Source organism: Rhodococcus sp. BP-241 (assembly GCF_019836145.1).
Lineage (GTDB): Bacteria > Actinomycetota > Actinomycetes > Mycobacteriales > Mycobacteriaceae > Rhodococcoides.
The window spans coordinates 288,357-402,370 of the sequence record NZ_JABUEI010000001.1; the positions used below are offsets into that span (position 1 = coordinate 288,357).

Consider the following 114,014-nt stretch of genomic DNA (forward strand, 5'->3'; position numbering starts at 1 on the left):
TGCCCGACAGCAGATGGGCGAACGCGTCCGCGTCGTAACTGACGGGCAGTCCCACCGCCTGCAGGATGCTGCGGTGCCGGTCGGCGACATCGTCCGACAGTCGCCCCGCGAGACGTCCGAGCTCGGCGGCGAACACCAGACCCACGGAGACCGCGGCGCCGTGGCGCCACTTGTACTTCTCGCGGCGCTCGATCGCGTGTCCCAGGGTGTGGCCGTAGTTCAGGATCTCGCGAAGATCGGACTCCCGGAGATCGGCCGCGACGACCCGAGCCTTCACCTCGATGGAGCGCCGGATCAGCTCGGGCAACACCTCGCCCGTCGGGTCCAGCGCGGCAGCGGGATCCGCCTCGATGAGGTCGAGAATGACCGGGTCGGCGATGAATCCGGTCTTGATCACCTCGGCGAGCCCGGCCACGATCTCGTTGTGCGGCACCGTCTCGAGGGTCGCCAGGTCCACCAGGACGGCGGCAGGCTCGTGGAAGGCACCGACGAGGTTCTTCCCGGCGTCGGTGTTGATGCCGGTCTTGCCTCCCACGGCCGCGTCGACCATGGCGAGCAGCGTGGTGGGCACGTGCACGATGCGGACGCCGCGCATCCAGGTGGCCGCGACGAAGCCGGCGAGATCGGTGGCCGCGCCGCCGCCCAGGCTGACCACGGCGTCGCTCCGCGTCAGACCGATGCGGCCGAGCACCTCCCAACAGAAGCCGGCGACGGCCAGTTCCTTGCCGTCCTCGGCATCGGGGATCTCGATGCGGTGTGCGTCGATCCCGTTGTCCGCCAGTGCTGCTCGGACGGCCTCAGCGGTCTCGGCGAGCGGAGGCTGATGGAAGATCGCGACGGTGCGCGTGCCCGCGAGCTGCTCCACCAGGTCGGTGAGCAGACCGCGACCGATGATCACGGGGTACGGGTTCGCCGTCCGGACGTCGATACGAACAGGTTCTGTCACGAGAGCGTCTCCTGTGCTGGGGGTGGATCCTGCGGTGGTCGGGTACGGCCGGTCCGTGGTGCCGACTGCCGCGGCAACGGTCCCGGATCGGTGGGGATCGGACGTCCGCCCTTGCGCCGGATCCGGCGCCGCGGCGAGGTCCGCTGCGGTGGTGCGGCCGGCGCGGGGACGCGGTCGGCGGGAGCGACGCCGAGACGGCCGAGCACAGCGGTGACGACGCGAGCAGGGCTGCGGCCGTCCGTGCGGACACGGATGGTGGACACCTCGCGGTACAGGGGTCGCCGAGTGCGCATCAGTTCGCGGTACTTCGCCCGCGGGTCCGAGCCGGCCAAGAGGGGTCGCGAAGCGTTGGCAGTGGTCGCACCGGTGCGCCGGAGGCCCTCGCCGACACTGATCTCGAGGTAGACGACGGTGTGACCGCGGAGCGCCGCACGAGTGCGCGAGGACAGGATCGCCCCACCGCCCAGGGACACGATGCCCGGATACGTGCGCAGCGCATCGAGCACGATGCGCTCCTCGATGGCACGGAACTCCGCCTCACCGCTCTCGGCGAAGATCTGCGGGATGGTGCGGCCGGTGTCCTTCTCGATGGCCACGTCCGTGTCGTACACCTGCGTGCCCAGGGCCTGAGCCAGCCGTCGGCCGATGGTGGACTTCCCGGCGCCGGGTGGCCCGATCAGCACCGCGCGCGGCGGACCGGAAACCTCCCCGGCCTCACCGGTCTCCCCCGACCGGCCTCCGGCCTGCCCGGCATCCTGCGACCGGCCTCCGGCCTGCCCGGTCATCGCGGCGGACGGGCTTGCGCGTTCTCCACGTAGCGGCGCACGTTGCCGGCGGTCTCGGCGACGGAGTCGCCTCCGAACTTCTCCAGCGTGGCGCGGGCGAGCACCAGAGCCACCATGGTCTCCGCGACGACCCCCGCGGCCGGCACGGCGCAGACGTCGCTGCGCTGGTGGATGGCCACCGCACCCTCGCCGGTGGACATGTCCACCGTCGCCAGGGCACGCGGAACCGTGGAGATGGGCTTCATGGCCGCGCGCACCCGCAGCGGGGCGCCGTTGGTCATGCCGCCCTCGATGCCGCCGGCGCGGTTGGTGGTGCGGACGATCCCGTCCGGGCCGGGGAGGATCTCGTCGTGGGCGGCGCTGCCGCGGCGGCGTGCGGTCTCGAACCCGTCGCCGACCTCGACACCCTTGATGGCCTGGATGCCCATGAGTGCCGCGGCGAGCTGCGCGTCGAGCTTGCTGTCGCCGGTGACGAACGAGCCGAGTCCCACGGGAAGGCCGTGGACGACCACCTCGACGATGCCGCCGAGGGTGTCCCCGTCGCGCTTGGCCGCTTCGATCTCGGTGATCATGGACTGCTCGGCCACGGCGTCGAACGCCCGCACGGGGCTGGCGTCGATCGCCTCGATGTCTCCCGCCGACGGCTCCGGGCCCTCGTACGGGTCGGACGCGCCGATCGAGATGACGTGCGACAGGACGTCGACGCCGAGGACCTGTTTCAGGAACTGTCGCGCGACGGTGCCGACCGCGACGCGGGCGGCGGTCTCCCGTGCGCTGGCGCGTTCGAGCACGGGCCGGGCGTCGTCGAAGCCGTACTTGAGCATGCCCGAGTAGTCGGCGTGGCCGGGGCGCGGACGGGTCAGGGGCGCATTGCGCGCGAGGTCGGCGAGCACGGCGGGATCGACCGGGTCGGCCGCCATGACGGTCTCCCACTTCGGCCACTCCGTGTTGCCGATCTCGATGGCGACGGGACCGCCGAGCGTCGAGCCGTGCCGGACACCGCCGATGACGGTGACCTTGTCGGCCTCGAACTTCATGCGGGCGCCGCGGCCGTAGCCCAGGCGTCGTCGGGCGAGCTGAGCTCCGATGTCCTCGGAGGTCACCTCGACTCCGGCCACCATGCCCTCGAGAATGGAAACCAGGGCAGGGCCGTGAGATTCTCCGGCAGTGATCCATCGCAACACGGATCGATCTTTTCACGTCCCGGCGTTCACCCACGCCACCAGGGTCGCCGCACACAGAGCGGGTCCGTGCGGAATCCCCGCCGCTCCCCCGGTTCGTCCCGTCATCGCCGCCAGCACCAGCGTCGTCGTCGGTGCCAGCACGGCGGCCACGGTCCACACGGACGGCCCCGAGACCGCGCCCAGTCCCCCGAGTGCGAGACACAGCTTGACGTCGCCGCCTCCGATCGATCCGGGTGACGCCACCGACCCGACGAGGTGGACACCGGCCAGAGCCAGGCCGCCGAGGAGCGCCGACTCGCCCCCACCCTGGTGGGCGGCTGCCAGGAGCACCGCACCCGCGGCGGGCAGCGTCAGATCGTCCGGCAGGCGGTGACGGACCAGGTCGACGAGCGCGATGGCACAGGACCACGCCCCGACCGCGAGGATCGCCACGTCGGTGGTGACCGCGCCGAGCGCGGCACCGACGACGGCGGCCGCGAGCAGGTCGGGCACCGTCGGCGTCACCCACCGACCGACGGTGAGAAGAGCGAGGCAACACAGCGCGGATCCGAGGAGGACGGTCATGCAGTCACGGTGGCACCGGTGACTCCCATGATCCGTGCCGCGGCGACCCGCCCGGGGACGACGGCGCACCCGGGGATGGTCAGGACTCCCGCATCGCCTGTTCCATCGCAGCACGCGGGGCAGGCCTACCGGTGAACTGCTCCACCTGACCGAATGCCTGGTGCAGCAGCATCGCGAGGCCGCCGACGACGACGCCACCGGACTCCTCGACCGCGGCGGCCAGCGGCGTGGGCCACGGGTGGTAGATCGCGTCCAGCAGCACGCGCGTCCCGCGCAGTGCGTCGATCATCGCAGCGCCGCCCTCGGGCGGGACGGTGGACACCACGGCTGCCGCGTCCGCGACCGCTCGCGGCAGCGCGTCGTCGTCCGGTGCACTCCACCGGGCGGTGAGACCGGCGTCGCGCGCACAGACCAGAGCTCCCTCCGCCCGCTCCTCGTCCCGCGAGACGACGGTGACCGCATTCGCCCCGAGATCACGCAGAGCGACGAGCGCCGGGCGGGACGTTCCGCCCGCCCCGACGACGACCACCGACGCTCCCGACAGGTCACGGACACCGACCGTGCCGAGGGCGCCCGTGACACCGTCGACGTCGGTGCAGTCGGCGCGCCAGCCCGAGTCGGTGCGTACCAGGGTGTTCGCCGAGCCCACAGCGATTGCGCGCTGCGTTCGTTCGGTCGCACAGGCCAGAGCCGCGAACTTGCCCGGCATCGTCACCGACAGTCCCACCCACTCGGGTCCGAGGCCGTCCACGAACTCCGGAAGCCGTTCCGCGGTGCACTCCACCCGCTCGTAGGTCCACCCGGTGAGCCCGAGCTCCCGGTACGCCGCCGCGTGCAGGATCGGTGAACGCGAGTGCGCCACCGGCGACCCCAGAACGGCCGCGCGCCTCGTCGACGAGGCGTCGGAGACGGACGTCACCGGCCGCTGTCGAGGAACCCGCCCTCGACCTTCGTGATGTTGTCCAGGTGCACCTGGTAGTCGTCGGTGAAGAGCGTCTCACCGGCCGCGTTGATGGTGACGAAGTAGAGCCAGTTGCCGGGCTCGGGAGCCTCGGCAGCCTGCACCGCTGCCACACCGGGAGAGCAGATCGGCGTCGCCGGCAGACCCTCCTTGGCGTACGTGTTCCACGGCGTGACGTTCGCACGGTCGGCGTCGGTGGTGGCCACCTCGGTGGTGTCCAGCGAGTAGTTGACCGTGGAGTCGAACTCCAGACGCTGCCCGATGGCGAGACGGTTGAGGATGACGCGCGCCACCTTGGCGAAGTCCTGCGGCAACGCCTCGCGCTCGATGAGGGACGACGCCACGAGCACCTGGTACGGGTCGAGACCCGAGGAGGCGCCTGCCTCCAGTAGACCGGTGTCCTCGTAGATCGCGGCACTCTCGGACACGAGCTGACGCAGGATGTCCGTCGGTGCGGCGCTGGGGTCGAAGTTGAACGTGCCCGCGGCGATGAGCCCCTCGAGCTGACGATCGCGATCCGGCACCTGCCGTACCGCGTCGGTCGCCCAGTCGGCGACACCGAGTGCGGAAGGATCGTCCCCCGCACCCGCGAGGTTCAGGTCGTCGTATGTCACGCACGGAAGACCCTCTCCGACAGCACAACTGGCCTCGGAGATCAGCGTGTAGATGCCCTTGCGGACGGCGCCGGTGTTGACGTCGGTCGAGTCGTGCAGCTGACGGCCCTCGGCGATCTGGATCTGGCCCACTCGCGATGCCGGGTCCACCAGTGCGGAGACGGCGTCGGCCGCCGCCATTTGCGAGCGCATCCGATAGAAACCGGGCTGCACGGAGGTCATCGCGGTGTTCTGGACCGCGGCCTCGTAGAAGGCCGCCGAGCTGGCGGTGACGTCCTTGTCCGCCATCTCGGTCGCGATCTCCTGCGCGGTGTCGCCCGAGGCGACCTGCACCACCACGGCGTCGCCGCCCGGACCGGGGTAGTCCTCCGCGACCGCGGCCCCGCCGCCGGTGAACTTCGACACTCCCCACACACCTCCGACGGCCACGAGGCCGACCAGGACCAGCACACCGAGTCCGCCGATGATGCGCGAGCGACGTTTGCGACCGGCCGCGGCGCGGTCGCGGCGGGTGTCCGCACGGCTCGCGCGGCTCGGGCGGTCACCGGGACCCGACGCCACTCGCGCAGGACGGGCGCGGCGGTCGTCGGCGAGCGGCTGACGGCGCAGGTCGTCGACCGGGAGATTCAGCTCGTCGGTGTCCCACTCGTCGCGTCGGCCGGGCCGCTGTCCACGACCGTCGTCCGTCACGGGGTCGTCCCCGGTGTGTCCTGCTCCGGACCGTGATTCTCGGGCACCGTTGCCCCCTCCTCGTTCGCCTGGGCGACCATCTCTCGCGCCAGGACACTGCGGCGCTCGTCGAGCCACCCTTGCAGGATGGCGACCGCGGCCGCCTGGTCGATCATCGACCGTTGGTCTCTCGCGCGGACGCCGCTGTCTCGAAGACCACGCGCGGCACTCACCGTAGTCAAGCGTTCGTCGGACAGCCGCACCGGCACGCCGGGCAGCGCACGGTGCAGGACTCGGGCGAAACGGACAGCCAGCGTGGCGGCGGTTCCGCGCTCGCCGCGCAGCGTGCGCGGCAGACCGACGATGATCTCGACGGCCTCGTACTCCTCGGCGAGCGCGACGATCCGCTGGACGTCGGCCGAGTCGGTGTGTGTCTTCGCCGCGCGCGGGACCGTCTCGACGGGTGTGGCGAGGGTGCCGTCGGGATCGGAGGACGCCACCCCGACGCGCACGCTCCCGACGTCGATCGCGAGCCGCCGCCCCCGCCCCGGGTCGTCGGCGCCCGGCCGGTCGGGCGCGGAGCTGCCGGCGGCCACCGTCAGGAGTTCCCGGCGATCTCGGTGACGCGACCGAGCAGAGCCTCGATCGCCGCCGGAATACCCGACGCGTCGGACCCGGCTCCCTGCGCGGTGTCGGCCTTGCCACCGCCGCGGCCGCCGATGCTCGGACCGAAGGCACCCACCAGTTCACCGGCCTTCACGCCGAGTTCCTGCGCGGCCTTGGTCGTCGACACGACGAACGGCACCTTGCCGTCGACGTCTCCGAACAGCGCCACCACCGCGGGCTGTGTGCCGAACCGGCCGCGAACGTCGCCGACGAGGGTGCGCAGATCCGCGGCACCGACGCCGGCCGGCGCGGGTTCCGCGACGACGAGCAGCGACCCGACCCGGCGCGCCGTGTCGACGTAGGACCCGGCGGACGAGAGCACGGCGGCGGCGCGAGTGGCCTCGAGCTCCTTCTCGGCGACGCGGAGCCGTTCGACGAGGTTCTCGATCCGCGCGGGCACCTCGTCGGTGGGCACCTTGAGCGACGAGGCGACACCGGCGAGCAGCGCGCGCTCCTTGGCGAGGTACTTGTACGAGTCGAGGCCGACGAAGGCCTCGACGCGTCGCACGCCCGACCCGACCGACGACTCGCCGAGGAGGGTCACCGGGCCGATCTGCGACGAGTGCTGGACGTGGGTGCCGCCGCACAGTTCCATCGAGAACGGTCCGCCGATCTCCACGACCCGGACCTCGTCGCCGTAGTTCTCACCGAACAGCGCCATCGCCCCCATGGCCTTGGCGTCGTCGAGATCGGTGACGAAGGTGTTGACCGCGAAGTCGGACGCGACGGCGTCGTTGGTGACGGACTCGATGTCCTCGCGCTGCGACTCCGACAGCGCACCCTGGTACGTGAAGTCGAACCGCAGGTAGCCGGGCTTGTTCAGCGATCCGGCCTGTACCGCGTTCGGGCCCAGGATCTGGCGGAGTGCGGCGTGCACCATGTGCGTGCCGGAGTGTCCCTGGGTGGCGCCGCGGCGCCACTGCTGGTCGACGTGCGCGGTGACGACGTCGCCCTCGGTGAGCTGCCCCTCGTCGACGGTGACCTTGTGCACCCACACGGTCTTCGCGATCTTCTGCACGTCGCCCACGGTGACACTCAGTCCCGGGCCCGTGAGGGTGCCGATGTCCGCGAGCTGTCCGCCGGACTCGGCGTACAGCGGGCTGCGGTCGAGGATGACCTCGACCTTCTCCCCCGCAGCGGCGGTGGGCACCCGCACGCCCCCGGCGATGATCGCGAGAACCGTTGCCTCGCTGTCCAGCTCGTCGAAACCGGTGAACTCGGTGGGACCACGGTCGACGAACTCCTTGTACACCGTCAGGTCGGTGTGCGCGTGCTTGCGCGACTGCGCATCGGCCTTCGCACGGTTACGCTGCTCCGCCATGAGCGTGCGGAATCCGGCCTCGTCGACCTGCAGGCCCGCCTCGGCCGCCATCTCGAGCGTGAGGTCGATGGGAAAGCCGTACGTGTCGTGCAGGACGAAGGCCTCGTCACCGCTGATGCGGGTGCCGCCGGACGCGGTCACGGCCTGAGCAGCGTTGTCGAAGAGACGCGATCCGGACGTGAGGGTCGCGAGGAACGCCTTCTCCTCGCCGACGGCGACGGACTCGATGCGCGCGAAGTCCTCGACCAGTTCCGGGTAAGACTCGGCCATCGTGTCGCGGACGACCGTGACGAACCTCGCCATCGAGGGGTCCTCGGCACCGAGCAGGCGTGCGCTGCGCACGATCCGACGCAGCAGACGCCGCAGCACGTAGCCACGGCCGTCGTTGCCCGGCGTCACGCCGTCGGAGATGAGCATGACCGCGGTGCGGGCGTGATCGGCGATGACGCGGAACCGCACGTCCGCGTCGTGGTTCTCCCCGTACCGACGGCCGGACAGTGCCTCGGCCTCGGTGATGACGGGACGGACCAGATCGGTCTCGTAGACGTTGTCGACGTCCTGCAGCAGGAACGCCACGCGCTCGACACCCATACCGGTGTCGATGTTCTTGCGCGGCAACGGCCCCAGGATCTCGAAGTCGTCCTTCGACGTCCCCTGTCCGCGCTCGTTCTGCATGAACACGAGATTCCAGATCTCGATGTAGCGGTCCTCGTCCGCCTCCGGACCGCCCTCCTTGCCGAACTCGGGTCCGCGGTCGTAGTAGATCTCCGAGCACGGCCCGCAGGGTCCGGGAATGCCCATGGACCAGTAGTTGTCGGCCATGCCTCGGCGCTGGATGCGCTCATCGGGCAGACCGGCGACGTCCTTCCAGATCTGGATGGCCTCGTCGTCGTCGAGATACGCTGTGGCCCAGATCCTCTCGGGATCGAAGCCGTAGCCACCGTCCTCGACGGACGAGGTGAGCAGTGACCACGCGAAGCCGATGACCTCGCGCTTGAAATAGTCGCCGAACGAGAAGTTGCCGGCCATCTGGAAGAACGTGTTGTGGCGGGTGGTCACGCCCACGTTCTCGATGTCGCCGGTGCGCACACACTTCTGCACACTCACGGCACGCGCGAACGGCGGGGTGCGCTGCCCGAGGAAGTACGGGACGAACTGCACCATGCCGGCATTGATGAACAGCAGATTCGGGTCGTCGAGGACCAGCGAGGCGCTGGGGACGGGGGTGTGTCCCAGCTTCTCGAAATGGTCGAGGAAACGACGGCGAATCTCGTGAGTCTGCACGGAAACACCCTAGCGCGCGAGAGCACGCACGATTCTGCGGAGCTTGCCGACGCGCGTCTCGAGGTCGCGCTCCGCTCCGTGGTTGGTGGGCCGGTAGTAGTCGGTGCCGACCAGCTCGTCGGGCGGGTACTGCTGGGCGAGCACACCGTCGGGGTCGTCGTGCGGAAACTTGTAGCCCACCGCGTTGCCCAGTGAGGCGGCTCCCGTGTAGTGCCCGTCGCGCAGGTGCGGCGGCACGGCGCCTGCCTTCCCCGCCGCGATGTCGGCCATCGCCGCGGACAGCGCGCTGGTGACGGCACCGGACTTCGGTGCGGTGGCGAGGTGGATGGTGGCCTGGGCGAGGGCGAGCCGCGCCTCGGGCATGCCGATCGTCTGCACCGCCTGCGACGCCGCCGTCGCGACCAGCAACGCGGTGGGGTCCGCCATGCCGATGTCCTCGCTGGCGTGCACCACGAGCCTGCGGGCGATGAAGCGTGCGTCCTCACCGGCGGTGATCATCCGGGCGAGGTAGTGCATTGCCGCGTCGACGTCGGAACCGCGGATCGACTTGATGAACGCGCTGATGACGTCGTAGTGCTGGTCTCCGTCCCGGTCGTACCGCACTGCGGCTCGGTCGACACTCTTCTCCACGGTCTCGAGATCCACGGTGCCGCCCGCACCCGCCGTGTCGGCGGCCGCCTCGAGCGCTGTCAGACCCCGTCGAGCGTCACCGCCGGCCAGCCGCACGAGGTGTCCGAGCGCCTCGTCGGTCACCGTCACCGACCCGCCGAGACCGCGCTCGTCCGCCAGGGCCCGCGTGAGAACCTCGCGGATGTCGTCGTCGGTGAGCGACCGGAGCTGCAGCACCAGGGACCGTGACAGCAGCGGCGACACGACGGAGAACGACGGGTTCTCCGTCGTCGCGGCGACGAGCAGCACGATCCGGTTCTCGACGGCGGCGAGCAGGGCGTCCTGCTGGGTCTTGGAGAACCGGTGCACCTCGTCGATGAAGAGCACGGTCTGCTCGTTGTTCAGCAGCCGGCGACGCGCCAGGTCGATCACGGCCCGGACGTCCTTGACGCCCGCGGAGAGCGCGGACAGGGCCTCGAACTTGCGGCCGGTGGCACCCGAGATCAGGGACGCGAGCGTGGTCTTGCCGGTGCCGGGTGGGCCGTAGAGCATGACCGACGCTGCCCCGGACCCCTCCACCAGGCGGCGCAGCGGGGCACCCGGGGTGAGGAGGTGGCCCTGGCCCACGACCTCGTCCAACGACCGTGGACGCATCCGCACGGCCAGCGGCGCACCCGGTGTGCTCGCACGCGGGGACGGGACGAACGCGTCCCCGTCGGGAGCAGCGGTGTCGTCGTCGAAGAGGGAGTCGTCGGCGCTCATCGGACGGTCAGGACGCGGCGGCGGGCCACCGCGCCGCGAGTGCCTGCCGGACATCGCCCGCGAAGTCCGCGAGGTCGTGGTGCCCGACGAAGCGCGCGTACTCCGAGAGGATGGACCACCGCGTGGTCAGCGCGGCGGCGCGGGGCACCGAGAGGTGGTGCCGACGCAGTGCGGCGTTGCGGGTGTCGTCGTCGGGGAGGAACCAGTGCGTCGTGAGCCAGGCCCACACCAACTGGGCGTCCAGCAACTTGGCGTGCAGCACGTCGTCGTCGGCGAGGTGCGGCCAGATTCCGACCACCTCGGCGCGCCACGCATCGACCATGGCCTCGGCGCGTTCCGGCGTGAGATCGAGACGGCACAGGCAGCCGGGGTAGGACAGGAGCGTGTAGGCCACGTCGAGAGTGGCGTCCCGGAAGCCTCCCCACTCGTAGTCCAGGAATCGCACGCCCTCGTCGTTGACGATGATGTTGTCCGGGCACAGGTCCGACGGACTGAAGGCGCGGTGTCCGCCGGAACCGAAGAGCTTGGCCGCGCGGGCGACGGCGGCGGCGACCGCGGGCGGCACCTCGATGCCGAGATCCGCGGCGAGCATCGCCGGGACGTCCGACTGGGCCACCGCGACCTGATCGGCCAGCCCGTCCCGAGAATCGGCGACGCCGGCGCGACCGAGGAGCGCCCCGAAATCCTCCTCGCGGCCGAACGTGGCGGCGTGCATCCGCCCGAGTGCCTGGGCCAGAGCCATGAGCGAGTTGGTGACGGACGACGGATCGGGGTTCGCGATCAGACTGGTGAACGGCGCGGCGTCCCCCAGGTCACTGAGGACGAGGAGCCGTTCCTTCAGGTCGTACGCGATGAGGGAGGGACCGGGACGGGTGTGCGTCGCGAGGGCGGTGGCGAACTGGTACGAGACCGCTTCGCGCAGGAACGCCGTGTGGTCTCCGGCGCCGAGACCCGTGCGGGACACCGACTCCGTGGACGTCTCGCGGACCTGCTTGATCACGAGCGTGCGGGGCAACTGGAACGGGTTCTCGGCCACCCGGACACGGATGACCACGGTGCGCCCGCTGCCGCCGAGATCGACCGGGTCGACCAGGGTCACCGATGCTCCCGTGCGTCTGGTGAGGAGTTCTCGTGCTGCTGCCACTGCTTCGGTGACCGGATCTGCCAACATTGCCGTCATCGATTGTCCGACCCACCTCGTTCGTGAACGGGCAGGTCATTCCTCGTTTCCGTACTCGCGTCGGCCCGTGAGGGCCGCCTGTGATGCTGTGTGCGTACTGCCGGAGCAGGATCGGGTTCCCCGCTCCACAGTCGATGAAACGGGCTCGCTGTGCGGTTTCTCGACCCTATCGCACTCTCCCGACAGCTCGGGGGCGCCGCTGGCACCGCGGTGCCCACGAGAGGCAAGATCCGAGGTCAGACGGCTCGGACGATCGGCGCGACGTCGACCGACACGGCGATGCGGCTCCCCGCCGACTCCGTGTAGATGATGCCGCGCAGCGGAGGGACGTCGTCGTAGTCACGGCCCCACGCCACCGTCACGTAGCGCTCGTCCACCCACTGGTCGTTGGTCGGGTCGAAGGCCAGCCACGAGCCGTCCGGTGACCGCACCGCCGCCCAGGCGTGGGTGGCGTCCACACCCACCATGCGTTCCTTGCCCGGCGGCGGTCGAGTCGCGAGGTAGCCGGAGACGTAGCGCGCGGCGAGGCCGTGCGAGCGCAGGCACGCGACGGCGACCCGCGCGAAGTCCTGACACACACCGGTCCGGGCGGCGAGGACGTCCGCGACGGTCGTCGAGATGGTCGTCGACCCCGACAGGTAGGCGAAGTCGGTGTGGATCCGGTGGTTCAGGTCGAACACCGCCTCCACCAACGGGCGGCCCTCGGTCAGCGAGAGCGCGGCGTACTCGTGCACCTCGTCGGTGATCTCCGGTGGCACGAGATCGAGCACGAAGTCGACGTCCAGGGCCCCGTCGACCCCGGTGGGACGAGCACTCTCCCACGCCGTCGTCGCAGCCCGGGTGGTGAGGCGAGCGGGGTCGGGAGGGTCCACGGCGACCAGGGCGCGCGCGGTCACGCACAACCGGTCGTGATCGGTGGTGACGTGGAAGTAGACGTCCTCGTTCCCGAAGAGGTCGACACCGGTGGACCGGTCGGTCGGCGTCGGCGTCACGGTGACGGAGGCGTCGAGACACCACTGCTCCGAGGTCGAGCGCGGGAAGAGGTGGCCGCGGCCGTACGACGACGACACGGTGCCCTGATAGACGTACTCGGTGCGGTGGGTGATGGCGTACCACCGCGCACCCTCGTGATCGGTCACGACAACACCCGTCCGCCGCCGCGTCCCCACAACGGCTGCGTGCCGCCGGGCAGCGTCAGGTGCGCCGCGGTGATCGACTCGGAGAGGTCGAGCAGATCGGTGTGCACCGACCGGACGACGTCGTCGAACTCCGATCGGGTCCCGGTGGCGTCGACGTCCTCGAGATCGGACGGGTCGACTCGGCGCAGCGTCGCGACGATGCGCTCGAGCGCCCGATCGGTGCGGGAGGTCCCCGTCGACCCGGGCAGCGACGCCAGGTTCACCGCTGCTCGTTCCACCGAGTGGATGACCGAGCGCGGGTTGCCGCCGTCGAAGAGCACGAGCTCGGCCACGGCGCCCACCTCGGGAGCACCGCGATAGCGGCGCCGGTAGGTGACCGACGAGTCGGCGGCGTTCAGCACCGCCCCGAGCACGGCCTGCTCGACGGCCGGTGGGCGTGCGGTGCCCACGGTCTCGGCGAGCAGGGCGGTGATCTGCAGAGCGCGCTCGATGCGCTTGCCCGTGTCCATGAGGAACCAGCCCGGATCGTGCACCATCGACTCGGCCGACAGACCGGCGACGGCGAGCATCGACCCCACGACACGGCTCTGCGTCGACCAGAGCCCCGCCTCGTCGGACACCGGCGACGCCGCACACTCGGCGAGCGCGGTGTCGAGCCGGTTGAACACCGCCCAGGTGTCCTCGCCCAGCTGATCCCGCACCGCGCGGGCACACGTCTGCAACGCCGCCACGGCGTGCGCGAGCGAACCGGTGCGCCGCGTCCGCACCGTCAGCGACCGGAACTCCGCGAGCAGGTCCGACCGCGTGGTCGCGGCGCGGAACCCCGGCGCCGTCGCGGTCACCGCGGTCACCGCGTCGAGCACCACGGCCAGGGCGACGTCCGTGTCGGACCGCGCCTGCTCCCCGAACGGCGTCTCGCCGCGATGATCGCGGACCATCTGGTTCGCGGCCACCAGCAGGCGGGCCGTCGCCTCGGCACGCTCGCCGTAGCGACCCATCCAGTACAGGTCGTCGAGCACACGCGGCGTACTCACCGAGTCGATGACACGGGGACGGCGTCCACCCATCGGACGCGGTGCGTCGACGGCGCTCGACACGTCCGGCTGATCCGACCGGCCGCGACGCTGGGCCAGCACCCACACGTCCTTGGCAGCGGTCGTGGCCATGGGCTCCGACGGCGGATCCGTGACCAACACCTGGGCGAGACCGCCCGTCATCGGGGTGTAGCCCCGGCGCCCGGCCACGTCGAACAGTCGGATGCCGACGGGCCTCGGCAGCACGGCGGCGTCGTGCCGGCGATGACCGACCGGCCCGACGGGCGACGTCGCCAGGTCCGGTATCGCCCGCGCCGCCCACCCCGTCGGGTCCGCCCCGATCCGCCGCACCAGTTCGTCCCGTTCGCGCATGGACAGCGCGGGACCGACGACGCTCTCGTGCGAGCCGATCGCGTACACCACGAGCGAACCGATACGAGAGACGATGTGCGACAGGCCGTGTGGATCCCCCGCCCAGAAGGCCGGGACCGAGTCGAGCAGGGGCTCCTCCCCGAGCAGCGCCCGGCCCAGCTCCGGCAGCCGTCCGAACAGCGCCGCGTTCTCGAGGACGCCGCTGCCGATCGTGTTGACCACGGTGACGGCTCCGCGCCGCGCGACCTCGAGCAGTCCCACGACACCGAGGCGTGACTCGGGGCGCAGATCGAGCGGATCCACGTAGTCGTCGTCGACACGGCGCACCACGACGTCGACGCGGCGCAGGGTGCCGAGCGAGCGCATCCACAGGGCGCCGTCGCGGACGACCAGATCAGCGGACTCGACCAAGGGGAATCCGAGCACCGAGGCGAGATGCGCCTGGTCGAACGCCGTCTCCGACCAGACACCGGGACTGAGCACCACCACGAGCGGGTTCTCGGCGGCGGCAGGCGCCACCTCGACGAGGGCCACGCGCATCGCACCGACGTAGGTGCTCGCGGGACGGGGCGCCACCCGGCCGAAGACAGCCGGTACCGCACGCGCGACGATCGACCGGTCCGCCAGGGCGTAGCCGGCGCCCGACGGTGCCTGAGTGCGGTCGGAGAGGACTCGGAACTCGCCGTCGGTGCATCGGGCGATGTCCGCCGCGTGGAAGAACAGCTGATGTGGGCCGGGGATGGTGATGCCGTGCGCGGCTCGGAGATAGCCGCGATGCCGGAAGACGATCTCCGGCGGCAGCAGACCGCGGCGGATCAGGGTGCGCTCGCCGTACAGATCGGTGAGCACCGCGTCGAGGATGCGCGAGCGTTGCAGCATGCCGGCCTCGAGCCGGTCCCAGTCCGGCGCCGACACCACCGTCGGCACCACGTCGAGCTCCCACCGCGCACCGGACTGCGTCGACGACGGCGATTCGGACGACGCGTCCGCCGTGTCGTTGTAGGTGATGCCGGAGTCGTCCACCAGACGGCCCACGCGCAACTGTGCGGCGGCGAGATCAGCCGGGGTCACGTCCTCGGCGCCGGGGAGGGCCGCCCAGCGCTCTCGTAGCCGCGGACCACCGTCGACGGCGTTCTCCACGAGGTCGTCGTGGCCGTCCGGACGGATCTCGTCGAGGTACGCCGCGAGCACGGGAGATGTGGCCTCACCCTGCTGCACGCAACTCCCCCTCCGCAGACGACCGGCACCGCGCTCGGCGCACGTCCGCGAGAAATCTACCTGTCCGCCTGTGCCCGAGCCGATCGCCGGTGCAGGGAGAGCACGAAGGTCGCCGCGACGACGATGCCGAGGAGGTTGATACCCAGCTGTCCTGCGGACAGAGCGGCGATGCGCCAGCTCCCCACCGTGGCCGCGACGACGGCGAAACCTGCTGCCGGAACGGTGGTCACGGAGATGAAGACCCCGACCAGGGCGGCCGATTTCGCCGACACGAGCGCGAGCATGCCGGCGGCGCCGGCGAGCAGAGCCACGACGAGAGAGAACGGACCCACCTGGTAGATGAAGTCGACCTGCTGCAGGTCGTCCATCGCCTCCGGTCGGATCCATCCGAGGGCCTCGGCCCCGAACGCCCCCAGCGCCGTGATGACCATCGCGGTCGGGAAACCCACGAGCAGCGCCAGCAACGATCGACGGATCAGTGATCGCTGACGACGCACGAGGCCGACCGACAGCGCTGCCAGCGGACCGAACTCGGGTCCCACCACCATCGCACCGACGATGGTGACCGGCGAGTCGGTCACGACGCCGATGGCCGCCAGCAGCAGCGCGATGGTCAGGAAGGCGACGAACGTCAGGGTGAGGGACGATTCTTCCCGCGTACGTCCGACCAGTTCGTCCCAGACGATCGAGTCGTCCGGGTCACCGGGCGCGTCCTGTTCCGCGGTGCGCGCCGCGTCCGACAGCACCGTCTCCACGGGTTGCATGGTGATGGCTCCGTCGTGGGTCAGGCGCAGCGAACGCAGACCGTCGAGAACCTGATTCGCGCACTCCCGCACGACGACGGCGTCCACGACGTCGCCCTCCGGGCGCACGGCGGCACCGCGCAGAACGACGACGTGAGCGACGCCGGGAGTCTCGTCGAGCACCCGCAGCACCTCGTCGGTCCGGTCCGCCGGACTGACGACCCTGAGGTTCTGCATGCACTCTCCGTCCGCGCGTCGTCGACGCGTGAACGGCGACGCCTCGACCCTAGGTCGTGGGGCCCTCCGACGCGGGCTTCTCGCCCGATGCGCCACCCGGCGTCTGACGAGGAACCGGCTTCGCGTCGATACCCGACTCCTTGCGCTGCGCCGGGGTGATCGGAGCCGGCGCGTCGGTCAGCGGATCGACGCCGCCGCCCGACTTCGGGAATGCGATGACCTCACGGATGGAGTCCACTCCGGCCAGCAGGGCCGTGATGCGGTCCCAGCCGAAGGCGATACCGCCGTGGGGCGGCGCACCGAAGGCGAAGGCGTCGAGGAGGAAGCCGAACTTCTCCTGCGCCTGCTCCGCGTCGATGCCCATGATCGCGAAGACACGCTCCTGGATGTCCTTGCGGTGGATACGGATCGAGCCCCCGCCGATCTCGTTGCCGTTGCAGACGATGTCGTACGCGTAGGCCAGGGCGTTGCCGGGGTCGGTGTCGAAGGTGTCGATCGACTCGGGCTTCGGCGAGGTGAAGGCGTGGTGCACGGCGGTCCACGAGCCGGAACCCACGGCGACGTCGCCGCTGGCGGTGGCATCGGACGTCGGCTCGAACAGCGGCGCGTCGACGATCCAGACGAAGGCCCACTCGTTCTCGTCGATGAGGCCCTGCTTGCGGGCGATCTCGCCGCGGGCGGCACCGAGCAGTGCGCGCTGCGCCTTGGCGGGGCCGGCCGCGAAGAAGACGCAGTCACCGGGCTTCGCGCCGACGTGGGCGGCGAGTCCGTCGCGCTCGGCGTCCGACAGGTTCTTGGCGACGGGACCACCGAGGGTGCCGTCCTCCTGGACCAGGACGTACGCGAGGCCCTTGGCGCCGCGCTGCTTCGCCCAGTCCTGCCACGCGTCGAGCTGACGACGCGGCTGCGACGCACCGCCCGGCATGACGACGGCGCCGACGTACGGCGCCTGGAAGACGCGGAACGGCGTCTCGGCGAAGTACTCGGTGCACTCCACGAGCTCGACGCCGAAGCGGAGATCGGGCTTGTCGGAACCGAAGCGGCGCATCGCGTCCGCGTAGGTCATGCGCGGGATGGGTGTGGTGATCTCGTGGCCGATCAGGTTCCACAGCGAGGTGAGGATCTCCTCGGCGAGGACGATGACGTCGTCCTGCGTGACGAAGCTCATCTCGACGTCGAGCTGAGTGAACTCCGGCTGCCGGTCGGCGCGGAAGTCCTCGTCCCGGTAGCAGCGGGCGATCTGGTAGTACCGCTCGATGCCGCCGACCATGAGCAACTGCTTGAACAGCTGCGGGCTCTGCGGGAGTGCGTAGAAGCTTCCCGGCTGGAGTCGCGCGGGAACCAGGAAGTCGCGGGCACCCTCGGGGGTCGAGCGTGTCAGCGTGGGCGTCTCCACCTCGACGAATTCGTGGTGGGCCAGGACGGACCGTGCCGCCGCGTTGACCTTCGAGCGCAGTCGGATCGCATGACCGGGTCCGGCGCGACGCAGGTCCAGGTAGCGGTACTTGAGCCGCGCTTCCTCGCCCGGAGTCTCGTCCAGCTGGAACGGCAGCGGCGCGCTCTCGCCCAACACCTCCAGCTCGGTCACGTTCACCTCGACGGCGCCCGTCTGGATCTCGTGGTTCTGGTTGCCCTCGGGGCGGAGCTCGACGATGCCGGTGATCTTGACGCAGAACTCCGACCGCAGGCGGTGCGACTGCTCGGCCGCCGGACCGTCGCGGAACACGGCCTGGACCACTCCGGAGGCGTCACGCAGGTCGATGAAGATGACTCCGCCGTGATCGCGCCGTCGAGCGACCCAACCGGTCAGGGTGACGTGTCGGTCCGCGTGCTCGGCTCGAAGCGAACCGGCGAGGTGCGTGCGCAGCACAGGAGTCCTTCCAGAAGTAGACGAATACAGCTGGTGATCCTACGGACCATTCGAGCCCACCCCGACGCCGGGAGAAACAGCGCTGTGTCGGTGGTGGCCACGTGCGAAGCTGTGAGCCGCACACGCCGACGAAAGTGGTGACTCATGACGTTCGACCCCGACGCCAGGATCGACTCCTCCCGGGTTCGACGGTCCTCCGGTGGCCGCGGCAAGGGCATCGCCGTCGGCGGCGGTCTCGGCGGCATCGTCATCGTGGTGATCACCCTGCTGCTCGGCGGCGATCCGTCGTCGGTGATCGGGCAGCTCGGCGGCGGTGAGGCCACGTCGCAGGACTCGGGCAGCGGCGCCATCGAGAACTGCGACACCGGGGCCGACGCCAACGCGAACGTCGACTGCCGGGTCACGGCCACCGTGAACAGTCTCGATCAGGTGTGGGACGCCGAGCTGGCGGCGCAGACGGGCGTGCCGTACGAGCGCCCCGAGGTCGACATCTTCTCCGGTCAGGTCTCCACCGGGTGCGGCGCCGCGACGTCCGACGTCGGCCCGTTCTACTGCCCCGCCGACTCCACCGCGTACTTCGACACCGGATTCTTCCAGGTGCTCGTCGACCAGTTCGGTTCCAGCGGCGGCCCGCTCGCGCAGGAATACGTCGTGGCCCACGAGTTCGGCCATCACATCCAGAACCAGCTGGGCGACATCGGCCGGGCGCAGGCCGACCCGAACGGACCCGAGTCCGGCGCCGTGCGCACCGAGCTCCAGGCCGACTGCTACGCCGGCGTGTGGGCGAACAAGGCCGACGACGTTCCCGCACCCGGCAGTTCCGAGCCGCTGCTCGATCCGCTCACCGACCAGGACGTGTCCGACGCGTTGTCGGCCGCGTCGTCCGTCGGCGACGACCGGATCCAGCAGGCCTCGACGGGCCGCGTGAACCCGGAGGGCTGGACCCACGGCTCGTCCGACCAGCGACAGGCGTGGTTCGACGCCGGCTACCGCACGGGAGCTGTCGCCGCCTGCAACACCTACGACGCGTCGGATCTGAACGACCCGTCGTCCGTCCGCTGATGTCGTCCCGCACGGAGCTGCCGGTCTGTGAGACGTGTGGCGTGCAGTTCGACCGCGTCGATCCGGACGAGTGCCCGATCTGCACCGACGAGCGCCAGTACGTCGGACGCGGCGGCCAGCGGTGGACCACCGTCGCCGAGGTGTCGGCGTCGCACCGGACCGTGGTGCGCGAGGAGTACCCGGGCCTGTGGGGCATCGGCACCGAGCCGACCTTCGCGATCGGTCAACGCGCGCTGCTGGTCCCCGGCGACGGCGGAAACCTGCTGTGGGACAGCATCACCACGATCGACGACGCCGCGATCGCCCGTGTCACCGAACTGGGCGGCGTGTCGGCCGTCGCTCTGTCCCACCCGCACTACTACAGCGCGATGGTCGAGTGGAGCGAGGCCTTCGGCGACGTGCCGATCTACGTGCACGAGTCCGACCGTGCGTGGCTGCCCCGCGCCGGCAACATCCGCACGTGGTCGGGCGACTCCCTGGAGATACTGCCGGGGCGGACGCTGATCAACACCCGGGTGCACTTCGCGGGCGGTTCGGTGCTGCACTGGCCGGGCACCGACGGCCGCGGCGCGCTGTGCACCGGGGACATCGTCCAGGTGGTGTCCGACCGCCGATGGGTCTCGTTCATGTACAGCTACCCCAACCTGATCCCCGAACATCCCGACACGATCCGCCGGACGGTCGCCCTCCTCGAGAACGTGGCCTTCGAGCGCATCGTCGGGGCGTGGTGGGACCGGGTCGTCGAAGAGGACGCTCACGGCGCGGTGGTCCGCTCGGCTCGGCGCTACCTCGAGCACATCGGCGTGACCCCCGGCTTCTGACCGGTCGACTCAGAACAGGGTCATCGCTGGTTCCGGAGCGGGTTCCGCGGGAGCTGCCCTGGCCACACGCCGCGCACCGGCCGGATCGAGCCCCGTCAGAGAGTGCTTCTCCCGCAACGGTTCCACCTTGTCGCGGAGCCACTGCTTGTATTCCGGGCTGACGTACGCCCCGCGTCCGTAGAGCACCCGATAGCGGCGCACGAGAGCCGGATGATGCTCGGCGAGCCAGCTCATGAACCACTCCTTGGTGCTGGACCGCAGATGCATCGGCAGCGCGGTCACACCGGTCGCGCCCGCCTCCTCGAGAGCCGCCATCAGGGCGCCGAGGTGTTTGGGACTGTCGGTCAGGAACGGGATGACGGGCGCGATGAGCACGTGGCACGACAGACCCGCGTCCGTGATGGCCCGGATCATGTCGAGGCGAGCGCGCGGTGACGGCGCCCCCGGCTCGAGGGACTTCTGCAGATCCTCGTCGTGAAAGGCGAGACTGACACTCACCTGCACGTTCACCTGCTGAGCGGCGAGGGTCAGCAGCGGCAGATCCCGTCGCAGCAGCGTGCCCTTGGTCAGAATCGAGAACGAGGTGCCGGACTCGGTGAGCGCCCGGATGATGCCCGGCATGAGCTCGTAGCGACCCTCCGCGCGCTGGTACGGGTCGGTATTGGTGCCCAGGGCGACCGGGTCACGTTTCCACGAGGCGCGGGCGAGCTCCTTGCGCAGCACCGAGACGATGTTGGTCTTGACCACGATCTGCGAGTCGAAGTCGCGGCCCGCATCGAGGTCGAGGTACTCGTGGGTGGGCCGGGCGAAGCAGTAGCGGCACGCGTGCGAGCACCCGCGCGCGGGGTTGATGGTCCAGCGGAACGGCAGCGCCGATTCCTCGGGCACCCGGTTGAGGGCGCTCTTGCAGAGCACCTCGTGGAAGGTGACGCCCTCGAACTCGGGCGTGCGGACGGTGCGGACCAGACCGGCACGCACCAGCCCGGTGCGCTCGAGGCCGGGAAGCGCCCCGTCGGGAGCGTCGAGTGTCTGACCGTCCCACCGCATGACCCCTCCTGTTCTCCGGCGACCCCGGCACACCGATGCCTCGAACACACGATCGATCGACGAATCGCAGACAGTCGAACATCCGTTCTATCGAGGTGTCAACTCTTCGGTAGTGTCGGTCGACATGGCCCTCCTCCCGTCTCCCCCGTCACCTGCTGACGGCGCCCGGTCCGACGATGTCGTCGCCTGGGTCGCCGAGCACCTCGGTGACCTCACCCTCGAAGAGCCCGAGGAGATCCGGGCGGGCGGTCTGCGCGGCGGACAGTCGGCAGCCGACGCCGCTCTCGCGAGCCTGGACATCACGGGCTACGCCCGGTCCCGCAGCACGGTGGAACCGCCGTCGCGGCGCGGGGCGAGTCGCATGTCGCCGTACATCCGGCACGGCCTGCTCACGCTGAGCGAGGTGTGGGACGCGGTGGCGGACGCGCCGACCCGGGACCGGTCTCGTTACCGCGACGAGTTGCTGTGGCAGGAGTACGCCCGCCACCTGTACGCACGGGTGGGCTCGCGCCTGGGGGCGTCACTCACGCGCGAGCAGCCCCGTCCAGCCGTCTCGGCGCACGACACCTGGTCCGACGATCCGTGGCCGACCCGGATGCGCTGCATGGAGTCCGTCGTCGACGAGCTGCATGAGGACGGGTGGCTGGTGAACCAGACGCGCATGTGGCTGGCGTCGCAGTGGGCCGTGCGGGCCGGCGCGACATGGCGGGACGGCGAGGACGAGATGTTCACCCATCTCCTCGACGGCTCGAGGGCGGCCAACCGACTCGGCTGGCAGTGGACCGTCGGTACCGGCAGCGGCAAGGTCTACGGGTTCAGTCGCTGGCAGGTGGAGAAACGCGCACCCAGCCTGTGCCGATCGTGCGCGCTGTCGTCAGCGTGTCCCATTCAGGACTGGCCGACGGCCGCTCTCGGCCCGTCGGTCGACGGACCGAGCCTGGCCACCGGCGACACCCCAGCCGGCCCCGCGGACACCGTGGGTGAGGACGGTGACGAGGTGTGGCTGACGGCGGAGTCGCTCGGCAGCGCGGATCCGGCCCTCACGGCCGACGACGCCCGCCCCGCGGTGTTCGTGTTCGACGAGCCGCTGCTCCGACGGTTGCAATTGTCCGGCAAGCGACTGGTCTTCCTCGCCGAGACACTCGGCGAGCTCGCCGCCGTCCGGCCTCTGGAGGTACGGCGCGGACGGGTCACCGAGGAGCTCGCCGGACGGCGCCTCGCCGCGACCCACGCCCCGGTACCGGGGTGGGCACGCATCGCGGCCGCCCTCGATCCGGTGGAGGTGCACCCGTGGCCGTGGTTGGTGCGTCCGACCCGATCGTCGGTGCGGTCGTTCAGTGCGTGGCGCCGGGCGTCGGAGCGGGGAGGGCGGAGCCCGGCCGGGAAGTAGGCGGGGAGGCCGGAGGCCGGCCGGGAAGTAGGCGGGGAGGGCGGAGCCCGGCCGAAAGTCGGCAGGAGGGCACCAGGTGGATCGGATACGGTCGAGCGCGTGACCGAACCCACGGACCCGTCCGCGTCGATCGAACCGACCGCTCCCACGCTCGAGCCGCTGCTGCGCATCGTGTTGCGCACCGCGGATCCGGTGCAGCTCGGCGACACTCCCGTCGGCGCGGAGTCCGTGGCACCCGTCGTGGGTGGTGTGCTGAGTGGGCCCGGGGTCGACGCCGTCGTCCGCGCCGTCGGTGCCGAGCACGCCCACGTCCGAGCGGACGGATCGACCACGTACTCCACCGACCTGTTGGCCGACGTCGAGTCGGACGACCCGGGCGCCGTGATGCGGTTGACGCTGAACTCCGTCCGTTTCGGATCGGCCGAGGTCGTCGAGGCCCTCGATCGCGGGGAGGACGTGGAGTCCGCGCTCTACTACTTCCGCGGCACCCTCACGGTGTCCACGTCGATCCGGACGCTCGCCTACCTGAACAGGGCCGTGATCGTCACCTCCGGCTCGCGTCAGGGCACCCAGTCCGTGGTCGACGCGTTCCTGGTCACGTAGTCGATGACCACCACCGGTGCCGGGCGTCCCAGGCTCACCACCCGTAAGCGACCGGGAGCCACGGCGCGGGAGGAGATCCTCGACGCGGCTGCGGAGTTGTTCACGACGCGGGGTGTCACCAGCACCTCCACCCGCATGATCGCCGACGCGGTCGGGGTCCGGCAGGCGTCGCTGTACCACCACTTCGCCACCAAGGACGACATGCTCGCGGCGCTGCTGGTGGGAACCGTCGACGCACCCCTGGCCTGTGCGCAGGCGCTGCGTGACGCCGCGGCCGACGCTCCGAGCGCGCTGTATGCCCTGGTGTGGTTCGACGCGGACCAGCTCATGACCTCGCGATGGAACCTCGGCGCCCTGTACCTCGTCCCCGAACTGCGCAGCGCACGGTTCGAACAGTTCCGCACTCGTCGCTCCGACCTCATGGCGCTCTACGCCTCGCTGTCGCGAGACGCTCTCGTCGACATCGGCACGCTGGTGGTCTCCGACGAACTCACACACCTCCCGTTCCGCATCGTCGAATCGGTGATCAGCGCCCGGTCCGATGCGGAATCGACGCGGCACTCCCTCGCGACGCCCGACACGATCGCCGACGCCGCGGTGCGCGTGCTGGGGTGGACGGGCTCGACGGCGTCGCTCCGTGACACGGCCACGACACTGCTCGACGCCGCTCGGCCGATCAGTCGGTGAGAGCCGCGACCTCGGCGTCGGTGAGCACGGTCGCCGGGGCTCGCCCGGACGTGCGGACCACGTCGATCGCCCGATAGAGCGGGCGCTCCGACAGCCCGGCCTCGCGGGCCTCGGCGCGAAGCTGGGTCACCAGTACCGACGACAGCGCCAGAGCCGACGCGAGCGGGGACGAGGCCAGTCCGTCCGCCACCGCGCGCAGCGCGATCGGCTGCAGTTCGCGGCCGCCGTCGGTCGTGTACATCGCCACGCCGACCGTGACGTCGCCGGACGAGTCGCCGACACGGATCAGCACCTGGCTGACGCGCGCGACCCGCACGAGGACCTCGACCTTCGTCGCGTCCGACAGGTTGACCCGTCGCACGCGGAACGACCCGCGCCGGCTCACCACACCGTGATCGATCCACACGCGTCTGCGGCCGCCCGACACGACGGCGAACCCTGCCGTGGCGACGAGCGCAGCTCCCAGAGCGACACCGACGTACGGCGAGATCAACAGTCCGGCGACGACACCGAGCACGGCACCGACCACGGCGAACACCGCACCGGCGACGCGGAGCCGCGGAACGATGAGCTCCGGCGGCACCAGATCGAGCGCCACCAGCCCTCTGTCGGCCATGGTCAGCTCACTGGCGACAGCGTGGCACGCACGCGAGCGGTGGCCTCGGACAGCGGGATCGACGACTGCTCGCCGGTCGCCAGGTCCTTGAGGCCGATCTCTCCGGCCTCGAGATCGCGATCACCGAGCACCAGCGCGAGGCGGGCACCGGAACGGTCGGCACCCTTCATGGCGCCCTTCATTCCGCGGTCGCCGTAGGAGAGGTCCACGCGGACGCCGGCGGCCCGAAGTTCCCGGGCGATCACCGCGAGACGCAGCTTGGCCTCCGGACCCATGGGCACGCCGTACACCTCGCACCGGGCCGTCGACGCGGGCGCGACGCCCTCGGCCGCGAGAGCGAGCACCGTGCGGTCCACGCCGAGACCGAAACCGATGCCCGACAGGGGCTGCCCGCCGAGCTGCGCCATGAGGCCGTCGTACCGTCCACCGCCGCCGATGCCGGACTGCGCACCGAGACCGTCGTGGACGAATTCGAAGGTGGTCTTCGTGTAGTAGTCGAGACCGCGCACCATGCGCGGATTGACCACGTACGGCACGCCCATCGCGTCGAGATGGGCACGCACGGTGTCGAAGTGGACGCGAGCCGACTCCGACAGGTGGTCCATCATCAACGGTGCGTCGGCCGTCATCTCACGGACGTGCGGTCGCTTGTCGTCCAGGACGCGGAGCGGATTGATCTCGGCGCGGCGACGCGTGTCCTCGTCCAGCTCGAGACCGAACAGGAAGTCTTGCAACAGCTCCCGGTACTGCGGGCGGCAGGTCTCGTCACCGAGCGAGGTGAGCTCGAGCCGGAAACCGGTGAGACCGACGCTCCGGAAGCCACTGTCGGCCACGGCGATGACCTCGGCGTCGAGCGCAGGATCGTCGACCCCGATGGCCTCGACGCCGACCTGCTGCAGCTGCCGGTACCGACCGGCCTGGGGGCGCTCGTAGCGGAAGAACGGGCCGGAGTAACTGACCTTCACCGGGAGCGCTCCGCGGTCGAGACTGTGCTCGATGACCGCGCGCATCACGCCGGCGGTGCCCTCGGGACGCAGCGTGACACTGCGGTCACCCTTGTCGGCGAAGGTGTACATCTCCTTGCTCACCACGTCGGTGGACTCACCCACGCCGCGTGCGAACAGCGCCGTGTCCTCGAAGATGGGGAGCTCGATGTGGCCGTAGCCCGCGGCCCGGGCAGCGGCGGTGAGAGCGTCGCGCACGGCCACGAAGGTCGCGGAGTCGGGTGGCAGGTAGTCCGGGACGCCCTTGGGGGCGGCGAACGGCTGGATGCGTTGTGTGTCGCCGGTCATCGCACACCACCGAGTCCCACCAGGAACGGGTTGCTGCCGCGTTCCGCGCCGATGGTGGTGGACTCGCCGTGTCCGGGCAACACGGCGGTCTCGTCGTCGAGGCACAGCAGGTGCTCGGCGATCGAGGCGAGCAACTGCTCGTGATCGCCGCCGGGCAGATCGGAGCGACCGATCGATCCCGCGAAGAGCGTGTCCCCCGAGAAGATCACCTGCTGCTCGCCCCCGTCGAGACGGAAGACGACGGAGCCACGGGTGTGACCGGGCGTGTGCGCGACGGTGACACCGAGTCCGGCCACGTCGAGAACGTCGCCGTGCGCCAGTTCCACCACCGTCGAGGGCTCCTCGAAGGTGGAGTGCGCGATCAGCGGCGCCAGGACCGGGCCGATACCGGACGCCGGATCGGTGAGCATGTGGCGGTCGTCGGGATGCACGTACAGGGGAATGTCGAAGCGCGCGCACACCGGCGTCGCGTCCCACATGTGATCGAGGTGGCCGTGCGTGAGGAGCACTGCGTTGGGCGTCAGGCCCGCGTCGTCGAGGAACGAGTAGAGCGGCGCCGCGGCGTCCTGGCCGGGATCGACGACGATGCAGTCCGTCCCCTCGTCCCGACTGACGACGTAGCAGTTCGTCTGGAACATGCCGGCGGGGAATCCGGTGACACGCACAGTGAAGGACTCCTCATGCTTTGCGGCACAGCGATCCGCGATCGGACGAATGCCACCAGCGTAGGCGGTGCGACCGGGCGCCCCGGAACGTGGGGCAGGCACCTCGGCCGTCCACCGGGTCAGGTGCCTCTCAGGGAAGCCTGGCACACTTCTGCTGCTCACCCGCTCCAGCGAGAAGAGGAACGCCAACCGTGCCGACGAACGAACAACGACGTGACGCTGCCAAGCGCAAGCTCGAACGCCAGCTCGAGAACCGTGCCGCTCGGGCGCGACGACGCAAGCAGGCGACCATCGCCGCCGCCGTCATCGGACTGGTCGTCGTCATCGGCGGCGTCGCTGTCGCCATCGGTGTGACACGCGGCGACGACGACACCGCCGTCGAGGCCTCCGACTCCCCCACCAGCGAGAACGCGACCCCGGAGGGCATGCTGCCCGCCGGCCGCTCGGAACCGCTGCCCGAGACCGTGAGCTGCTCCTACCCTGCGGGCGGCACTGCCGCGAAGCCGGCGAACGCTCCGCAGACCGAGAACGTGCCCACCACGGACGACAACGTCAGCGTCAGCATGGACACCTCGCAGGGCCCGATCGGCCTGTCGCTCGACGCCACGAAGGCGCCCTGCACCGTGAACAGCTTCGCCTCGCTGGCCGGGCAGAACTACTACGACGCCACTCCCTGCCACCGTCTGACCACGGCCGACAGCCTGAAGGTCCTGCAGTGCGGTGACCCGACCGGCGCCGGAACGGGCGGCCCGGGCTACCAGTACGCCAACGAGTTCCCCACGGACCAGTACGCCGACGATCCGGCCGCGTTGCAGTCGCCCGTCCTGTACCCCCGCGGAACCATCGCGATGGCGAACGCCGGCGCCGACACCAACGGCAGCCAGTTCTTCCTCGTGTTCGGCGATTCGCAGCTGCCCCCGAACTACACGGTGTTCGGCACGATCGACGAGACCGGCCTCGCGACGCTCGACAAGATCGCCGCAGCGGGCGTCGAGGGTGGCGCGCAGGACGGTGCGCCGGCTCTCGCGACCACCCTGAACACGGTGCGGCTCGACCTGGCCTGACGGCTCACCCCGCACCCTCCCGCGAGTACGCCGACAGTGTCGTGATTCCGGACGGGATCACGACACGTCGGACGTACTCGCCGGGGGTGTGTCGAGGCCTAGGCCGCCGAGGTCAGGCGGTACACGTCGTACACGCCCTCGACGTTGCGCACCACGTTGAGCACGTGGCCCAGATGCTTGGGATCACCCATCTCGAAGGTGAACTTCGAGATGGCGACCCGATCGCCCGAGGTGGTCACCGACGCCGACAGGATGTTGACCTTCTCGTCGGCCAGCGCCTTCGTGACGTCGGAGAGCAGACGGTGGCGATCGAGTGCCTCGATCTGGATCGCGACGAGGAACACCGACGACGGCGACGGGGCCCACTCGACCTCGATCAGCCGCTCCGACTGCGTCTGCAGCGACCCGGCGTTGGTGCAATCGGTGCGGTGCACGCTCACCGAGCCACCGCGGGTGACGAAGCCCATGATGTCGTCTCCCGGCACCGGGGTGCAGCACTTCGCCAGCTTGGCGACGACGCCGTCCGCACCCGACACCATGACCCCTGCGTCGCCGACGCGGCGCGGACGGGTGGGAATGGTGGACGGGGTGGACCGCTCGGCCAGTTCCTCCTCGACATCGCCGACACCGCCGAGGTGAGCGACGAGACGCTGCACGACGTGCTGCGCCGAGACGTGGTTCTCCCCCACCGCGGTGTAGAGAGCCGAGACGTCGACATACCGCAGCTCGTGCGCGATGGCCGACATGGACTCGCCGTTCATCAAGCGCTGCAACGGAAGTCCCCCGCGCCGCACCTCCTTGGCGATGGCGTCCTTGCCGGCCTCGAGCGCTTCCTCGCGGCGTTCCTTGGCGAACCACTGGCGGATCTTTGTCTTCGCACGCGGCGACGCGACGAAGGTGGCCCAGTCGCGGCTCGGTCCGGCTGTCGGGGCCTTCGAGGTGAAGACCTCGACCACCTCGCCGTTGTCGAGCTGACGCTCCAGTGCGACGAGGCGCCCGTTGACGCGGGCACCGATGCACCGGTGCCCCACCTCGGTGTGCACGGCGTAGGCGAAGTCCACGGGACACGATCCGGCGGGCAGGGTCACCACGTCGCCCTTGGGGGTGAAGACGAAGATCTCCTTGACCGCGAGGTCGTACCGCAGCGACTCGAGGAACTCCCCCGGGTCCGCGGCCTCCCGCTGCCAGTCGAGCAGCTGGCGCATCCACGCCATGTCGTCGAGCTCGGTTGCGTCACCGGAGTGACGGCCCTTCGTCTCCTTGTATCGCCAGTGCGCGGCGATGCCGAACTCGGCGGTGCGATGCATGTCGCGGGTGCGGATCTGCACCTCGAGAGGCTTGCCCTCGGGACCGACGACCGTGGTGTGCAGCGACTGGTAGACCCCGTAGCGCGGCTGCGCGATGTAGTCCTTGAACCGTCCGGCCATCGGCTGCCACAGCGAGTGGACCACGCCGACGGCGGCGTAGCAGTCCCGGATCTCGTCGCACAGGATGCGCACGCCGACCAGATCGTGGATGTCGTCGAAGTCGCGGCCCTTGACGATCATCTTCTGGTAGATCGACCAGTAGTGCTTGGGCCGACCCTCGACCACGGCACTGATGCGGGAGGCCGACAGGGTCGCGTTGATCTCGGCGCGCACCTTGGCGAGGTAGGTGTCGCGTGACGGGGCCCGGTCGGCGACGAGGCGCACGATCTCGTCGTACTTCTTGGGGTGCAGGATCGCGAACGCGAGGTCCTCGAGCTCCCACTTGACCGTCGCCATGCCGAGGCGGTGCGCGAGCGGTGCGATGACCTCGAGGGTCTCCTTCGCCTTGCGCGCCTGCTTCTCCGGCGGCAGGAAGCGCATCGTACGCATGTTGTGCAGCCGGTCGGCCACCTTGATGACCAGCACCCGCGGATCTCGCGCCATCGCGATGATCATCTTGCGGATGGTCTCGCCCTCGGCGGCGGTGCCGAGCGCGACCTTGTCGAGCTTCGTCACGCCGTCGACGAGATGGGCGACCTCGTCGCCGAACTCGGTGCGCAGCTGGTCCAGCGAGTAGCCGGTGTCCTCGACGGTGTCGTGCAGCAGCGCCGCGACGAGCGTCGTGGTGTCCATTCCCAGCTCGGCCAGGATGTTGGCGACCGCGAGCGGGTGCGTGATGTACGGGTCACCCGACTTGCGCATCTGCGTTGCGTGCCGCTCGTCGGCCACGTCGTACGCGCGCTGCAGCAGCCCGAGGTCCGCCTTCGGGTACATCGACCGGTGGGTGCCGGCCAACGGCTCGAGCACCGGCTTGACCGCGGTGTTGCGCTGCGCGGTGATGCGGCGGGCCAGCCGCGCACGAACGCGCCGGGACGCGGACGACGGCGCAGTGGGGGTGGCGGAGGAGGGTGCCGGATCGGGCACTGGCTCCGCGGCGGGTGCGACCGGCTCCGGTGTCAGGGCATCGGTGCGCGCTGTCGGATCGGCAGGCTCCGCCCCGAAGGGCACGGGCTCCGTCGCGGCCTCGTCAGCCGCAGCGTCGGCAGGCAGGACGGCGTCGGACGGCAGCGACTCCCCCGCGGCAGGCGGCACTGCTGCGGACTCCTCGGCGGTACGACCGATGTATCGCGTCATGATCGACACCTCCTCAGCTGCTCGAGAGACCCGACTCTATCCGCCGTCACCGGAGCGCACAGCGCACGCCCTCACATCTTCTCGAGGTCGGATGCTCAGACGACGCCCAATGTCGTGAGCGGTCCATGCTTCCAACGCTCGCGGCCGCCCAGAACTTCCACCTCGAGAACGACGGCGGCACCCACCACGATCGCTCCGCACCGCGTCAACAGTTCGGCGGCGGCCTCGAGTGTGCCGCCGGTCGCGAGCACGTCGTCGACGACGAGTACGCGGCGCCCCTCGAGCGCGATGCCCTCGGCGGAGATCTCGAGCTCCGCCGTGCCGTACTCGAGTTCGTACGACTGCCGGTGCACCGGCGGGGGCAACTTCCCCGCCTTGCGGACGGCGATCACGCCGGTGTTCAACGCCAGCGCGACGCCGGCACCGAGCAGGAAGCCGCGCGCGTCGATACCGGCCACGACGTCGGCGTCACGGCCCGCCTCGGCGAGCGAGTCCACCACGGTGCGCAGCCCCTCCGCGTCGGCGAACACGGGCGTGAGGTCGGCGAAGCGCACTCCCGGCGTGGGGAAGTCGTCGGCCCAGCGCGTCAACCGGGCGACGACGTCCGAGCCACCGGGTGCGCTCGTGGTGGGGCTGCTCGATCCGGGTGTACTCATCCGACGAGTATCCACTTGTCCATGTTCCAGCCCGCACCCGCGACCGTCGGGTTCGACTCCACACCACGCATTCCGGACGCCACCGCGGTGACGCGCGGCGCGTTGTAGAGCGGGAGGGTGGGCATGTCGGTCCACAGGATGTTCTCCGCCTCGACCGCCGCGGAGAGCACGGTGGCGTCGGACTGGTCGACGGCCAGGCGATCGATCAGCTCGTCGAGACGCCCGTTGGCGTAGCCGCCGACGTTGACGCCCTGTCCGCCGCGCAGGGCGAAGCGCCCGGGATCGGCGGAGGACGTGCCCGACGCACCCGCCTGTCCGGCGGTGGAGGCCAGGACGGCGTCCACTTCCCCGGCGCGCAGAGCGAGCGGCGAGAAGGTCGGCGACGACGCGTCCACGATCTCGATGCCGAGAGGTGCGCAGGACGATGCGATGGCGGCGACGACGGCCGCGCGGCGCTCGTCGGGCCCCAGGTAGCCCACGCGGACGACGGGGTCGGTCAGACCCGCTTCGGCGAGACCCGCGGTCACCCCGGCGACGTCCGCGGTGCGGTACCGCTCCGCCGCGGTGGCCGCCACCGAGCGGTAGGGCAGCGTCGCGGGAAGGGTGGTCCGGCTGTCGACGATGCCGGACCCGCGGCCGGTCTCCGCCTCGTATCCGGGGTGGCCGTGCTGCGCGTACAGCTCGCCGCGGGGAACGCACGCAGCGAAGGCGCGGCGTGCGGCCGGGTCGACGAAGACACCGGACGTGGCCATGATCAACTGCTCGACGCCGAAGGACGGCTGAGCCGTCGACGTGAAGCCGTCGGGAGTCGCCGTGCCGCCGTCGGCGTCGACGACCTCGATGTCGCCCGATGCCGCCTTGGCCGCGATGTCGGCGCCCTTGGGCCACACGACGACACGATCCGTGGCGGCGGGAACACCCCACCACCGTTCGTTGGGAACGAGCGCGAGACCGTTCTCGACCGAGTAGGACTCGATGCGGAAGGGCCCGGACGACACGAAGACCGCCGGGTCGACGGTTCCGACGTCCTCCCCCTCTGCCGGGGTGAGGTTCCATCCGGTGTTCCAGACGTCCGCGACGCGCCGCAGTGCGTCCTGGTCACCGCCGGCGAGGGTGCTCACCACGTCCGGCACGCCGGCGATGCGGGCCGCGACGTGTGCGGGCATCATCGTCCCGGCGCCGAAGAGGGACTGCCACTCGACGTACCCGCGTCCCGAGCGGAACGTCACGGTCGCGACCTTGTCCGCGGGAGCGCAGTCGATGCGTTCGATGTCGGTGTAACCGGCGGTGGACGCGGCGTCGAAGAGCGGCGCTCCGTCCGCGGCTGTCCGGCCGCTGCGTGCGGCCCACGCCAGCACGAGGTCGTCGCACGTCATCGGCACACCGTCGGACCACACGGCGGGCGCGGCGAGCGTGTAGGTGACCACCTGCTGCTCGCCGGGTACCTCCACGGCCGTCCCGATGTCGGTGTCGCTCACGGCACCGCCGCTCGGGGCGGTGAGCGCGAATCCGGGCAGCACGCGCGAGAAGGCCTGCGGCGCAGCCGAGACCGATCCGGCGACGGTTCCGCCGTTGTAGGTGGTGACGGTGTTGTCGACGGCGTAGCCGATGGACGGGATGCGGGTGTCCTCGTCGCCGCACGCCACGAGTGTCGTGGCCGTGATCGCGGCGAGCGCCGCGACGGCGACGCCTGTCCTGACCCCTGACGACGCACGCATGTCAGCTCCTCCGCTTGCCGCGCTTACCCGTCGGGCGTGCGCCTGCGCGGGGCGCCGCGGCCGCAGCGCGTGCGGTCTTGGCCGGAGCACCCGTTGCCGTTGCCGTGGCGGTCGCCGTGCCCGTGGCGCCGGCCGGAACCGCGCTCTCGGCGCGCGGACGCGTGGTGCCCTCGCGCTTCGCGAGCACCTTCTTCGTGTGCGCCGCGACCGGGCCCCATCGTTCCTTCAGCGTGACCACCAGCGGGGTCGCGAAGAAGATCGACGAGTAGGCGCCGATGACGATGCCGACGAGCTGGACCAGTGCGAGATCCTTCAACGTCCCCACACCCAGCAACCAGACCGCGATGACGATGAGGGCGATGACAGGGAGCACGCTGATGACGGTGGTGTTGATCGAGCGCATCAGCGTCTGGTTCACCGCAAGGTTGGCCTGCTCGGCATAGGTGCGCCTGTTGAGGTGCAGGATGCCGCGGGTGTTCTCCTCGACCTTGTCGAACACCACCACGGAGTCGTACAGCGAGAAGCCCAGAATGGTCAGCAGTCCGATGACGGTCGCCGGAGTGACCTCGAACCCGACCAGCGAGTAGACACCCGCCGTGACGAGGATGTCGAAGAACAGGGCCGCGATACCGGCGAGCGCCATGTCCCGCTCGTACCGGACGGCGATGTAGATGCTGACGATCACCAGGAACACCACGAGCGCGATCAGCGCCTTGTCGGTGATCTGGGAACCCCAGGTCTCACTGACGTCGGTGAAGGAGACCGCATCGCGCGTGGTCTCACCCTCCGCGTTGGCGGGCTGGAACGCGTCGAACAGGGCCGTCTGCAGCGCGGACGCCTGCCCCTGGTCCAGCGACTCGGAGCGGATCTGCACGGTGGCGCCGGATCCGGTGCCCACGGTCTGGACGGCGACGGCGTCCTGACCGAGGGTGTCGGTGTAGATCTCCTCGACCTGCGCGGTGTCGACGCCCTGCGGAGCCGGGAACTGCACGCGCGTGCCGCCCTCGAAATCGATACCGAGCGTGAAGCCGCGGACCGCGATCGACAGCAACGACACGAGCACGAAGGCCGCGGTGACGCCGTACCAGAGGCGACGGCGTCCGATGATGTCGAACGCGCCGGTGCCCGTGTAGAGCCGCGACAGGAGTCCGCGACCGGCCTCGGGTGCGTCGGGAACGGTGTCCTCGGTGGTGGTGGTCGTCTCGGCCACGGGTCAGGCCTCCTTGCTCGGGCCGGCTGCCGCGGTAGCAGCATCGCGGGTGGTCTTGGCGGCGGCAGCGCGTTTGCGCGCGCGGGCGATCTCCTGGACCGCACCGAGACCGTTGATCGACGGCTTGGACCAGAACTCGGACCGCGAGGCGAGGTTGACCAGTGGCCACGTCACGAGGATCACGATGACGATGTCCAGCAGGGTCGACAGGCCGAGCGTGAACGCGAAGCCGCGCACCTGACCGACGGCGAGCACGTACAGCACCGCCGCCGCGATGAAGCTCACCGCGTTGCCGGACAGGATGGTGCGCCGCGCACGGGCCCAACCACGCGGAACCGCCGAGCGGAAGCTGCGGCCCTCGCGTATCTCGTCCTTGATGCGCTCGAAGAACACCACGAACGAGTCGGCGGTCATACCGATACCGATGATCAGACCGGCGATGCCGGCGAGATCGAGCGTGAACGAGATCCATCGACCGAGCAGGACGAGAATCCCGTAGATGGCGACCAGCGACAGCACCAGCGACAGCGCCGTGAGGATGCCGAGCATGCGGTAGTAGAGGAGGCAGTAGATGAGGACGAACACGAGGCCGATGGCGCCGGCGATCAGGCCTGCCTCGAGCGACGCGAGTCCCAGCGTCGCCGACACTGTCTCCGCCTCGGAGGCGGCGAACGACAACGGCAGCGATCCGTACTTCAGCGTGTTGGCGAGCTCGCGGGCACTGTCGGCGGTGAAATTGCCGGTGATCTGCGTGGCGCTGCCCGCGGGGGTCGCGCCCTGGATGACCGGTGCGCTGACGACCTTGGAGTCGAGGGTGAACGCGGCCTGCTTGCCGATGTTCGCCGACGTGAACTGAGCCCAGGTGTTGCCACCCTCGGTGGTGAAGCTGAGGGAGACGACGTTGCGGGACTGCTGGGTGTCGAACTGCGAGCTGGCGTCGGCGATCTGCTGTCCGTCGATGATCGACGGCTCGAGGATGTAGACCGCGGTGCCGTCCGTGGAGCAGGCGACGAGCGGCAGGGCCGGATCGTCGTTGCCCTGCAGGGGGTCGGGCGCGGAGCAGTCGATCGTGGCCATGGCCTGCTGCTGCACTGTCGGGTCGGTGCTCTGCCGCTGCGCCTTCGCCTCGGCGATCGCGTCGGCGGTCTCGTCCGCCGACGACGCGGGCGGGGCGGCACCGGGCTCGGAGGCGGAGGTGTCGGACGGCGCGGGTGTCTCGGACGGGACGGGGGTGTCCGTGGGGTCCTGCGCCGGGAAGGGCCGGTTCTGCGGTGCCGGTGTCGCCGGAGCCATGGTGGCCGCAGGGTCGGCAGCCGCGGGGTCGGCAGCGGGATCGGTCGCCGCGGGAGCGGGCGTGCCCGCCGGAGTGGGGGCCTGGGACGTCAGCACGGGGCGGATGTACAGCCGGGCCGTCTGACCGAGTGTGCGGGCCTGCGAGCTGTCGTCGCCGGGAACCGTGATGACCAGGTTCTGACCGTCGACGACCACCTCGGAGCCGGAGACACCGAGACCGTTGACGCGGGTCTCGATGATCTGCTGCGCTTGACGCAGGCTCTCCTGGCTCGGGGCGCTGCCGTCGGGCGTGCGCGCGGTGAGCGTGACGCGTGTTCCACCCTGCAGGTCGATGCCCAGCTTGGGAGTCGGGGACTTGTCACCGGTGAAAAAGACCAGGACGTACACGAGGGCGATGAAGACGCCGAACACGGCGAGATACCGCACCGGATACGAGGATCCGCTGGATGGGGCCACGGTGAGTGCTTCTCCTGAGTGAGACGGACCGGCTGGAGGAGACGGACCTGCTGCTGGTCGGACGGGGGTGGAGCGCGGCGGCGGCGGGCGTCACGGACGGCCGGAGCCTGACCGACCGTACCCTCTCCACAACGACGCACCGCCCCCGAGGACGACCTCGGGGGCGGTGTATCCGCTTTGTCTCACTCCTTGGTGAGTCGCGCCTGCGATCGGCCGTCGTCCGCTCCGCCGAGGCCGTTCTCCAGGCTGTCGACGCGCGATCCGGCGTCGCTGTGGTCCTCGAAGTCGCTGGTCGGAGCGGCGTTCTCCGCAGCCGACTCGTCCAGCTCGTCCTCGTCGGGCAGCACGTCGCGCACGACGGCACGCGACCAGGTGGTGATGATGCCGGGAGCGATCTCCAGGTCGACGGTGGTCTCGGTGAGTCCGTCGACGAGGCCGTGCAGCCCGGACGTGGTCAGGACGCGATCACCGATGGACAGCGCTTCCTGCAGCTCGACCGTCTTGGCCACCTCACGCTTCTGGCGGCGGATGCCGAGAAACATGGGCACGAGCAGGGCGAGAACGAGAAGCGGAAACAGCAGTTCCATCAGAAACGTCAATCCTTAGATCTTGGGACTCGGAACCTTCAGTGTGCCACGTTCGGTCGGGCGATCGGGCGTGTCGACCGCCCGAAACGCCGGAATCGTCCGGATCCACCGGCTCAGGTCTCGTCGAAGAGCGTGCGTTGCGGCTCGTTCGTCCGCACCGAGATGCCGCCGACCGCGAGATCCGGCGGGGGTGTGAGACCCATCCGTTCCCACGCGGCGGCCGTGGCCACCCGACCGCGCGGCGTCCGCGCGATCATGCCCGCGCGGACGAGGTAGGGCTCGCACACCTCCTCCACGGTGGCCGGTTCCTCCCCGACCGCGACCGCGAGCGTCGAGACCCCCACGGGCCCGCCGCCGAAGCTGCGGACGAGGGCGCCGAGCACGGCTCGGTCGAGGCGATCGAGGCCGAGCTCGTCCACGTCGTAGACCTCGAGCGCCGCCCGGGCGACCTCGAGTGTCACGCGGCCGTCGGCACGCACCTCGGCGTAGTCCCGCACCCGGCGCAGCAAGCGGTTGGCGATGCGGGGTGTGCCGCGCGATCGTCCCGCGATCTCCGCGGCGGCATCCGCCTCGATGCGCACTCCGAGGATTCCCGCCGACCGCGTCAGGATGCGCTGCAGTTCACGGGGGTCGTAGAAGTCCATGTGCGCGGTGAAGCCGAAGCGGTCACGCAGCGGGCCGGTGAGGGCGCCGGACCGGGTGGTGGCACCGACGAGCGTGAACGGTGCGACGTCGAGCGGGATCGAGGTGGCGCCCGGCCCCTTACCGACGACCACGTCGACGCGGAAGTCCTCCATCGCCAGGTACAGCATCTCCTCGGCCGGCCGCGCGATGCGGTGGATCTCGTCGATGAACAGCACGTCACCCTCGACGAGGTTGCTCAGCATCGCCGCGAGGTCTCCCGCTCGTTCGAGGGCCGGCCCGGAGGTCAGGCGCAGCGCCGAGTTCAGCTCCCCCGCGATGATCATCGCCATACTGGTCTTGCCGAGTCCGGGCGGACCGGACAGCAGGATGTGGTCCGGTGTTCCGCCGCGTTGCGTCGCGCCCTGCAGGACGAGCTGCAGTTGCTCCCGCACGCGGGGCTGACCGATGAAGTCGTCGAGCGACTTCGGCCGCAGACTCGCATCGAGATCGCCGTCGTCCGGCACCATCTCGGCGGTGACCAGTGAGTCATCGGTGCCGTCCGGGTCCGTCACCGCGACCTGCCCAGGCTCACCAGGGCCGAGCGCAGAGCCTGCGCCGTTCCGACGACGGGGTCGTCTGCCAGCACGGCATCGACGGCGGGCTCGGCCTGCTTGGCCGGGAACCCGAGGCCGAGTAGCGCCTCGACCACCTGATCACGCACCGGGCTCGACGAGTGGCCGGGTGCGGCGACACCGGCCGGACCGGACACCACCGCGTCCACCTTGTCGCGCAGTTCGACCACGAGACGCTCGGCGCCGCGCTTGCCGATACCCGGTACCCGCATCAGGGCCGTGACGTTGCCGTCGGTCAGCGCGGTGCGCAGCGCATCGGGTTCGAGGACGGCGAGCACGGCCATGGCGAGCCGGGGACCGACGCCGGACACCGTCTGGAGCAGGCCGAAGAGATCGCGCGACGTGGCGTCCGCGAAGCCGTACAGCGTCATGGAGTCCTCGCGCACGATCATCGAGATGACCAGGCGCGCCTCGGTTCCGCGAGAGAGCCCGGCCAGCGTCGCCGGCGTCGCATTGACGCGGTAGCCGATGCCTGCCGCTTCCACCACCGCGTGGTCGAGGGCGATCTCGAGCACCTCGCCCCGTACCGAGCTGATCATCGCGGTTGCGCTCCCGTCCTCGCGGCGGCCCGCACGGCCGCGCGCTGCTGCTTCAGTTTCTTCTCGTACGCGGCCTTCGCCGCGGCCGCCTGCGCCTCGGCGGCGGCCATCCGCGCCATCATGGGTGCCCGCCAGCAGTGACAGATCGCCAGGGCGAGAGCATCGGCGGCGTCGGCGGGGCGGGGGGCCTGCTGCATGCCGAGAATGCGGGTCACCATGGCCGTCACCTGAGCCTTGTCCGCGGTGCCGTTCCCGGTGACAGCGGCCTTGACCTCGGACGGAGTGTGGAAGGCGACCGGGATACCGCGCCGGGCGGCCGCGAGGGCGATCACTCCCCCGGCCTGCGCGGTGCCCATCGCGGTGCGCACGTTGTTCTGGGAGAACACCCGCTCGACGGCGACCACCGTGGGCCGGTGGGTGTCCAGCCAGTACTCGGCGGACTCGGCGATGAGGAGAAGTCTCTGCGCCAGCTCCATGTCGGCCGGCGTCCGCACCACGTCGACGTCGAGCGCCGTGACCGCTCTGCCTGCGCCGGACTCGACCAGGCTCAGTCCACACCGGGTCAGCCCGGGGTCGACTCCCATGACACGCAACGCCCACTCCCTCACCGGATTCGGCCGCTCCGGACCTTCGAACACGTAGAACTGTTGTTCGATACCTTAGCGGCGAGTCGGTGACGAGTGTGGGCGGCGCGCTGGAGTCAGTCCTCGTCGAGCTGCGCGAGCACCTCGTCGGACAGATCGACGTTGGACCACACGTTCTGCACGTCGTCGCTGTCCTCGAGCGCGTCGATCAGCTTGAACACCTTGCGCGCTCCGTCGACGTCGACGGGCACACTGACGGACGGCTGGAAGCTGGCCTCGGCGGAGTCGTAGTCGATGCCCGCCTCCTGCAGCGCGGTGCGCACGGCGACGAGGTCGGTCGGCTCCGAGACCACCTCGAAGGTGTCCCCGTTGTCGTTGACCTCCTCGGCGCCGGCGTCGAGCACGGCCATGAGGACGTCGTCCTCGGACTGGCCGTTCTTCTCCAGCGTGACGACGCCCTTGCGCGAGAACAGGTAGGACACGGAACCCGGGTCGGCCATGTTGCCGCCGTTGCGAGTCATCGCGACACGGACCTCGCCGGCCGCGCGGTTGCGGTTGTCGGTGAGGCACTCGATGAGGACGGCGACACCGTTGGGCCCGTAGCCCTCGTACATGATGGTCTGCCAGTCGGCGCCGCCCGCTTCCTCACCGGCGCCGCGCTTGCGCGCACGCTCGATGTTGTCGTTGGGGACCGAGGTCTTCTTCGCCTTCTGGATGGCGTCGTACAACGTGGGGTTACCGACGGGGTCACCACCACCCGTGCGCGCGGCGACCTCGATGTTCTTCACCAACTTGGCGAAGGACTTCGATCGGCGGGCGTCGACGACAGCCTTCTTGTGCTTCGTGGTCGCCCATTTGGAGTGGCCGCTCATCGGCAATAGCCCCTTTCGTACCGGCAGAGAACGTGCCCATCTTACGCGGGCGTGGACGAGGTCCTTCGCTCCCGCACCATGTCGGCGAACAGGGCGTGGACCCTGCGGTCCCCCGTGACCTCGGGATGGAACGACGTCGCGAGCACGTCGCCCTGCCGCACGGCGACGACGCGGCCCGCCGCGGGACCCTCCGGGACGGTGGCCAACACCTCGACTCCGTCGCCGACCCGCTCGACCCACGGCGCCCGGATGAACACGGCACGCATCGGCTCGCCGCCCACCCGAGCGACGTCGAGGTCGGTCTCGAAGGAGTCGACCTGACGACCGAAGGCGTTGCGCCGCACCGTGATGTCGAGGCCGTCGAGATGCACGGCATCCGGGGTGGTGTCCAGGATGTCGGAGGCCAGCAGGATCATGCCGGCGCAGGACCCGTAGGCGGGCATACCGGCGGCGAGGCGCTCGCGGAGCGGACCGAGGAGATCGAAGATCCGCAGCAGCTTCCCCATCGTGGTCGACTCGCCGCCGGGCAGCACCAGACCGTCGACGGCGTCGAGTTCCTCGGGACGGCGCACCGTCACCGCGCTCGCACCGGCGGCAGTGAGCGCCTCGAGATGCTCTCGCACGTCACCCTGCAGCGCGAGCACCCCGATGGTCGGAGCTGTCACCGTGACGTCTCGAGGCCCGGCGTGTGCTGCGCCGAGCGGTCGTAGCGCATCAGACCCTCCTGCGTGACGGCCGCGACCATCCGGCCCTGACGGTCGTAGATCCGTCCCTGGGTCAACGCGCGGCCGAGGCCGGCGGAGGGCGACGTCTGGTCGTACAGCAACCACTCGTCCGCACGGAACGGGCGCAGGAACCACAACGCGTGATCGAGCGACGCGGTCTGCGTGGCGACGTCCTCGTGTGGGACCTTCGCCGAACCCAGCAGCGTCATGTCCGACATGTACGCCAGAGCGCACACGTGGAAGACCTGGTCGTCCGGCAGCGGATCGCGGTAACGGATCCACACCTGTTGCTGCGCAGCAAGACTGGAGCTCCGGGTGATGCGGTCCTGCGGGACGAGCCGCACGTCCCACCGGTTCCACTCCTTGTAGAACATCTTCTGCCGCAACGCCTCGTCCTCGGCGACGTCGGGGAGGTCTTCCGGACCCACCACTGCCGGCATCCGGTCCTGGTGCTCGATGCCCTCGTCCTCCACGTGGAACGACGCCGACATCGTGAAGATCGCCTTGCCGTCCTGGATGCCCGTGACCCGACGCGTGGCGAACGACCGACCGTCGCGGATGCGGTCGACCGTGAAGACGGTGGGCTCGTTCGGGTTTCCGGGGCGCAGGAAGTATCCGTGGAGCGAGTGCACGCGGAACGCGGGATCCACCGTCTTCGCCGCGGACACCAACGACTGCCCGGCGACCTGGCCGCCGAACGTGCGCTGCAGCTGACTCGGGACGGAACTCCCGCGATAGATGTCGTTCTCGATGCGCTCGAGCTCGAGGATCTCTTCGATTCCGGCCATGATCACCCTTTCCGGTCGGGACAGACGGGACCTGCCCCGCGAGTACGGCAGAAGTGTCGCAGAATCGGGCCCCGGAACGACACTTCGGCCGTACTCGCGGGGGGCGGAGGCGGCGCGTCGGGCAGGATCGAGGCCGTGCCCCGCTTCTCCCCCACCACTCCCGACGCGGTGGTGGACCACGTCGTGGACCGCATCGACGCCGTCGACGGAGGGTGTGTCGTGGCCGTCGACGGTGCGGACGCCGCCGATCCGGTGGCCTTCGCTCAGCGCGTCGTCGCCCGGCTCCGCGCGGACGGCCGCGCCGCCGATCTCGTCTCCCTGCACGACTGGGTGCGGCCCGCGTCGCTGCGACTCGAGTACGGGCACGAGGACGAACTCTCCTACCGCACCCTGTGGTTCGACTACGACGCATTGACGCGTGAGGTGATCACGGCGGTGCACAAACGCGATCAGTGGTTGCCCGCGCTGTGGGACGAGCGGTCCGATCGCTCCGCTCGCGCTCGGCCGCGAACGGCGGCGCAGAATCAGGTGGTGGTCGTCGCGGGCCCCATGCTGCTGGGGCGTGACCTCGATCTCGACGTCACGGTGGCGCTGACGCTCACCGAGCGCACCGCGTCGCGCCTCACCCCGGAGGACGAGCGCTGGACGGTGCCTGCCCTGACGGCGCACGCGGAGCACGGCGAACGGGCGGACGTCGAGGTGCGGATGGACCACCCCGACCGCCCGGCCCTGCTCGTCGAGCGCTGACCACCCCCGCAGACCGGAGGTGGTGTCAGATCACCAGCCGCGCTCGGCGAGGCGGTGCGGCTGCGGGATCTCGTCGACGTTGATGCCGACCATGGCCTCGCCCAGGCCGCGGGAGACCTTGGCCAGCACGTCCGGGTCGTCGAAGAAGGTGGTCGCCTTGACGATGGCGGCGGCACGCTGCTCGGGGTTGCCGGACTTGAAGATGCCGGAGCCGACGAAGACACCCTCGGCGCCGAGTTGCATCATCATCGCGGCGTCCGCCGGGGTGGCGATGCCACCGGCGGTGAACAGGGTGACGGGGAGCTTGCCCGCGCGGGCGACCTCGACGACGAGATCGTAGGGAGCCTGCAGCTCCTTCGCGGCGACGTACAGCTCGTCCTCGGGCAGCGACGTCAGGTGGCGGATCTGGTCACGCAGGGTGCGCATGTGCGTGGTCGCGTTGGACACGTCACCGGTGCCGGCCTCGCCCTTCGAGCGGATCATGGCCGCGCCCTCGGTGATCCGGCGCAGCGCCTCGCCGAGGTTGGTCGCACCACAGACGAAGGGAACCGTGAACTTCCACTTGTCGATGTGGTTCGCGTAGTCGGCGGGGGTCAACACCTCGGACTCGTCGACGTAGTCGACGCCGAGGCTCTGCAGGATCTGTGCCTCGACGAAGTGGCCGATGCGTGCCTTCGCCATGACGGGGATGCTGACCGAGGAGATGATGCTGTCGATCATGTCGGGATCGCTCATCCGCGAGACGCCGCCCTGTGCGCGGATGTCCGCGGGCACCCGCTCGAGAGCCATGACGGCGACGGCGCCGGACTGCTCGGCGATCTTCGCCTGCTCGGCGGTGACCACGTCCATGATGACGCCACCCTTGAGCATCTCTGCCATACCGCGCTTGACGCGGGCGGTTCCGGTGGACGGAGTGGCGTCCTGCTCGGACGGGAGGGTGGTGGTCACGGTGATCTCCTCAGGCATGCGGGAATGGGTGCACCGCGAGCCTAGGCTCGGCTGGACCTCGTCGCGATAACCACTTCGACCGCACTGGCCCGCTATGGCTGCCATCACACCAGGTCAGTGGATGGCGCGCACGTCCGGATCGGTGCGGAGAGCCAGCACCGTGTCCGCCTCGTCGAGCAGCTCCGCCATCGCGCGCGGATAGACCGCGTCGCCCGAGGCGGCCAGTGACCGGATCTCGTCCGCCGTGCACCAGCGATGCCCGGTGACGACGCGACGCTCGAGCTCCGTGAAGCCCGTGCGCACCGGCTCGAACGCCTCGGCGCGGAGAGCGAAGAACAGCTCCTCCGACCGGATCACGACACCGTCGAAGGAGAACGTCGCAGTCCTACGCCACATGGGCCCGCGCAGGTCCTCCGCCGAGGCGACCATGCCGGTCTCCTCGCGCAGTTCGCGAACGGCGGCGTCGCGCAGGGTCTCCCCCACCTCGACGCCCCCACCGATGGTGAACCAGAAATGCACGTCGGGCACCGACGGATCGTGACCCCGCAGCAGCAGCACGCGGCCGCGCCCGTCGAGCAGCACGACGCGCGCCGAGGTCCGGGTCGACGCGCCCTCGACCTCCTCGAGGGTCGCCTCGCTCTCGGAGAGCTCGAAGTAGGTCGGCATCGCGGCCGTCCCGCCGAGTCGGAGCAGGCGAACGGGTCGACGCGATCGCAGTGCGACGGTGTCGCGGACCGCGTCGTTGTGGAACCGCCGGGCGATCTGCACCCGCGCCTCCGCGTCGGCGAGTTCGGAGATCATCTGCGGGTTCAGCCGGGCGAGGTCGATGCGGCCGAGTGCGACGGACACCGCGTTCTCGGCGCGCTCCCGGTCGGCACGCTCCGCCCGTTCCGCCCGATCCGCGAGCGTCGTCAGGGTGCGGCTCTCCACCGATCCCGGCGCGTCCAGGGCGGCGGCGACCGCACGTGTCACCACCGACCGACGGGCAAGGGCGGCCTCGAGGGACTGCCAGGACCGGTCCGAGCGCACGTGCAGTCGGTCGAGACGGTGCGCCGTCGAGTACGCCCACAGGCCGAGGAGCAGGACCAGCAGTGCCACGACCACGACGGCGGCGGCCACCCAGAACGTCATCAGTCGATCACCTTCACCGTGCGACCGGCCACCGCGACCGCTTCGTACACCCGGACGATCTGCTCCGCCACGACGGGCCAGTCGTAGGACACGGCGGCGCGGCTCGCCTGGCGCACCAGGTCGGCCCGCTCGTCGTCGTTCGACAGCACGCGGATCACCGCGTCCGCCATGGCCTCGGAATCGCCCACCGGGAAGAGCACACCGGCCGTGCCGTCACGCAGCACGCGGCGGAACGCGTCCAGATTGCTCGCGACCACGGGCGCGCCCGCTGCCATGGCCTCCACCAGCACGATGCCGAAGCTCTCGCCGCCGGTGTTCGGAGCACAGTAGATGTCGGCGCTGCGCAGTGCCGACGCCTTCTCGGCGTCCGTCGTCTGGCCGAGGAAGCGGAAGTGCTTCGCCAGATCGCCGGCCTCTCGGCACAGCTTCTGCTCGTCGCCGCGGCCCACGACCAGCACCTCGATGTCCGGGAACACCGCGGCGATGGGCCGGAGCGCGGCCAGCAGGGTCTGCATGCCCTTGCGGGGCTCGTCGTAGCGGCCGATGAACACCAGCGTCCGGCCCGGCCGGGGATACCCGGGCAGCAGGGGCGCCGTCGCGAACGCGGGGACGTGGACCCCGTTGGGGATCTCCACCGCATCGGACCCCAGTGCCTCCACCTGCCACCGTCGCGCCAGCTCCGAGACGGCGATGCGCCCGGCGATCTTCTCGTGATACGGGCGCAGCACGCCCTGGAAGGTGCTCAGCAGCAACGACTTCGTGGTCGAGGCGTGGAACGTGGCCACGATCGGACCGTCCGCGATCTTCAGCGACAGCATCGACAGACTGGGCGCGTTCGGCTCGTGGATGTGCAGGACCTCGAACTCGCCCTTCTCGATCCACGCCCGGATGCGGGTGTAGGTCACCGGACCAAACGCCAGGCGCGCCACCGAGCCGTTGTACGGGAAGCTCAGGGCCTTGCCCGTCGAGACGACGAAGTCGGGCAGCGCCGTCTCGTCGCTCGCCGGGGCCAGGACGCTGACACGGTGACCGCGCTGGATCAGTACCTCGGCCAGTTCCGCGACGTGCGCCTGCACGCCACCCGGGACGTCGAACGAGTACGGGCAGACGATGCCGATCTTCACCGGTCGGCCTCACCGGTCATGCGGTCACGCCGGCCCTGCGAGAGGTCGTCCCACCACAGCGGCTGCAGCATGTGCCAGTCGGCCGGATGCGCGGCGATGTTGGCGGCGAAGTGGTCGGCGAGCGACTGGGTGGCCTGCTCGACGCCGGCGGAGACGTCGATCGGGGGCTCGATCGAGAAACCCCAGCCGGTGGGGGTGAACCAGCAGTGCACCGGGAGCAGAGCCGCACCGGTGTCGATCGCGAGACGCGCGGGCCCGGCCGGCATGCGGGTCGGCTCCCCGAAGAACGTGACGGGCACCCCATGGCGGGCGAGGTCGCGCTCACCGAGGAGGCACACGACCTTTCCGTCTCGCAGGCGCTCGGAGAGTTGCTCGAACGGCGGGCGTTCGCCGCCGCTCAGCGGGAAGATCTCGAACCCGAGGGACTCGCGGTACGCGACGAAGCGTTGGTAGAGCGACTCCGGCTTCAGCCGTTCGGCCACCGTCGTGAACTGGCCGCGGGTGCGCGTGAGCCAGACGCCCGCCATGTCCCAGTTCCCGCTGTGCGGGAGCGCGAGCACGGCGCCGCGGCCGGACGCCAGCGCCGCGTCCAGATGTTCCTGGCCGACGACGGCGTCGTCGATGGCCGCGGCCTGGGCCGCGAGATCCATGGACGGCAACCGGAACGCCTCGCGCCAGTACCGCGCGTAGGAGCGCACCGACGCCTGCACGAGGTCGTCCGGTACCGCGTCCGCGGTGGTGCCCAGCACGCGGGCGAGGTTGCGGCGCAGCTGCTCCGGTCCTCCGTTGCGGCGCGCGGCGAGGTCGGCGCCGGCGTCGAAGAGTCGGGTCGCGACGCCGTCGGGCAGCGCCCGGACGACCCGCCATCCGGCGATGTATCCCGCGGCGCCGAGCCGCTCCGACAGACTCATCCAGCCGTGCTGTCCGGCTCGATCCGGTTGGCCTTCGGCTGGATCGGAATGATGTCGCGGGCACCGGCGGAGTTGCGGACGGCCAGTACACGCTGGAACACCGTGACGATGCTCGCCGCGGCCAGAAAGTACGTCGCGACGGGCAGAGCGAACTGCAGCCAGGTGAGATCGGCGAGTTGGCCGATGCCGGTGAGCCCGGATCCGACGAGGACGATCACCAGGCGGTCCGGACGTTCGATCAGGCCACCGTCGGCGGACAGTCCGCTCGCCTCGGCACGGGCCTTGGCGTAGGAGATGACTTGCGACGTCACCAGACACACGAGCATCGCGACGAACAGCGGCCGATCGTTCTGGTGGAAGACCGCCCACCACGACAACCCGGCGAAGATGGCGCCGTCGGCCACGCGGTCGCACGTCGCATCGAGCACGGCGCCGTACTTGCTGCCGCCGCCCCGCGCACGTGCCATCGCACCGTCGAGCATGTCGAACATGACGAACAGCCAGATCACCAGCGTGCCGATGAACAGATGGTCCGCGGGGAACAGCGTGATCGCGGCGACGACGCTCGCGACGGTGCCGATGATGGTGACGGAGTCCGGCGTGAGACCCGTGCTGTTGAGGGCGCGGCCCAGCGGCGCGGTGACCTTGGACGCCGATGCCCTACCGAAGATGCTCAGCACGACGGAGTCAGTCCTTCCACGCGGCGGCGAGCAACGCGCGAGTGTCTCGGAGGAGTTGCGGCATGACCTTCGCACCGCCGATGACAGTGATGAAGTTGGCGTCACCGCCCCACCGCGGGACGACGTGCTGGTGCAGGTGCTCGGCGAGCGAACCGCCTGCGGGCGCACCGAGATTGAGCCCGACGTTGAACCCGTGCGGGCGTGAGACCCGCTTCATCGTGCGGATCGCGTGCTGCGTGAACCGCATCAGCTCCACGCTCTCCTCGTCCGTGAGGTCCTCGAGGTCGGCCACCTTGCGGTACGGCACCACCATCAGGTGACCCGGGTTGTACGGGTAGAGATTCAGCACCGCGTACACGTGCTCTCCGCGCGCGACGATGAGCCCGTCCTCGTCCTCCAGCGTGGGAATCTGGGTGAACGGCTCCGACGCCATCTTGTCGTCGACCTTCGGAGCCGTCGCGATGTAGGACATCCGGTGCGGCGACCAGAGCCGCTGAAGGCGGTCCTCGTCACCCGTCCCGGTGTCCACGATGGCTCCCGCGTCGGCGGTGGCGTCGTCCTCGCTCATGCTCCGTCACTCCCGCCGGGGATGGTGTCGAAGGTGTCCGCCGTCGGGGACTCGTTGCGGCGCTGCGCCACCCAGGAGGCGACCGCCGTGACCGCGTCGTCGACGGGGACACCGTTGATCTGGGTGCCGTCGCGGAAGCGGAAGCTCACCGCACCGGCATCCGCGTCGTTCTGCCCGGCCAGCAGCATGAACGGCACCTTCTGCGTGGTGTGGTTGCGGATCTTCTTCTGCATGCGGTCGTCACTGGCGTCGACCTCGGCGCGGATGCCCGCCTTCCGCAGCGCAGCGATCACACCGAAGAGGTGGTCCGCGTACGCCTCGGCGACGGGGATGCCCACCACCTGCACGGGGGCGAGCCACGCCGGGAAGGCACCCGCGTAGTGCTCGGTCAGCACACCGAAGAAGCGTTCGATGGAACCGAACAGTGCGCGGTGGATCATGACGGGGCGCGTCTTCACACCGTCGCTACCGGTGTACTCGAGGCCGAAACGATCGGGAAGATTGAAGTCGAGCTGAATGGTCGACATCTGCCATGTCCGGCCGAGCGCGTCCTTCGCCTGCACCGAGATCTTGGGTCCGTAGAACGCGGCGCCGCCCGGATCGGGAACGAGGTGCAGCCCGGAGGCAGCGGCGACCTCGGCGAGGGTGGCGGTGGCCTCCTCCCACACCTCGTCGGAGCCGACGGACTTGTCGGGGTTACGGGTGGAGAGCTCGAGATAGAAGTCGTCGAGGCCGTAGTCCTTCAAGAGTCCGAGCACGAAGTTCAGCGTGTTCGTGAGCTCCTCGTGCATCTGCTCGCGAGTGCAGTAGATATGAGCGTCGTCCTGCGTCATACCGCGCACACGGGTCAGACCATGGATGACGCCCGACTTCTCGTAGCGGTAGACCGACCCGAACTCGAACAGCCGCAACGGAAGTTCGCGGTACGAGCGGCCGCGGGAGTCGAAGATCAGGTTGTGCATCGGGCAGTTCATCGGCTTCAGGTAGTAGTCCTGGCCGGGCTTGCGCACCGTGCCGTCCTCGGCGAGTTCCGCGTCGAGATGCATCGCGGGGAACATGCCGTCCTTGTACCAGTCGAGGTGACCGGAGACCTCGTACAGCGTGCTCTTGGTGATGTGCGGTGAGTAGACGAACTCGTAGCCCTGCTCGACATGGCGCTGGCGCGAGTAGTCCTCGAGCTCCTTGCGCACGATGCCACCCTTGGGGTGGAAGACCGGCAGGCCGGATCCCAACTCGTCGGGGAAGCTGAACAGGTCGAGCTCCGACCCCAGCTTGCGGTGATCGCGACGCTCGGCCTCCGCGAGGAGCTCGAGGTACGCGTCGAGCGCCTCCTGCGACTCCCAGGCGGTGCCGTACACGCGCTGCAGATCGGCCTTCGACTGATCGCCGCGCCAGTACGCGGCCGAGCTGCGGGTGAGCTTGAACGCCGGGATGTACTTGGTGGTGGGCACGTGCGGTCCGCGGCACAGATCGCCCCACTCGCGATCGCCGGTCCGCGGGTTCAGGTTGTCGTAGGCGGTGAGCTCTCCCCCGCCCACCTCCATGACCTCGGGATCGTCGACCGAGCCCTTGTCGTCGACGAGTTCGAGCTTGTACGGCTCGTCGGCCAGCTCGGCCTTGGCGGCGTCCAGGGAGTCGTAGACGCGCCGCGAGAACCGCTGACCACTCTTGATGATCTGCTTCATCTTCTTCTCGAGCTTGGTCAGGTCCTCCGGAGTGAACGGGTTCTCCACGTCGAAGTCGTAGTAGAAGCCGTTCTCGATGGGCGGGCCGATGCCCAGCTTCGCGTTCGGGAACATCTCCTGGACCGCCTGGGCCAGCACGTGCGCGGCCGAGTGGCGGATGACGCTACGGCCGTCCTCGCTGTCGGCGCGCACGGGCTCGACCTCGGTGTCCGCCTCGGGCGCCCACGACAGGTCGCGGAGTCGACCCTCCTCGTCCCGGACCACCACGATGGCGTCCGGCCCCTTGTTGGGAAGGCCGGTGTCGCGCAGCGCCGTTCCGGCGGTCGTCCCTGCGGCCACGCTGATGCGAGGTGCGAGGACAGCGGAATCGGGCATGCTCACGGTGATGCGCTCCTACGGACGTGGGTCGGTGCCGCCCGGGTGGGGCGGCGGCGACAGGTGTGGGTCGGGTGTCGTGCACAGCGTATCGGCATCGGGGACGCGGCAGACACCTCGCCCGAACGCCTGGCGCGTCAGAGAAGCGCCGACCACCGTCGGGCTCTGTCCTCGGGGGTGCGACGCGGACAGCTGACGCACATGTCGACCCCGGCCTCGAAGACCAGACAGCACGATCCACGACGGACGACACGGCGCGAGTGCGCATCCGGCGCACTCGCAGTCGCCGGTGTGACGATCGCGTCCGCCGTCACGTCCACGAAACGCGGTTCGGGGAACCGGTGCGTCCGAGCCTGCGACGTGAGGAGCCGCGCCATCGCGGTGGCGTCGGCCACGCGTCCGAGTGCGGAGGCCACGTCGAGCACCCGGTTGGCCACGGAGTCCGAGGCGATCGCCCACAGGCTCGGTGCGGACAGCCCCGGCACGCGCTGTGCGAGCCCCCCGACCAGGCGCTCGACCAGGTCCGCCACGACTGTGTCCGCCGACGTCGCCACCGTGGGCGACATCAGTGCGGCAACGGTCCCGGTGTCGCCGATGGCCACCACCGCATCGGGAGCCGTCGGGTCGACGCAGTGCCCGGTGACGAGCAACTGAGCGCCGAGGACCAGTACGAGCGTCGAGCTGGAGCCGTACCACCACAGCGTCGCGCACGTGGTGTCCGAGACGTCGGGCCACCGCGCGGCGGACCGAGCCAGTGCGACGTCCAGCAGCGCTGGATCGGGGATGTCCCAGCCGTCCCCGGGCGGGACCACCATGAGGTTCGCGGTCCACGGCAGCGCCTTCGCGGTGCGCGTGACGACGTCCGCGGCGGTCAGAGTGGGCTCTGCAGCCACGCCCAGTCCAGGCCCACCCAACCGGCGACCAGCTCGAGGGCGCCGAGCAGCCACAGCGTGGCGAGCACGACCACGGTGGTCAACAGTGCGCCGAGTCCCTTGACGACGATGTTCTGCCGACCGAACCACTCCATGAACGTGTCGTACCGGGCCCGCACCCAGTGCAGGACGGTCTTGGCCCACGCGAACTCCGAGGCGAGGATGCCGAGACCGGCGAAGACGATGAGCCATCCGGGACCGGGATACGGGATGGCGACGATGCCGAGGGCGAGGACGACGGTTCCCACCGCGGCCACCGCGATGCGGTACGCACGATCCACGGTCGGGCGCGAGGCGATGCCGTCACGCCACTCGCGGTACCGGCTGCGCTCCTCGCGCCCGCGGCTGCCGCGCTCGCGCGATCCGGAGTCCGTCACCGCGGACGGGTCGGCAGTCGCTGCGCGCTCTGCGGGGGCGACCCTGTCTGCGGGGGCCTTGTCGGTACTCACCAGGTCACCATACCCGGGGGCACCGACCTCGGAACGGCGAAAGGCCCCCGCTGCAGCGAGGGCCTGTCGTCTTCTCTGTGGTCCCGGCTGGGATCGAACCAGCGACCTTCCCGGTGTGAACGGGACGCTCTTCCACTGAGCCACGGGACCGGGCCGCGTGCGAGCACGCCGTCCGAACGAGGGGAAACGTTAACACGTCCCCGAGGGTGCTCCCAACACGGACCCCGACCCGCGCCGGCCACCGCTGCGGCTGACCGACCCTGCGGCGGTCGTGACAGGAGTGACGGCAGGGAAACACGGTGTGAACAGCGGATTTGTGACTTCCGGCCGACGTGGGCTAATGTTTCGAACCGCACCACGGAGGCGGAAACGCCACCGAGGAGTGTGCGGACGTGGCGCAGCTGGTAGCGCACAACCTTGCCAAGGTTGGGGTCGCGGGTTCGAATCCCGTCGTCCGCTCGAGGGTATCGAGTCCCCCGGTTCTCACGAGCCGGGGTTCTCGTCACCACGGTGGAGTGGCCGAGTGGTGAGGCAACGGCCTGCAAAGCCGTGCACACGGGTTCGATTCCCGTCTCCACCTCGTCACCCGTCACCGGGTCCCGCGCGATTAGCTCAGCGGGAGAGCGCTTCCCTGACACGGAAGAGGTCACTGGTTCAATCCCAGTATCGCGCACCACCACACGAAGCCCCCGTCCTCGGACGGGGGCTTCGTGCATTCCGCCTCATCCCACTCGGTACCGCTCGAACAGCTCGTCGAGGTGCCGCGTCGTCGTCTCGTCGTCGACGTAGTCCACCTCGTCGCGCGTCGTCACGTGCACGTGATCGTGGGCGTACTGGATCCACTCGAAATCCGCCACCAGCTGATCGCTGCCGTACGCGCCCGCCTCGTCGACGGCCTTCTGAACCGCTGCCTTGACCCGGTCCACGCGACCCGTGAAGTACTGCACCGTCATCTGTTCGCTCATGTCGATCCTCTCGTCGTCGCCACGCTGCGGCGTCGTGACCCCGCGCCATCGTTCGTCGTTCATCCTCCGCCTACCCGATCGTCCGGTGTCGTGAACGACACGTCTCGGACGTCGGGAGTGAGAAGACACAACGGCGATCGCCCGCCGATCACCCGAATCGCCGTGTGCGTCCGGCGCAGGGTGATTGACTTGCCTCATGCCTACCTGGGGTTGGTTCGTCGTGGCTCTCGTGGTCATCGATCTCGCCGTCGTCGTCACCTGGTTCGCGCTGCGACACCGCACCGCCGCCGCACGGACGGAGACCGTCGACCGTCATCCCGTCGACGCCGAGACGCACACCGCCGTGGCCGCTCTGGTGCACGCGCGCAAGCCGGCGCAGGCGATGTCGCTGCTGCGCGATCGCACGGGAATGCCTCTGCGACAAGCGAAGAACGTGGTGGACGCCGTGGAGGCGACGGACCGCCCCCACGCCGCCCACCCTCGATCGGCCTGACGGGTGGCGACACAGCCCACGAGACGCGCCACGCACGCCGACGTGCCGGCCCTCGCCGATCTGGCGGGACGGACCTTCCCCCTGGCGTGTCCACCCGGAACGCTGCAGGAGGACATCGACCATTTCGTGGCGACCGTGCTGTCGGAGTCGGCGTTCCGCACCTACCTCGACGACGACGAGCGCATCGTGCGGGTCGCTCCGCAGGGCACGGCACTGGTCGGGTACACGATGCTGATCCTGTCGGCGTCGACCGACCCGGACGTGTCGAGCGCCCTCACGGCCACGGACGCCGTGGAGGTGAGCAAGATGTACAGCGACCCCGCCGCCCACGGCACGGGAGTTGCTGCAGCACTGATGGAGTCGGCCGCGGACGAGGCTCGACGGCTCGGACGCAGCGCGCTGTGGCTCGGAGTGAACCAGCAGAACGCCCGCGCGCTGGCGTTCTATCGGCGCAGCGGTTTCCGGCAGCTGGGAGAGAAGCGTTTCCCGCTGGGAGCCGTGCTGCACGAGGACTTCGTCATGCAGCGCGACCTCACCTGACGCCGACTCGGACGGTAGCGACTCAGACGGAGGCGAAGCGCGAGAGCGCCAGCAGACGCGACGTCGCGCGCAGGTACTTCTTCCGGTACCCGCCCTGGAGCATCTCCTCGGTGAAGAGCTCGTCGAGCTTCGCACCCGACACGGTGACCGGCGTACCCGCGTCGTACAGGCGGTCGGCCAGCACGACGAGGCGCAGCGCCACGGACTGGTCGGGTGCCGCGTGGACGTTCTCGATGAAGACGGCCGTGACACCCTCGATCAACTTCCCGTAGCGCGACGGGTGCAGGGTGCTCAGATGCTTCACCAGCGCGTCGAAGTCGTCGAGCGTCGATCCCTCGACGGCCGCCGCGGCGGCTTCGATCTGGTCCGCGCCGATCGGGTCCGGAGCCGGGGGCAGGTCGCGGTGCCGGTAGTCGGGACCGTCGACACGAATGGACTCGAAGATCGAGCCGAGCTTCTTGATCTCCCGCAGGAAGTCCTGAGCGGCGAAGCGACCCTCGCCCAACTGGCCGGGCAGCGTGTTGGACGTCGCGACGATGGAGACGCCCTTGGCGGCCAACTCGGTGAGCAACCGGGACACCAACATCGTGTCGCCCGGATCGTCGAGCTCGAACTCGTCGATGCACAGCACGCTGTGACCGGACAGCTCGTCGAGCGCCTTCGTGAATCCGAGAGCTCCGACGACGTGCGTCAACTCGACGAAGGTGCCGAACGCCTTGGGCTCCGGCGACGCGTGGAAGATCGAGGCCAGCAGGTGGGTCTTGCCGACGCCGAACCCACCGTCGAGGTACAGACCTGCGCCGGATGCCGGCGTCTTCTTGCCGAACAGACCGCGCTTCCCGCCCGACCGGATCTTCGCGACCTTGCCGGCGAACTCCTCCGCCTTGCGCACTGCCTCGGCCTGCGTCGGCTCGTTCGGGTCCGGGATGTAGGACGCGAAACTCACGTCGTCGAACATCGCCGGCGGCACCATCTGGGCGATCAGCTGGTCGGCGGGCACCACGGGATCGCGGTCGACGAGGCGTTGTGGCATGGGACGAGGTTAACGACGTGGTGTGATGGCTTTTGTGCAGCGTATCGATAATGGGACCTACCTCACAGTGACCGACGACGATCTCACCGATCTCTACGCGTATCCGGCCGAGCTCCACTCCCCCTGGATCCGCGTCAACTTCGTGGCGGGCATCGACGGTGCGGTGTCGCAGGACGGGGTGTCCGGTGGACTGGGGACCCCTGCTGACAAGGCGGTCTTCGGCGAGCTCCGCTCGCTCGCCGACGCCGTCCTGGTGGGATCGGGCACCGTCACGGCAGAGAACTACGGCGGTGTCGAGGTGTCCGACGCGGTGCGCGCCGCGCGCACCGCGCGGGGTCAGAGCGAGGTCCCTCCGATCGTCGTGGTGACCGGCTCCGCGAGCGTCGATCCCGAGTCGACGGTGGTGTCGGGCGCGGAGGTGCCGCCGATCGTGCTGACCACCTCGCACGCGCCCGAGGACAAGGTGCAGGCACTGCGCGACGCCGGGCTCACCGTCGTCCGCGCCGACGGCGACCTCACCGGCGACGTCGTGGTCGCGCTGCTGCAGGACCTCGGCCTGCAGCGAGTGCTGTGCGAGGGCGGGCCCGGACTCTTCGGGTCGCTTCTCGCCGCGGATGTCGTCGACGAGGTCTGCGTGACCACCTCGCCCACCCTCAGCGCCGGGACCTCGGGCCGGATGGCGACGTCCGATGCCGCCGTCGACCGCCCGATGACCCCGGGCCACATCCTGCTCGACGACGACGGGACCATCCTGGTGCGCTGGGTACGTGCGCGCGAGATGGCACGCTGAACGTATGCAGATGTCGAGGTTCGGGTCACGGCTCGCCGCCCTGACGGCCGTCGTCGTGGTCGCCGCCGCGTGCGGGGCCGGACCGTCGACCCGTCCGGACGTGGCGATCGAGGGTGGATCGGCCGGGTCCGACGACGGGCCCGCGACGACCGAACCCACCGACGAGGGGCCACGTCCTCTCGAGGCACCGGTCACCGACCTGAACTGGACCGACTGCACGGCCCGCACCACGGCTGCCCGCGGGGTCACGGCCGCGCCGGGAGTGCTGGTGGACTGCGCGACGTTCCCCGCTCCCATCGACCGCACCGTCGCCTCGGACGGCACGTTCGAACTCTCCGCGGTCCGCGTGCGCACGGCCGCCACGCCGGCGGACGCGGCGCCGCTGGTGTACACGTCCGGCACCGATCGACCGTCGTCCGCGGACATGGCGGCGCTCGCCGCGCAGCCGGACACCGCGCTCCTCGACGCCCACCCGATCGTCGGTGTCGATCGGCGGGGAATCGGCAACTCCGCGCCGTTCGACTGCTACTCGGGTGCCACGTCCACCCGCGACGCGCTGACCGACCTCGGGCAGTACTCACCCGGCACCGACGCGGCGGACAAGGTCGCGACCCTCGCCCGCGACGCGACGATCGCGTGTACCGACTTCCTGCTTCCCGAGGCACTCATCTTCGGGGTCACCAACAGCGCCGACGATCTCGAGGCGCTCCGGGAGGCGTGGGGAGTGCGTGCCCTGTCGCTCCTGGGATCGGGCAACGGCGCCCTCGTCGCGCTCGGGTACGCGGCCGCGTACGGCGACCACGTCGCCCGCCTCGTGCTCGATTCCCCCACCAGCGTCATCACCGACGCCGTCACCAGCGCCGAGCAGACCGTGCGCGGCGAGGAGGCCGCCCTGACGGCGTTCGCCACCCGATGCGCCGCCGTCGGATGCTCGCTCGGGGCGGATCCGCGCTCACAGGTGGTGGAGTTGTTCCGCCGCGCCGACGCCGGTGATCTCGCACCGCTGTCCGGTGCCACCGTTCGACAGGCAGTCGTCCACCTGCTGGCGTATCCGTCCACCGCCGACGGCGCCGCGCGGGTGCGCTCCACGTCGGACACGGTGGCAGGTGCGCTCGTCGGGAACACCACCGCACTCGACGACGCGGTCGACGAGGTGCGTGCCCTGACCGAGACCGACGGTCATTTCGTGAGCCGCTGCACCGACGGCCAGCAGTGGCCCGCGCCCGACCGGGTCCGGGAGCTGCAGACGTCGTGGTCGGGCCAGTACCCGGCCTTCGGTGCGACGGCGGCGTTGAACCTGCTCACCTGCTCGGCGTGGCCGGCGACCACCCCGCCGCCCGTCCCCTCCACCCTGGGGCTCCCGGTCCTGGTGCTCAGCGGGAACGCCGACGCCGTCACCGGTACGGAGCCGCTTCCGGCGGTCACGGGAGCGTTGGGCGCGGCCGGCGCGGCCACCACGACGATCACCTGGGACGGCATCGGACACCCCGTGTCGGTGGGCTCGGGGTGCGGACGAGCGGCCGTCGCGGCGTACCTCGAAACGGGCGACGTGCCGGAAGGCGGTAATGCGTGTCCGGCCTAGTTGCCGGGGTACCGTCTCCGGGTGTCGTTCCGTCATCTCGAACCGCGAACTGGTGAGACCACCGCGCAGGTGATCCGTTTCGCGTTGTGGCCCATCGCCATCCTGACGGTCCTCAATCGCGTGATCGTCAAGGCCGTCAACGGCAACATCACCGACGATTTCCGCCCGGTCTACAACGCCGCGTTGGCATTTCTGAATCGACGCGAGGTCTACACGGCGAACTTCGACTCGGTCGACCCGCACTATCTCTATCCGCCGAGCGGGACGCTGATCATCGCGCCGCTGGCCGTACTGGACCCCGAGCGCTCGCGCTGGTTGTTCATCGGGGTCAACGCCGTCGCCGTGATCGTCGCGCTCTACCTGCTGCTGCGCATGTTCGAGCTCGGCCTGTCGTCGGTGGCCGCACCGGTGGTGCTGCTCGCCGCGTTCTCCACCGAGACCGTCACCAACACACTGATCTTCACCAACATCAACGGCCTGATCCTGCTCGGCGAAGTGCTGTTCATGATGCTGCTGTTGAGGCGGCACCCGTACTGGTCCGGCGCCGCCATCGGCCTGACCATCGCCGTCAAACCGACTCTCGCACCGCTGCTTCTGCTGCCGCTCGTCCGCAAGGAGTGGCGCGTCTTCGTCACCGCCGTCGGCATCCCCGTCGTTCTGACGCTGCTCGCCATCCCGCTGTCGGTCGACCCGATGGCCTTCGTCTCCCACACGGTGCCGTACCTCCTCGAGACGCGGGACTACTTCAACAGCGCGATCGTCGGCAACGGCCTCTACTACGGACTGCCCACCGCGCTGGTGCTCGCGCTCCGCGCCGTGTTCGCCGTGATGGTGCTCGTGTCCCTGTGGCTGCTGTGGAAGTACTACCGCCACGACGAACTGTTCTTCGTGACCACTGCGGGTGGGCTGCTGCTGGTCGCATCGTTCCTGCTCGCGTCGCTCGGCCAGATGTACTACTCGATGATGCTGTTCCCGCTGATCATGTCGGTGGTGCTGCGCAACTCGGTGATGCGCAACTGGCCGGCGTGGCTCGCCGTGTACGGGTTCCTCAGCTACGACAGCTGGCTCGTCGGCCGCTTCCCGGAGTTCGGGCGCTCCATCGAGTACCTCCGCACGACGTGGGGTTGGTCGCTGATCATCGTCGTGATCTTCGCCGTGCTCGTCGGTCGCTATCTCACCGCGCGCCGCGAGGGCCGGCTGGACGGCGGCATCGATCCGGCGTTCCTGCTCGACGAGAACACGACCTCACCGAAGCCTGTACCTGCGACGACAGCGGGAACCGCGGCCACGCATTAGCGTGGAGGCATGAGTTCCGCACCAGAGAAGAAGCCCACGTTCGAGCTGTCCGACGACGAGTGGCGTACCAAGCTCACCGCAGCCGAGTACGCAGTGCTGCGCAAGGCCGGCACCGAGCGGCCGTTCGTCGGCGAGTACACCGACACCACCACCGAGGGCGTCTACAAGTGCCGCGCCTGTGACGCCGAACTGTTCCGCAGCACCGAGAAGTTCGAGTCCCACTGCGGGTGGCCGTCCTTCTTCGATCCCAAGGACACCGACGCCGTGATCCTGAAGGTCGACCGGTCGATGGGCATGAAGCGCACCGAGGTCCTGTGCAGCAACTGCCACAGTCACCTCGGCCACGTCTTCGAGGGCGAGGGGTACCCCACCCCGACCGATCAGCGGTACTGCATCAACTCGATCTCGCTCACGCTGGAGCCGAAGGCCTGAGTGAGCCGTAGTACCCACACTGGGACGGGTGGTAGTCGTCGAAGGACGGCGACCACCCTTCCGTGTGTGTGGAGACCAGCATGTCGAGGTAGTACTCCCATCCCGGGCCGATGCCCTCGAGGCCGTCCGTCGTCGTCAGGTGGTGCCGGAACATCAGCATGGTCCCGTCTCCCGTGGTCCTGAGCGTCACGTCGAACGTCCACCCGTCGGACTCCAGTGCGAGATACCTCGGCGCGTCACACGCCAGGATCGTCAGGTCGGAGGCAGGTGCGTTCTCCTCGAACCCCATCGTCACCCGCACGGTGCTGCCGGCTCCCTGCGTTCCCTCCCAGCTGCCGTACCACCGCGCGGTGCGCTCACTGACGGTGAGACTGTCCCAGACGTCGTCGATCGGTACGTCCAGGACGCGCTCCAGCACGAGATCGACACCCGTCTCGACGCGCTCGAGTAGGCCGGTGGGTTCCGGGTGTGACGTCATCGGCGCATCGTACTGCGCTCGTCCTGCACCCAGGCCGGGTCCGCAGGGCCGGATGTGGCGCCCCGACAGAGGTTCTGTGCAGAACGGCTCGCCGCCGCTAGTGTCGGCTCCATGCGTACCTTCACGTCCGCGGACGACATCGTGTCCGCCCTCGGCGAGACCATCGGCACCAGCGACTGGCTGGAGATCACGCAGGAGCGCGTGAACCAGTTCGCCGACGCCACCGGTGACCACCAGTGGATCCACGTGGATCCCGAGCGCGCCGCGAAGGAGAGCCCCTTCGGTGGTCCCGTCGCCCACGGGTACCTCACGCTGTCCCTGTTGCCGGCCCTGTCCTGGCAGACCTACACGGTCGAGAACTCCACGATGGGAGTCAACTACGGCAGCAACAAGGTTCGCTTCGTCAATCCTGTGCTCGTCGGGTCGCGCGTTCGTCTGACGGCCGTCCTCGCCGCAGCAGATCGGCTGGTCGGCGGAGCGGTGCAGATGACCGTCGACTCGACCATCGAGATCGAGGGTGCGACGAAGCCCGCGCTGGTCGCCCAGGTCATCAGCCGCGTCTACTTCTGACGCACGTCCCCACGATCGACGAACTCCGGCTGATCGTGCGCGCGGATCGGCGGCAGTTCGCCGGTCCACTTCTGGACGTCCACCAGGACGTGCTGGCCGGTGGACCCCTGCGCGAGCGACGACGTGCCGCGGTCGGCGGTGAGCACGTTCGGGTTGCCGTGCACGCACATCGAGCGCGGGTCCGACGGATCGAGCGGGTCGTACCAGGCGCCGGTCGACAGTTGCACCACGCGCTCGCGCAGGCGATCGTCGACGACGAGCCCCGCGAGGCACGAGCCACGGTCGTTGAACACCCGCACCACGTCGCCGTCGCGGAGTCCGCGCGCTGCGGCGTCCGCGGGATGCATGCGCATCGGTTCCCGGCCCTGAATCTTCGACGCGAGGCTCACGGCCCCGTGATCGAGTTGGCTGTGTAACCGGGTCCGCGGTTGGTTCGCGATCAGGTGCAGCGGGAACGCCTGTGCGCGTTCACCGCCCAGCCACTCGTCCGGTGTGTACCACCGTGGGTGTCCCCCGCAGTCGGCGTAGCCGAACGACTCGATGTCGGCCGAGAAGATCTCGATGCGCCCGCTCGGTGTCCGCAAGGGGGCCCGCTCGGGATCGTCGCGAAAATCGGACAGCAGCGTGAGACCGTCCTCGGTGTCCATCCGGAACGTTCCCTCGGTCCAGAACTCGTCGAACACAGGCGGCGTCACCCGCCCCGCATCGGACACGAACCGTCGCCACTGGTCGTAGAGGTGCCGCAGCCAGTCCGCGGACGAGCGACCTTCCGTGAATTCGTACTCGACGCCGAGCTCTCGCGCGAGCAGCGCGAAGGTGTCGTAGTCGTCGCGGCTGTCGGCGAAGGGCGGAACGGCGGCCTGCATCGCCACGAGCAGCGGGTCGTTGCGGGTGCAGCTCAGGTCGTCGCGTTCGAGGGTCGTCGTCGACGGCACCACTAAGTCGGCGTGCCGTGCCATCGGTGTCCAGTACGGCTCGTGCACCACGATGGTCTCGGGGCGAGCCAGCGCGATGCGCAACCGGCCGATGTCCTGGTGGTGATGGAACGGGTTGCCGCCGGCCCAGTGCAGCAGCCGGATGTCCGGATACGTCGACGCGGTGCCGTCCGCGTCGTACGGCCCACCAGGGTTCAACAGCATGTCCGAGATCGCGGCGACCGGAATCGACGTCGACACACCGTTGAGGCCCTGGGGAAGCGTGGGCAGCGGATACGGCACGGGTGCCAGGCCGGGTTCGTTCATCGACCCGTAGCCGTGGCCGAAGCCCGCGCCCGGCACACCGACGCCGCCGAGCATCGCGGCGAGCGTGAGACCCATCCACGGCGCCTGCTCACCGTGGCGGATGCGCTGCAGTGACCAGGTGACGGTGACCAGCGTGGTGGCGCGAGCCATGCGCCGCGCCAGGGCGGTGATGTCCGACGCCGGGACCCCCGTCAGGTTCTGCGCCCACTCCGGTGACTTCGGGACACCGTCGGTCTCGCCGAGCAGGTAGCGCTCGAAGACGTCGTACCCGGTGGTGTACCGCTGCAGGAACGCGGTGTCGTGCAACCCCTCCGAGGCGAGCACGTGTGCCAGCCCCAACATGAGGGCGACATCCGACCCCGGTACGGGTGCGATCCACTCCGCCGCTCCGTCCGTGTCGTCACGCAGCGGCGAGATCGAGACGATCCGGCCGCCGCGCGCACGAAGGCGATGCAGCGCGTCGCGTGTCGGATGATCGCTGGTGCCACCGTGATTGACCGACGTGTTCTTCAGCGGAACGCCGCCGAACGCGACCAGTAGATCGGTGTGCTCGGCGATCACGTCCCACGAGGTGGAGCGCGAGAACATCTTCCAGTGCGTCCCCATGACCCGCGGCATGATCGTGCCGGTGGCGCCGAGGGAGTAGCTGCCCACCGACCGCGTGTAGCCACCCAGGGTGTTCAGGAACCGGTGAACCTGACTCTGCGCGTGGTGGAACCGGCCCGCGCTGCCCCACCCGTACGACCCGCCGAAGACGGCCTCGTTGCCGTGCTCGCGCACGACTCGACGGAGCTCGCCGGCGAGCAGGGGGAGGAACTCGTCCCACTCCATCTCGACGAACGCATCGGCGCCACGCGCGGTGGACGGTCCGGGGCCGTTCTCGAGCCAGCCCCGACGCACCGCCGGTCGACGGATGCGCGAGCGATGGGTCACCGACCCGGGAACGTTGCCCAGGATCGGGGACGGATCGGCGTCGCCCGTCGGCGGACGGACCGCGACCACGTCCCGGCCGTCCGTGTCGGCGGTGTACATACCGAAGTGGGCCATGTGCTGCACCCCACGGCGCGCGGACGTCACGGCGCCCTACGCGAGCGCGAGACCGTGCGCCGCCACGGCGCCGATCAGAGCCGACGGTCGTTCGGACGTCGGCAGTGGATCGAGCAGCGCGAAGGACATACCGAGCGCCTGCGCTCCGCCGTCGGCCTCCTCGCTGTCGCCGACCATCAGGCACGAGGCCGGGTCGACGCCCAGAGCGTCCACGGCGGAGCGGAAGATCGCGGCATCGGGCTTGACGGCGCCCACCTCGAACGACAGAGCGTAGTGCGCGACGGTGTCGTGCACGCCGATCAGATCGAACGCCGCGCGCAGATCGAACGCGATGTTGCTGACCACCGCCACGGGAACGCCGCGATCGGCGAGACCGTGCAGCACTCGCGCCGTGTCGGGGTACGGCGTCCACGAGGACGGGTCGATCACCTTGTCGTACAACGCCTCGGCGTGCTCGACGCGGTGCACACCCGACGCCTTCAGCACTGCCAGGTAGGCGGCCCGGTGCATCCCGGGGTCGAGATCGCGAACCTCCCAGGCCCGGTGGCCGTCGTCGTCCAGGGTGACCACCGACCCGACGGGCTGGGTCATGCGGCGCATCAACTCGGCCTGGAGACGACCGTCGATCTGCTCGTCGTCGCCGACGCGCAGATCGGTGAACCAGCTCTCGTCCTCCTCGAGACGGAACAGCGTGCCGGAGAAGTCGAAGAGCACCGCGGCCGGCGTGGTCACGGAAGTGACTCGACGAGCGCCTCGACCGTCACCCGGGGTCCGCTGAAGAACGGAACTTCCTCCCGCACATGACGTCTGGCCTCGGTCGCACGCAGATCACGCATCAGGTCGACGATGCGGTCCAGCGTCGGAGCCTCGAACGCGAGAATCCACTCGTAGTCGCCCAGGGCGAACGACGGGACGGTGTTGGCGCGCACGTCCTTGTAGCCGCGTGCCGCCTTGCCGTGGTCGGCGAGCATCGTGCGACGCTCCGCGTCGGGCAGCAGGTACCAGTCGAGCGAGCGGACGAACGGGTACACGCAGATGTAGGCGCCCGGCTCCTCGCCGGCGATGAAGGCCGGGACGTGCGACTTGTTGAACTCCGCGGGGCGGTGCAACGCGGCGTTGCTCCAGAACGCGTCGCACGCGCGGCCGAGAGCCGTGGACCGACGGAAGCGCGCGTACGCCGCCTGCAGGTCCTCGATCTTCTCCGCGTGCCACCAGATCATGAAGTCGGCGTCGGCGCGCAGTCCGGCCACGTCGTAGATCCCGCGCACCACTACGTCGGTCTCGTCGAGACCGTCGAAGAACGCGCGGGCCTCGGCGAGCACCGCCTCCCGATCCTCACCGAGAGCGCCCGGCCGAGCCGTGAATACCGAGTGCATCGAGTAGCGCAAAGTGGAATTGAGTGCTTCGAAATCGAGACGTGCCATGACCCCCATCGTGCCACCCGGCCGTCCGGATCGGGCCGTCAGGCCAGCGCCTCCGCCAGCCGGGCCGCCGCCGCGGATGCCGTCGCGACGCACGCGGGAACTCCGACGCCGTGCAGGTACGCGCCCGCGAGTTCGAGTCGGCCCACCGCCGAGGCGGCGTCCTCGACGCGGGCCACGAGGTCGGTGTGGCCGGGGCGGTACTGCGGCAGTCCGCCGTGCCAGCGTTGCACGAACGTCGTCGTCGGCTCCTCGTCCACACCGAGCACCTCACGCAGATCCGTGCGGGCCGCCGACACCAGGTCGACGTCGGGCCGGTCGACGATGTCCGCGTCCCCGAAGCGTCCGAAGGAGACCCGCACCAGCTGGCCGCCGCGCTCGGCGAGATGCGGCCACTTGCGGCTCGACAGCGTGAATGCTTTGGCGCGCAACGGATCACCGGAGGAATCGAGCTCCCCCGTGGCGACCAGGACGCCCGAGTTCTGCGGTAGTCCCCCGTCCTCGAACCCGAGGGCCACCACTGCCGACGAGGCGAGTTCCACGTCCCCGAGTTCCCGCGCGAGTGCGGGCGCCGTGTCGACCAGCATCGAGACCGTCTGCGGTGCGGGCGCGGCGAGGACGACGCCGTCCACCACCCCGACGCCGTCGACGTGCCACGCGCCCCGGCCGTCGGACGTCACCCGCCGCACGTCCGCGGCGACGAGTTCGGCACCGGAGGCGGCGAGCAGCGCGTCGAGAAGCACGCCGTAGCCACCGCGCAGTCCGCCGAACACCGGTCCCGGCGACGGCGTCGGGCGCGCTCGCTCGACGGCGTCCACCAACGACGGGGCACCGGCGTCGAGGGCCGCGGCGAGAGTCGGCACCGCGGCGCGGATGCTCGTGGTGACGGCCAGCCCGGAGTAGACGCCGCCCAGCAGCGGGTCGACGCTCCGCGCGGTCACCTGGGAGCCGAAGCGTTCGGACACCAGGTCACCCACCGACGCATCGTCGCCGGGCGTCCACCGCAGCGGCCGGTCACGATCGGTGTCGATGCGGCGGCACGTGGCGTCGTCGACCAGAGTCCGCACCGAGTCGGACGTGGCCGGGATGCCCATCAACGTGCCGGTCGGCAGTCCGTGCAGTGCGCCGCCCGAGCGCAGGAGCGGGCGGGCGGCGGGCGACGGCCGCACGAGCTGGTCGGCGAGTCCGAGCTCGTCGAGCAGAGAGGGAACCTCGGGACGACGCGCGATGAACGCCTCGGCACCGACGTCGACCGGGCCACCCGCCAGGTCCACCGACCGGAGTTTGCCCCCGATGCGCGGCGCCTTCTCGACCACCACGATCCGCGCGGCCGGTCCCAGCGACTGCCGCAGCCGGTACGCGGCCACCAGTCCGCTGATGCCCGCTCCGACGACGGCGACCGAGGTCACAGCGAGTGCACCAGCTCCACCACCGACGTCACCACGTCGGGATCGGTGGCGGGCAGGACCCCGTGGCCCAGGTTGAAGATGTGCCCGGTGGCGCCGGCCGCGAGTGCGGCGTCCGCCTCGCCCACGATGCGGGTGACCTCACGGCGCACCGCGCCGGGGCCCGCGAACAGCACGGCGGGATCGAGATTGCCCTGCAGAGCCTTGCCCGGACCGACTCGACGAGCGGCGACGTCGAGCGGGATCCGCCAGTCGACACCGACGACGTCCGCGCCCGCCTCCCCCATCGCCCCGAGCAGCTCGCCCGTCCCGACACCGAAGTGGATGCGCGGCACGCCGGCCGACGCCATGGCCTCGAACACGCGGCTGGAGTGGGGGAACACGAACTCGCGGTACTCGGCAAGTGACAGCGCCCCGGCCCACGAGTCGAAGAGCTGGACCGCGTCGACGCCGGCATCGGCCTGCGCGGTGAGGAAGGCGATGGTCATGTCGGCCAGCGACGAGAGCAATGCATGCCACGTCTGCGGATCCGAGTGCATGAGCGCCTTGGTGCGCTCGTGGTTGCGACTCGGACCGCCTTCGACCAGGTAGGACGCCAGCGTGAACGGTGCGCCCGCGAAGCCGATGAGGGGCACGTCCTTCAACTCGGCCAGAAGCAGGGAGATGGCCTTCGCGACCGGCTCGATCTGCTCCGACTGCAGGACCGGCAACGACTGCACGTCGGCCACGGACCGCACCGGGTTCGCCACGACGGGACCGGTGCCGGCCACGATCTCGAGGTCGACGCCGGCCGCCTTGAGCGGCACGACGATGTCGGAGAACAGGATCGCCGCGTCGACCCCGTGCCGCCGGACCGGCTGCATCGTGATCTCGCAGACCATCTCGGGGTCGAAGCACGAGGCGAGCATGGAGGTGCCCTCCCGCAACTTGCGGTACTCGGGCAGCGACCGACCGGCCTGACGCATGAACCACACGGGCCGACGCGACGGCGTCCGTCCCGTCGCGGCCGCGAGGAAGGGAGCTTCGGGCAGGCTTCGACGCGGGCCGACGGCGTCAGGGATGGTGTTCATCGGCGTCCATGCTGCCAGAGACGCACACCTGCCCGGCGCGCCTCCTCCGCTGGGCCGACGGTCGCGGCTAACGTCCGCACACGTGACCACGTCCGAGAGCGCCTCGCAGCCTGCGCCCTTCCGCGCCGCCATCGACGCGATGCACCGGGCGACGGTCCACCCGAGCATCGAGGTCGGGCCTATCCGGCCTCCGCAGCGCCTGGCACCGTTCAGTTACGCACTGGGGGCCGAGGTGCGCCACTCCGAGACGGAGTCGGTGCCCGAGCAGAGCGAGGGTGACGCGTTCGGGCGTCTCATCCTGTTGTACGACCCGGACGGCGACGAGGCGTGGAACGGCACCATGCGCCTGGTCGCCTACATCCAGGCCGACGTCGACGCGTCGCTGGCGTCGGATCCGCTGCTGCCCGAGGTGGCGTGGAGTTGGCTGGTCGACGCGTTCGAGGCGCGGTCCGAGCCGCTGACGGCGCTGGGCGGCACGGTCACCTCGACGAGTTCGGTGCGGTACGGGGACATCGCCGGCCCGCCGCGTGCCCACCAGCTCGAGCTGCGGGCCTCGTGGACCGCGCTCAGCGAGGAACTGTCGGTGCACGTCGAGGCGTTCGGTGAGGTTCTCGCCTACGCCGCGGGGCTGCCCCCGGCGGGCATCACGGCGCTGGGTGCACGCGCCGACTCGGGCAGCTCCGACGCCTGATCGTCGGACAGCCTAGAGTTCGAACAATGCCCGACACGCCCGACTCGACTCCTGCCTCCTCCGGCGACACCGCCGTCGAGCCGGAGGCGACTCCCCTTCTCGCTCCACGCGAGGGGGTCCCGCCGTTGACGGACACGGCGGACGCGGTGCGAGCGGCCGCGGAACTGCTGGCGTCGGGAACCGGACCGTTGGCCGTCGACGCGGAACGCGCATCGGGTTTCCGATACTCGGCTCGCGCGTATCTGCTGCAGTTCCGTCGCCGGGGTGCGGGCACCGTCCTGCTCGATCCGATTCCGGTGGTCCGCGACGGTGGTGTCGAGGCGCTCGCGGGCTTCGCCGCCGTCGTGAACGACATGGAGTGGGTACTGCACTCCGCCGATCAGGATCTGCCGGGGCTCGCCGAGCTCGGCATGACGCCCGCGTCGCTGTACGACACGGAGCTGGCGGGCCGACTCGCCGGCTTCGACCGTGTCGGTCTGGCGGCCATCGTCGAACGGACGTTGGGCCTGTCGCTGCAGAAGGGTCACGGTGCGGCGGACTGGTCCACCCGACCGTTGCCCGACACCTGGCTCAACTACGCGGCACTCGATGTCGAGGTGCTCGTCGAGTTGCGTGACGCCATGGCCGAGGAGCTCGAGAGCCAGGGCAAGACCGACTGGGCCGCACAGGAATTCGAGTACATTCGCACCGCACCCCCGGCGCCTCCCAAGCCCGACCGCTGGCGCCGCACCTCCGGTATCCACACCATCAAGAACGCGCGGACGCTCGCCGTCGTCCGCGCTCTGTGGACCGCCCGCGACGATCTCGCGCGCCGCCGCGACATCGCGCCGAGCCGCGTCCTGCCGGACTCCGCGATCGTCGCCGCCGCGCAGAGGAACCCCGCCACGGTGTCCGAGCTGAACGCGTTGCCCGTCTTCGGCGGACCTCGTCAGCGTCGCCAGGCGCGCGTGTGGATGGACGCGATCGAGCACGCCCGCGCACTTCCCGACGATGCGCTGCCCCCGGTGACGCAGCCCTTCGTGGGGCCGCCGCCGGTCAGTCGGTGGGCGCGGCGCGATCCGGAGGCCGCCGGGCGTCTGTCCGCCGTCCGCGACGCGATGGCCGCCCTGTCCGCGGATGCCGCGATTCCCGTCGAGAACCTGCTGACTCCCGATCTCGTCCGTCGGATCTGCTGGGACCACCCCGCTCTCGTCGCGGAGTACGGGACGGACGAGGACGTGCTCGTAGACCGTTTCCTCGAGGCGCACGGGTCGCGGCCCTGGCAGCGCGAGGTGGCGGGTCCCGTCGTGGCAGCAGGCCTACGGACCGCCGAGGAGTCGAGGACGGCCGAAGTTACCGGCGAGTAGGCACGGGTTAGAGTGGGCGCGCGAGCCGGGCGTCCGGCTCGTTCCAGCGCCTGCCGGAAGGAACCATGTCTTCTCCGAAATCCGCTCCCGCTCGATCCGCGTCCAGTCGTGGCGTCGCGTTCGTCGACGGTGTTCGTACGCCGTTCGGCAAGGCCGGCCCCAAGGGTATGTACGCGGACACCCGAGCGGACGACCTCGTGGTCAAAGCGATCCGTGAACTGCTCCGCCGCAATCCCGAACTGCCACCCGAGCGCGTCGACGAGGTCGGCATCGCCGCCACGACGCAGACCGGCGACCAGGGTCTGACCATCGGCCGCACGTCGGCACTGCTCGCCGGGCTCCCCCGCAGCGTGCCCGGTTTCGCCGTCGACCGGATGTGTGCGGGCGCGATGACCGCGGTGACCACCACCGCGTCGGGCATCGGCTTCGGACAGTACGACGTCGTCATCGCCGGCGGCGTCGAGCACATGGGCCGGCACCCGATGGGCGAGGGCGTCGATCCGAACCCGCGCTTCCTGGCCGACAAGCTCGTCGACCCGAGTGCGCTCGTCATGGGCAACACGGCCGAGAACCTGCACGACCGCTACCCGTCGATCACCAAGGACCGCACGGACGCCTACGCCGTCGCGAGCCAGGAGAAGTACGACGCCGCGAAGAAGGCCGGCCTGATCGCCGAGACACTGGTTCCCGTCGCCACGAAGTCCGCTGCGGGTTGGGGTCTGGCCACCGAGGACGAGCCGCCGCGCCCCGGCACCACGCTCGAGGATCTGGCGAAGCTCAAGACCCCGTTCCGGCCCGCCGGTCGGGTCACCGCAGGCAACGCGGCCGGACTCAACGACGGTGCGACCGCCGCCATCCTCGCCGGTGAGGACACCGCCGCCGAGCTCGGCCTGAAGGTCGGCATGCGCATGGTGGGCTTCTCCTTCGCCGGCGTCGATCCCGCCGTGATGGGAATCGGTCCCGTCCCCGCCACCGAGAAGCTGCTCGGACGCACCGGCCTGTCCATCGAGGACATCGGCCTCTTCGAGATCAACGAGGCCTTCGCCATCCAGGTCCTCGCGTTCACCGAGCACTTCGGCATCGCCGACGACGACGCCCGGATCAATCAGTGGGGCGGAGCCATCGCCTGCGGCCACCCCCTCGCGTCCTCGGGCGTTCGACTGATGACCCAGCTCAGCCGACAGTTCGCCACCCGTCCCGATGTCCGCTACGGCCTCACCACCATGTGCATCGGCCTCGGCATGGGCGGCAGCGTCATCTGGGAAAACCCCGCCTACGACGGAAGCAAGTGATTGCCATGACTTCAGCTTTTGCCGACGAAGTGGTGACCCACGCGTTCACCAGGATCGTCACCGTGCCGGGCCTCGACGGCCCGGTCGCCATCGTCACCCTCGACAACGGCTTCGACCACACCAAGCCGTCCACCTTCGGGCCCGCCGGACTCGCCGAGCTCGATGCGGCCCTCGATGCGGCGTACGCCGCACGTCCGGTGGCCGTCGCGGTCACCGGCAAGCCCTTCATCTTCGCCGTCGGCGCGGACCTCAACGGTGTGCCGAACATCTCCGACCGGGCGGTGGCCCTGGAGATCGGCACGTTGGGGCACAAGGTGTTCCGCCGCCTGCGCGAGTCCACGGTGCCCACGTTCGCCTTCGTCAACGGCGCCGCTCTGGGCGGTGGACTCGAGATCGCGCTGCACTGCCACTACCGCACCGTCGCGGACAACGCTGCGGCACTGGGGCTCCCGGAGACCTTCCTGGGCCTCGTTCCCGGCTGGGGCGGAACGCAGTTGCTGCCCAACCTGATCGGGCCGGCCAATGCCGTCACCGTGGTGATCGAGAACGCGCTCAACCAGAACCGGATGCTCAAGCCTGCGGACGCGCTGAAGCTGGGCATCGCCGACGAAGTCTTCGGCGGCGCCGATTTCCTCGAGCAGTCCCTGCTGTGGGCCGCGAAGGTCGTCTCCGGTGACGTCACCCCCGCCCGCCCCGAGATCGATCGCGGCCAGGGCTGGGACGACGCGATCGCGCGCGCCAAGGCCATCGTGTCCGGCAAGACGGGAGACCACGCACCGGGACCGGTGCGCGCCGTGCAGCTGCTGGAGCTGGCGAAGTCGACCGACATCACCGACTCCGCGTCGCTCGACGCCGCCTTCGCTGCCGAGGACGAGGCGCTGGCCGACCTTCTCATGGCCGACGAACTGCGGGCCGGGCTCTACGCCTTCGACCTCGTGCAGAAGCGTGCCAGGCGGCCTGCCGGAGCGCCCGACAAGTCCCTCGCCCGGAAGGTCACCGGCGTCGGCATCGTGGGCGCCGGCCTCATGGCCAGCCAGCTCGCCCTGCTGTTCGTACGTCAGTTGAAGGTGCCGGTGATCCTCACCGACATCGACCAGGAGCGCATCGACAAGGGCGTCGGCTACGTTCACGCCGAGATCGACAAGCTGCAGGGCAAGAAGCGACTCTCCCCCGACGCGGCGAACCGTCTCAAGGCGTTGGTGTCCGGATCGCTCGACAAGTCCGCATTCGCGACGACCGACTGGGTCATCGAGGCAGTGTTCGAGAACCTCGACGTGAAGAAGAAGGTCTTCGCCGAGCTCGAGGAATTCGTCTCCCCCGAGACGGTCCTCGCGACGAACACGTCGTCGCTGTCGATCACCCGTATGGCGGCGGAGCTGAAGCACCCCGAGCGGGTCGTCGGGTTCCACTTCTTCAACCCCGTGGCCGTTCTTCCGCTGCTGGAGATCGTCCGCGGTGAGAAGACCGACGATGGTACGCTCGCAACAGCATTCGCGACGGCGAAGTCTCTGAAGAAGTCGGCCGTGCTGATCGCCGACAAGCCCGGCTTCGTCTTCAACCGCTTGCTCACCCGCGCCCTCGGCGAGGTCATGAACGCGATCGATGAGGGCACGCCCTTCGACGTCGCGGACAACGCCATCAGCGAGCTCGGCATGCCGATGAGCCCGCTCACGCTGCTCTCGCTCGTCGGCCCCGCCGTCGCACTGCACACCGGCGAGACCATGGCCGAGTACTACCCGGAGCGCTTCCACGACTCCCCCGGCCTGCAGGCGATGGTCGCGAACAAGAAGTCCGCGGTGTGGACCTACGGCGCCGACGGAGCCAAGACCGTCGACCCCGAGATCGCCGATCTGTGGCCGCAGGGCGACTCACCGTCGACGGCCGAGCAGGTGCTCGATCGCACCCGCCGCGCCTTCGCGGAGGAGATCGACATCATGCTGCAGGAAGGCGTCGTCGCGGCCGCTCAGGACATCGACCTCTGCCTGATCCTCGGCGGCGGCTTCGGGTTCTGGAACGGCGGCATCGTGCCGTACCTCGATCGCACCGGCACCTCCGAGGCCGTCACCGGTCACCGGTTCCTCGACAAGGGTGTCGCCAGCGTGTGATGGGGCTGCGCCCTCGTGCGCCCTTTGCGCATCCCTGGATACGCGAAGGGCGCACGGGGCCGGAGGCCATACATAGGTTAGGCTAACCATGTGAAACGCCTTCGCCTTCTCCCCGCCGTCGCGGCCACCGCCGCGCTCGCCCTCGTCGCCGGATGTTCGTCCGATGCCGACTCCGACGCGCCCGCCGCCGCGTCGGGTGGCGCGTTCCCCGTCACCATCGACCACGCCTTCGGTTCGACCACCATCGACGCCGCACCGGAGCGCATCGTCACGATGGGCTGGAACGCACAGGACATCCTCGGCGCCCTCGACATCACGCCCGTCGGCCAGCCGAAGTACACCTACGGTGCCGACGAGAACGGCGTGATGCCGTGGGCACAGGAGTTCTACGACGCGGACGCCACCACCCTGTACGAGGATCCGGCTGCGGGTGAGCCCGACGTCGAGGCCCTCGCGGCCCTGGCACCCGACCTGGTGCTCGCGCCCTACGAGGGTTTCCCGCAGTCGTACTACGACACGTTGTCCGCTGTCTCGCCCGTCGTCGCCTACCCCGGTGAGGCCTGGCAGACGACGTGGCAGGACCAGACCACGATGATCGGTGAGGCAGTCGGGAAGCCCACGGAGGCACAGGCTCTCATCGACGGTATGGGCCAGCGGCTCGCCTCGGAGGCCGAGGCCAATCCGGAGTTCGCGGGCAAGACCGTCGCGGTGGTGAACCTGGACACGGACGCCGGTCAGGCGAACGTCTACATGCCGTCCGATCCACGCGTGCAGGTTCTCAACGAGATGGGTTTCGTCAACGCCCCCGGCGTCGTGGCACTCGACGAAGCCGACTCCGCGGACACCTTCTTCTCCACCGTGTCCCTGGAGAACGTGCAGAGCTTCGACGCCGACGTGATCGTCGCGTTCACTCCGGAGGGCTTCGACCTCGCCTCGGTTCCGGCTGTGGCGACGCTGCCCGCGGTCGCCTCCGGATCCGCGGTCGCGCTCAGTGACGAGCAGGTCATCGCCGGTCTGAGCAACGTCAACCCGGTGAGCACCCCGTGGGTACTCGACCGGATCCTCCCGCAGTTGAAGGACGCCGCCACCAAGGCGACGTAGCGACCGTCAGATGTCGCCGGGCCGGTGAGCGATCCATCCGCGCACCCGGCCGGCGATGTCCGACGGGGTGAGGCCGATGTCGGCGTGAATGCGATCCCGCGAGCTGTGGTCCAGGAACTGCTGTGGCACACCGAGATCCCGACAGGGGACGTCGACGCCGCCGGCGCGCAGGGCAGCCGACACGGATGCACCGATGCCGCCGTGCAGACCGCTGTCCTCGAGCGTGACCACCAGACGGAAGTCCGCGGCGAGCTTCACGAGCGAGTCCGGAACGGGCAGCACCCACCGCGGATCGACGACCGTGGCCGAGACACCGTCCGCGGCGAGTTCTCGCGCCGTGTCCAGTGCCAACGACGCGAACGGACCGACGGCGACGAGGAGTACGTCCGACTCCCCCTCGGGCTCGTGCAGCACGTCGACGGAGTCGTCCAGACGCCGCACCGCCTCGATGTCGTCGGGGATGGCGCCCTTGGGGAAGCGGAGCGCGGTGGGACCGTCGGACACCGCGAGTGCCTCGGCGAGTTCCTCGCGCAGGGTCGCTCCGTCGCGGGGCGCCGCCACGCGCATGTTCGGCACGATGCCGAGCAGCGACATGTCCCACATGCCGTTGTGGCTGGCGCCGTCCGATCCGGTGACCCCGGCGCGATCGAGCACCAGGGTGACCGGCAGGTTCAGTAGTGCCACGTCCATCAGCAGCTGGTCGAACGCCCGATTGAGGAACGTCGAGTAGATCGCCACCACGGGATGCAGACCACCGAGTGCGAGACCGGCGGCGGACGTGAGCGCGTGCTGCTCGGCGATGCCCACGTCGAAGAAACGGTCCGGGAACACCTCGCCGAACGCGGCGAGCCCGGTGGGTCCGGCCATCGCGGCGGTGATGGCCACGACGTCCTCGCGGTCGGTTCCCAGGGCGATGAGTTGACGGGAGAACTCCGACGTCCAGTCCGGAGCCGCGACGCTGGTCGCCAGGCCGGTGAGCGGGTCGATGACTCCCGTCGAGTGCATCTGGTCGGCGACGTCGTTCTCGGCGAACGAGTAGCCCATGCCCTTGCGCGTCACCGCGTGGACGATGACCGGCCCGCCGAAGGCCTTCGCGCGGCGCAGCGCCGATTCCAGAGCCGCCTGATCGTGTCCGTCGACCGGACCGAGGTACTTGATGCCCAGATCGGTGAACATGACCTGCGGGCTGATCGCGTCCTTGAGGCCGGCCTTCATGCCGTGCAACATGGCGTACGCGGCCGACCCGACCACGGGCAGGTTCTTCACCATGTGACGGCCGGTGTCCAGCGCGCGCTCGTAGTTGGGCTGCAGGCGCAGCGTCGCGAGATGGTCGGCGAGGCCGCCGATGGTCGGCGAGTAGGAGCGACCGTTGTCGTTCACGACGATCACGACGGAACGATCCTTGCCGGCCGCGATGTTGTTGAGCGCCTCCCAGCACATGCCACCGGTGAGGGCCCCGTCCCCGACGACCGCGACGACGTGACGATCGCCGCGCCCGGTCAGCTCGAAGGCCTTGGCGAGGCCGTCGGCGTAGGAGAGGGATGCCGACGCGTGCGACGACTCGACCCAGTCGTGCTCGCTCTCGCTGCGGGACGGGTAGCCGGACAGCCCACCCTCCTTGCGCAGAGAGTCGAAGCGGTCCGCTCGACCGGTGACCATCTTGTGCACGTACGCCTGGTGGCCGGTGTCGAAGATCACCGGGTCACGAGGCGAGTCGAACACGCGGTGGATGGCCAGAGTCAGCTCGACGACACCGAGATTGGGTCCGAGGTGGCCACCCGTGGCAGACACCTTCTCGACCAGGAACCGACGGATCTCGTCCGCCAGTTCGGCCAGCTCCACCGGGCCGAGGGCACGCAGGTCGCTGGGCTCGTGCACGCCGTCCAGAACACCCAACGAAATCGCTCCCCTCCGAAGATTGCCTTGTCGTCCGTCGTGCCGTGAGGCACTCGGACAGGCCAGTTCGGACAAGTCTACGTGGACCCGGATCGGCGGGTTACCGTACGAGCGCCGAGCCGCGGCACAGAATCGAGAGAGTGGTGACGATGACCGACGTCGTGCAGGAGATTCTGGAGGAGGTCCACGCGCTGTGTGTGGCGGACACCTCCGGTGGCGTCGCCGACTACATCCCCGAACTGGCGGCCGCGAACCCCGATCGCTTCGGTATCTGCCTCACGACGGCCGACGGCCACGTGTACCAGGTGGGCGACACGGACGTGCCCTTCACGATCCAGTCGGTGTCCAAACCGTTCACCTACGCCCTCGCTCTCACCGATCGCGGCGAGACCGCGGTTGCCCGCAAGATCGACGTGGAGCCGTCCGGTGAGCCGTTCAACGAGATCAGCCTCGACCCCGTCACCGAGCGCCCGCGCAACCCGATGATCAACGCGGGCGCCATCACCTCCGCGTCCCTGGTGCGAGGCGCGACGCCCGACGAACAGTTCGAACGGATCCGGGCCTCGTTCTCGCGGTACGCGGGACGCGAACTCGCCATGAACGCCGCCGTGCACGCCTCCGAATCACGCACCGGCCATCGCAACCGCGCCATCGGCCACATGCTGCGCTCCTTCGGCATCGTCGAGGGCGATCCCGACGCGATGGTCGATCTCTACTTCCGCCAGTGCTCGCTGGACGTCACGTGCCGCGACATCGGCGTCATGGCGGCGACCCTCGCCAACAACGGCCTCAACCCGTGTACCGACGTCCGAGCGCTCGAACCGGTGCTCGTCGAGCGTGTGCTGAGCGTCATGACGACGTGCGGTATGTACGACGGAGCAGGCGACTGGGTCAACCGCGTCGGACTACCCGCCAAGAGCGGTGTCGCCGGTGCGGTGCTCGCGGTCCTGCCCGGTCAGCTCGGTATCTCGGTGTTCTCACCCAGACTCGACGCCCACGGCAACAGCGTGCGCGGAGTCAAGGCGTGCCGCGAACTGTCCTCGCGCCTCGAACTGCACTTCCTCCACGTCGGCCGAGCCGCACGCAGCGCCGTGCGCGCCGAGTACACCGTCGCCGACTCCCCCTCGCGTCGCCGGCGCACCGCCGCCGAGCAGGAGACGCTCGCCGCGCGGGGACGCCGAGTCCGCGTCTTCGAACTGCACGGCGATCTGCTGTTCTCCGCAGCGGAGAGCGTCGTGCGCGCGGTGTCCACGGCCGTCGACCACGGCGCCGACGACGGGAGCGCACTCGACGGCGTGATCCTGGACATGCGTCGAGTCGACGAGGTGAGCGACGTCGCCCGCTCGATGCTGGACACCCTCGCCGCCGGGCTCCGCCGACAGGGTTGTGCCGCCGTCCTGGTCGATCCCCGCGCTGCGATGGCGCACACCGTGTCGTCCCTGTCCGAACACGACGGCAGTGGCCGGGTCTTCGACGATCTGGACTCCGCACTGCGCTGGGGCGAGGACACCGTCCTCGACCGGTGGTGCGGCGGCGCACGGCAGCCCACGGAGGTGACGGTCGATCAGCACCCGATCGTCACCGCGCTGGACGAGGCCCACCGCGATGCGGTCACCTCCCGCACGACGGACGCGCAGTACAGCGCAGGCAGCGTCATCGCCGAGGTCGGTGACGTGTCACTGGGTCTGGTGATGGTGCTGTCCGGCCGCGTCGCGGTCGACTTCGTCGGCGCGGACGGCCGGGCCCGCGCCGTGTCGACGCTGTCCGCCGGCATGAGTTTCGGTGAGATGCCGTTGGTCCGGCGCTCACGCTTCGGGCTCCGCATCACCGCGGTGAAGGACACCACGGTCGCGATCCTCGGCCCGAAGGACTTCGACGCGCTGACCGAGAGCAACCCCGCTGCGAAGACAGCCTTGCTGGAGGTGCTTCTCGATCGCGCGTACGAGCAGGCCGAGTCGATCGTCACCGCACTGCGCCGTTCCGGCGTCGTCTGAGCCGGCGGCTGCGCTCAGGCGTCGAGCGTGACCGCCGCGATGGGCGTCGTGGTGGGTGCGTCCGAACCGCTCTCGGGCTCGACCGTCACCGCCCACGTGGTCGCGTCGCTCAAGCCTGTGACGACGTGCTCGCGCGCGGGCGTGGCGGCATCGGCGGGGACGAGACCGGCCGGGCGCGGCGCGGGATCCTCTCCGATGAGCCACATCTCGAACACCTTGCCGTCGCCGGGCTCCGCGAGCCCGTCGAGCGTGACCACGGCGGCGTCCTGCGAGCGCGACCAGCGCACGGTGGCGGTACCGCCACCCTCGACCTCGACGGTGCTGGTCCTGATGTCACCGGCCGCAAGCACCTGCGACGTGGGCGACGACGGTGCGTCTCCCAGTTGCTGCGTGACCACGGCGCCGCCCACTCCGACGATCACGACGGCCGCCGCGGCTGCCGCGAGCACGCGCAGGCGTGTGCGGCGGCGATCGTCGAGCGACACCACCGGGGCGACCGGAGCGTCGTCGATCGGATCGGCCAGTGGCCGGGCATCACCCTGCGGAGTGCTCTCCACCGCGGCGAGAATGCTCGCACGCAACGACGAGGGCGGTTCCGCGGCCGTGGACGACGCGCTGAGCGCCATCGTCTCGTCGACCGACTCGACGATGCTCTCGAACCACGACCGCGTCGCCGCGTCCGACTGCGCGAGCCTGCGTTCGATGTCCGCCCTCTCGGCGGGGTCGATCGCGTCCAGTGCGTAGGCGTAGGCGTCGTCCACCACGCTGTCGTTCATCTCGTTCACGTCCTGCATCGCATCCTGCTCCGACACGTCGTCGGGTGCGGACGCGTCGTCATGGCGGCGATGGCGACCTTCCCCGTCACTCACCGGTCTCCACCCCCAGACAATTCTTCAACTTGATCAGACCGTCCCGGATCCGGGACTTCACGGTGGGAACGGCCACGCCCAGGCGCTCGGCCACTTCCCGATACGTCAACCCGCTGTAGTACGCCATCCGTACCGATTCGCGTTGGGTCTCCGTCAGCGTGTCCAGGCATCGGACCACCGACTCCGACTCCAGGGTCTGGGTGACGGATTCGAGGACCTCGTCGTGCGCGGGACTGTGGGTCGAGGAGCCGTAGAGCGCCTCGCGATCCGTGCCGGACTGCTCCGACCGGACACGGTCGACGGCGCGGCGATGCGCCAACGTCATCATCCAGGCGAGCGGAGACCCCTGCGCGGGGTCGTATCGGTCGGCCGTCTTCCAGATCTGCAGGAACACCTCCTGCACGGTCTCCTCGCTGAACCCGGGATCGCGCAGCACACGCAGCACCATGCCGAACACCCGAGACGAGGTCGCGTCGTACAGATCGGCGAACGCTCGGCGGTCACCGGTGGCGACACGTGCGAGCAACGCACGCAGTTCGTCGGCCTCGGCGACACGCCGACGCTTGAGGTCGGGATCGGGAACGGGGCACGACGGATCGGCGGTGTCGTCCGGGGCGCGTCGGTGCCGAGGCTCGCCGGCGCTCGGGTCGGCTGCGCTCGTACCTCCGGCGCTCACAGACCCCCACCTCGCTGCGAGACGTTCATCGTCGAGTTCATCGACCATGAGACTAGTGGCCATCGTCGTCATATCCTCACCCCCTCGGCGATCGTGGTCCTGCGCGTCGCGGTCCTGGCGTACACGCCACCGGATCATGGCGGCCACGCCGCCGGGCAATGGCGCCCACGCCACGGCGCGAACATCGTGCAGGAATCATTCGTCACCGGGGCGTGAGTGGATCGGTGACCGGCGTCTCCGGCGAAAAACCCGTTGCGGACCTGCAATGACTGCGGGACGCTCGTCGCACCGGATCGGACGATCCGGACATACCGATGAGATCGTGGCGGATCAGGAGTCAGCACCCACATGACGACACATGACGGGAAGGCCGGAGGCCTGGCGATCGAGGCGGTCGGTCTGGTGAAGAGGTTCGGGGACACCGTGGCGGTGGACGGCGTGGATCTTGCCGTCCCGCGGGGCGGGGTCTACGGGGTGCTGGGGCCGAACGGGGCCGGCAAGACCACGACGATGCGCATGTTGGCGACGTTGACCGGCATCGACGGCGGGTCGGCCCGCGTGCTCGGCCACGACGTGGCGACGGAGTCCGACGCGGTGCGGTCGAAGGTGGCGCTCACGGGCCAGTTCGCTTCGCTGGACGAGGACCTGACCGGAGTGGAGAACCTGGTGCTCCTCTCGCGGCTGTACGGGTTCTCGCGCCCGGCGTCGCGGGAGCGTGCCGATCTGCTGTTGGGCGTCTTCGATCTGGTGGAGGCCGGCGGCAAGCAGGTCAAGGCGTACTCCGGCGGTATGCGGCGCCGTCTCGACATCGCGGCGAGTCTGGTGGTCACGCCGGAGCTGATGTTCCTGGACGAGCCGACCACGGGTCTCGATCCCCGCAGCCGCAACCAGGTGTGGGAGATCGTGCGCTCCCTGGTCGCCGGCGGCACGACGGTCCTGCTCACCACGCAGTACCTCGACGAGGCCGATCAGTTGGCCGACCGGGTGGCCGTCATCGACCGGGGCCGTGTGATCGCCGAGGGCACCACCGGTCAGCTCAAGGCGTCGGTCGGCTCGGGGTCGCTGCACGTCCGCGTCGCGGAACAGTCGCGCCGAGACGACGCCGCCGACGTCCTGCGCGCGACCCTGCACACCGACGTGACTCTCGAGTCCGATCCCTTCGCCGTCACCGCGCTGGTCGACGACACCGCCCTGGTGGCCCGCGCACTCGCGACGCTGTCGGACGACGGCATCGGCGTCACCACCTACGCCCTCGGGCAACCCAGCCTGGACGAGGTGTTCCTGGCACTGACCGGACGAACGACAGAACTGGAGGCGTCCTGAGAATGACCACCACCAACTCCCCCACCGCCGCGACGGGCACCGCGCAGCCGACCATCGCCGAGTTGCTCCGCGACTCCGGTCCCCGTCCCGATCGACCGTCGTCGATGTCGGCGGCGCTCTCGTTCGGGTGGCGAGCACTGCTGAAGATCAAGCACGTCCCCGAGCAGCTGTTCGACGTGACCATGTTCCCGGTCATGTTCACGCTGATGTTCACGTTCCTGTTCGGCGGCGCGTTGGCGGGCTCGACCAGTGCCTACATCCAGTTCCTGCTGCCGGGCATCCTGGTGCAGACCGTCGTCATGATCACGATGTACACGGGTCTGACCTTGAACAAGGACATCGAGAAGGGCGTCTTCGATCGGTTCCGGTCGCTGCCCATCTGGCGGCCGGCGCCGTTGGTCGGCGCCCTGCTCGGAGACGTGGTCCGCTACACCCTCGCCTCGACGATCGTGCTCGTGCTGGGTCTCGCGCTGGGCTTCCGGCCGGCGGGCGGCGTGCTCGGCGTGCTGGCGTCGGTGGCGTTGCTGCTGGCGTTCTCGTTCTGCGTCTCGTGGGTGTGGACGATGTTCGCGCTGATGCTGCGCAGCGAGACCGCGGTGATGAGCGTGTCCATGCTCGTGCTGTTCCCGCTGACCTTCGCCAGCAACATCTTCGTCGACCCGACGACGATGCCCGGGTGGCTGCAGGCGTTCGTGTCGGTCAATCCGGTGTCGCATCTGGTGACGACGCTGCGCGGCTTCGCCGACGGTGTGCTCGAGACGGACGCGCTGATGTGGACCGGCATCTGGTCCGTCGGACTGCTGGCGGTGTTCGGACCGATCACGATGCGCCTGTACAACGCCAAGTGACGCGTCAGTCCCGGACGAACGATCCGATGCACTCGACGTGGCTGGTCATCGGGAAGGCGTCGAACGCACGGAGATTCTCCAGGCGGTAGCCGTGCGAGAGGTAGAGCCCCGCGTCCCGTGCGAAGGACGCGGGGTCGCACCCGATGTGCACCACACGATCCGGGTGCGCACCGGCGACCGCCGCGATCACCTGTCTGCCGGCGCCGGATCGTGGCGGGTCGAGGACGACGACGGACGGCTGTGGCGGCAGGGATCCGATCGCGCGCTCGACGGGCGCTGCCTGCATCGACAGCTGCGGCAGGTCCGTCACCGCCGCACGCCCGTCCACCACCGCCCGGTGGGAGAACTCGACCGCTGCGACGGTGCCGCCCGGTCCGACCGCCTCGGCGACGACGGACGCGAAGGTGCCCGCACCGGCGTAGAGGTCCCAGGCCGTGTCACCGGGCCGAGCACCGGACCACTCCCGGACCACCTCGGCGTACTGCGTGGCAGCCGCCCGGTGAGCCTGCCAGAACCCCCACGAGTCCACGGTCCACTCGCGCGACCCGACGCGCTCGACGGCCCGACCCGAGCCCGCGCGCACCCGGTGCGCGCGGTCACCGGACTTCGCGGCGCGGCGCGAGGAGGCGCCGCGGCGACCGGTGTCGGCGCGCACGCGACGGTCGACGGCAGGAGCGATCTCCACGACGTGACGGGTCCCGTCGGAGTCCACGGCCACCGCGAGATCGGCGCCCGGCGTCCACGACCGGGCGGCCAGCCCGTCGTACATCCCCGGAACCGCTTGCGGGCAGGCCAGATCCGTCACGATGTCGGCGCTGCGGAGCCGGTGGAAACCGGGCCGTCCCTCGTCGTCCACACCCAACCGGATGCGCGTCCGCCAGCCGGTCTGATCACCGAGCGACTCCACCTCGACGGTGCGCTCGATGCCCCCGACGCGGCTCAACTGCTCGGCGACCACGGCCGCCTTGATCTGGCGTCCGGCCTCGGCGGTCGCGTGGGAGAAGTCGCAGCATCCCGACCCACCGGGGCCGGAGATGGGACACAGCGGCGCGATGCGGTCGGGCGAGGCCTCCAGGATCTCGACGGCGTCCGCGCGGCAGAAGGACTTGCCGGTGTCCTCGGTGACCCGCGCCGTCACCAGCTCGCCGGGAAGGCTGTGCCGGACGAACATGACGCGTCCCTCGTGCCGTGCGACGCAGAAGCCGCCGTGTCCCGGCTTGCCCACGCGGACCTCGACGACCGCGCCGAGCCACGAGTCGGTCATCGTTCGGATCGCCGTTCGGCCGAGGTGGGCTCGTAACCACGACGGGACGAGCCCGGTGCGTTCTCGAGGCTCTCGCGCTTCGCCCGCTCGGACGAGTTGAGCTGCCAGGGCACGCTGGTGACCATGACGCCGGGCTGGAAGAGCAGGCGACTCTTCAGTCGCAACGCACTCTGGTTGTGCAGCACCTGCTCCCACCAGTGACCCACCACGTACTCGGGGATGAACACGGTGACGACGTCGCGCGGTGAGTCCCGCTTGACCCGGCGCACGTAGTCGAGCACGGGCTTGGTGATCTCGCGGTAGGGCGACTCGACCACCTTGAGCGGGACGCTGAGGTCGCTCTTCTCCCACTCGCGCACCAGGGTGCGCGTGTCCGCCTCGTCGACGTTGACCGTGATCGCCTCGAGGGTGTCCGGCCTGGTCGCACGGGCGTAGGCGAGGGCGCGCAGCGTCGGGCTGTGCAGCTTGGACACGAGCACGATGGAGTGCGTGCGGCTGGGCAGCACACCGTCCCACTCGACGTCGGCGAGCTCGGTGGCCACCGAGTCGTAGTGCTTGCGGATCAGCTTCATCAGTCCGAAGATCGCGAGCATCGCGATGATCGCGATCCAGGCGCCCGCGAGGAACTTGGTCAGCAGGACGATCACCAGGACGGCGCCCGTCATGGCCAGGCCGATGCCGTTGACGACACGCGAGCGCATCATCGACCGGCGCTGCGCGGGGTCGGTCTCGGTACGCAGCAACCGCGTCCAGTGCCGCACCATGCCGGTCTGACTGAGCGTGAACGAGACGAACACTCCGACGATGTAGAGCTGGATCAGCTTGGTCACCTCGGCGCCGAACATGACGACGAAGAAGATGGCGGCGGCCGACAGGAACAGGATGCCGTTGCTGAACGCCAGCCGGTCGCCGCGGGTGTGGAACTGGCGGGGCAGGAAGCGGTCCTGGGCCAGGATCGACCCGAGTACGGGGAACCCGTTGAAGGCGGTGTTGGCGGCCAGCACCAGGATCAGCGCCGTCACGATGGTGATGAAGTAAAAGCCGGGCGTGAAGTGCCGGAAGACGGCCTCGGCCAGCTGCGCGATGAGCGTCTTCTGCTGGTAGTTCTCGGGAGCCCCGACGAGCTGGGTCGCGGGGTCCGCCGCGTACTTCACACCGATCTTCTCCGCCAGCAGGATGATGCCGAGCAGCAACGTGATGCCGATCGAGCCGAGCAGCAGGAGCGTCGTGGCGGCGTTGCGCGACTTCGGCTTGCGGAAGGCGGGCACGCCGTTGGAGATGGCCTCGACACCCGTCAGCGCCGCACACCCGGAGGAGAACGCGCGCGCCAGCAGGAACGCGAACGCGATGCCGTAGAGGTGACTGTCCTCCGCCTGCAGCTCGAAGTTCGACGACTCGGCCGACACGTCGTCGCCGAGGACGTACACCTGCACCAGGCCCCACACGAGCATGACGACCATGCCCACCATGAAGGCGTAGGTGGGGATCGCGAACGCGGTACCGGACTCGCGGACGCCGCGCAGGTTGATCGAGGTGATGAGCACGATGGCGGCGACCGCGAACAGCACCTTGTGCTCCGCGACGAACGGCAGGGCCGATCCGATGTTGGAGGCAGCGGCCGAGATGGACACGGCGACCGTGAGCACGTAGTCGACGAGGAGGGCACTGCCGACGGTCAGGCCCGCGGTCGGTCCCAGGTTGGTGGTGGCCACCTCGTAGTCGCCACCGCCGGACGGGTAGGCGTGCACGTTCTGGCGGTAGCTCGCCACGACCACCGCCATGACGACGGCGACGGCGAGACCGATCCAGATGGAGAACGAGTACGCCGAGATCCCGGCGACCGACAGCACCAGAAAGATCTCTTCGGGCGCGTAGGCGACGGACGACATGGCATCGGACGCGAACACCGGGAGGGCGATGCGTTTGGGCAGGAGCGTGTGTCCGAGCGTGTCGCTACGGAACGGCCTACCCAGCAGCAGCCTCTTGGTGGCCGTCGAAAGCTTGGACACATCGCAGAGCGTAGGCCGTACCGGGCTCGACCGTGGGGCAGGGTGACCGATAGCGTTGCGCGAAGTCCCTCCCGGCAGCAATCACCTGGGCACCGTCCTCTCGACTCCCGAACGGAGCGTCTGTTGTACGTAGTCGTCATGGGGTGTGGCCGCGTCGGCTCCGCCCTCGCGGGTGCACTCACCCGCATCGGCCACGAGGTCGCGGTCATCGACCGCGATCCCACCGCGTTCCACCGGCTCGGTCCCAACTTCACCGGACGTCAGGTGATCGGCATGGGGTTCGACCGGGACGTGCTCGTCGAGGCGGGCATCGAGAAGGCCGACGCACTGGCCGCGGTGTCCTCGGGCGACAACTCCAACATCATCTCCGCGCGTGTCGCCCGCGAGACGTTCGGTGTCGAGCGCGTCGTCGCGCGCATCTACGACGCCAAGCGCGCCGCGGTGTACGAACGCCTCGGCATCCCCACGGTGGCCACGGTGCCGTGGACGACGGATCGATTCCTGCACACGCTGATCCACGACAACGAGCTCACCAAGTGGCGCGATCCGTCGGGCAGCGTCGCGGTGGCCCGCCTCGACATCGGCGAGGGATGGGTGGGCAAGGGCGTGACCGCGCTCGAGAGTGCGACCAAGTCCCGAGTGGCCTTCATCATCCGCTTCGGTGCCGGACTCCTGCCCGACTGCAAGACGGTGATCCAGGCCGACGACGAGGTGTGGATCGCGGCGGTCGACGGCATGGTCGCCGAGGCCGTGGCGCTCGCGAGCAACCCTCCGCCCGAGGACTGACGGCTCCTGCCTCACCTCGTGTCCGTCCCCGCACCAGACCTGTCACCGAAGGATCCGTCATGAGAGTCGCCATCGCCGGAGCGGGAGCCGTGGGCCGTTCGATCGCCCGCGAGCTCCTCAGGTCCGACCATCACGTCCTGCTGATCGAACGCAAGGCCGACCACGTCGACCCGGCATCGGTCGAGGCGGCCGAGTGGATCCACGCGGACGCCTGCGAGCTGGCCACCCTCGAGGGCGCCGGCATCGAGTCGTACGACGTGGTCATCGCCGCCACGGGCGACGACAAGGCCAACCTGGTCCTGAGCCTGCTGGCGAAGACCGAGTTCGGCGTCGACCGAGTGGTCGCCCGCGTCAACGACCCGCGCAACGAGTGGCTCTTCGACGCGTCGTGGGGAGTCGACGTCGCCGTGTCGACACCGCGCATGCTGGCCTCGCTCGTCGAGGAGGCGGTCTCGGTGGGAGATCTGGTGCGCCTGATGACGTTGCGCCAGGGCAAGGCGAACCTCGTGGAGATCACGTTGCCGGCGAACACACCGCTGGCGGGCAAGCCGGTGCGCCGCATCACGCTTCCTCGCGACGTCGCGCTGGTCACCATCCTGCGCGGTGGCCGCGTCATCGTCCCGGAGAAGGACGACCCGCTCGAGGGCGGCGACGAACTGCTGTTCGTCACCACCGTCGACGTCGAGGACGAACTCCGCGAGGTGCTGGGACTCTCCCAGCGTTGACGGACAGGACCGACCGACAGCCGTCAGGGCTCGATGCGGTCCGCGTCCACGACCTCGGTGGTCTCGCTCTCCCGGTGCGTCGCTGCGGCCACGACAGCGTCGGCCCGTCGCACGGCCCAGAACGTGACGGCGAACGCGACCGCCGCGAGCGGCCAGCCCATCGCGATGCGGGCGACCGCGAGCCACCCGGTCTGGTCGGAGTCGTAGAGCTGCGATTGCACGACGTACCGCGCGACGAACACGAGAACCCAGGCGAACGTCGCGATGTCGTACGCGCGGACGGCGGCCCGATGCTCGCGCCAGGCCTTGCCGGTGCCGTTGAGGTAGCCCCACACGATGCCGACGAGCGGCCGACGAGCGAGGATCGAGACGAGGAACACCCCGCCGTACGCGAGCGAGGTGTAGATCCCGAACAGGAAGTAGCCCTTGGCGTCTCCGGTGCGGTAGGCGATGAACGCGCACACCGCCACGCCGAAGAATCCCGACACGGCCGGCTGGATCGGATCCCGCTTCACGAGGCGCCATACCAGGATCGCCACGGCCAGACCGAGGGCGGCCCAGATGGCCGCGGTGAGACCGGCGAGGGAATTGACCGGAACGAAGACCAGCACGGGCAGGGTGGAGAACACCAGTCCGCTGACCCCACCGAGCTGGGACAGGATCGTCTCGGGAGGCGCGTCCTCGGTGGGCTGACTGTTCGGTGACTCGCTCATGCAGTTCAGGGTGCCAGAAGATGCGGCTCCCGAAGAACTAGTCCTCGGTGCGCAGCTCGTAGTACGGGTTGTAGATGACCCTGCGGCCCTCGCGCTCCCCCACGCGACCACGGACCAGCAACTGCGTGCCGGACTCGATGCCGGCGATCTTGCGTCGGCCGATCCAGATCAGTGAGATGGTGTCGGTGCCGTCGAAGAACTCGGCCTCGACGATGGCGTTGGCGGCCTTGCTGCACGTCTCGACGCTGCGGAGCCGTCCGACCATGGTGACCTCGTCACCGCGAGTGCAATCGCATGCTCGTTGGGCGCCGGACGCCTTCGACGTCGACTCCAACTCCTCGGCATCGAGTTGATCGATGTCCTCGGTCAACTTCCGGGCCATGCGGCGGAAGTATCCTGCGGCAGCGGGTGCCATGAGTGCTCCTGGAGCGGTTCGCGCGGGCCTTCCGCGGCGGATGTTCTGCTTCTGTCAGCGCCACTGTAGACCTTTCCGAGCACGCCTCACCACACCCGGCCGGTCGGGTCGGTGAACGCCACGAGAAGATGCGGACACCATGGAGACAACCACCGTCGTACTGCTGCCCGGCACCGGCTCCGACGCGTCGTTCGTCGAGGGGGCCTTCGGTGATGTCGTGGCGGATCTCGGCTGGTCGCTGCGGGTGATCGAGCCCGAACCCGCCGACGTCGTCGGGGGCTACGTGCGGGCGCTCGACCACGTACGAGGCGCCGTTCGAGGGGACCTGATCGTGGGCGGTGTCTCACTCGGCGCGGCGGTCGCGGCGCGGTGGGCGCTCGACCGTCGGGGCGCCGCGCAGGGCGCCGTCCTCGCGATGCCGGCGTGGACCGGATCTCCGGGCGACTCCCCCGCTGCGGTCGGTGCCGCCGCGACGGCGGCGACGCTGCGGGCCCACGGCCTCGATGCGTCGGTGGCGGCGATGGCGCAGTCGAGTCCGCGGTGGCTCGCCGAGGCGCTGACGCGGTCGTGGCGAGCACAGTGGCCGCTGCTGCCGACGGCGCTGGACGACGCCGCCCGGTACGTGGCACCCACCCTCGACGACCTGCGATCCCTCGCGGTGCCGGTCGGCGTGGTGGCAGCGATCGACGACCCGGTGCATCCGCTCGGTGTCGCGCAGGACTGGTGCGCGGCTCTTCCCACGGCGCACCTCGACACCTTCGCGCTCGACGTCCTCGCCGCGTCCCCGGGCGAGCTCGGCAGGCTGGGCGTCACCGCGTTCCGGCGTGCGACGGGCGGGTCCTAGTCGAGCTGCTGCATCGCCGAGAACTCAGTCGAGCTGCTGTATCGCCGAGAACTCAGTCGAGCTGCTGCATCGCCGAACCGGAGGGCCCGCGCCGACGTTGCGCCTCGGCAGCGGCGTCCGCGTCGGGGGCCTGCTGCTGAGGTACCTGCTGCTGGGGCACCTGCTGCTGGGGTACCTGCTGCTGGGGCACCTGCTGCTGCACCGCCGCCTGTGCCTGCGCCTGTGCGGCCGCCATCTGCTGTTGCTGCGCGGCCGCGAGTTGCTGAGCGAGTGCCGGCGGCAGACTGATGGGCAACGGCGTCCGCACCGGGTGCGGATCCGAGCCGCGATCGACCACGGTCGCCGCCACGACGGCACGCGCCTGCTCGACCAGCGGCGATCCGGCCTCGACACTGCCTGCCGGTCCGCTCGCCACGCCGCGGATCATCCAGCGGTACCCGTCGACGCCGATGAAACGCAGATCCCCGCCGGCCGCGGAGCCCACCACCTCACGGCCCCACGGGCCGGTCTCGGTGGCCACCCGCGCGTTGTCGCGGCGCAGCGTGTCGGCCAACTCGGCGGCGACGTCACGCCACTGACCGGGCGACTTCGGAGCGGCGAAGGCCGCCACGGTGATGCGCCCGTTCGGAGTGACGATGTGGACGGCCTGGGGTGCGCCGGCCTGCGTCATCTCGACCTGCAGCTGTCCGCCGGCCGGAAGCATCAACAGCACGGATCCCAGATCGAGCCGTCCCTCCGCGATGCTCTCGCGGTCGCCGTCCAGGTCGTCGATCGACCACGGCCCGGTGGTGTCGTCCGCCGTACCGTCCACCTCGTCGACCTCGTCCACTTCCTCGACCTCGACGTCCTGCGCGGAGTCGAGATCGGTGGCGTCGACGTCGTCGCGCCCCTTCTTCTTGCGTCCGAACATGCTCAGTTCTCCTTCTCGCTGGCGGTGACGGCATCGAGAACCGCGTGTCCGCCGCTGGAGCCGTAGCCGCCGACACCCCGGGTGGTGTCGTCCAGCTCGGCCACCTCGACGAAGTCGGGCAGTTCGACCCGCTGCACCAGCAGCTGGGCGATGCGGTCCCCGCGCCGCAGTTCGATGGGGGTGCGTGAATCGTGGTTGATGAGGCAGACCCTGATCTCGCCGCGATAACCGGCATCGACCGTTCCCGGCGTGTTGACCACCGACAATCCCGCTCGCGCGGCGAGGCCGGACCGGGGGTGGATCAGGCCGACGGTGCCGACCGGCAGCGCCACGGCGATGCCCGTACCGACCATGGCACGCTCACCGGGTTCGATGACGACGTCGACGGTGGAACACAGGTCCACGCCCGCGTCACCGGCGTGTGCACGGACGGGCAGCGGGATGTCCGGATCGAGTCGTCTGACGGCCACCGTCTCGACGGCCTGTGCCGATCCCTGGTCTCCGCGGGTCGTGCGTGTCGCCGTCTCGGCCGTCAGATCGCTCACATCGGTCGAGATTACTCGCCGATGCACCGTCGACCTCCCGCCCGTCCGAGCCTCTACTCTGGAGAGGTGTCCGACGCAGCTTCGAGAGAGACCTCAGCAGATCACGCCACCCGGACGTCCGGGACGGCACACGACGGCGGGGGTGAGACGGTCGTCTACAGCGAACGGCTCCGCGTACCCGTCTGGTACTGGGTGGCCGCGATCGGCGTCGCGGCGATCCTGTCGGCCGAGGTGCACATGGGATCACCCGGCGTGATGGCCTGGCTGCCGTACGTGGTGCTGGTGCCGTTCGCGATCTGGGTGGTCACGTACCTGGGCCGGATGCGCGTCGAGGTGACGGAGCAGAACGGCGAGCGCATGCTGCACGCCGGCAAGGCTCGGCTCCCCGCATCGGTGATCGATCGGGTGGCGGTGGTGCCGGGGACGGCGAAGAGTGCCGCCCTCGGACGCCAGCTCGACCCCTCCGCCTTCGTTCAGCATCGTTCGTGGGTCAAGCCGATGGTGTTGGTCGTCCTCGACGACGAGAACGACCCGACACCGTACTGGTTGGTGAGCACCCGGAACCCGGATGCAGTGGCTGCGGCTCTGACTCCGCAGCCACCGACCTCCTGACGGAGGTCTCCTCGGTCAGGCCGCGCAGTCGCGGCAGACCAGAACGCCGCCGTTGTCGGACGACAGCCGCGAGCGGTGATGCACCAGGAAGCAGCTCGAGCACGTGAACTCGTCGGCCTGCTTCGGAACGACACGCACGGACAGTTCCTCACCGGACAGGTCTGCGCCCGGCAGTTCGAAGGACTCCGCGGTGTCCGTCTCGTCGATGTCGACGACGGCGGACTGCGCCTCGTTGCGGCGTGCCTTCAGTTCTTCGAGGGAGTCCTCCGACACGTCGTCGGACTCGGTACGGCGTGGTGCGTCGTAATCGGTGGCCATGTTGTTCCCCTTACCTTCCTGCTGAGACCGGGTGTGCCCGGTCTCCTTCGATCGCCTTCATGGGGGATGTTCAAGACGTCGACCGCTTCTTGTTCGACGAACTCGTCCTCTGTCGGACTCACACCCTCGGATCCCGATGCAGGTCGTTCGTGTTCCTCGTCTGCTGTTCGTGGCAGAACATCGATCCGGTCGGACTTCTTCCCGACTTCCGCCGGGAGGATCTCCGTCCTTCTCGCTCACCTATTCGCAGCCGTCGTCCTGACGGATGACGGCCGGCGTGCAGGTGAGCCGACTGTGCCCGAATCCCCGTGACGGGAAACATTCTCTTGCTGCGGGCGTGCAGGCCCGAGGAGCCCGACCGGCCGTGAGTTCGATCCGCCGGGCCGCCAGACAATAGCCGACGACGAGCCGGTGTGGAAAACACCCTGCCCAGCGCGGTGTGTCGTGGCGCGAACGGCTCCCGCAGGAACCGCATCTCCCCTGTTCACCCCGCCCAACGCCGTCGACCGTGCAGACGTTCCCACCCGCCGTGCGTCGCGCGTCACATGCCGGCGCGGCCCACTACAGTGAGCGAGTCACCGCCCGTGACACGACAGCGCGACACGTATCAGCAGAAGGGCACGCTCCCGTGGTCTCACTCATCACTCACGGCTCCTCGACCGACGACAAGGGGCGGCCGTACGCGCGGCGTCGGGCCTTCCCGATCCTCGTGGTGCTCGTCGTGCTCGCCCTCGCCGGTGCGGCCGTGTGGGTGAACATCCTGACCACGACCGAGACCGGCACGGACGCCGTCGCCTGCAACGCCCCCCAGCCGGCCTCCGATCCCGCCGCCCCCGCGGCCGCCGAGCCCGGCAGCGTCGTGGACGCCTCGGTGGTCACGGACACCCAGCCCGCCCCGTTGTCCGCCACCCGCGTGCGCGTGTTCAACGCGAACGGACAGGGCGGCCAGGCCGCCGAGATCGCCGCCGATCTCAGCGATTTCGGCTTCGCCAGCGCACCGGACGTGCAGGTGGGCAACGACCCGGTCTACGTCGACCAGAACATGCAGTGCATAGCTCAGATCCGGTTCGGCGCGGCCGGCGTGGCCGCCGCGGGCACCGTCGCACTGGTCGCGCCATGCGCCGAGTTCGTTCAGGACACCCGCGAGGACGACACCGTGGATCTCGCTCTGGGCACCAACTTCCGTGCGCTGGAACCGAACACCGACGGTGAGGAGGTCATCCGCTCGCTCGCGGACGTCGCTCCGGGCGCCGCGGCACCGAACCTCGACGTCGATCTGCTCGCCGCCGCGCATCGCGTCAACTGCTGACGCGGGTCAGGCCTTGGCGATGGCGGCGACGCCACCGAGACGGTCGAGTAAGGACAGGAACCCGTCCGCCACACCTTCCGCCACGGCGATCGTCACCTCGCCGTCGTCGCTGCGGGAGTGCGGCGACGGAGTGATCACCCGCGCACCCGCCTCCGCCGCGACCAGAGCGCCCGCCGCCCAGTCCCACGGGCTGAGCCCGTGCTCGAAGTGGGCGTCGACGCGCCCCGCCGCCACCATGCACAGATCCAGTGCCGCCGAGCCGATGCGACGAACGTCCCTCACCTCGGGGAGCAGAGCCGCGATCAGCGCGCCCTGACGGCGGCGGCGCGCCGCGTCGTAACCGAATCCCGTGGCCACCAACGTGAGTGCCACGTCGTCGATGTCGTTGACTCGCAGGCGCACCCAGTCTCCGCCCGCGTCCGAGCACCACGCGCCGCCGCCGAGCGACGCCGCGTACGTGCGATCCCCCACCACGTCCTCCACGGCGCCCGCCACCGACGCACCGTCGATCTGCGCGGCCACGGAGACCGAGTAGGCCGGGATGCCGTAGAGGAAGTTCACGGTGCCGTCGATCGGATCGAGGACCCACCGGACACCGGACGGGGCGATGTCCTCCCCGCCGCCCTCCTCGCCCAGTACCGCGTCGTCGGGACGCAGCCGGCTCAACAGGTCCCGGATGACGTGTTCGGTCTCGGTGTCGACCACCGTCACCGGATCGGTGGGCGTCGACTTCGACCGGACGGCGTCCACCGCCGCACCGCCCGCGCCGAACACCTCCGGCCGACGCCGACGTACGTGGCGTCCCGCCTCACGTGCGACGTCGACGGCGATGCGGCGCAACATCTCCGGGTCGAGCGTGCCCGTCGAGTCGTCCTGCGGCAGATCGTCATGAGGAGTCACCCGGTAATCCGAACACATCGGGCGGCGGAACGGTACGGCGCGCCACCCGCCGCGGTGCCGCGCGACCGGGAACGCCGTCAGCAACTAGGGTGACGTGCGCGCACCAGATCTCGCACGAACGCGCCGGTCGCCGACGCGTGCGTACGCCACCAGGAGGTTCTGTCATGACGAACGACCACACCGAACCCGGCCCGGTCTCCATCGCCGGGAAGACGGGCTCGCACCCCGAGGGCCGAGGCTTCGGTGTCGACGTCGGTGGCAGTGGCGTCAAGGGTGGCGTGGTCGATCTCGCCACCGGCGAACTGATCGGCGAGCGCTACAAGATCGAGACCCCGCAACCGTCGACTCCCACGGCCGTGGCCGAGACGGTCGCGGCCATCGTCGACCACTTCGAGTGGACCGGGGACGTGGGCATCACCCTCCCCTGCGTCGTCACCGGTGGCGTGGCGCGAACCGCCGCGAACGTCGACAAGGGCTGGATCGGGACCGACGCCGGCGCGCTGTTCCGCGACCATCTCGGGGGTCGTTCGGTGACCGTGCTCAACGACGCCGACGCCGCGGGCATCGCGGAGGACAAGTTCGGCGGCGGCAAGGACTCCAAGGGTGTGGTCATCCTGCTGACCTTCGGCACCGGCATCGGATCCGCGATCCTGCAGAACGGCGTCCTCCTGCCCAACACGGAGCTCGGGCACATGGAGGTGGACGGCAAGGAGGCCGAGCACCGCGCCGCGTCGTCGGTCAAGGACGACGACGGACTGTCGTACAAGGCGTGGGCCAAAGAGGTCTCGCGCGTGCTCGAGCGCATCGAGGATCTGTTCTGGCCGGACCTCTTCATCGCCGGCGGCGGCATCAGCCGCAAAGCCGAGAAGTGGATCCCCCTGCTCACCAACCGCACCCCGGTGCAACCCGCGACGCTGCGCAACGCCGCCGGAATCGTCGGCGCGGCCCTCGCCGCACAGTCCGGTGTGGCGCCCTGATTCTCGCCGAGGGCAGACACGCGCCCCTCTGACCTGCGCCGCGTCGGCTCGCCGATGCGCGATGTGACTCACACCCCACTGCCGGTGAGCCGGGAACCTCGGCGTCCTCCCGCGCGTTGGTGCTGTGCACTCGCGGCGGTCGTTACAATGGTCCACGCCCCGGTTTCACGCCGGGAAATCCACAGACCTCTCCGCCGGATCATCACTCTGGCGTGACGCCGCACGACACCGTCACGAAAGGGCGTACGTGGCAGCCATCGATATTCGTCAGACCGCGGACACCGCGCCGGCAGTCGACAGCACTCCGGCCGTCGACACCGCGTCGGCCGACGGCACCGCACCCGGCGCCGTCGGAACCGCACCCGGCGCCGTCGGAACCGCACCCGCGAAGGCCCCGGCCAAGAAGGCGGCCCCGCGCAAGGCAGCAGCCAAGAAGGCCGCGCCGCGCAAGGCCGCAGCGAAGAAGACCGCAGCGAAGAAGGCGACGTCTCCTGCGACCGGCGACGACGCCGACGAGCCCACCGCGGACATCGAGGACATCGACGTTCCCGAGGGCGAGCTCGCAGCCGAGTCGGACGTCGTCGAGGTCGTCGCCGTCGGCGACGAGGTCGAGGACGACGCGACCACCGAACCCACGCCGGAGGACAAGGCGTCGGGCGACTTCGTGTGGGACGAGGAGGAGTCCGAGGCGCTGCGACAGGCCCGCAAGGACGCCGAACTCACCGCCTCCGCCGACTCCGTCCGCGCCTACCTCAAGCAGATCGGCAAGGTCGCCCTCCTCAACGCCGAGGAGGAGGTCGAGCTCGCCAAGCGCATCGAGGCCGGTCTCTACGCCGTCCAGCTCATGGCCGAGTCCGCCGAGAAGGGCGAGAAGCTCCCCGTGGCCCAGCGCCGCGACATGACCTGGATCTGCCGCGACGGCAACCGGGCGAAGAACCACCTGCTCGAGGCCAACCTGCGCCTCGTGGTCTCGCTGGCCAAGCGCTACACGGGCCGCGGCATGGCGTTCCTGGACCTCATCCAGGAGGGCAACCTCGGTCTGATCCGCGCGGTGGAGAAGTTCGACTACACCAAGGGCTACAAGTTCTCGACGTACGCGACGTGGTGGATCCGTCAGGCCATCACCCGCGCCATGGCGGACCAGGCCCGCACCATTCGTATCCCGGTGCACATGGTCGAGGTCATCAACAAGCTCGGACGCATCCAGCGTGAGCTCCTGCAGGACCTGGGTCGTGAGCCCACTCCCGAGGAGCTCGCCAAGGAGATGGACATCACGCCCGAGAAGGTGCTGGAGATCCAGCAGTACGCTCGCGAGCCGATCTCCCTCGACCAGACCATCGGCGACGAGGGCGACAGCCAGCTCGGCGACTTCATCGAGGACTCCGAGGCCGTCGTCGCCGTCGACGCGGTGTCGTTCACCCTCCTGCAGGACCAGCTCCAGTCGGTTCTCGAGACCCTCTCCGAGCGCGAGGCGGGTGTCGTGCGACTGCGTTTCGGCCTCACCGACGGCCAGCCGCGCACGCTCGACGAGATCGGCCAGGTCTACGGGGTCACGCGTGAGCGCATCCGACAGATCGAGTCGAAGACCATGTCGAAGCTGCGGCACCCGAGCCGGTCGCAGGTGCTGCGCGACTACCTCGACTGACAGTTCCGCACCTCACCCGACGGCGACGAACGTCCCGTCGTCGTCGGGCAGGTAGGGCTGCACCTCGACCACCGCGGTGAGCGGTACCGGTCCGTAGAGGTGCGGGAACAGCATCGAACTCGGATCGCCGGGTACTCCCGGCTCCCATTCCAGCCGGTCCTTCAGTCGAGTGGGGTTCAACGACAGCAGCACGATGTCCCGGCGACCGGCGAACAGCCGGTTGGCCGGGAGATGAACCTGCTGCGGCGTCGACAGATGGACGAACCCCTGCTCGGCGAGCGACGCGGGTGCCACCTCCCCCGCGGCCACACTCGCCTCCCAGTCCGCCGCCGGGCACATGTGTACCAGGATCTCGGTCATCGGCCGTCCTCTCGTGTCGGGTCCTGCAGTCGCGTCGTGTCGGCCGGCGGCGCCGGTCGTGCGCGTCGTTCCACACCGCCCAGCGCGACGGCGACGATCACACACAGGATGCCCGCGAGTTCGGCGATCGAGGGCACCTGCCTCAGCACCACGACGCCGACCACCGTCGCAGTGGTGGGCAGCAACGCGAGCAACAACGCGAACCGTGCCCGTCCGACCGTGCGCAGGACCACCTGGTCGAGCGCGTAGGGGATCACGCTCGACAACACACCCACCCCGACACCCAGCAGCCACGTGGACGGCGCGGTGAACACCGACGGATCGTCGAGTACCTGGGGCGTCAACGCGAGCGGGGCGAGGATCACCGACGCCACCGCCATGCCGACGGCGAGGGAGTCCAGCCCGTCGCCCGCCGTCGCGACCGACTTCCCGAGCACCACGTAGCCGGCCCACAGTCCGGCGGCGAGGAGTGCGAAACCGACCCCGACCAGGCCCACGTCGAATCGCGCTCCGGCTACCAGCGCGACTCCCGCGACCACCAGGACGAGTGCGAGCACGTCGCGAGCGCGCCGCGATCCGAGTGCGGCGACGAGGACAGGACCGAGGAACTCGATCGCCACGGCGGTGCCCAACGGGATGCGGGCGATCGCCTCGTAGAACGCCAGGTTCATTCCCACCGTGACGACACCGAACCCACCGGCCACCGCGATGGTGCGGGCCGTCCATCGCGTGCGCCAGGGACGACGCCAGGCCAGCAGAACGGCCGCTGCGCCTGCCGCGCGCAGCCACGCCACGGCCGCCGGCGAGATGGTGTCGAACAGATGGACGCCGATGGCGGCACCGAGATACTGCGCGAGCGCTCCGACCACGAAGACGAACGGCACCGACCACGGCGGGAACGAACGCCCCACCGACGCGAGGCCGCGCGCGTCCACATCCGTCATGGTCGAACCGTATCCACCGGTCGCGACACGGGCGCACAGGGGCGGGTGCGTTCTGCCGACAGCGAACGATGCTCTAGAGGGACGTGGTTCACCAGCATGTTTCGTGTCTGTGACAACACACGGCCATCCGCGTGGGAACAACGCACGAACCCCATACGTCTGTAAGAGTGAACGAACCGCGTCGAACCGACGTGGCGGACCGACCCCAGGACCGTGGTAGTCACGGTCAGTACGGAGGAGTCATGCCCGAATTGTTGACCGACACCACCCTCACCGCTGCCGACAGGTGTGATCGTTGCGGAGCGGGAGCGCGCGTGCGTGCCGTCCTCCCCACCGGCGGAGAACTGCTGTTCTGCCGTCACCACGCCAATGAGCACGAAGCGCGTCTCCTCGAGATGAACGCCACCATCGTCGCGGACGCGGATTCCGACGCCATGGCGTGATGACCGGGGCACTCGGTCCCACAGCATCAGCACTCGACTCCTGACACCACGAAGGGCGACCACCGATCCGGTGGTCGCCCTTCGTCGTGCGCGGGGCTCGTGCAGTGCTGCGATCACCACGAACGCAGGGCCGAGATCCTCTCGGTGAGCTGCTCCGCCGTCGCGATCGCGGTGGGCGGCCCACCACAGCTCCGTCGGAGTTCGCCGTGGATGATGCCGTGGGCCTTGCCGGTGCGGTGGTGATGCATCGCCACCAGGCCGTTGAGCTCCTTACGCAGATCGGCCAGCTTCGCGGCGTCCGCGGACCGCCCGGCGGGCGGGAGGGTGACCGGAGCCGGAGTCTCCGTGGGCGTCGCCGGGCGTGCCAGCTGCGTCTCCTGCCGTTTCCGCAACAGCGCGCGCATCTGGTCGCCGTCCAACAGGCCCGGCAGGCCGAGATAGTCCGCCTCGTCGTCGCTGCCCGAGAACGTCGCGGTGCCGAAGGAGGAGCCGTCGAAGATCACCTGGTCGAGCTCTGCGTCGGCACCGAGCGAGGTGAACGCCTTCTCCTCCTCGCCGGGCTCGTCCTTCTGCTGGTTCGCCTCGATGAGCAGGTCGTCGTCGAGACCGTCCTTCTCCCGGTGCGGCTTCCCGATGACGTGGTCGCGCTGCGCCTCGAGCTGGCTGGCCAGGTCCAGGAGCACCGGCACCGAGGGCAGGAACACGCTCGCCGTCTCACCCTTGCGGCGAGAACGCACGAAGCGCCCGACGGCCTGGGCGAAGTACAGCGGTGTGGAGGCGCTGGTCGCGTAGACGCCGACCGCGAGGCGCGGGACGTCCACGCCCTCCGACACCATGCGCACGGCCACCATCCAGGTCGACGTTCCCGCGCCGAACTCGGCGATGCGGGCCGAGGACCCGGGATCGTCGGACAGCACGAGCGTCGGGGTCTCCCCCGTCGCCGCCTCGAGGATTCCCGCGTAGGCGCGCGCGGTGGTCTGATCCGACGCGATGACGAGGCCACCCGCGTCTGGAATGCCGCCCTGACGGAGTTGGTGCAGCCGGGTGTTGGCCGCGGCGAGCACCGACGGCACCCACTCACCGGACGGGTCGAGAGCGGTACGCCAGGCCCGCGCCGTCTGCTCGGCGCTGAGCGGCTCCCCGAGACGGGCGGCGAACTCCTCGCCCGCACTGTTGCGCCAGCGTGCCTCGCCCGAGTACGCGAGGAAGACGACCGGCCGCACGACACCGTCCGCCAGCGCGTCGGCGTAGCCGTAGCTGTGGTCCGGGCGCGACCGGGGCAGGCCCTCGTCGTCCGGCTCGTAGTTCACGAAAGGAATGGGGCTGTCGTCGCTGCGGAAGGGTGTTCCCGTCAATGCCAGGCGGCGCGTCGCGTCGCCGTAGGCCTCGCGGATGCCCTCGCCCCAGCTCTTGGCGTCACCGCCGTGGTGGATCTCGTCGAGGATCACGAGCGTCTTGCGGTTCTCGGTCCGCACCCGGTGGCGGGAAGGGTGCGACGCCACCTGTGCGTACGTGACGACGATGCCGTGGAAGTCGCTGGACGTCTGCCCGGTGCTGTTGGAGAAGCGGGAGTCGAGGGCGAGTCCGACGCGCGCCGCCGCCTCCGCCCACTGGTGCTTGAGGTGCTCGGTGGGAGCGACGACCGTGACCTGGTCCACGGTGCGGTCGCTCAGCAGCTCGAGCGCCACGCGGAGCGCGAACGTGGTCTTGCCGGCTCCCGGAGTGGCGACGGCCAGGAAGTCGGTCGGACCCGCCGACAGATACTTCGTGAGCGCTCGCCGCTGCCAGGCGCGCAGTGGCGGCAGGGTGACTCCGGCCGGCCCTGTCACAGGGAGACCTCCTGCGCTGTCGACCTTCTCGCCGATCTCGGCCGTCATGAACGGGCCTCGTCCGGCGCCGTACGTCCACCTGAAAGGATGCGAACCACCCGTGGCATGGAACTCCCGTTCGGCTCGTCGTCTCGTGTGCACATCCGTCGATCAGACTATCGCGGACGTCGGCGCGCCCACCAATGCGCACGTCGCCGCCGGTGCCCGCGACGGCGACACACCGGGCCGGGACGTGCCCGAGCGACGCCGGTGGGCCATGCTGGAGTCATCATGAGCGCACCCGCCGACAACACGTCCGATCGGGACACCGCGGCAGCGTCGACGCCCGACGGAGAGCCGGGGCCCGGTCCCGTCCCGGGACGGCCGCTGCGCACGGCCTGGCGCGTCGTCGCGAGGACGGCGGGCAAGGCGTGGGACGACTCCATCTTCGGCAAGTCCGCCACCGCCGCCTTCTGGCAGACCCTGTCGCTGCCGCCGCTGGTGCTCGCACTCCTCGGCAGCCTCACCTACATCGCGGGGTGGTTCGGACCGAACACTCTCGACATCATCGAGTCGAAGATCGTGACGTTCAGCTCCACGCTGTTCAGCGACAACGTCGTGGACGAGATCATCGCCCCCACGCTGACGGACATCCTCAACAGCGGACACGGTCCCGTCGTGTCCGTGGGCTTCCTGCTGTCGTTGTGGGCCGGCTCGTCGGCGATCTCCACCTTCGTCGACTCCATCGTCGAGGCACACGGTCAGCAGGACGCGCGCAACCCCGTGTGGCAGCGCATCTTCGCCCTGCTGCTGTACGTCGCGTTCCTGATCGTCGCGGTGTTCGTCCTGCCCCTCGTCGCGCTGGGGCCCACCATCATCGGTCGGGTGCTGCCGTCGTCGTGGTTCGAGATCGGCTCGCAGGTGATCGACATCGCGTACTACCCGGGTGTCGGACTGCTGCTCATCGTCGGCCTGACGACGCTCTACAAGGTGGCTCTGCACACCTCGCTGCCGTGGCACCGCCTGCTCGGCGGATCGCTGCTGGCCGGAGTGTTCTTCATGCTGGCGAGTGCGGTGCTGCGCACCTACCTGTCCTGGGTGACCGGAACGGGCTACACCTACGGCGCGCTCGCGGCTCCGATCGCCTTCCTGCTCTTCACGTTCTTCCTGGGATTCGCGGTGGTGCTGGGGGCGGAGTTCAACGCCACGGTCCAGGAGTTCTGGCCGGCGCGCGCCACACGCATGGACCAGGTCAAGGGATGGATCGCCGAGAAAGCAGCCGATCCGGGTGCGGGCACCGTCGGCGCTCTCGGCCGGCTGGCCACCGGCCCGATCCGCATCGCACGGTCGGATCGGGACGGCGGCGAGTCACCGGAGAAGCGTCAGGTGACGCGTGATCGGCAGGATCACTCGCCCTTGCGCAAGCCGTCGTAGACCTTTTTGCAGTCGGGGCACACGGGTGACCCGGGCTTGGCCGACTTCGTGACGGGAAAGACCTCGCCGCACAGTGCGACGACGTGGGTGCCCATCACCGCGCTCTCGGCGATGCGGTTCTTCTTCACGTAGTGGAAGAACTTCGGAGTGTCGTCGTCGGTGGTCTCGTCGGTGCTGACGTCGGGGCGTTCCTTGGTCTGCGTGCTCATGCATCGATTATGACGGTTGTTCCCGACACGCGCGTCGCACATCTCACCACCTCCGATTACTGCACACTTCGTTCAGTAGTGACACAGTGGAGTCATGGCACACGACGGCATCTCACCCCGCGACAGCGTTCGCGAGGCCGTACTGATCACCGAGGCACGAACGTCGGTCGAGGAACAGCACCGAGCGCGCGTGCGCAAATACCTCTTCATCATGTCTTTCCGTATCCCGGCGCTGGTCCTCGCGGCGCTGTCGTACGGCGCGTGGCAGAACCCGTGGATCGCCATGGCCATCGTCGGCGTGTCCATTCCTCTCCCGTGGATGGCAGTCCTGATCGCCAACGACCGACCGCCGCGGACCGCGGACGAGCCCAGCCGCTACGGCTGGCGGGCGACCGACTCCACCGCGCTGGAGGCCCGCAGCCACCCGGTGGTGAACCTCGACGAGGAACCCGATCTCGACCGCCGCGCGATCTCGAATCCGCGCGCCACGTCCTGAGACGGGTCCGTCCCGAGATCGGTCTGCTGACACACTGACGCGGTGACCGACTCGAACCACCGCACCTCGCCTCCCCCGTCCGTCCCGGTGGACGCGGACCGCCTCGTCGACCTCGCGTCCACGTTGCGGGTCGCGTTCGACCGAGCGGACTTCACCGCGGACGGGATCCTGGAGGCACTGGGCGACTCGGTTCATGCCGCGTTGGGACGTGGCGAACCCGCACCGGTGCGACGCCGGTGCGGAGAACTCGGTCCCCTCGGCACTCTCGTCCTGCTGTTCCTGCTCTCCGACGACGTGGCGATCGACGCCGCGACCACCGCCCTCGCGCCGACGACACTCGACGGAGCGGTTGCTGCCGGCCTCCTCGAGACCGGCAGCGACACCGTGCGCAGTCTGCTCGACATCCGCCCCCTCGATCTCGGCACGGGCACGCGGTGGGTGGTGTCCGACATCGACGGCAGCATGCGCGACGTCCGTATCGGATCCGATCACGTGCTCGGCGTCGGTCACGCGTCGCTGTCGCTGGTCCGCGGGACACCCACCCGTGTCGACGGGAGTCCGCCCACCGTCCTGGATCTCGGTACCGGCTGCGGCATCCAGGCGCTCCACGCGGCGCCGTACGCCCGGTCGATCACCGCCACCGACGTCAGCGATCGGGCCATCGCCCTCACCCGCATGACGGCTGCCCTCAACGGTCTGGACTTCGAGACGATCCCGGGCTCGTGGTTCGCACCCGTCGCGGGGCGGACCTTCGATCGCATCGTCGCCAACCCGCCCTTCGTCGTCGGATCGGGCCGAGTCTCCCACTCCTACCGCGATTCCGGCCTGGACCTCGACGGTGCCAGCAGCCTCGTCGTGGGAGCGGCACCGGACCATCTCGCTCCCGGCGGGACCGCGTCGTTGCTCGCCTCCTGGGTTCACGTGGACGGTGAGGACTGGCGGTCACGGGTCGCCTCCTGGCTGCCGGACCACGGTGTCGACGCGTGGATAGTGCAGCGCGACATCGCGGACCCCGCTCTCTACGTGGGCACGTGGCTGCGGGACGGCGGACTCGATCTGCGAGACCCGGCCGTCGACGAGACGGCGACCGCCTGGCTCGATCACCTCGACGCCGCCGGCGTCACGGGTGTCGGCTTCGGCTTCGTGTACCTCCGCCGGACCGACCGGCCCACCAGCGTCCTCGCGGAGGACCTGATGCACGGGTACGAGGATCCCCTCGGCGACGAGGCACTCGACGTCCTGGACCGGGTGGACTGGCTCCGCACACACGATCTGCTCGACGAGTGTGTGGCCGTCGCCCCGACCACGGCACTCGAGGAGGTCTCCACCCCCGATCCGGACGGTGGGTGGACCACCGTCGTACGCCGGGTCCACCGCGGCGACGGGCCCGCGTGGTCCCACGAGATCGACGCGGACGGGGCGGCACTCCTGGCCGGGATGCGCGCGGGCGGACTGACGGTCGGGGACCTCACCGAGCTTCTCGCGGCCGCACGCGGTGTGGACGCCGCGGAGCTGACGGACTCGGTCGTCGCGTTGGTCGCGGGGCTCGTCGTGCACGGGTTGGTGATCCCCACCTGAGCCGAGCAGTCGTTTCTCTCAGCAACTTCTCAGGGCTGAGGTGGTGAAACCGCAGCTCAGAGTGTTTGACGGAGGTGGGCTTCGGGAACTTTTCTGACGTGTCCCGGCGTTGTAGCCAGTGAGACACCACCGATCAGGAGGCACGTCATGACCAGCCCCACCACCATTCGCCCTCGACCGAGTGATGCCGACCTGGATGCACAGAGCCCGGCAGCGGACCTCGTTCGCGTCTACCTCAACGGCATCGGCCGCACGGCTCTGCTGACGGCCGCGGAGGAAGTCGATCTGGCGAAGAAGATCGAGGTGGGTTTGTACGCGACCCATGTGCTCGCGACCGGCAAGCGCCTCTCCCCCGCCAAGAAGCGTGACCTCGCGCTCATCGTCCGCGAGGGCCAGTCCGCTCGGGCACACCTCCTCGAGGCCAACCTCCGTCTCGTCGTCTCACTCGCCAAGCGCTACACGGGCCGCGGGATGCCGCTGCTGGACCTCATCCAGGAGGGCAACCTGGGTCTGATCCGTGCGATGGAGAAGTTCGACTACGCCAAGGGCTTCAAGTTCTCGACGTACGCCACCTGGTGGATCCGTCAAGCCATCACGCGCGGCATGGCGGACCAGAGCCGCACCATCCGTCTCCCCGTGCACCTGGTGGAGCAGGTGAACAAGCTCGCGCGGATCAAGCGTGAGCTGCACCAGCAGCTCGGCCGCGAGGCCACCGACGACGAGCTCGCCGAGGAGTCCGGCATCCCGGTCGAGAAGATCGCGGATCTGCTCGACCACAGCCGAGACCCGGTGTCGCTCGACATGCCCGTCGGCAGCGACGAGGAGGCGCCGCTGGGCGACTTCATCGAGGACTCGGAGGCCACGTCCGCCGAGAACGCCGTGATCGCCGGGCTGCTGCACACCGACGTGCGCAGCGTGCTCGCCACGCTGGACGAGCGTGAGCAACAGGTCATCCGGTTGCGCTACGGCCTCGACGACGGTCAGCCGCGCACCCTCGACCAGATCGGCAAGCTGTTCGGCCTCTCGCGTGAGCGCGTACGCCAGATCGAGCGTGAGGTCATGGGCAAGCTGCGTCAGGGCGACCGCGCCGAGCGACTGCGGTCCTACGCCAGCTGATCGTCCCCCGCATCACGAGACAGGCCCCCGGCTCTGGCCGGGGGCCTGTCGTCGTTCACGGGCTCAGCGCAGGCGACGGGGGCCCAGATCGATACGGCTGGGCTCGGGCCCGATGCGGATCCGTGCGTCGGTGGTCTCCGCGCCACTCGGTGACGCGAGGACCGGGTCGCACACCAGCTCGCGCACCTCGGACAGATCGTCCGCCAGTGTGGAGACCCGGAGCACGACGTCCACCAGCGCGCCCTTGTTCACCGGGGACGCGGTGCGGTACCCCGACAGCATCGGCGCGGCCCGCGGCGCGTCGATGAGCTCCGCGGCTTCCCTCTCGGTGAGTGGGAGCACGCGGTATGCCCTGTCTCCCAGCAGATCCGACATGATGCCGGACAACCCGAACGACACCAGTGAGCCGAACGACGGATCGTCCTGGACCCGCACCAGGCACCCGATCCCCTTGGTCGCCATCCGCTGCACCTGCATCACCGGGGTGCCCGATGCCTCGAACAGATCCCGGTACGCGCGGGCGACGGCGTCCGGCCCCACGACGTCGAGGCGGACACCGCTCAGGTCGGGGCGGTGTCGCCACTGATCGCCGGTGGCCTTCACCGCGACGGGTCCTCCCAGCTCGCGGGCCGCCTCCACCGCCTCGGCCTCGTCCGTCACCGTGCGGAAGGCGGCGATCTCCACGCCGTAGCACCGCAGCAACTGCTCGGTCTCGACGTCCGAGAGCCACCGCCCCGAAGGACTGGCCGCCATCCAGCCGGCCACCAGTGCGCGCGCCGCGTCGGCGTCGACGCCGCCGGGCCGCACCACGCTGTCGGCCGGACGATTCAGCCACGAGGCGTACCGCCACGCCTTCTGCAGCGCGTAGACCGCCCGCGCCGGGTCGGGATAGGACGGCACCGATCCGCGGATCGGCGTTCCGTCGTCGCCGCGGACCGCCAGCACGTCCGGAATGCCCTCGGCGGCCAGGAAGGTCGTCAGCACCGGCTTGTCGGCGCCGCGGACCGCCGCGCCGAGTGCCTCTGCGTAGGAGGCGACACGGACGGCGACCGGAGGCACGAAGACCGCGAGAACGGTGTCCACGTCGTCCGACCGCAGCGCCGTGGTGACCGCGGCCGCGAACTCCTCGGGCGTGGCCTGCGCGCCCACGTCGACCGGGTCCGGTGCGGTCATGCCGCTGTCGCGTGCGGCGTCGACGGCGAGGACGCCGAGCGCCGTCGAGTTGCCCACCACCGCGACCCGCGGACCTGCCGGCAGCGGCTGATAACCCAGAAGGATGGCGCAGTCGAACAGTTCCGCGATCGAGTCGACCTGGATGACCCCCGCCTGCTCGAAGAGGGCACGCACGATCGTGTCGTCGATGTCCGTGCCGGTCGCCAGCGCGGGCGGCACGGCTCCGCGTCCGCTCTTGACCGCGACGATCGGCTTGGACCGCGCGACCCGGCGCGCGATGCGCCAGAACTTGCGGGCGTTGCCGAAGCTCTCGAGGTAGAGCAGGACCACCTCGGTCGCCTCGTCCTGGTCCCAGTACTGCAGCAGGTCGTTGCCGGACAGGTCGGCGCGGTTGCCGGCGGAGACGAACGTCGACAGTCCCAGGAGCCGTTTCGACGCCTGCGCCAGGATGGCGATACCCAGGGCACCCGACTGGCAGAAGAAGCCCACGCGTCCGCGACCCGGGAGGTCCGTCGCGAGCGTGGCGTTGAGCGACACCGCGGGATCGAGGTTCGCGACGCCGAGAGCATTGGGGCCGACCAGGCGCATGCCGTGTGCACGAGCGGAGTGCACCAGGCGCCGCTCGTTCGCGCGCCCGTCCTCTCCCGTCTCACCGAACCCGGACGAGACCACCACCAGCGCCTTCACGCCCTTGGCGAGGCAGTCGTCGAGCACCGCGTCGATCTGGTCGGCCGGCACGGCGGCCACCGCGAGATCCACCTCGTCGGGAATGTCCCGCACCGTCGGGTACGCGCGCACTCCGCGCACCGACGTGTGTTCCGCGTTCACGGGATAGACGGGTCCGGTGAACGACCCGCGCAGCAGGTTGGTCAGCACCGCGTTGCCCACCTTCTCGGGGTCCGTCGAGGCACCGATGACGGCGACGGAGCGTGGGCCGAGCACGTTGCGAACGCTGCGGGCCTCGGCCGCGCGCTCGCGGGAGTTGCGCACCTGGACGAGCGCGTCGCTGGGATCGATGTCGAAGTCCAGGTTGAGCACGCCGCCGTCGAAGCTGCGACTGACCTGGTAGCCGGCCTGCCGGAACACGGTGACCATGTTGCGGTTCTCCGCGAGGACCTCGGCGACGAAGCGGCGCACCCCGTTCTCCGCGGCCGCCCCCGCCAGATGCTCGAGCAGGATCGGACCGAGCCCACGACCCTGGTGCGCGTCGGCGACGACGAAGGCCACCTCGGCGGAGTTGCCGTCGCCCTGCGGCAGGCGCTCGTACCGGCCGACGGCGATGATCTCGTCGCCGAGCGTCGCGACGAGGGCCACCCGCGACGTGTGATCGACCGTCGTGAAGTTGAGGATGTCGCGCTTGGGCATGGTGGGGTACGGACCGAAGTAGCGCAGGTACCGCGTCCGCTCGGACAGCTTGCCGTGGAACTCGACCAGGGCGTCGGCGTCACCGGGCACGATCGGCCGCAGATGCACCACGCGGCCGTCGGACGCGAGCACGTCGGCGGCCCAGTGCCGCGGGTAGTTCTCGGCCCGCTGCCGCTCGAGCTCCTTGGGATCCGGCGGCGTCGGCGCGTCCGGTGCCGTCTGCGCTGTCGGTGTCTCGGGTGCGGGTGTCTCGTCAGTCACGCGGATCCTCCGGGTCGAGTCCCCACAGCGGGTAGACGGCGCGGCGGGTGGCCACGATGGCGGTGTCGATGCGTTGGATGGCGCGATCGACGTGCTCGACACCCGACTCCGGGGAACCACCTGGCCCGTCCCACGGCGGGTAGTCCACGTCGCCGTCGTCGCTCATCGTGGACGGCAGGTCGATGCTCGGCGCGGCGAGCCGCACCTTCTCGTGCCACTCGTCCGGAATGGACGTCGTCGGATCGAGATCGCGGTCGAGCACCGCGGCGATGAGATGGGTCCAGGCACGGGGCACCACCCGCACCAACCCGTATCCGCCACCCCCCACCGCGAGCCACCGACCCTCACAGACCTGGTCGGCGAGGTCGCGCATCGCACGGAACGCGGCGCGCTGCCCGTCCACGGTGAGTCCCAGATCGGCGAGCGGATCCTCCCGATGACTGTCCACGCCGCACTGGCTGATGATGATCTGCGGCTTGAACGCCGCCACTGCTCCGGGCACCACCGCGTGAAACGCTCTCAGCCACAACCGGTCTCCCGTGCCGGGCAGGACCGGCACGTTGACGGAGGTGCCCTCCGCGGCGTCGGCACCCACCTCGGTGGACCATCCGGTGTTGGGCCACAGCGTGGCCGGGTGCTGGTGCACCGAGACCGTCATGACGCGGGGATCGGCGAGGAACGCCGCCTGGACACCGTCACCGTGATGAGCGTCCACGTCGATGTAGGCGATGCGGTCGTACCCGTTGTCGAGCAGCCACGAGATGGCGATGGCGGCGTCGTTGTAGACGCAGAAACCCGACGCCCAGTCCGCCATGGCGTGGTGCATGCCCCCGCCGATGCTCACCGCGCGGCGCGAGCGTCCCGAGGCGATGGCCCGCGCGGCGGTCAGGGTGCCACCCGCGATGACCGCACTGGCCTCGTGCATGTCGGGGAACACCGGATTGTCCTCGGATCCGAGACCGTGCAGCACCTCGGACGCCCGCGAACCCAGCGGCAGGTCACGCGGCGCGCGCTTGACCGCCTCGACGTACCCCGGTGTGTGCACCCGCAACAGCTCACTGTCCGACGCGACCTCCGGCGGCAGCAGTTCGGTCCCCTCGAGCAGACCGATCCCCCGTGCCAGATCCATGGTGAGTGCGAGGCGGGTGGGATTCATCGGGTGGTCGTCGCTCCACCGGTAGTTCAGGTAGTCCGCGCTCCAGACCAGAGCGGGCTGCCCCGGAGGCGACTGCGATGTCGAGGACGAGGACGACTGCAGAGTCATGGCCCTCAACCTACGTGTCCGATTCGGCGTTCGTGATCGACTCGCGCACACGTGCTCGACGGGTCGTGGCAGGGCGGACGCACCGCGGCTCACCACGCCGCACCTGGACCCACCGGTGAACCGTCCGTACCGGTAGAATCCACGACGACGAAGGGTGTGATTGTGAAGGATCTGGTGGACACCACCGAGATGTATCTCCGGACCATCTACGACTTGGAAGAAGAAGGGGTCGTTCCCCTGCGCGCCCGCATCGCCGAGCGCCTCGAGCAGAGCGGACCGACCGTGAGCCAGACCGTGGCTCGGATGGAGCGCGACGGGCTGCTCCTGGTCGCGGGCGACCGGCATCTGCAGCTGACGGAGAAGGGCCGCGAGCTCGCGGTCGCCGTGATGCGCAAGCACCGGCTCGCCGAGCGGCTGCTCGTGGACGTGATCGGCCTGCGCTGGGAGGACGTGCACGCCGAGGCCTGCCGCTGGGAGCACGTCATGAGCGAGGAGGTCGAACGTCGCCTCGTCGAGGTGCTGGACAACCCGACCACCTCGCCGTACGGGAACCCGATTCCCGGTCTGGCACTGCTGGGTTCGTCCCGGCCGACCGAGCAGCCGGAGGATCTGGTGCGCCTCAGCGACATCGCGCCCGGAACGCCCACCGCCGTGGTGGTGCGCCGCCTCGCGGAGTACGTGCAGTCCGACCCCGACACGATCGCGCGCCTGCGCGAGGCCGGAGTCGTCCCGGACGCGCGCGTCACCGTGTCCGTCACGCCGGGCGCGGTCACCATCACCGTGCCGGGCCACGACGACGTCGACCTGTCCGAGGAGATGGCGCACGCCGTTCAGGTCCGCACCATCTAGCTGCTCGGGTCTCTCGCGGAGTTCCCAGACACAGGAATCGGAGTTCGAGTGAAGTTCGTGGTGACCGGCGGCGCCGGCTACGTCGGCAGCGTGTGCGCGGCCGTCCTGATGGAGAACGATCACGACGTCGTCGTGGTCGACGATCTGTCCACCGGCAACGCCGACGGGGTGCCCGCGGGTGCGGAGTTCGTCGAGGGCCCCGTCGCCGAGGTCGTCTCGTCCGTCCTCGGACGCGAGAAGGTCGACGGGGTCCTCCACTTCGCGGCTCAGTCGTTGGTCGGCGAGTCGGTGGAGAAGCCGGAGAAGTACTGGCGCGGCAACCTCGGTGCGGCGCTGGAACTGCTCGATGCCATCGTCGAGCACCAGGTTCCGCGGCTCGTGTTCTCCTCGACCGCCGCGACGTACGGGGAGCCCGAGCGCACGCCCATCACGGAGGACTTCCCCACTCGGCCCACCAACCCGTACGGAGCCAGCAAGCTCGCGATCGACCATGCGATCACGGGATACACCGCGGCGCACGGGTTCGGGGCGACCAGCCTCCGGTACTTCAACGTGGCCGGAGCACACGCCGGCCTCGGCGAGAACCGTGTCGTCGAGACCCACCTCATTCCTCTCGTCCTGCAGGTCGCTCTCGGACACCGTGAGTCCATCTCGGTGTTCGGCACCGATTGGCCGACACCGGACGGTACGGCCGTCCGTGACTACATTCACGTCCGCGATCTGGCCGACGCGCACCTGCGCGCCCTGTCCCAGAGCGTCCCCGGGAGTCACCGGATCTTCAATCTGGGTAGTGGCGAAGGGTTCTCGGTGCGCGAGGTCATCGACGCGTGCCGCCGCGTCACCGGCGTCGACATCGCCGTCACGGACGCACCCCGGCGAGCCGGCGATCCGGCAGTGCTCGTCGCGTCGAGCGAGAAGGCCATGGCCGAGCTCGGCTGGAAGCCCGAGCTCACCGATCTCGACGTGATCGTCGCGGACGCCTGGGCGTTCCTGCAGTCTCTCGGCGACAGGGCGCATTCCGCCCGTCGCTGACCCCGGGCTCACACCGCGTCCGGCGGCAACTCGACCCCCAGGTCCTCCGCCAGTGACCGCGCGGACAGCACGAGCTCGCGCACCACGGTGGGTCGCACACCGTTCTGCAGAGCCGTGTCCAGCAGTTGCGCGAAGCGGTACTCCGGATCCGCGGTCAACGCCGTCTGCAGCGCCACCCCGGCGAGCGGTCCGTCTCCGCGCAGGTACGCCCACGCCCCCAGCATCGTCGCGGGGTGCGCTCGGTCCGGTCCGCTGACCCGCCGCGTCAGCTCGACCCACACCGCCTCGGCCGTGGGTCCCAGCGCGGTCGTCGCGAGGCCGAGAACGGCGTCCCGCACCGCGATCGTGCTGATCGCCACCATGATGCGTGCCGCCGTCAGGTGGTCGAGCTCGTCGGAGGCGTGCAGTGCCTCGAGGAAGACGACCGTGTCCGCCAGCAGGTCCGAGTGGCCGACCGGCCCGTCCTCCAGCTCGACCCGCAGTCGGCTGTTGCGGAACCGTTCGCACTCCGACTCCGGAACGGGTTGCAGCAGCAGCGCGATCTCCGACCGGGACGTGCGGATCTGCCGTCCCGCCATCACTCGGGACGCCGCGACCTGCGACGAGCCGGGATCGGGCAGCGTGCCGCACCGCGGATCACCACCCAGGCTGCGCCACCGCTGACCGACCGCCAGGTGGGACACGTGGTGCACACCGAACAGGTCGATCCCGCGCGGGTCGAGTGTGTCCCGCAGCGCATCGGCCACCACCTCGTACGGCATCGTGAACTTCGACCCGGTGATCAGCACCGCGACGACCGCGTCCAGACCCTCTCTCGTGCAGACCTCGCCGCACCGCTCGATCACGTCGGCGAGCTCGGGTGAGTCGAGCCGGTCGGAGAGGTCCTGCCGCATGCACATCTCCACGACGGTGGGGCTGCCGGTGCTGAGGCAGATGAGCACGATGGACCGCGCCGGCACGAAGCCGAGCAGAGCCGGAACGGCGGCGATGAGGTCGCCCACCGACGTCACGACGGGGTGGTCCGCCGTCGTGGACGACGGGGATCGATGGCGGGGAACGGGGTACGGGCGTCGAGTCATGAGGAGGACTGTCCGCGTGCGGCCGACAGGTCCTCCGGGGTCGACCTGGGCCGATGAAACGGCCTGTGGATCGGCCCGCGCCCGGGGATGGACGCTTGCGCGGCTGCCACACTCGTCAGGAGACGACGAGAGGCAACCGTGCGCGCAGTGATTCAGCGAGTGAGCGAAGCGACCGTTCGAGTCGACGGCGTGGAGGTCGGACGTATCGGCGCCGGACTCCTGGCCCTCGTCGGGGTGTCACCGTCGGACGGCGGCGCGGACGTCGAATACGTCGCCCGCAAGATCGCGGATCTCCGCATCCTGCCGGACGAACGATCCGTCTCGGACGATCCCGACGCAGCCGAGGTCCTCGTCGTGTCCCAGTTCACGCTGTACGGGGACACGCGCAAGGGCCGTCGGCCGTCGTGGAACGGTGCGGCGTCGGGCGACATCGCAGAACCGCTGGTCGATGCGGTGGTGGCGTCGCTCCGTGCGCGCGGCATCACGGTCGCGACAGGTGTGTTCGGCGCACACATGGCGGTGCAGTCGGTGAACGACGGGCCCATGACCGTCCTCGTCGACAGCCCCTGACTCACCGGCCTCGTCGGCGCCGCGGACGGCGCCACACCACTTCCTCCGGCAACATCCAGCCGCGACGGCGCGCGAGGAGACACAGGGCCGCGCCGACCACGGTCGCGGCGATCAGAGCTATCGTCGGTTGCCCTGCAGCCTGCACCACCACGAGGGTGGCGCTCGCGATCAGGGCGCACGACGCGTAGAGCGTGTTGCCACCGAAGATGGTGGGGATGCGCCCCACCGCGACGTCGCGGATCGCACCGCCGCCCACCGCGGTGACGGCGCCGAGCCCGATGGCCGGGAGCCACCCGAGCCCGACGCCCAGGGTCTTCTGCGCTCCCGCCGCGGCCCAACAACCGAGTGCCAGCGCGTCGACGTAGGGGAAGACGCGGTCCCACCCACGCCCTTCGAAGCGCACGGCGAACGCGACGACGGCACCGATCAGCGCCACCGTCAGATAGCGGTAGTCGGTGAGTGCGACGGGCGGCCCGGCCTGGAGCAGCGTGTCGCGGATGATGCCGCCGCCGAGCCCCGACACGATGGCGAGAACCGAGAAGCCGACCAGGTCGAAGCGGAAGGCCCGAGCGACGGCGCCGCCGAGAAGGGCGTTGGCGAAGACACCCGTGAGGTCGAGGACCCGGAACAGCTCGGGCACTGCCCATGACATGGGCTATCCCCCGGCCTTGACCTTCTGCACCGCGGCGGTGAACGTGCGGTCGAGCGTGGCGGAGTCGGGCGTCAGTTCCCCGAAGGACATGTACGTCGCCGTGACGCGGACGTCGTCGACCTGGGCGAGCAGCGACAGCATGGACTGCGTGACCTCGCCCGCCTGGCCACCGGAGGTGACGGTACGACGTAGCGCGAGGGTGTCGTCGGCACCGATGGGCGGGGGCGGGACGATGTCGGTGGTCACCAGGCTCGTCACACCGGCTGAGGTGGCCTCGACCTCGGAGCACTGCTCCCAGAGTGCCTTCCGATCCTCCAGCGTCGTGTCCACCCGCGACAACTCGATGGAGATGGTGGCCCGGTCGTCGGGATCGGTCGCGACGAGCAGTGCCGTCGAGTCGGGATCGGACGATCGTGCCTCGGGCTTGCATCCCGTCGGTTCGACGGACGCGTCGGCCGCGATGCCGTCGAGGTCCTGAGCCGCCTGCGCCACGGCCTGCGGGGGCAACACCACGGCCTGGTACGGCGCCGTGAAGGTGCTGGGATCGAGGAGCAGGGCCGACAGCGATCCCGCCGCGTCGGGACTCGCCGAGGTGCTGGACGTAGAGCTCGACGGTGTGGTGGTGGTCGACGACGACGATCCGGGTGCACTGGACGGCGCGGCGGAGGGCGGCGGACCGCCGGCCTCCGGCGTCCCGCTCACCGTGGAGCCACCGCATCCCGCCAGCACGGCGGCGGCGAGGGCGACGAGCGCACCGGCACGCACCGCGGACACTCTGCTGGTGGCACCGGTACTCGTCGCTCGCGTCTGCATGTCTCCCCTGTCGGTGAGGTCCCCGGGCGTCCGGTGACCGTGCGTGGCCTCGACGCTGCCACACCGGCGCCCGCCCGCCCGCGGGCCACACCGAGGGGTGTCCGGTTCGTTACCCGGCACTCGGCTCAGGATCCGCGTGCGATCCATTCCTCGAGATGGGGCGATTCGTCGCCGATGGACGTCCCGTCCCCGTGTCCGGTGTTGACCACCGTCTCCGGTGACAGGGCGAACAGTCGTTCCCGGATGCTGCCGATGATCGTCGGGAAGTCCGAGTAGGACCGCCCGGTGGCACCGGGCCCGCCGGAGAACAACGTGTCGCCGCTGAAGAGCTGACCGGCCTCGGGGAGATACAGGCAACTCGATCCCGGTGAGTGACCCGGCGTGTGCAGGACCTCGATCTCGGTGCCGGCGACCGAGATCCGGTCCCCGTCCGCCAGATCACGGTGAGCCAGTCCCGGGTGCGTCTGTTCCCAGAGCACGTCGTCTGCCGGGTTCAGCAGGATCGGTGCGTCGAGCCGCTCCGCGAGCTCGGGCGCGACCGTCACGTGGTCGTTGTGTCCGTGGGTGCACACCACGGCGACGACCTTCCGGCCACCGACCGCGTCGATGATCGGGGCCGCGTCGTGCGCCGCGTCGACGATCACCACCTCGGAGTCGTCGCCGACGATCCAGATGTTGTTGTCGACGTCCCAGGATCCGCCGTCGAGCTCGAACGTGCCCGAGGTGACGACCTTCTCGACACGGAAGCCCCCGACCCGGGAGCCGGAAGGCGTGGTCACAGAACCACCACCGAGCGCAGGACCTGACCCTTGGCCATGGTGTCGAACGCCGCCTCGACGTCGTCCAGCGCGATGCGCTCGGTCACGAACTTCTCCAGCGGCAGACGACCCTGCTGGTACAGGTCGACCAGCATCGGGAAGTCGCGCTCGGGAAGGCAGTCGCCGTACCAGGAGGACTTGAGTGAACCGCCGCGACTGAAGAAGTCGATCAACGGCATCTCGAGCGTCATGTCCGGCGTCGGGACACCGACCAGGACGACGGTGCCGGCCAGGTCGCGGGCGTAGAAGGCCTGCTTCCACGTCTCGGGACGTCCGACGGCGTCGATGACCACGTCGGCACCGAAGCCGCCCGTCAACTCCTGGATGGCCTCGACAGCGTCCACGTCGGAGGCGTCGACGGTGTGCGTGGCACCCAGGCCCGTCGCCCACTCGAGCTTGCCCTTGTCGCGGTCCACCGCGATGATCGTGCCCGCTCCTGCCAGCCGGGCACCGGCGATGGCGGCGTCGCCGACACCACCGCAGCCGATCACCGCGACCGAGTCGCCGCGACCGACGTTGCCGGTGTTCATCGCCGCACCGAGGCCTGCCATGACGCCGCAGCCGAGCAGTCCGACGACGGCGGGGTCGGCGGAGGGATCGACCTTGGTGCACTGGCCCTCGTGCACGAGGGTCTTGTCGGCGAAGGCGCCGATGCCCAGTGCGGGCGAGAGTTCCGTGCCGTCCTCGAGTGTCATCTTCTGCGAGGCGTTGTGCGTGTCGAAGCAGTACCAGGGCTCACCGCGCTTGCAGGCACGACACTGACCGCACACCGCGCGCCAGTTGAGCACCACGAAGTCGCCGACCTCGACGTGGGTGACCGCGTCGCCGACCGTCTCCACGATGCCGGCCGCCTCGTGGCCGAGCAGGAACGGGAACTCGTCGTTGATGCCACCCTCGCGGTAGTGCAGGTCGGTGTGGCAGACGCCGCAGGCCTGCACCCGCACGACCACGTCGTTGGAGCCCGGATCGGGAATGACGATCGTCTCGAGGGACACCGGAGCACCCTTGCTCCGAGCGACGACGCCGCGGACCTGCTGTGGCATTTCTTGCCTCCATCTGTCGGTACTGCCGGGTGCTGCGAACCTGACCGTCACCCTAACGATGCACAGGTGCGAACTGCTGCATCGGAGAGGTGTTCACCCAGTCGTGACACGCACGGCACACCGGATTCTCCTGACGGGACTACTTGTTGGGGCATGTCGGACCAACTCGAATACGACCTGGTAGTCATCGGTTCCGGACCGGGAGGGCAGAAGGCCGCGATCGCGGCGGCGAAACTGGGCAAGCGCGTCGCCATCATCGAGAAGGGCAGCATGCTCGGCGGCGTGTGCGTCAACACGGGCACCATCCCGTCGAAGACGCTGCGCGAGGCGGTTCTCTATCTGACAGGCCTCAATCAACGCGAGCTCTACGGAGCGAGCTATCGCGTCAAGGCGAACATCACGCCGTCGGATCTGCTGGCCCGGACGTCCCACGTGATCGGCAAGGAGGTCGAGGTCGTCCGATCGCAATTACTGCGCAACCGGATAGAGATGATCACCGGCGAGGGCCGGTTCCTCGACGCGCACACCATCGCGGTGGACGACCGCAGCCGCGGCGAGCGCATCACGGTCGGCGCGCGGAACGTCGTGATCGCCACCGGGACGGCGCCCGCCCGTCCCGACGACGTCGAGTTCGACAACTACCGCGTGCTGGACTCCGACGGCATTCTGGATCTGCAGTTCATCCCGTCGTCGATGGTGGTGGTCGGAGCCGGCGTCATCGGGATCGAGTACGCCTCCATGTTCGCGGCGCTCGGATGCAAGGTGACCGTGGTCGAGAAGCGCGACACCATGCTCGACTTCTGTGACCGTGAGATCGTCGAGTCGCTGCAGTTCCACCTGCGCGACCTCGCGGTCACGTTCCGCTTCGGCGAGGCGGTCACGGCCGTCGACGTGGGTCCGTCGGGAACGGTCACCACGCTGGCGAGCGGGAAGAAGATCCCGGCCGAGACGGTGATGTACTCGGCCGGACGTCAGGGCATGACCGACGGGCTGGATCTGGAGAAGGCCGGACTCGAGGCGGACGCCCGAGGACGGATCGACGTCGACGACGACTTTCAGACCAAGGTGGACACGATCTACGCGGTCGGTGATGTCATCGGATTCCCCGCGTTGGCCGCGACGTCGATGGATCAGGGCCGACTGGCCGCGTATCACGCCTTCGGCGAGCCGGGGAACAAGCTCACCGACCTTCAGCCCATCGGCATCTACTCCATCCCGGAGGTGTCCTATGTCGGCGCGACCGAGGTGGAACTGACGAAGAACTCCGTTCCCTACGAGGTGGGCGTGTCCCGCTACCGCGAACTCGCGCGCGGACAGATCGCGGGAGACTCCCACGGGATGCTGAAACTGATCGTGTCCACCGTCGACCGTCGGGTTCTCGGCGTGCACATCTTCGGTTCCGGCGCGACCGACCTCGTGCACATCGGCCAGGCGGTCATGGGGTGCGGGGGCACGGTCGACTATCTGGTCGACGCCGTCTTCAACTATCCGACCATGTCCGAGGCGTACAAGGTCGCGGCGCTGGACGTCGCCAACAAGATCCGGGCTCTGGAGGCTTTCACGCGCTGACCGGCGACGGCGGGGAATGTCGGGGTCCCCGCCGTCGTTGGGAGGAGAAACGGGTGAAGCCCGGTCGCGCAGGGTCGCTGTGGGAAAATGGGGTAACCGCACAGTGGTGCCCCGGCAGGACACGCACGGCGACGAGGAAGGACACCGGCATGGACGAGAAGTCGAGAATGTACGAGCTGGAGTTTCCAGCGCCCCGAGTGTCGTCCGAGGACGGCGTGGGTCCGGTGCTGGTCCACGGCCTCGAGGGTTTCTCCGACGCAGGTCACGCGGTCAAGCTGGCCACCACGCATCTGCGTGAGACCCTGGAGACCGAACTGGTGGCGTCCTTCGACGTCGACGAGTTGCTCGACTACCGCTCACGTCGCCCCATGATGACGTTCTCCGCCGACCACTTCTCCGACTACGACGAGCCGCACCTCAAT

Annotated in this window: 108 protein-coding genes, 4 tRNA genes and 1 pseudogene (2 of these 113 cut by a window edge); 43 read left to right on the forward strand and 70 right to left on the reverse strand. The window is 69.8% G+C overall.

The features are described from left to right. The 14 genes and pseudogenes from aroB to aspS all read right to left on the reverse strand — a co-directional run. Positions 1-946, reverse strand: partial view of a 3-dehydroquinate synthase gene (gene aroB / locus HQ308_RS01280; protein WP_027505251.1) — the 5' portion only. Its footprint begins 164 nt before the window's first position; 946 of the gene's 1,110 nt are visible here — the first part of the coding sequence; its start codon is at positions 944-946; its stop codon lies beyond the left edge, outside the window. A 191-nt stretch (positions 947-1,137) separates the two neighbouring features. Continuing rightward, a pseudogene (locus tag HQ308_RS01285) lies at positions 1,138-1,629 on the reverse strand (shikimate kinase); the annotation flags it as partial. A gap of 98 nt (positions 1,630-1,727) precedes the next feature. Beyond that, on the reverse strand, positions 1,728-2,915 hold the full coding sequence (gene aroC / locus HQ308_RS01290) for a chorismate synthase (RefSeq protein WP_027505250.1): 1,188 nt from the start codon (positions 2,913-2,915) through the stop codon (positions 1,728-1,730). Positions 2,916-2,927: 12 nt separating this feature from the next. Further along, the gene (locus HQ308_RS01295) at positions 2,928-3,479 is read right to left on the reverse strand and encodes a prepilin peptidase (RefSeq protein ID WP_222645252.1); all 552 of its coding nucleotides are present in this window, start codon (positions 3,477-3,479) and stop codon (positions 2,928-2,930) included. 79 nt (positions 3,480-3,558) lie between these two features. Then, a complete protein-coding gene (locus HQ308_RS01300) occupies positions 3,559-4,398 on the reverse strand; it encodes a shikimate dehydrogenase (RefSeq protein WP_222637601.1) in 840 nt (279 codons plus the stop codon). Beyond that, entirely contained in the window at positions 4,395-5,744 is a 1,350-nt protein-coding gene (gene mltG, locus HQ308_RS01305) for an endolytic transglycosylase MltG (RefSeq protein WP_051613215.1), read from the reverse strand. Before mltG ends, HQ308_RS01300 begins: the two co-directional genes overlap by 4 nt. Continuing rightward, on the reverse strand, positions 5,741-6,319 hold the full coding sequence (ruvX, locus tag HQ308_RS01310) for a Holliday junction resolvase RuvX (protein ID WP_051613214.1): 579 nt from the start codon (positions 6,317-6,319) through the stop codon (positions 5,741-5,743). The genes mltG and ruvX overlap by 4 nt, the downstream gene beginning before the upstream one ends. A 2-nt stretch (positions 6,320-6,321) precedes the next feature. After that, a complete protein-coding gene (gene alaS, locus HQ308_RS01315) occupies positions 6,322-8,994 on the reverse strand; it encodes an alanine--tRNA ligase (RefSeq protein WP_222645253.1) in 2,673 nt (890 codons plus the stop codon). Positions 8,995-9,003: 9 nt separating this feature from the next. Beyond that, entirely contained in the window at positions 9,004-10,365 is a 1,362-nt protein-coding gene (locus tag HQ308_RS01320; RefSeq protein ID WP_027505246.1) for a replication-associated recombination protein A, read from the reverse strand. 7 nt (positions 10,366-10,372) lie between these two features. Beyond that, positions 10,373-11,545, reverse strand: coding sequence for a kinase (locus HQ308_RS01325; RefSeq protein ID WP_027505245.1), 1,173 nt, complete (start codon positions 11,543-11,545; stop codon positions 10,373-10,375). A 236-nt stretch (positions 11,546-11,781) separates the two neighbouring features. Next, positions 11,782-12,684: a transglutaminase family protein gene (locus HQ308_RS01330; protein ID WP_222645254.1), complete on the reverse strand. Its 903-nt coding sequence runs from the start codon at positions 12,682-12,684 to the stop codon at positions 11,782-11,784. Next, positions 12,681-15,308 carry a circularly permuted type 2 ATP-grasp protein gene (locus tag HQ308_RS01335; protein ID WP_308115640.1) on the reverse strand — a complete coding sequence of 876 codons (2,628 nt, stop codon included), beginning with the start codon at positions 15,306-15,308 and terminating at the stop codon, positions 12,681-12,683. Before HQ308_RS01335 ends, HQ308_RS01330 begins: the two co-directional genes overlap by 4 nt. A gap of 56 nt (positions 15,309-15,364) precedes the next feature. Continuing rightward, positions 15,365-16,288 carry a DUF389 domain-containing protein gene (locus HQ308_RS01340; protein WP_056444744.1) on the reverse strand — a complete coding sequence of 308 codons (924 nt, stop codon included), beginning with the start codon at positions 16,286-16,288 and terminating at the stop codon, positions 15,365-15,367. A 49-nt stretch (positions 16,289-16,337) separates the two neighbouring features. Beyond that, positions 16,338-18,158: an aspartate--tRNA ligase gene (gene aspS / locus HQ308_RS01345; protein ID WP_222645255.1), complete on the reverse strand. Its 1,821-nt coding sequence runs from the start codon at positions 18,156-18,158 to the stop codon at positions 16,338-16,340. 144 nt (positions 18,159-18,302) lie between these two features. Between aspS and HQ308_RS01350 the strand changes: the two genes are divergently transcribed. Together HQ308_RS01350 and HQ308_RS01355 are read left to right on the forward strand one after the other, a co-directional pair. Continuing rightward, on the forward strand, positions 18,303-19,220 hold the full coding sequence (locus HQ308_RS01350; protein ID WP_027505242.1) for a neutral zinc metallopeptidase: 918 nt from the start codon (positions 18,303-18,305) through the stop codon (positions 19,218-19,220). Positions 19,221-19,261: 41 nt separating this feature from the next. Next, complete coding sequence (locus HQ308_RS01355) at positions 19,262-20,041, forward strand: MBL fold metallo-hydrolase (RefSeq protein ID WP_222631021.1); 780 nt, start codon at positions 19,262-19,264, stop codon at positions 20,039-20,041. Positions 20,042-20,050: 9 nt separating this feature from the next. On the opposite strand, the gene HQ308_RS01360 is transcribed toward HQ308_RS01355, so the two are convergent. Beyond that, entirely contained in the window at positions 20,051-21,088 is a 1,038-nt protein-coding gene (locus HQ308_RS01360; protein ID WP_056444753.1) for an Rv2578c family radical SAM protein, read from the reverse strand. Between the two features lie 124 nt (positions 21,089-21,212). Between HQ308_RS01360 and HQ308_RS01365 the strand changes: the two genes are divergently transcribed. The 3 genes from HQ308_RS01365 (at position 21,213) to HQ308_RS01375 (ending at position 23,768) form a co-directional block, all read left to right on the forward strand. Continuing rightward, entirely contained in the window at positions 21,213-22,478 is a 1,266-nt protein-coding gene (locus tag HQ308_RS01365) for an FAD-binding domain-containing protein (protein ID WP_222645256.1), read from the forward strand. A 99-nt stretch (positions 22,479-22,577) separates the two neighbouring features. After that, positions 22,578-23,081 carry a DUF3237 domain-containing protein gene (locus tag HQ308_RS01370; protein WP_222645257.1) on the forward strand — a complete coding sequence of 168 codons (504 nt, stop codon included), beginning with the start codon at positions 22,578-22,580 and terminating at the stop codon, positions 23,079-23,081. 3 nt (positions 23,082-23,084) lie between these two features. Then, a complete protein-coding gene (locus tag HQ308_RS01375) occupies positions 23,085-23,768 on the forward strand; it encodes a TetR/AcrR family transcriptional regulator (protein WP_222645258.1) in 684 nt (227 codons plus the stop codon). Here the strand turns inward: HQ308_RS01375 and HQ308_RS01380 are convergent. The 3 genes from HQ308_RS01380 to HQ308_RS01390 are packed head-to-tail and all read right to left on the reverse strand — an operon-like array spanning position 23,758 to position 26,341. Then, on the reverse strand, positions 23,758-24,384 hold the full coding sequence (locus HQ308_RS01380; RefSeq protein WP_027505236.1) for a hypothetical protein: 627 nt from the start codon (positions 24,382-24,384) through the stop codon (positions 23,758-23,760). The two genes, HQ308_RS01375 and HQ308_RS01380, sit on opposite strands and share 11 nt — an antisense overlap. 2 nt (positions 24,385-24,386) lie before the next feature. Next, the gene (gene hisS, locus HQ308_RS01385) at positions 24,387-25,676 is read right to left on the reverse strand and encodes a histidine--tRNA ligase (protein WP_222645259.1); all 1,290 of its coding nucleotides are present in this window, start codon (positions 25,674-25,676) and stop codon (positions 24,387-24,389) included. After that, a complete protein-coding gene (locus HQ308_RS01390) occupies positions 25,673-26,341 on the reverse strand; it encodes an MBL fold metallo-hydrolase (protein WP_222645260.1) in 669 nt (222 codons plus the stop codon). The genes hisS and HQ308_RS01390 overlap by 4 nt, the downstream gene beginning before the upstream one ends. 191 nt (positions 26,342-26,532) lie before the next feature. Here HQ308_RS01390 and HQ308_RS01395 point away from each other — a divergent pair, with 191 nt between their 5' ends. Beyond that, the gene (locus tag HQ308_RS01395) at positions 26,533-27,405 is read left to right on the forward strand and encodes a peptidylprolyl isomerase (protein ID WP_027505233.1); all 873 of its coding nucleotides are present in this window, start codon (positions 26,533-26,535) and stop codon (positions 27,403-27,405) included. A 98-nt stretch (positions 27,406-27,503) separates the two neighbouring features. On the opposite strand, the gene HQ308_RS01400 is transcribed toward HQ308_RS01395, so the two are convergent. From HQ308_RS01400 to HQ308_RS01455, 12 genes are all read right to left on the reverse strand, one after another. Beyond that, a complete protein-coding gene (locus HQ308_RS01400; protein WP_307108829.1) occupies positions 27,504-30,005 on the reverse strand; it encodes a bifunctional (p)ppGpp synthetase/guanosine-3',5'-bis(diphosphate) 3'-pyrophosphohydrolase in 2,502 nt (833 codons plus the stop codon). A gap of 95 nt (positions 30,006-30,100) precedes the next feature. Continuing rightward, positions 30,101-30,661, reverse strand: coding sequence for an adenine phosphoribosyltransferase (locus HQ308_RS01405; RefSeq protein ID WP_027505231.1), 561 nt, complete (start codon positions 30,659-30,661; stop codon positions 30,101-30,103). Then, positions 30,658-32,379 (reverse strand): ABC transporter substrate-binding protein, encoded by a 1,722-nt coding sequence (locus tag HQ308_RS01410; protein WP_222645261.1) that lies wholly within the window; start codon positions 32,377-32,379, stop codon positions 30,658-30,660. Before HQ308_RS01410 ends, HQ308_RS01405 begins: the two co-directional genes overlap by 4 nt. A 1-nt stretch (position 32,380) precedes the next feature. Continuing rightward, positions 32,381-33,589 (reverse strand): protein translocase subunit SecF, encoded by a 1,209-nt coding sequence (gene secF, locus HQ308_RS01415; RefSeq protein ID WP_222631008.1) that lies wholly within the window; start codon positions 33,587-33,589, stop codon positions 32,381-32,383. Between the two features lie 3 nt (positions 33,590-33,592). Further along, on the reverse strand, positions 33,593-35,338 hold the full coding sequence (gene secD, locus HQ308_RS01420) for a protein translocase subunit SecD (RefSeq protein ID WP_222645262.1): 1,746 nt from the start codon (positions 35,336-35,338) through the stop codon (positions 33,593-33,595). A 182-nt stretch (positions 35,339-35,520) separates the two neighbouring features. Next, entirely contained in the window at positions 35,521-35,925 is a 405-nt protein-coding gene (gene yajC, locus HQ308_RS01425) for a preprotein translocase subunit YajC (protein ID WP_081821185.1), read from the reverse strand. A gap of 113 nt (positions 35,926-36,038) precedes the next feature. After that, positions 36,039-37,076, reverse strand: a complete 1,038-nt coding sequence (gene ruvB / locus HQ308_RS01430) for a Holliday junction branch migration DNA helicase RuvB (protein WP_056445240.1) — start codon at positions 37,074-37,076, stop codon at positions 36,039-36,041. A gap of 41 nt (positions 37,077-37,117) precedes the next feature. Further along, positions 37,118-37,720, reverse strand: a complete 603-nt coding sequence (gene ruvA / locus HQ308_RS01435; protein WP_222645263.1) for a Holliday junction branch migration protein RuvA — start codon at positions 37,718-37,720, stop codon at positions 37,118-37,120. Further along, positions 37,717-38,313, reverse strand: a complete 597-nt coding sequence (ruvC, locus tag HQ308_RS01440; protein WP_027505226.1) for a crossover junction endodeoxyribonuclease RuvC — start codon at positions 38,311-38,313, stop codon at positions 37,717-37,719. The genes ruvA and ruvC overlap by 4 nt, the downstream gene beginning before the upstream one ends. 107 nt (positions 38,314-38,420) lie before the next feature. After that, positions 38,421-39,176, reverse strand: coding sequence for a YebC/PmpR family DNA-binding transcriptional regulator (locus HQ308_RS01445; protein WP_027505225.1), 756 nt, complete (start codon positions 39,174-39,176; stop codon positions 38,421-38,423). A 41-nt stretch (positions 39,177-39,217) separates the two neighbouring features. Further along, complete coding sequence (gene pdxT / locus HQ308_RS01450; RefSeq protein ID WP_222645264.1) at positions 39,218-39,841, reverse strand: pyridoxal 5'-phosphate synthase glutaminase subunit PdxT; 624 nt, start codon at positions 39,839-39,841, stop codon at positions 39,218-39,220. Next, positions 39,838-40,689, reverse strand: a complete 852-nt coding sequence (locus HQ308_RS01455; RefSeq protein ID WP_027505223.1) for an acyl-CoA thioesterase II — start codon at positions 40,687-40,689, stop codon at positions 39,838-39,840. Before HQ308_RS01455 ends, pdxT begins: the two co-directional genes overlap by 4 nt. A 135-nt stretch (positions 40,690-40,824) precedes the next feature. On the opposite strand from HQ308_RS01455, the gene HQ308_RS01460 reads away from it, so the two are divergent. Then, positions 40,825-41,436: a hypothetical protein gene (locus tag HQ308_RS01460; protein ID WP_222645265.1), complete on the forward strand. Its 612-nt coding sequence runs from the start codon at positions 40,825-40,827 to the stop codon at positions 41,434-41,436. A 30-nt stretch (positions 41,437-41,466) separates the two neighbouring features. On the opposite strand, the gene pdxS is transcribed toward HQ308_RS01460, so the two are convergent. The 10 genes from pdxS to HQ308_RS01510 form a co-directional block, all read right to left on the reverse strand. Further along, on the reverse strand, positions 41,467-42,402 hold the full coding sequence (pdxS, locus tag HQ308_RS01465; RefSeq protein ID WP_051613209.1) for a pyridoxal 5'-phosphate synthase lyase subunit PdxS: 936 nt from the start codon (positions 42,400-42,402) through the stop codon (positions 41,467-41,469). Positions 42,403-42,498: 96 nt separating this feature from the next. Then, on the reverse strand, positions 42,499-43,515 hold the full coding sequence (locus HQ308_RS01470) for an NUDIX domain-containing protein (protein WP_027505221.1): 1,017 nt from the start codon (positions 43,513-43,515) through the stop codon (positions 42,499-42,501). Then, positions 43,515-44,639, reverse strand: coding sequence for a glycosyltransferase family 4 protein (locus tag HQ308_RS01475; protein WP_027505220.1), 1,125 nt, complete (start codon positions 44,637-44,639; stop codon positions 43,515-43,517). Before HQ308_RS01475 ends, HQ308_RS01470 begins: the two co-directional genes overlap by 1 nt. Further along, positions 44,636-45,550, reverse strand: coding sequence for a phosphatidylinositol mannoside acyltransferase (locus HQ308_RS01480; RefSeq protein ID WP_056444780.1), 915 nt, complete (start codon positions 45,548-45,550; stop codon positions 44,636-44,638). The genes HQ308_RS01475 and HQ308_RS01480 overlap by 4 nt, the downstream gene beginning before the upstream one ends. Continuing rightward, positions 45,547-46,230, reverse strand: coding sequence for a phosphatidylinositol phosphate synthase (gene pgsA / locus HQ308_RS01485; protein ID WP_056444783.1), 684 nt, complete (start codon positions 46,228-46,230; stop codon positions 45,547-45,549). Before pgsA ends, HQ308_RS01480 begins: the two co-directional genes overlap by 4 nt. A 7-nt stretch (positions 46,231-46,237) precedes the next feature. Continuing rightward, on the reverse strand, positions 46,238-46,798 hold the full coding sequence (locus tag HQ308_RS01490; protein WP_027505217.1) for an HIT domain-containing protein: 561 nt from the start codon (positions 46,796-46,798) through the stop codon (positions 46,238-46,240). Continuing rightward, positions 46,795-48,858 carry a threonine--tRNA ligase gene (thrS, locus tag HQ308_RS01495; protein ID WP_222637802.1) on the reverse strand — a complete coding sequence of 688 codons (2,064 nt, stop codon included), beginning with the start codon at positions 48,856-48,858 and terminating at the stop codon, positions 46,795-46,797. The genes HQ308_RS01490 and thrS overlap by 4 nt, the downstream gene beginning before the upstream one ends. A gap of 137 nt (positions 48,859-48,995) precedes the next feature. Continuing rightward, entirely contained in the window at positions 48,996-49,751 is a 756-nt protein-coding gene (locus HQ308_RS22850) for a (2Fe-2S)-binding protein (protein WP_222645266.1), read from the reverse strand. Beyond that, positions 49,730-50,167 carry a TIGR02611 family protein gene (locus HQ308_RS01505; RefSeq protein ID WP_051613207.1) on the reverse strand — a complete coding sequence of 146 codons (438 nt, stop codon included), beginning with the start codon at positions 50,165-50,167 and terminating at the stop codon, positions 49,730-49,732. Before HQ308_RS01505 ends, HQ308_RS22850 begins: the two co-directional genes overlap by 22 nt. A 150-nt stretch (positions 50,168-50,317) precedes the next feature. Then, positions 50,318-50,389: transfer RNA gene (locus tag HQ308_RS01510), tRNA-Val, on the reverse strand. A gap of 236 nt (positions 50,390-50,625) precedes the next feature. On the opposite strand from HQ308_RS01510, the gene HQ308_RS01515 reads away from it, so the two are divergent. From HQ308_RS01515 to HQ308_RS01525, 3 genes are all read left to right on the forward strand, one after another. Next, positions 50,626-50,698: transfer RNA gene (locus HQ308_RS01515), tRNA-Gly, on the forward strand. 50 nt (positions 50,699-50,748) lie between these two features. Continuing rightward, positions 50,749-50,819 (forward strand) — tRNA-Cys (locus HQ308_RS01520). A gap of 21 nt (positions 50,820-50,840) precedes the next feature. Next, a tRNA-Val gene (locus HQ308_RS01525) sits at positions 50,841-50,915 on the forward strand. 46 nt (positions 50,916-50,961) lie between these two features. On the opposite strand, the gene HQ308_RS01530 is transcribed toward HQ308_RS01525, so the two are convergent. Next, the gene (locus tag HQ308_RS01530) at positions 50,962-51,204 is read right to left on the reverse strand and encodes a hypothetical protein (protein ID WP_162246765.1); all 243 of its coding nucleotides are present in this window, start codon (positions 51,202-51,204) and stop codon (positions 50,962-50,964) included. 196 nt (positions 51,205-51,400) lie between these two features. On the opposite strand from HQ308_RS01530, the gene HQ308_RS01535 reads away from it, so the two are divergent. Both HQ308_RS01535 and HQ308_RS01540 read left to right on the forward strand, forming a co-directional pair. Then, positions 51,401-51,697: a hypothetical protein gene (locus tag HQ308_RS01535; RefSeq protein ID WP_162246766.1), complete on the forward strand. Its 297-nt coding sequence runs from the start codon at positions 51,401-51,403 to the stop codon at positions 51,695-51,697. 3 nt (positions 51,698-51,700) lie between these two features. Further along, the gene (locus HQ308_RS01540; RefSeq protein WP_222645267.1) at positions 51,701-52,237 is read left to right on the forward strand and encodes a GNAT family N-acetyltransferase; all 537 of its coding nucleotides are present in this window, start codon (positions 51,701-51,703) and stop codon (positions 52,235-52,237) included. Positions 52,238-52,259: 22 nt separating this feature from the next. Here the strand turns inward: HQ308_RS01540 and zapE are convergent, their stop codons facing one another. Further along, complete coding sequence (zapE, locus tag HQ308_RS01545) at positions 52,260-53,270, reverse strand: cell division protein ZapE (RefSeq protein WP_027505213.1); 1,011 nt, start codon at positions 53,268-53,270, stop codon at positions 52,260-52,262. Between the two features lie 25 nt (positions 53,271-53,295). Here zapE and HQ308_RS01550 point away from each other — a divergent pair, with 25 nt between their 5' ends. Genes HQ308_RS01550 through msrB form a run of 4 tightly spaced genes read left to right on the forward strand, consistent with a single transcriptional unit; the run spans position 53,296 to position 57,370 of the window. Next, positions 53,296-54,060 (forward strand): pyrimidine reductase family protein, encoded by a 765-nt coding sequence (locus HQ308_RS01550; protein ID WP_222645268.1) that lies wholly within the window; start codon positions 53,296-53,298, stop codon positions 54,058-54,060. A gap of 4 nt (positions 54,061-54,064) precedes the next feature. Beyond that, positions 54,065-55,642: an alpha/beta hydrolase gene (locus HQ308_RS01555; protein WP_261775616.1), complete on the forward strand. Its 1,578-nt coding sequence runs from the start codon at positions 54,065-54,067 to the stop codon at positions 55,640-55,642. Between the two features lie 21 nt (positions 55,643-55,663). After that, positions 55,664-56,938, forward strand: a complete 1,275-nt coding sequence (locus tag HQ308_RS01560; RefSeq protein WP_222645269.1) for a glycosyltransferase family 87 protein — start codon at positions 55,664-55,666, stop codon at positions 56,936-56,938. A gap of 9 nt (positions 56,939-56,947) precedes the next feature. After that, a complete protein-coding gene (gene msrB / locus HQ308_RS01565) occupies positions 56,948-57,370 on the forward strand; it encodes a peptide-methionine (R)-S-oxide reductase MsrB (protein ID WP_222645270.1) in 423 nt (140 codons plus the stop codon). Here msrB and HQ308_RS01570 read toward each other — a convergent pair. Further along, on the reverse strand, positions 57,348-57,848 hold the full coding sequence (locus HQ308_RS01570) for an SRPBCC domain-containing protein (RefSeq protein WP_222645271.1): 501 nt from the start codon (positions 57,846-57,848) through the stop codon (positions 57,348-57,350). The two genes, msrB and HQ308_RS01570, sit on opposite strands and share 23 nt — an antisense overlap. Before the next feature lie 111 nt (positions 57,849-57,959). On the opposite strand from HQ308_RS01570, the gene HQ308_RS01575 reads away from it, so the two are divergent. Next, positions 57,960-58,418, forward strand: a complete 459-nt coding sequence (locus tag HQ308_RS01575) for a MaoC family dehydratase (RefSeq protein ID WP_222645272.1) — start codon at positions 57,960-57,962, stop codon at positions 58,416-58,418. Here HQ308_RS01575 and HQ308_RS01580 read toward each other — a convergent pair. Genes HQ308_RS01580 through hemE form a run of 5 tightly spaced genes read right to left on the reverse strand, consistent with a single transcriptional unit; the run spans position 58,409 to position 64,603 of the window. Further along, positions 58,409-60,706, reverse strand: a complete 2,298-nt coding sequence (locus HQ308_RS01580; protein ID WP_222645273.1) for a molybdopterin-dependent oxidoreductase — start codon at positions 60,704-60,706, stop codon at positions 58,409-58,411. The two genes, HQ308_RS01575 and HQ308_RS01580, sit on opposite strands and share 10 nt — an antisense overlap. A 36-nt stretch (positions 60,707-60,742) precedes the next feature. Then, a complete protein-coding gene (locus HQ308_RS01585) occupies positions 60,743-61,438 on the reverse strand; it encodes an HAD family hydrolase (RefSeq protein ID WP_222645274.1) in 696 nt (231 codons plus the stop codon). Next, positions 61,435-62,130: a hydrogen peroxide-dependent heme synthase gene (hemQ, locus tag HQ308_RS01590; RefSeq protein ID WP_027505205.1), complete on the reverse strand. Its 696-nt coding sequence runs from the start codon at positions 62,128-62,130 to the stop codon at positions 61,435-61,437. Before hemQ ends, HQ308_RS01585 begins: the two co-directional genes overlap by 4 nt. A gap of 38 nt (positions 62,131-62,168) precedes the next feature. Further along, positions 62,169-63,536 (reverse strand): protoporphyrinogen oxidase, encoded by a 1,368-nt coding sequence (locus tag HQ308_RS01595; RefSeq protein ID WP_222645275.1) that lies wholly within the window; start codon positions 63,534-63,536, stop codon positions 62,169-62,171. After that, positions 63,533-64,603, reverse strand: coding sequence for a uroporphyrinogen decarboxylase (gene hemE, locus HQ308_RS01600; protein WP_222645276.1), 1,071 nt, complete (start codon positions 64,601-64,603; stop codon positions 63,533-63,535). Before hemE ends, HQ308_RS01595 begins: the two co-directional genes overlap by 4 nt. An 82-nt stretch (positions 64,604-64,685) precedes the next feature. On the opposite strand from hemE, the gene HQ308_RS01605 reads away from it, so the two are divergent. The 5 genes from HQ308_RS01605 to HQ308_RS01625 all read left to right on the forward strand — a co-directional run bounded on the left by HQ308_RS01605 (position 64,686) and on the right by HQ308_RS01625 (position 71,138). Further along, the gene (locus HQ308_RS01605; RefSeq protein ID WP_027505202.1) at positions 64,686-65,294 is read left to right on the forward strand and encodes a DUF3000 domain-containing protein; all 609 of its coding nucleotides are present in this window, start codon (positions 64,686-64,688) and stop codon (positions 65,292-65,294) included. Positions 65,295-65,320: 26 nt separating this feature from the next. Beyond that, positions 65,321-66,640: a ribonuclease D gene (locus tag HQ308_RS01610; RefSeq protein WP_222645277.1), complete on the forward strand. Its 1,320-nt coding sequence runs from the start codon at positions 65,321-65,323 to the stop codon at positions 66,638-66,640. 65 nt (positions 66,641-66,705) lie between these two features. Next, positions 66,706-67,932, forward strand: coding sequence for a thiolase family protein (locus HQ308_RS01615; RefSeq protein ID WP_222645278.1), 1,227 nt, complete (start codon positions 66,706-66,708; stop codon positions 67,930-67,932). A 5-nt stretch (positions 67,933-67,937) separates the two neighbouring features. Continuing rightward, entirely contained in the window at positions 67,938-70,037 is a 2,100-nt protein-coding gene (locus tag HQ308_RS01620; protein WP_261775619.1) for a 3-hydroxyacyl-CoA dehydrogenase NAD-binding domain-containing protein, read from the forward strand. A gap of 90 nt (positions 70,038-70,127) precedes the next feature. Next, positions 70,128-71,138 carry an iron-siderophore ABC transporter substrate-binding protein gene (locus HQ308_RS01625; RefSeq protein WP_222645280.1) on the forward strand — a complete coding sequence of 337 codons (1,011 nt, stop codon included), beginning with the start codon at positions 70,128-70,130 and terminating at the stop codon, positions 71,136-71,138. A 6-nt stretch (positions 71,139-71,144) separates the two neighbouring features. Here HQ308_RS01625 and dxs read toward each other — a convergent pair whose 3' ends face one another. Next, complete coding sequence (gene dxs, locus HQ308_RS01630; protein WP_027505197.1) at positions 71,145-73,034, reverse strand: 1-deoxy-D-xylulose-5-phosphate synthase; 1,890 nt, start codon at positions 73,032-73,034, stop codon at positions 71,145-71,147. Between the two features lie 149 nt (positions 73,035-73,183). Here dxs and glsA point away from each other — a divergent pair, with 149 nt between their 5' ends. After that, on the forward strand, positions 73,184-75,028 hold the full coding sequence (gene glsA, locus HQ308_RS01635) for a glutaminase A (RefSeq protein WP_222645281.1): 1,845 nt from the start codon (positions 73,184-73,186) through the stop codon (positions 75,026-75,028). A 14-nt stretch (positions 75,029-75,042) separates the two neighbouring features. Here glsA and HQ308_RS01640 read toward each other — a convergent pair whose 3' ends face one another. Both HQ308_RS01640 and HQ308_RS01645 read right to left on the reverse strand, forming a co-directional pair. Continuing rightward, on the reverse strand, positions 75,043-75,897 hold the full coding sequence (locus HQ308_RS01640; RefSeq protein ID WP_222630974.1) for an anti-sigma factor domain-containing protein: 855 nt from the start codon (positions 75,895-75,897) through the stop codon (positions 75,043-75,045). Next, the gene (locus tag HQ308_RS01645; protein WP_308115641.1) at positions 75,890-76,573 is read right to left on the reverse strand and encodes a sigma-70 family RNA polymerase sigma factor; all 684 of its coding nucleotides are present in this window, start codon (positions 76,571-76,573) and stop codon (positions 75,890-75,892) included. Before HQ308_RS01645 ends, HQ308_RS01640 begins: the two co-directional genes overlap by 8 nt. A 348-nt stretch (positions 76,574-76,921) precedes the next feature. Here HQ308_RS01645 and HQ308_RS01650 point away from each other — a divergent pair, with 348 nt between their 5' ends. Both HQ308_RS01650 and HQ308_RS01655 read left to right on the forward strand, forming a co-directional pair. Next, positions 76,922-77,896, forward strand: a complete 975-nt coding sequence (locus tag HQ308_RS01650; RefSeq protein ID WP_222645283.1) for an ATP-binding cassette domain-containing protein — start codon at positions 76,922-76,924, stop codon at positions 77,894-77,896. Positions 77,897-77,898: 2 nt separating this feature from the next. Further along, entirely contained in the window at positions 77,899-78,744 is an 846-nt protein-coding gene (locus HQ308_RS01655; protein ID WP_056444823.1) for an ABC transporter permease, read from the forward strand. Positions 78,745-78,748: 4 nt separating this feature from the next. Here the strand turns inward: HQ308_RS01655 and HQ308_RS01660 are convergent, their stop codons facing one another. Together HQ308_RS01660 and HQ308_RS01665 are read right to left on the reverse strand one after the other, a co-directional pair. Next, a complete protein-coding gene (locus tag HQ308_RS01660) occupies positions 78,749-80,008 on the reverse strand; it encodes a class I SAM-dependent RNA methyltransferase (RefSeq protein WP_027505191.1) in 1,260 nt (419 codons plus the stop codon). Next, positions 80,005-82,017, reverse strand: a complete 2,013-nt coding sequence (locus HQ308_RS01665) for an APC family permease (RefSeq protein ID WP_027505190.1) — start codon at positions 82,015-82,017, stop codon at positions 80,005-80,007. The genes HQ308_RS01660 and HQ308_RS01665 overlap by 4 nt, the downstream gene beginning before the upstream one ends. Positions 82,018-82,140: 123 nt before the next feature. Between HQ308_RS01665 and HQ308_RS01670 the strand changes: the two genes are divergently transcribed. Beyond that, positions 82,141-82,803, forward strand: a complete 663-nt coding sequence (locus tag HQ308_RS01670; RefSeq protein ID WP_222645284.1) for a TrkA family potassium uptake protein — start codon at positions 82,141-82,143, stop codon at positions 82,801-82,803. A 59-nt stretch (positions 82,804-82,862) separates the two neighbouring features. Beyond that, positions 82,863-83,528 carry a TrkA family potassium uptake protein gene (locus HQ308_RS01675; RefSeq protein WP_027505188.1) on the forward strand — a complete coding sequence of 222 codons (666 nt, stop codon included), beginning with the start codon at positions 82,863-82,865 and terminating at the stop codon, positions 83,526-83,528. Positions 83,529-83,551: 23 nt separating this feature from the next. Here HQ308_RS01675 and HQ308_RS01680 read toward each other — a convergent pair whose 3' ends face one another. Together HQ308_RS01680 and HQ308_RS01685 are read right to left on the reverse strand one after the other, a co-directional pair. Beyond that, positions 83,552-84,241 (reverse strand): DUF3159 domain-containing protein, encoded by a 690-nt coding sequence (locus HQ308_RS01680; protein WP_051613201.1) that lies wholly within the window; start codon positions 84,239-84,241, stop codon positions 83,552-83,554. A gap of 37 nt (positions 84,242-84,278) precedes the next feature. Then, positions 84,279-84,656, reverse strand: a complete 378-nt coding sequence (locus HQ308_RS01685) for an OB-fold nucleic acid binding domain-containing protein (protein WP_222645285.1) — start codon at positions 84,654-84,656, stop codon at positions 84,279-84,281. Between the two features lie 139 nt (positions 84,657-84,795). Here HQ308_RS01685 and HQ308_RS01690 point away from each other — a divergent pair, with 139 nt between their 5' ends. Continuing rightward, a complete protein-coding gene (locus HQ308_RS01690; protein ID WP_261775620.1) occupies positions 84,796-85,500 on the forward strand; it encodes an alpha/beta fold hydrolase in 705 nt (234 codons plus the stop codon). A gap of 52 nt (positions 85,501-85,552) precedes the next feature. On the opposite strand, the gene HQ308_RS01695 is transcribed toward HQ308_RS01690, so the two are convergent. Both HQ308_RS01695 and dut read right to left on the reverse strand, forming a co-directional pair. After that, complete coding sequence (locus tag HQ308_RS01695) at positions 85,553-86,410, reverse strand: DUF3710 domain-containing protein (RefSeq protein ID WP_222645286.1); 858 nt, start codon at positions 86,408-86,410, stop codon at positions 85,553-85,555. Between the two features lie 2 nt (positions 86,411-86,412). After that, positions 86,413-86,880: a dUTP diphosphatase gene (gene dut, locus HQ308_RS01700; RefSeq protein WP_222645437.1), complete on the reverse strand. Its 468-nt coding sequence runs from the start codon at positions 86,878-86,880 to the stop codon at positions 86,413-86,415. Positions 86,881-87,021: 141 nt separating this feature from the next. On the opposite strand from dut, the gene HQ308_RS01705 reads away from it, so the two are divergent. Beyond that, entirely contained in the window at positions 87,022-87,567 is a 546-nt protein-coding gene (locus tag HQ308_RS01705; protein ID WP_268788562.1) for a DUF3093 domain-containing protein, read from the forward strand. 15 nt (positions 87,568-87,582) lie between these two features. Here the strand turns inward: HQ308_RS01705 and HQ308_RS01710 are convergent, their stop codons facing one another. After that, positions 87,583-87,885, reverse strand: a complete 303-nt coding sequence (locus tag HQ308_RS01710; protein ID WP_027505182.1) for a DUF4193 domain-containing protein — start codon at positions 87,883-87,885, stop codon at positions 87,583-87,585. A gap of 628 nt (positions 87,886-88,513) precedes the next feature. Here HQ308_RS01710 and cei point away from each other — a divergent pair. After that, positions 88,514-89,194 carry an envelope integrity protein Cei gene (gene cei / locus HQ308_RS01715; protein ID WP_027505181.1) on the forward strand — a complete coding sequence of 227 codons (681 nt, stop codon included), beginning with the start codon at positions 88,514-88,516 and terminating at the stop codon, positions 89,192-89,194. Positions 89,195-89,200: 6 nt separating this feature from the next. Here cei and HQ308_RS01720 read toward each other — a convergent pair whose 3' ends face one another. Continuing rightward, the gene (locus HQ308_RS01720) at positions 89,201-90,112 is read right to left on the reverse strand and encodes an inositol monophosphatase family protein (RefSeq protein WP_222645288.1); all 912 of its coding nucleotides are present in this window, start codon (positions 90,110-90,112) and stop codon (positions 89,201-89,203) included. 146 nt (positions 90,113-90,258) lie between these two features. Between HQ308_RS01720 and ppgK the strand changes: the two genes are divergently transcribed. After that, on the forward strand, positions 90,259-91,071 hold the full coding sequence (gene ppgK, locus HQ308_RS01725; RefSeq protein ID WP_222645289.1) for a polyphosphate--glucose phosphotransferase: 813 nt from the start codon (positions 90,259-90,261) through the stop codon (positions 91,069-91,071). Between the two features lie 247 nt (positions 91,072-91,318). Next, positions 91,319-92,716: an RNA polymerase sigma factor gene (locus HQ308_RS01730; protein WP_222645290.1), complete on the forward strand. Its 1,398-nt coding sequence runs from the start codon at positions 91,319-91,321 to the stop codon at positions 92,714-92,716. Between the two features lie 12 nt (positions 92,717-92,728). Here the strand turns inward: HQ308_RS01730 and HQ308_RS01735 are convergent, their stop codons facing one another. Together HQ308_RS01735 and HQ308_RS01740 are read right to left on the reverse strand one after the other, a co-directional pair. Continuing rightward, positions 92,729-93,076: a DUF952 domain-containing protein gene (locus tag HQ308_RS01735; RefSeq protein ID WP_222645291.1), complete on the reverse strand. Its 348-nt coding sequence runs from the start codon at positions 93,074-93,076 to the stop codon at positions 92,729-92,731. Then, on the reverse strand, positions 93,073-94,020 hold the full coding sequence (locus tag HQ308_RS01740) for a DMT family transporter (protein WP_082544481.1): 948 nt from the start codon (positions 94,018-94,020) through the stop codon (positions 93,073-93,075). Before HQ308_RS01740 ends, HQ308_RS01735 begins: the two co-directional genes overlap by 4 nt. 242 nt (positions 94,021-94,262) lie before the next feature. On the opposite strand from HQ308_RS01740, the gene HQ308_RS01745 reads away from it, so the two are divergent. Further along, on the forward strand, positions 94,263-94,463 hold the full coding sequence (locus tag HQ308_RS01745; protein ID WP_027505176.1) for a hypothetical protein: 201 nt from the start codon (positions 94,263-94,265) through the stop codon (positions 94,461-94,463). A gap of 113 nt (positions 94,464-94,576) precedes the next feature. Here HQ308_RS01745 and HQ308_RS01750 read toward each other — a convergent pair whose 3' ends face one another. Next, positions 94,577-96,340, reverse strand: a complete 1,764-nt coding sequence (locus HQ308_RS01750) for a DEAD/DEAH box helicase (protein ID WP_222637635.1) — start codon at positions 96,338-96,340, stop codon at positions 94,577-94,579. A 52-nt stretch (positions 96,341-96,392) separates the two neighbouring features. Here HQ308_RS01750 and HQ308_RS01755 point away from each other — a divergent pair, with 52 nt between their 5' ends. Further along, positions 96,393-96,566, forward strand: coding sequence for a hypothetical protein (locus HQ308_RS01755; protein ID WP_155956976.1), 174 nt, complete (start codon positions 96,393-96,395; stop codon positions 96,564-96,566). After that, positions 96,563-97,705 (forward strand): YihY/virulence factor BrkB family protein, encoded by a 1,143-nt coding sequence (locus HQ308_RS01760; RefSeq protein WP_081821180.1) that lies wholly within the window; start codon positions 96,563-96,565, stop codon positions 97,703-97,705. The genes HQ308_RS01755 and HQ308_RS01760 overlap by 4 nt, the downstream gene beginning before the upstream one ends. Here the strand turns inward: HQ308_RS01760 and HQ308_RS01765 are convergent. Then, positions 97,678-97,914: a DUF3039 domain-containing protein gene (locus HQ308_RS01765; RefSeq protein WP_027505173.1), complete on the reverse strand. Its 237-nt coding sequence runs from the start codon at positions 97,912-97,914 to the stop codon at positions 97,678-97,680. The genes HQ308_RS01760 and HQ308_RS01765 overlap by 28 nt on opposite strands. A 94-nt stretch (positions 97,915-98,008) precedes the next feature. Here HQ308_RS01765 and HQ308_RS01770 point away from each other — a divergent pair, with 94 nt between their 5' ends. The 3 genes from HQ308_RS01770 to HQ308_RS01780 all read left to right on the forward strand — a co-directional run bounded on the left by HQ308_RS01770 (position 98,009) and on the right by HQ308_RS01780 (position 101,104). Beyond that, the gene (locus HQ308_RS01770) at positions 98,009-98,410 is read left to right on the forward strand and encodes a DUF3099 domain-containing protein (protein WP_056444840.1); all 402 of its coding nucleotides are present in this window, start codon (positions 98,009-98,011) and stop codon (positions 98,408-98,410) included. 87 nt (positions 98,411-98,497) lie between these two features. Then, complete coding sequence (locus HQ308_RS01775) at positions 98,498-99,988, forward strand: class I SAM-dependent methyltransferase (protein ID WP_222645438.1); 1,491 nt, start codon at positions 98,498-98,500, stop codon at positions 99,986-99,988. 147 nt (positions 99,989-100,135) lie between these two features. Further along, the gene (locus tag HQ308_RS01780) at positions 100,136-101,104 is read left to right on the forward strand and encodes a sigma-70 family RNA polymerase sigma factor (protein WP_027505171.1); all 969 of its coding nucleotides are present in this window, start codon (positions 100,136-100,138) and stop codon (positions 101,102-101,104) included. 63 nt (positions 101,105-101,167) lie between these two features. Here HQ308_RS01780 and HQ308_RS01785 read toward each other — a convergent pair whose 3' ends face one another. Next, complete coding sequence (locus tag HQ308_RS01785) at positions 101,168-103,903, reverse strand: bifunctional GNAT family N-acetyltransferase/acetate--CoA ligase family protein (protein ID WP_056444843.1); 2,736 nt, start codon at positions 103,901-103,903, stop codon at positions 101,168-101,170. Next, positions 103,896-105,167, reverse strand: coding sequence for an acetoin utilization protein AcuC (locus tag HQ308_RS01790; protein WP_222645292.1), 1,272 nt, complete (start codon positions 105,165-105,167; stop codon positions 103,896-103,898). The genes HQ308_RS01785 and HQ308_RS01790 overlap by 8 nt, the downstream gene beginning before the upstream one ends. Positions 105,168-105,329: 162 nt before the next feature. On the opposite strand from HQ308_RS01790, the gene HQ308_RS01795 reads away from it, so the two are divergent. After that, positions 105,330-106,016: a metal-dependent transcriptional regulator gene (locus HQ308_RS01795; protein WP_027505168.1), complete on the forward strand. Its 687-nt coding sequence runs from the start codon at positions 105,330-105,332 to the stop codon at positions 106,014-106,016. A gap of 48 nt (positions 106,017-106,064) precedes the next feature. Next, on the forward strand, positions 106,065-107,048 hold the full coding sequence (gene galE / locus HQ308_RS01800) for a UDP-glucose 4-epimerase GalE (RefSeq protein WP_222637636.1): 984 nt from the start codon (positions 106,065-106,067) through the stop codon (positions 107,046-107,048). A gap of 8 nt (positions 107,049-107,056) precedes the next feature. Here galE and HQ308_RS01805 read toward each other — a convergent pair whose 3' ends face one another. Next, positions 107,057-108,127, reverse strand: coding sequence for a DUF4192 domain-containing protein (locus HQ308_RS01805; RefSeq protein ID WP_222630939.1), 1,071 nt, complete (start codon positions 108,125-108,127; stop codon positions 107,057-107,059). A gap of 138 nt (positions 108,128-108,265) precedes the next feature. On the opposite strand from HQ308_RS01805, the gene dtd reads away from it, so the two are divergent. Then, positions 108,266-108,697: a D-aminoacyl-tRNA deacylase gene (dtd, locus tag HQ308_RS01810; protein ID WP_222645293.1), complete on the forward strand. Its 432-nt coding sequence runs from the start codon at positions 108,266-108,268 to the stop codon at positions 108,695-108,697. A gap of 1 nt (position 108,698) precedes the next feature. Here the strand turns inward: dtd and HQ308_RS01815 are convergent, their stop codons facing one another. From HQ308_RS01815 to HQ308_RS01830, 4 genes are all read right to left on the reverse strand, one after another. Further along, positions 108,699-109,349 carry a trimeric intracellular cation channel family protein gene (locus tag HQ308_RS01815; RefSeq protein WP_027505164.1) on the reverse strand — a complete coding sequence of 217 codons (651 nt, stop codon included), beginning with the start codon at positions 109,347-109,349 and terminating at the stop codon, positions 108,699-108,701. A gap of 3 nt (positions 109,350-109,352) precedes the next feature. Then, the gene (locus HQ308_RS01820) at positions 109,353-110,162 is read right to left on the reverse strand and encodes a sensor domain-containing protein (RefSeq protein ID WP_261775622.1); all 810 of its coding nucleotides are present in this window, start codon (positions 110,160-110,162) and stop codon (positions 109,353-109,355) included. A gap of 125 nt (positions 110,163-110,287) precedes the next feature. Then, positions 110,288-110,941 carry an MBL fold metallo-hydrolase gene (locus HQ308_RS01825; RefSeq protein ID WP_222645294.1) on the reverse strand — a complete coding sequence of 218 codons (654 nt, stop codon included), beginning with the start codon at positions 110,939-110,941 and terminating at the stop codon, positions 110,288-110,290. Beyond that, positions 110,938-112,023: an S-(hydroxymethyl)mycothiol dehydrogenase gene (locus HQ308_RS01830; protein ID WP_027505161.1), complete on the reverse strand. Its 1,086-nt coding sequence runs from the start codon at positions 112,021-112,023 to the stop codon at positions 110,938-110,940. Before HQ308_RS01830 ends, HQ308_RS01825 begins: the two co-directional genes overlap by 4 nt. Before the next feature lie 153 nt (positions 112,024-112,176). Here HQ308_RS01830 and sthA point away from each other — a divergent pair, with 153 nt between their 5' ends. Continuing rightward, on the forward strand, positions 112,177-113,592 hold the full coding sequence (gene sthA, locus HQ308_RS01835; protein ID WP_027505160.1) for a Si-specific NAD(P)(+) transhydrogenase: 1,416 nt from the start codon (positions 112,177-112,179) through the stop codon (positions 113,590-113,592). Between the two features lie 149 nt (positions 113,593-113,741). After that, a protein-coding gene (locus tag HQ308_RS01840; protein WP_056444855.1) for a proteasome assembly chaperone family protein crosses the window boundary here: on the forward strand, positions 113,742-114,014 show its beginning. 696 nt of this gene lie beyond the right edge of the window; only the first 273 of its 969 coding nucleotides appear in the window; the start codon lies at positions 113,742-113,744; its stop codon lies off the right edge, out of view.

Excerpts from the sequence above, each read along its gene's own strand:
- HQ308_RS01490 (WP_027505217.1), bottom strand. The coding sequence starts at position 46,798 with ATGAGCGAGGACGACGCCACCGCCGACGCGGGAGCCATCGTGGACACC.
- HQ308_RS01610 (WP_222645277.1), top strand. The coding sequence starts at position 65,321 with ATGCCCGACACGCCCGACTCGACTCCTGCCTCCTCCGGCGACACCGCC.
- HQ308_RS01695 (WP_222645286.1), bottom strand. The coding sequence starts at position 86,410 with ATGTTCGGACGCAAGAAGAAGGGGCGCGACGACGTCGACGCCACCGAT.
- HQ308_RS01325 (WP_027505245.1), bottom strand. The coding sequence starts at position 11,545 with ATGACGGCAATGTTGGCAGATCCGGTCACCGAAGCAGTGGCAGCAGCA.
- hisS (WP_222645259.1), bottom strand. The coding sequence starts at position 25,676 with ATGACCGGCGACACACAACGCATCCAGCCGTTCGCCGCCCCCAAGGGC.
- HQ308_RS01745 (WP_027505176.1), top strand. The coding sequence starts at position 94,263 with ATGCCCGAATTGTTGACCGACACCACCCTCACCGCTGCCGACAGGTGT.
- HQ308_RS01480 (WP_056444780.1), bottom strand. The coding sequence starts at position 45,550 with ATGAGTCTGTCGGAGCGGCTCGGCGCCGCGGGATACATCGCCGGATGG.
- HQ308_RS01820 (WP_261775622.1), bottom strand. The coding sequence starts at position 110,162 with ATGCAGACGCGAGCGACGAGTACCGGTGCCACCAGCAGAGTGTCCGCG.
- HQ308_RS01790 (WP_222645292.1), bottom strand. The coding sequence starts at position 105,167 with ATGACTCTGCAGTCGTCCTCGTCCTCGACATCGCAGTCGCCTCCGGGG.
- HQ308_RS01320 (WP_027505246.1), bottom strand. The coding sequence starts at position 10,365 with ATGAGCGCCGACGACTCCCTCTTCGACGACGACACCGCTGCTCCCGAC.
- HQ308_RS01380 (WP_027505236.1), bottom strand. The coding sequence starts at position 24,384 with ATGGCCGACAGAGGGCTGGTGGCGCTCGATCTGGTGCCGCCGGAGCTC.
- HQ308_RS01365 (WP_222645256.1), top strand. The coding sequence starts at position 21,213 with ATGGCCCTCCTCCCGTCTCCCCCGTCACCTGCTGACGGCGCCCGGTCC.
- HQ308_RS01710 (WP_027505182.1), bottom strand. The coding sequence starts at position 87,885 with ATGGCCACCGATTACGACGCACCACGCCGTACCGAGTCCGACGACGTG.
- HQ308_RS01400 (WP_307108829.1), bottom strand. The coding sequence starts at position 30,005 with ATGACGCGATACATCGGTCGTACCGCCGAGGAGTCCGCAGCAGTGCCG.
- HQ308_RS01805 (WP_222630939.1), bottom strand. The coding sequence starts at position 108,127 with ATGACTCGACGCCCGTACCCCGTTCCCCGCCATCGATCCCCGTCGTCC.
- thrS (WP_222637802.1), bottom strand. The coding sequence starts at position 48,858 with ATGCCCGATTCCGCTGTCCTCGCACCTCGCATCAGCGTGGCCGCAGGG.
- HQ308_RS01740 (WP_082544481.1), bottom strand. The coding sequence starts at position 94,020 with ATGACGGATGTGGACGCGCGCGGCCTCGCGTCGGTGGGGCGTTCGTTC.
- HQ308_RS01830 (WP_027505161.1), bottom strand. The coding sequence starts at position 112,023 with ATGCCACAGCAGGTCCGCGGCGTCGTCGCTCGGAGCAAGGGTGCTCCG.
- HQ308_RS01690 (WP_261775620.1), top strand. The coding sequence starts at position 84,796 with ATGGAGACAACCACCGTCGTACTGCTGCCCGGCACCGGCTCCGACGCG.
- HQ308_RS01445 (WP_027505225.1), bottom strand. The coding sequence starts at position 39,176 with ATGAGCGGCCACTCCAAATGGGCGACCACGAAGCACAAGAAGGCTGTC.
- HQ308_RS01555 (WP_261775616.1), top strand. The coding sequence starts at position 54,065 with ATGCAGATGTCGAGGTTCGGGTCACGGCTCGCCGCCCTGACGGCCGTC.
- HQ308_RS01295 (WP_222645252.1), bottom strand. The coding sequence starts at position 3,479 with ATGACCGTCCTCCTCGGATCCGCGCTGTGTTGCCTCGCTCTTCTCACC.
- HQ308_RS01470 (WP_027505221.1), bottom strand. The coding sequence starts at position 43,515 with ATGACGTTCTGGGTGGCCGCCGCCGTCGTGGTCGTGGCACTGCTGGTC.
- HQ308_RS01760 (WP_081821180.1), top strand. The coding sequence starts at position 96,563 with ATGAGCGCACCCGCCGACAACACGTCCGATCGGGACACCGCGGCAGCG.
- zapE (WP_027505213.1), bottom strand. The coding sequence starts at position 53,270 with ATGCCACAACGCCTCGTCGACCGCGATCCCGTGGTGCCCGCCGACCAG.
- HQ308_RS01580 (WP_222645273.1), bottom strand. The coding sequence starts at position 60,706 with ATGGCCCACTTCGGTATGTACACCGCCGACACGGACGGCCGGGACGTG.
- HQ308_RS01530 (WP_162246765.1), bottom strand. The coding sequence starts at position 51,204 with ATGAGCGAACAGATGACGGTGCAGTACTTCACGGGTCGCGTGGACCGG.
- HQ308_RS01650 (WP_222645283.1), top strand. The coding sequence starts at position 76,922 with ATGACGACACATGACGGGAAGGCCGGAGGCCTGGCGATCGAGGCGGTC.
- HQ308_RS01765 (WP_027505173.1), bottom strand. The coding sequence starts at position 97,914 with ATGAGCACGCAGACCAAGGAACGCCCCGACGTCAGCACCGACGAGACC.
- ppgK (WP_222645289.1), top strand. The coding sequence starts at position 90,259 with ATGACGAACGACCACACCGAACCCGGCCCGGTCTCCATCGCCGGGAAG.
- pdxS (WP_051613209.1), bottom strand. The coding sequence starts at position 42,402 with ATGCCTGAGGAGATCACCGTGACCACCACCCTCCCGTCCGAGCAGGAC.
- HQ308_RS01675 (WP_027505188.1), top strand. The coding sequence starts at position 82,863 with ATGAGAGTCGCCATCGCCGGAGCGGGAGCCGTGGGCCGTTCGATCGCC.
- HQ308_RS01615 (WP_222645278.1), top strand. The coding sequence starts at position 66,706 with ATGTCTTCTCCGAAATCCGCTCCCGCTCGATCCGCGTCCAGTCGTGGC.
- HQ308_RS01570 (WP_222645271.1), bottom strand. The coding sequence starts at position 57,848 with ATGACGTCACACCCGGAACCCACCGGCCTACTCGAGCGCGTCGAGACG.
- msrB (WP_222645270.1), top strand. The coding sequence starts at position 56,948 with ATGAGTTCCGCACCAGAGAAGAAGCCCACGTTCGAGCTGTCCGACGAC.
- hemQ (WP_027505205.1), bottom strand. The coding sequence starts at position 62,130 with ATGGCACGTCTCGATTTCGAAGCACTCAATTCCACTTTGCGCTACTCG.
- HQ308_RS01685 (WP_222645285.1), bottom strand. The coding sequence starts at position 84,656 with ATGGCACCCGCTGCCGCAGGATACTTCCGCCGCATGGCCCGGAAGTTG.
- ruvA (WP_222645263.1), bottom strand. The coding sequence starts at position 37,720 with ATGATCAGCTCGGTACGGGGCGAGGTGCTCGAGATCGCCCTCGACCAC.
- HQ308_RS01405 (WP_027505231.1), bottom strand. The coding sequence starts at position 30,661 with ATGAGTACACCCGGATCGAGCAGCCCCACCACGAGCGCACCCGGTGGC.
- HQ308_RS01375 (WP_222645258.1), top strand. The coding sequence starts at position 23,085 with ATGACCACCACCGGTGCCGGGCGTCCCAGGCTCACCACCCGTAAGCGA.
- HQ308_RS01455 (WP_027505223.1), bottom strand. The coding sequence starts at position 40,689 with ATGGCCGGAATCGAAGAGATCCTCGAGCTCGAGCGCATCGAGAACGAC.
- HQ308_RS01780 (WP_027505171.1), top strand. The coding sequence starts at position 100,136 with ATGACCAGCCCCACCACCATTCGCCCTCGACCGAGTGATGCCGACCTG.
- sthA (WP_027505160.1), top strand. The coding sequence starts at position 112,177 with ATGTCGGACCAACTCGAATACGACCTGGTAGTCATCGGTTCCGGACCG.
- yajC (WP_081821185.1), bottom strand. The coding sequence starts at position 35,925 with ATGGAACTGCTGTTTCCGCTTCTCGTTCTCGCCCTGCTCGTGCCCATG.
- HQ308_RS01750 (WP_222637635.1), bottom strand. The coding sequence starts at position 96,340 with ATGACGGCCGAGATCGGCGAGAAGGTCGACAGCGCAGGAGGTCTCCCT.
- HQ308_RS01550 (WP_222645268.1), top strand. The coding sequence starts at position 53,296 with ATGGCTTTTGTGCAGCGTATCGATAATGGGACCTACCTCACAGTGACC.
- HQ308_RS01770 (WP_056444840.1), top strand. The coding sequence starts at position 98,009 with ATGGCACACGACGGCATCTCACCCCGCGACAGCGTTCGCGAGGCCGTA.
- HQ308_RS01575 (WP_222645272.1), top strand. The coding sequence starts at position 57,960 with ATGCGTACCTTCACGTCCGCGGACGACATCGTGTCCGCCCTCGGCGAG.
- HQ308_RS01815 (WP_027505164.1), bottom strand. The coding sequence starts at position 109,349 with ATGTCATGGGCAGTGCCCGAGCTGTTCCGGGTCCTCGACCTCACGGGT.
- hemE (WP_222645276.1), bottom strand. The coding sequence starts at position 64,603 with ATGAACACCATCCCTGACGCCGTCGGCCCGCGTCGAAGCCTGCCCGAA.
- HQ308_RS01350 (WP_027505242.1), top strand. The coding sequence starts at position 18,303 with ATGACGTTCGACCCCGACGCCAGGATCGACTCCTCCCGGGTTCGACGG.
- glsA (WP_222645281.1), top strand. The coding sequence starts at position 73,184 with ATGACCGACGTCGTGCAGGAGATTCTGGAGGAGGTCCACGCGCTGTGT.
- HQ308_RS01360 (WP_056444753.1), bottom strand. The coding sequence starts at position 21,088 with ATGCGGTGGGACGGTCAGACACTCGACGCTCCCGACGGGGCGCTTCCC.
- HQ308_RS01410 (WP_222645261.1), bottom strand. The coding sequence starts at position 32,379 with ATGCGTGCGTCGTCAGGGGTCAGGACAGGCGTCGCCGTCGCGGCGCTC.
- HQ308_RS01340 (WP_056444744.1), bottom strand. The coding sequence starts at position 16,288 with ATGCAGAACCTCAGGGTCGTCAGTCCGGCGGACCGGACCGACGAGGTG.
- HQ308_RS01720 (WP_222645288.1), bottom strand. The coding sequence starts at position 90,112 with ATGTGTTCGGATTACCGGGTGACTCCTCATGACGATCTGCCGCAGGAC.
- HQ308_RS01660 (WP_027505191.1), bottom strand. The coding sequence starts at position 80,008 with ATGACCGACTCGTGGCTCGGCGCGGTCGTCGAGGTCCGCGTGGGCAAG.
- HQ308_RS01735 (WP_222645291.1), bottom strand. The coding sequence starts at position 93,076 with ATGACCGAGATCCTGGTACACATGTGCCCGGCGGCGGACTGGGAGGCG.
- HQ308_RS01620 (WP_261775619.1), top strand. The coding sequence starts at position 67,938 with ATGACTTCAGCTTTTGCCGACGAAGTGGTGACCCACGCGTTCACCAGG.
- HQ308_RS01680 (WP_051613201.1), bottom strand. The coding sequence starts at position 84,241 with ATGAGCGAGTCACCGAACAGTCAGCCCACCGAGGACGCGCCTCCCGAG.
- HQ308_RS01535 (WP_162246766.1), top strand. The coding sequence starts at position 51,401 with ATGCCTACCTGGGGTTGGTTCGTCGTGGCTCTCGTGGTCATCGATCTC.
- ruvB (WP_056445240.1), bottom strand. The coding sequence starts at position 37,076 with ATGGTGCCGGACGACGGCGATCTCGATGCGAGTCTGCGGCCGAAGTCG.
- HQ308_RS01655 (WP_056444823.1), top strand. The coding sequence starts at position 77,899 with ATGACCACCACCAACTCCCCCACCGCCGCGACGGGCACCGCGCAGCCG.